Origin of the sequence: Paraburkholderia sp. SG-MS1 (genome assembly GCF_012275575.1) — a bacterium.
Classification (GTDB): Bacteria; Pseudomonadota; Gammaproteobacteria; order Burkholderiales; family Burkholderiaceae; genus Paraburkholderia.
Window position 1 is genome coordinate 1 of the sequence record NZ_NPIH01000174.1, and the last position, 85654, is coordinate 85654.

An 85654-nucleotide genomic window follows, 5' to 3' on the forward strand; every position below is an offset into this window, starting at 1 on the left:
CCGAAGTGCACGCGGCTGCCTGCGACATCACCGACGCCGGCGCGCTCGACGCGTTGCTCGCCGACATCGCGCAACGCGGCACGCCGTTGAAGGGCGTGCTGCATTCGGCGATGGTGATCGACGACGGCCTCGTGCGCAATCTCGACGACGAGCGCTTTGCCGCCGTGCTTGCACCGAAACTGGCGGGCGCGTGGAATCTGCATCGCGCCACGCGCGACACGAAACTGGACCTTTTCGTGGTCTATTCGTCGGCGACGACCTTCCTCGGCAATCCGGGGCAGTCGAGTTACGTGGCAGCCAATAGCTTCCTCGAAGCGTTGATCGCGCAGCGGCGCGCCGCCGGACTGCCGGGCACCTACATGGCGTGGGGTCCGCTCGACGACGTCGGTTTCCTCGCGCGCAATGACGAAACGCGTGAGGCGCTGCAGGCGCGTATCGGCGGTGTGTCCATCACGTCGGCCGAGGCGCTTGCCGCGCTCGAACGCGCGCTCCTTGCGATGAATGCGGGCGAGGCGGTGGTGCGGCTCGACTGGCAGGCGTTGTCGCTCGGTATGCCGGCGGCACGTGCGCGCCGCTACGCCGAGCTGCATGCGCGCGGCAGTCACGAACCGGCGCGCCAGGGCGGCGTGCAGATGCGCGAGCAGATCGCCGGCCTGCCGTTCGCGGACGCGCTGCACGTCGTCGAAGAAACCTTGCAGGCGCAGATCGCGCGCATCCTGCACATGTCGCCGGAAAAAATCGAAACCGGCCGCTCGATTCTCGACATGGGCATGGACTCGCTGATGGGGATGGAGTTGGGGATGGCCGTCGAAGAGAGCTTCCAGGTGAAGCTGTCGATCATGACGATAGCCGAAGGCGCAACGGTGCATTCACTCGCACAGCGGATCGTGGAATCGATCCAGGCGCACGACGACGCGGTCGAGACGAACGGCGTCGCGGCGCAGGTGGCGGCGGTCGCCGCGCAACATGCGCTCGATGTCGGCGCGCATGCGCTGGCCGATGTCGCCGATGCGCTGGCGGCGAACGCGAACGCGCCGGCCGCGTCGGCGGAGTTCGCCTGATGCGCGCGCCTGCAGGCTGGAGCCATCGCGAAGGTGCGCTCGCGCGCGAGCTGACGTTGAGCGGTCACGGTCTGCATACCGGCCGGCGTGTGAACGTGCGCATTCTTCCCGGCACCGCGATCAGTCCGCGCGGCATCGTGTTCCGACGCGTGCACGACGGCCGCGTTCTAGCCGAACTCGCAGTGAGTCCCGCGCTGCGGCGCGGGCAACCGCTATGTACGATGCTCGAAGCCCCCGGTGGTATCCGCGTACGCACGGTCGAGCATCTGCTGGCCTCATTGCTGAGCTGCGAAATTGATCGTGCGACCGTCGAACTCGACGCCGAGGAAGTACCGATTCTCGACGGCAGCGCACAGCCGTGGATCGACGCGATCCGCGCCTGCGGGCGAATCGAGTTGCCGCACGCCAAGCGCTTCATTCGCGTGCTGCTCCCTGTGAAGGTCGCCGATGGTGAAGGCTCGCGCGACGAACGCAGCATCTCGATCGAACCGTCGTCTGCTTATGAAATGGCGGTGCGCAACGATCTGAAGGGCTTTGGCGAATTACGCTGGGACGGTGTACTGACGCCCGCAAGTTTCGCCGGGGAAATTGCGCCGTCGCGTTCTTATGGACGCGTCAAATGGGCGATCCCCGCGATCGTCGCGGGCTACGTGCGCGGCATGCCGATTCTGCGCGGCGCACGCCTGTCGTGCACCGCAGCGATCATCGGCAACCGGGTGCTGGGCGGCATGCGCGTGCCCGACGAATTCGTGCGTCACCGCGTGCTCGATCTGGTCGGCGATATGGCGATGGCCGGCGCACCTTTGCTCGGCCGCGTGAGCGCGTTGCGCCCGAGTCATGAAATGAATTACCGGCTCGTCGCCAAACTGCTCGCGACGCACGACGCGTGGGAATGGGCTGAATTTACGGACTGACCATCGAGGTCGGGCCCGCACACAGGGTTATCGGAACACTATGGGACTGGGTGATCACCTCCGCCAGCAACTCGCCGCGAAGGCGTTGATGCGGCAACTGGAACGCGTTTCCGAAGACGCGCAGACGCCGGCCGCGCCATTGGCCCCCGGCGGCACGCGTGCAGCTCAGGATGCGACGCGCGCCGCGCTGTGCAGCTTCGAGACGATGCCCGGTTTTCAGCAGGTCGAAATTTTGCGGCAGATGGGCGAGAAGCTGCAGGTGCAGTCGCCGTTCTTTCGCGTGCATGACGGGATTGCCGGTGCGACGACGCAGATTGGCGGCGCCGAGTATCTGAACTACGCGAACTACAACTACCTGGGGCTGGCAGGCGATCCGCAGGTCAGCGCGCGTGCGAAAGAAGCGATCGACCGCTACGGCACGTCGGCGTCGGCGAGCCGGATGGTGGCGGGCGAGCGCCCAGTGCAACGCGAACTGGAAGCCGCGCTCGCGTCGTTTTACGAGGTCGACGATTGCGTCGTGTTCGTCAGTGGTCACGCGACCAATGTGACGGTGATCGGCTCGCTGTTCGGTCCCGGCGATCTGATCGTGCACGATTCCCTCGCGCACAACAGCATCGTGCAGGGCGCGCAGTTGAGCGGTGCGAAGCGCCTGAGCTTTGCGCACAACGACTGGCAGGCGCTCGACGCGCTGCTTGCGCGCGTGCGGCACGACTACCGCCGTGTGCTGATCGCGATCGAAGGGCTGTACAGCATGGATGGCGACGTTCCCGATCTCGCGCAGTTCGTCGACATCAAGCGCCGGCATGCGGCGTTTCTGATGGTCGATGAAGCGCATTCGCTCGGGGTGCTCGGGGAGCAGGGCAAGGGCGTGCGCGAGCATTGCGGTGTGGCGAGCGGCGATGTCGACATCTGGATGGGCACGCTCAGTAAAACGCTGGCCGGATGTGGCGGGTTTATCGCCGGCTCGCAGGCCTTGATCGACATTCTGCGGCATCTCGCGCCAGGCTTCCTGTATAGCGTCGGTCTCGCACCGGCGCTCGCGGCGGCGTCGCTGGCCGCGCTCGAGCGCCTGATTGCCGAGCCCGAACGGGTGGCGTTACTGCGCGCGCGCGGCAAACAGTTTCTCGACGAAGCGCGCGCCGCAGGGCTCGATACCGGCAAGAGCGCCGGCTACGCAGTGGTGCCGATTATCACTGGCAGCACCCTGAAGGCGGCGCAATGGGCCAACGCCATGTTCGCGGATGGCATCAACGTGCAGCCGATTTTCTATCCGGCGGTCGAGGAGAAAGCGGCGCGTCTGCGCTTTTTCATCTGCTCGACGCACGAGCCTGAACAGATCAGCCGCACCATCGCGGCACTCAGGCGCCTCGCGCGCTAACGAGACAATAGAGAAGGGCATTCCGTCATGCACGCCGTTGAACCTGTGTGCGCCGAGGCGCTTCGTTCCGACCACGAACGAGGCGCGCTGCGCTTTCGTCCTGCGAGAGTGGAAGATGCCGAGGCTTGCGCACCGCTGATTTTCGCGTCGGGTGTGCAAGAGTTCGGCTTCTTTCTCGGCGAACCGGCTGCTGTATGCGTCGAATTTCTGACGTTCGCCTTCACGTCGAAATTCGGCCGCTTTTCGTATCGGCGTCATCGCGTGGCCGTTACCGGCGACCAGCAGGTGGCGGCGGTGCTCGCGGTGCACGACGGCCGCGGCACACGGCTCGACGATCCGCATGTCGCGCTGATGCTGCTGATGTTCTTCGGCGTGCGCCGCACGATTCGCATGCTGTTACGCGGACTCGTGCTGGAGAGCGAATTGCCGGCGCCGAAGTCGTCGCAAACGCTGATTGCCCATTGTGCGACGCGCGAGACGATGCGCGGCACCGGCGTGTTCAGCGCGCTGTTCGCCAACGCATTGCATGCGGGCTCGATGGATGGCGATGGCGGGCGGGAGATCGTACTGGACGTGCTGATGAGTAACACGCGTGCATACGATCTGTATCGACGGTTGGGATTTGTCGAATTGCCGCGCCGCGGACCGGTTTCGGCGCGCTTGCCGCGCGAACTGGAATCGGTGCGGATGGCATTGTGTGGGCCGGGGGCGACGGGCTCCCTCGGGCTGGATGCGGTTAACTCAAAATAAGACCAGGAAGGACGAATATGCAGATTTATCCGGTGATTCTTTGTGGTGGCAGCGGCACCCGGTTGTGGCCGATGTCGCGTGGCGGTTACCCGAAGCAATATCTGAAGTTGACCGGCGACCACACGCTGGTGCAGCAAACTGCGTTGCGTGTGCGCGGCATGGCCAACGTCGCCGCGTCGATCGTCGTCACGAATAACGAGCAGCGTTTTCTGGTGGCCGAGCAATTGCGCCAGGTCGACGTGGCGTCATCGGCGATCGTGCTCGAACCGGCCAGCCGCAATACGGCTCCGGCCATTGCCGTGGCTGCGCTACTAGCGATGCGCGACACACCCGACGCATTGCTGCTGGTTTTGCCCTCCGATCACGTGATCGCCGGCGAGAGCGCATTCGTCAAGGCGGCCGAAGCGGCCGCCCAGATCGCGAGGGACGGCAGCCTCGTGACCTTCGGTATCGCGCCGACGGAGCCGCATACGGGCTATGGCTATATCCGCGCCGGCGCGCCGCTGGGCGATGCGCAGTCCTTTACCGTCGACTCGTTCGTCGAAAAACCGGATGCCGGGACCGCCCGTCGTTTCATCGACGAGGGCAAGTATTACTGGAATAGCGGCATGTTCATGCTGAAGGCGTCCACGTATATGGAAGAACTGCGCCGCTACGAGCCGGAAATCGCACAACAGGCCGAACTGTCGCTGAACGCCGCGCAGCGCGATCACGACTTTGTGCGTCTCGATGTGCAAGCCTTCTGCGCATGCCCGAACATCTCGGTAGATCACGCGGTGATGGAAAAGACGCAGCGCGCCGCCGTGGTGGCGGTGTCGGATCTCGGCTGGAACGATATCGGCTCGTGGACCGCGCTTGCCGAGATCGCCGAGCGTGATGGGCAAGGTAACGCGCTGATCGGCGACGTGCTCACCGATGCGGTGACGAATTCGTATATCCGCGCCGAACACCGGCTGGTGGCGGCAATCGGCCTGGACAACGTCGTGATCGTCGAGACCGCCGATGCGGTGCTGGTCGCGCATCGCGACCAGGCGCAGGACGTCAAGCAGATCGTCGCGCAACTGAATGCGATGGGACGCCACGAGTCGGTCACGCATCGCCGCGTGGTACGCCCGTGGGGTTCTTATGAGGGCATCGATAACGGCGACCGTTTCCAGGTCAAGCGCATCGTCGTCAACCCGGGCGCGCAACTGAGCTTGCAGATGCATCATCATCGCGCGGAGCACTGGATCGTCGTGAAGGGCACCGCGCTCGTCACGAACGGCGACAAGGAAATCATGCTGACCGAAAATCAGTCGACGTATATCCCGCTCGGGATTACGCATCGGTTGCTGAATCCGGGCAAGATTCCGCTGGAGTTGATCGAAGTGCAGTCGGGCGCTTATCTCGGCGAAGACGATATCGTTCGCTTCGAAGACACCTATGGACGCGTCGCCAGCGCCTGACGGCGCCACCTCATTTGCCGTCGCTCTCCCCGCATACAGCGCAAAGGCCGCCTGTCGGAAGACCGGCGGCTTTTTTTTATTTGCCCCGTGAAGCCTGATTGCGTGCCGCCACCGCATCGGCATCCCGGTGCACAATAGCGAGGATCGAGCCGCGCGCATGTTGCGTCGACTCCCATACGTCCAGATGGAGGCTCCATGACCCAGTCCAAACCCGTCGACTACTCCGCCGCCTCACCCGAAGTCCGCGCCGTCTACGATGACATCAAGCAGACCCGCCAGGTCGACGACGTCAACAACTTCTGGAAGTACATCGCGCAGCACCCACCGACGCTCGCGCGCACATGGGACAGCCTGAAAGACGTAATGACGCCCGGCGCGCTCGATCCGCTGATCAAGGAACTGCTCTACGTCGCGGTGAGCGTGACGAACAACTGCGGCTATTGCGTCGCGAGCCACACGGCCGCCGCGCGCCGCGCCGGCATGACCGACGAGATGTTCGGCGAGTTGATGGCGGTAGTTGGCATGGCTAACGAAACCAATCGTCTCGCGGTTGGATATCGCGTGCCGATCGACCCGGCATTCGAATAAGCCACGGCGCTCATCGCTAGTCGCGCGACCACGAGCAACCACGTGCGCCCCCGTGCGCGACGCGAGCAAAGCAGGCAACCCGCTCATGCCCTACGAGACATGAGCCGTGCCCGCTTTGCCGTTTCGCCCGTCGATGCCATCCGATCACAGCGGCGTCACCACGCGCTCCAGTTGTGGCATGTTCCAGTACGGCATGACCGTCGGTCCGCAGCCGGGATGGATTGGCGCACCGCCGCCCCAGCCGGGTCCAACGACGATAGGCGGCTTGTAGCCGCCGTGACAACCGACGGGTGGTTCATATCCGCCGTGGCAACCCGGCGGTTCGCGCCGCAGATACGCATTGCCGCCGTGCACCGATTGCGATGCCGCATGGTCGAGTTCGTCGATGCGGGACAGGTCGTTGAGAGTCAAGGTGGTCATGATGGATCTCCGGCAAGTTGGATTGACGTTGAGCCCGGATTGCCGCGCTCACGCATTGCCGTGCACACACCATGCCATACGCCGTCGAGCGGTGCTAGAGCGTGACCCTAGCCGCATTTCGCGTGCGCCTCACACACGCTCGCGCGCGCGAAGTGATCGCTATGGACCAACTGGCGACACACAGTTGTCGTCGCGTCGCCAACATCTCACGCCAACGCGCGTGCGCCTGAACGCATTCGCGATCAACGCGCGCCGTTGCGCCATCCCGCGAGCAAACCCGGCAACTCGGCCATGTGCCCAAACACATGCACGACCCCCGCGCCATGCAATGCGCTCGCGCTGCTGTGCCCGAGTTCCGCCGGGCAGTAACCGAACACGGTAGCGCCGGCGGCAACACCGGCAGTCGCGCCGGTCACCGTATCTTCCACTACCGCGCAACGCTTCGGGTCCACGCCCAGTCCAGCGGCGGCAGCGAGGTACACATCGGGAAACGGCTTGCTGCGCGGCATTTCGTGACCACTGAAGATGCGTCCTTCGAAGCAATCGAGGATGCCGGCCTTCAGAAGCTGCAATTCGATCTTGACGCGGTCCGCGCCCGATGCGACCGCAATGCGTCCGTTCAGCGTGCGATGCAACGCATGCACCGCGTCGGCCGCGCCGTCGATCGCCTGCAGTTCGCTGTCGAGCGCCGCGTTGCGGCGCGCGCGAAACTGCGTGAGCCAATCCGCGTCGATCGCGACGCCCGTGCGCGCCTCGATCAGCGGCGCTTCGTCCTTGACCATCTTGCCAACGAAAATGCGCATCGTCTCTTCGACGCTCATTTGCCAACCCAACTCGCCGAGCATGTCGGTGAGCACGCGGTTGGTGATGGGTTCAGAGTCGACGAGCACGCCGTCGCAGTCGAAGAGTACGGCGTCGAAGGGGAAATCGGCCATCGGGCAGGATCGGAAATAGAGTTCGCGGAACCGGCAAGGATACCTCACCGGCTTTAGCGCCGCAGCGCGAGAGCTATGCGATCACCACGCCCGCGCTGCACAAGTGCCGCGCGAAGGCAGCGCAATGACCAACACAACACGCCTGTACACGAGGCTACCCATCACGCCTTATAGCCGTCGCTTAGCATCTTCATGAACGCGATGACGTCCCTAATATGCTGATCGGTCATCGCGGGCTTGTCGCAGAACTTGCGGTCGAACGGTGCGTCGGCTGCGGCCACGTTCGCGTCGTAGTGCAGCGGCAGATCGTTGTCCTGCTGCACCTTGCCCGATGCGTCACCCGGATAGATCTTCTCCAACGACGTATTGCGCGGCACGCCGGATACTTTTGCACAAGGTTTCGGGGTGCGAACATCACGTCGCTCCCGATCGCCATTCATTTGCATAGTGGTGGCCATCATTACGCTGACATCCGGCTGGTTGAGAGGAACTGTCGCCGAGATGCGGGTGCGAGCGTATGCACGTCACAACAACGTCGCACGTCATGGCGGCCCGCTTCACTGCACAGAACCGGTGCATTGCATTCGTGCCGAAAAATAAACTCGTGTGTTTGATACACAACGGTGATCGAGAGAATTTTGAGTTCAGATGGCGATAACCCGGGGCAGCCGATCGTCCCTGACCGGGATCACCCGGCCGCTTTCGTTCGGCCCAACCTGACATAGGTGCACCATGAGCAATGACGGTCTTATGGTTTTTACTGGCAACGCCAATCCCGCGCTTGCGCAGGACGTCGTCAAATTCCTCGACATCCCGCTCGGTAAAGCAATGGTCAGCCGCTTTTCCGACGGCGAAATTCAGGTCGAGATTCAGGAAAACGTACGCGGCAAGGACGTTTTTGTCCTTCAGTCCACCTGTCCGCCGACCAATGACAGCCTGATGGAGCTGATGATCATGGTCGATGCGCTCAAGCGCGCATCAGCCGGGCGGATCACGGCAGCCATCCCGTACTTCGGCTATGCCCGCCAGGACCGCCGCCCGCGTTCGGCGCGCGTGGCGATTTCGGCGAAGGTCGTGGCGAACATGCTCGAAATCGCCGGCGTCGAGCGGATCATCACGATGGATTTGCACGCCGACCAGATTCAGGGCTTCTTCGATATCCCCGTCGACAACATCTATGCAACCCCCATTCTGCTTGGCGATCTGCGCAGGCTGAATCACGACGACCTGCTGATCGTGTCGCCCGACGTGGGGGGCGTGGTGCGTGCGCGCGCGCTTGCCAAGCAGATGAATACGGATCTCGCGATTATCGACAAGCGTCGCCCGAAGGCGAACGTCGCTGAAGTGATGAACATCATCGGGGAAGTCGAGGGCCGTACCTGCGTCATCATGGACGATATGGTCGACACGGCCGGCACGCTTTGCAAGGCAGCCGAGACGTTGAAACGGTGCGGCGCGAAGCGGGTTTTTGCGTACGCGACGCATCCCGTCCTGTCGGGTGGCGCAGCCGGGCGTATCGCGGCATCGGAACTCGACGAAGTCGTCGTTACCGACACGATTCCGCTCTCGCCCGAATCGTTGGCCTGCAAGAAGATCCGTCCGCTCTCGAGCGCGAGCCTGCTCGCCGAGACCTTCTTGCGGATTCGACGTGGCGACTCGGTGATGTCACTATTTGCCGACAGTTATTCCCATTCCTGAACGGTCAAAAATGATAATCAAAAACTGACGAGGCGCTTTCGAGCTTGTTGAGAACGATACGGTTCCGACTTTCGCTCACCTCTGTGTGCAAACGAACATATGCCGGGCGCGTTATCGCGATACCGTGCTTCGCAGGCTTTGCGTCCTGCGGCTGATTTGCGCGTCCGATATATATGAACCGTGGAGCCACATCGCATGCATTGGTTACCGGAATCATCTGATTTTTCTGTTCAGCTGGGCTCCCTCAACGCCGCACATTCACAAGAGGCGCGCTGGCATGACTTCGTGAGGCTGGCGAACAGTCGACTCGATTTTGTTCAAACGAATCGTCTTGACCGCGCATGTCGGAAGGTGTTCCCGGAGGTTGCGCGAGAAGCCACCGGCGAGCCGGTCCGGCTGGCCGTGTTCAGCGGTTCGACCACCGATCATCTGGTGGCTGCTCTGCGAGTTGGATGCCTGCGCCGCGGCATGTGGTGCGAGGTCCATGCGGGCGACTACGGTCAATACATGCAGGAGCTCAACGAACCCGAGTCGGCGTTTCACGCGTTCGGTGCGAACGTGGTGCTGTTTTCGTTCGATGCACGCACGCTGCTCGGCCAACCCGACGCCGCGATGGACGCGGCCGCCGCCAACAGTCTGGTCGAGCATACGATCGACATGCTGCGCGGGCTTTGGCGTCGGGCGGCGCACTCGAGCGCCGTGCAGGTGATCCAGCAGGCTGTCCTGCCAATCGCGCTGCCGCTCATTGGCAACAACGAGCATCGGCTGCCGGGCTCGATGCGCGCGCTCATCGATCGCGTCAACCAGCGCATGCGGGCCGCGGCGGACGAGGACGGAGTCGATATTCTCGCGCTCGATGCGCGAATTGCGGTTGATGGTCTTACTGCATGGCACGACCCGATGCTGTGGCATCGCGCGAAGCAGGAGATCTCGCCGGCCGCCGGGCCATTCTATGGTGAACTTGTTGCACGGCTCATCGCCGCGCGGCGCGGCCGTTCGTACAAATGTCTGGTACTCGACCTCGACAATACACTCTGGGGCGGCGTGATCGGCGATGACGGCCTCGCCGGCATAGTCATCGGCCAGGGCAGCGCGCTCGGCGAAGCGTACGCGTCGTTTCAGGACTACGCGAAAGACCTGTCACGGCGCGGGATCATCCTGGCCGTATGTTCGAAGAACGATGAAGCCAACGCGTGGGAACCGTTCGATCAGCACCCCGAGATGATATTGAAGCGCTCCGATATAGCCTGTCTCGTCGCCAATTGGGAAGACAAGGCGTCGAACCTGCGCCGTATCGCGCAAGCGCTGAACATCGGACTTGACGCACTGGTGTTTGCGGATGACAACCCGTTCGAACGAAATATCGTGCGGCGTGAGTTGCCGATGGTTGCAGTGCCCGAACTGCCGGCCGATCCGGCGCTCTATGGCCGTTGTATCGCGGACGCCGGTTATTTCGAATCCATCGGGATCACCCCGGAGGACCGCGAGCGTACCGCGCAGTATCAGGGCAATCTGCAGCGTGAAGCGTTGCGCTCCGCGGCGACCGATCTCGCCGGGTATCTGGCGTCGTTGGAGATGCGCCTCGAATGGCAGCCCTTCGATCTCGTCGGCCTGCAGCGCATCACCCAGCTGATCAACAAGACCAATCAATTCAACCTGACCACGCGACGCTACACCGACGCGGAGGTGACCGCCGCGATGCAGGAGAAGGGCGTGGTGACCTTGCAGTTGCGACTGACCGATCGATACGGCGACAACGGAATCATCGGGATCGTCATCGCGCGGCCGCGTGAACCGGGCGGCGGTGAGTTGTTCATCGATACCTGGCTGATGAGTTGCAGGGTGCTGGGCCGACAGGTCGAGCAAGCGACGATGAATCTGCTGGTCGCGCGCGCGAGGGAAGCGGGCGCACGGACGCTGATCGGGGAATACCGGGCCACCGCAAAAAACGGCATGGTCCGGGAGCATTACCAGAAGCTCGGCTTCACGCGAATCGCCGAACATGAAGACGAAAGGACGACGTGGCGGTGCGTCACCACCGAATTCACGCCTTTCCAGACACACATCGAACCCGTAAGGACTGGATCATGACGGACACTATTAGCACTGACGACATTCTCGGCAAAGTGACCGAGATCTTCCGCGAGATCTTCGACGACGACGATCTGGTCCTGACAATGGACAGTACCGCTGACGACATCGACAAATGGGATTCCCTGAATCACATCAGCATCATCATCGCTTGCGAAATGCGCTTCAAGGTCAAGTTTCAGACGGCTGAAATCGAGAGTCTGAAGGATGTCGGCGAGCTGGTCGATCTGATCCGCAGCAAACAGTCGCAATAAACATTCGAATAACGACGCGCAAACTTCTGTGACAGGCCGACATGCTATTCAACTCGTATATCTTCCTGTTTGCGTTCCTGCCGATCAGCGTCGTCGGCTACTATGCGCTCGCTCGCGTCGCGGTTCGCGCGGCGGCGGCCTGGATCGCCGTCACGTCGATTGTTTTCTACGCATGGTGGAACGTCAGCTTCGTGTTCCTGCTGCTCGCCTCGATCGCGTTCAACTTCAGCTGCGGGCTTGTGCTACAACGGCTCGCGAACCGGCCGCGCATGCAGCTCGCGGCGCTGACGGGCGGCATCGCGGCAAACCTCGGGCTGCTGTTCTTCTACAAGTATCTGTTCCCGCTACTGGACTGGCTGTCGGAAATCGGCATCGTGCCGCATCTGTCCACGACCAGTGTGATTCTCCCGCTCGGCATTTCATTTTTCACGTTTACGCAAATCGGCTATCTGGTCGATTGCAAGTCCGGCATTGCGAAAGGCAAGAACCTGCTTGAATACGTGATGTTCGTCACGTTCTTTCCGCATCTGATCGCCGGGCCGATCCTGCATCACCGCGAAATGATGCCGCAGTTCGAAAACCGCGAGACCTACCGGCTGAACCAGGAGAACCTCGCTGTTGGACTCAGCATCTTCACGATCGGTCTGGCGAAGAAGTTGATCATCGCGGACGGACTGTCGGAGACGGTCCAGTTCGCATTCGGTTTCCGCGACGCATTGCCTGCTCAAGCAGCCTGGTGCGGGGCGCTGGCCTATTCGATGCAGCTCTATTTCGACTTTTCGGGCTATTCGGACATGGCTGTCGGGCTTGCGCGCATGTTCGGAATCCGCTTCCCGGCTAATTTCAACTCGCCGTACAAGGCGACATGCATCATCGATTTCTGGCAGCGCTGGCACATGACGCTGACCCGTTACCTCAATCTGTACCTCTACAACCCTATCGCGCTCTGGGTCATGCGGCGCCGCGCGGCGCGCGGCGCGCTGGTCTCCCGCAAGGCGACGGCGACACCGGCCGGCTTTGCGACGATGGTCGCGCTGCCGCTCTTTTTCACCATGACCCTCGCCGGCATCTGGCATGGTGCGGGATTCCAGTTCCTTGTATTCGGGTTGCTGCATTCGGCCTATCTGACGATCAATCACGCATGGCGGATTTTCGGGCCCAAGCAAGCGGCTGAGGCGCAACCGGGGTTGCGCCGGGCAAGCGTCGTCGTGGCGCAGTGGCTCGTGACCTATCTTGCCGTGCTGCTCGCGCAGATCATGTTCCGCTCGGCATCGGTGCACGATGCGATGCACCTGATCACGGGCATGTTGGGACTGCATCATCCGACAGGCGCACCCACTTACGAACTCGAGTCACTGCTCGCCTTCAAAAACTGGGTGAAGATCGGGATTGCGTTCGCCATTGCACTGCTGCTGCCCAACTCGAACGAGATCATGGCGCGCTATTCGCCCGTGCTCGACAAGGTCCGCACCAACCTGCCTGCCGCGCTGCAGTGGCGCCCGCAAGCGGGGTGGGGCGTCGCGATCGGCGTGCTTGCGGCGGCCGCGGTGCTGCATATGGCCGGCGCAACTGAGTTCCTGTATTTCCAGTTCTAACTGCAAGGGATCGTGATCCGTGAAAACGTCGGAGTTTGGCAGTTTCTTCCGTGCAGTCGGGCTGGTGTTCGTGGTCCTCATCGGCGCTTCGTGGGTGTGGGCCGCGCGAGGCCCGATGTGGTTTCTCGACCCGGAATACCCCATGTGGGTGGCGAAGGACGAAATGATCAGCGAATGCCGCAAGGACGCGACCGTGATCATCGGCGACTCGCGTGCCGTCGCGGGCCTGATACCGGCGCGTCTCGACCCGTCGACCGTCAATCTCGCGCTCGGCGGCGCCACGCCCGTCGAGACCTACTATGTCGCGCAGCGCATTCTGAAGTGCCCAGACCTGCCGCGCAAGGTCATCCTGTCGATCTCGCCGTATCACTTCGCTACGGCCGATTCGTACTGGACCCGTGCCGCGCTGTTCAGCTTCCTGAGCTTCAGTGAGATGGAGGAAGTCCGCAAGCTGTCGGAATCGCTGAATGACAGATCGCTGTACTCGGTCTCGCAGACGGGATCGATCGAGGACCGCCTGACCAATTTCCTGTACGCGTCGCATTTTCCGGCGTTCTATACGGGCAGCATGAAGGCGGGGATGGTGTACCGGCGCAAGCACACCAACGACGAATGGCTCGACGAGGTGAAGCGCCAGCGCGGCTACCACAGCTTCGGTACCGACGACGGTTCGACCGCACTGAGCTTCGAAGTCACCGCAATGTCGGGCTTTCGCAGCAGACCCATCTTTGACGCCTACTTCGATCGCTTGCTGACACTGTTTGCCGAGAAAGGGATCGAGGTGAATTTCGTCCCGATGCCGATGAGCGATCTGAGTTACAAGGGACTGCCCGCAGGCTTCCGGCAAGACTACACCGCCTATATCGACGGCTTCAGGCAACGGCATCCGAATTTCCATGTGACGGGTGACCTGATACCTGTGTTGCCATGGAAGTACTTTGGCGACCGCAACCACCTGAACCGGGCCGGCGCGGAAGTATGGACGGGCACGGTCGCGCGAACACTCGGCATCAACGTTCAGGTCGCGATCCAGTAGCTGGGAAATTGCAGGAATCGGCACTTCGATGATCCAAAAATGGATGAGAGTGAGGGCTCCATGAATCAGACGGGTTCGTTGCGGCGAACAGTGTTGGCCACACTGTTCTTTATCGTCATCAGCGCGGTCGTATTGAGCGTGCTTCAGTCGCGTCTCGGCTTTCAGAATACGTTGACCACGATGCGCCAGATGCTGGTCATCAGCGATGGCCACGACTGGTATGGCAAGGATTCCTGGCAATTCATGCTGAAAGCCTATTTGCAGGTTCACCAACATCCCGGCCAGGATCTTTACGATGCGGTGTTCTTTGCGCAGCACGAAAAATTCCAGTATCCGCCGACGTCGCTGCTGTTTTTCGAGCTTTTTGACAAGCTGCATAGGCTCGACTTTTGGCATCTCAACCTGTTCAACCACCTGATCGTCCTGCTCACCGCCTTGGGCATGGCTCGCCTGTCCGTCGTGATGGCGACCGAACTGGGCCTCGAATCGATCATTACAGACGCGCGCTCGCGCCTTGCATTGATGGCCCTCGGTTTCGTGTCCACGTGGTTCTTCTATCCGGTGATCTGGACACTGTATCTGGGTCAGATTCAGGCGTGGATAACCTGCGCGACGATCTTCGCGTGTATTGCCTATGCCAGCGGACAGCGTGGATGGGCTGGCGTGCTGATGGGAATCTGCGCATTGATCAAGCCGCAGTTCGGGCTGTTCCTCATATGGGGACTGTTCCGGCGCGACATGCGTTTCGTGGCGGCATGGCTCGGCGTCGTCGTGCCAGCCACGCTGCTCGCGATCTCGATGTACGGCTTCGAGCAGTTCATCGGCTATCGGCACGCGCTTGCCTACATGGGGGCGCGAGGCGAAGCCTACTTCGGCAACACGTCGATCAACGGCGTCATGCATCGATTCTTTCAGAACGGCAATGACCAGGTCTTCTTCGAGGACCACTTCGCCGACTATCGACCGATGGTTCAGCAGGTAACGGTCGCCTCCGCACTGGTATTGATCGCAATCGGCCTGTGGTGGAGTTTCCGCAGCAGGAAAGAACCCCCGCTGCCGTCGTTCCTGCTGGCGCAGTTGTGCTTCACGGCAGCGTCGCCGATCGTCTGGGTGCATCACTTCGGCGGACTTCTGCCGTTGTTCATGCTGACGTTCCTCACGCTGCTCCGAAATGCGGAAAAATATGACGGCAAGGTGATATCGAAACCGTTGATCGTCCTCGCGCTCGCGTACCTGGTCGTCGCAAACGACAATCGCATCCTCAATCTCGCGCAAGGGCCCGTCAACCCGATCCAGATCTGCTTCCTTGTGGCCGCGGCCGTCGTCGCATGGCTGCTGGTTCGCGAAACCACACGCGCGGAACCCGCAACCCGCACCGAGCCGCGAACGCGAAGCCGGCGCTGGTTGGGCATGTCCCGCGGTTGAGCGGTGTGAGCGCTTTGCGTCATGCAGGGGATGGCCGGCGGTATCGCCGCGCCTGTTTGCTGGACGGCCGATCAAGGAATTGATGATTAGGGGAGTGCTAGCATGCCTGCATCGCGACGTTTCAGGATCGAAGACCAGAATTCTTTTGCCCTCCTGTCGGGCGACAGCAATCCCGTGCATGTAGATGCATTAAAAGCCCGGCGTTCGCAATTTGGTCGTCCCATTGTGCATGGAATGCATCTGTTGCTATGGGCGATCGAAGAAGGGCTCGCGGATACGCCCAAAACTGCGCTGGCCAAGATTTCGTGTGTATTCCGCAACCCCGTCCGGGTCGATGAAGAAGTACTTTTCCGTTTAGTAAAGGACCACGAGCAGCATAAAAAAATTGTTCTTGAATGCAATGGCGCGGAATGCGCAACCGTTCATGTCGAGCTTTCCGCAAATGAGATGGATATTGCTTTCACGGACCGGTCACCCGGTATGAAGGATTGTCATGAGCGAAGCGAATCTTCGCTCGACAATGCTCAGGGAAGCATTCCTCTTGAGTTGGACACCGCGGTTGTGCGAGAACGATTCCCTGTTCTTACGCACAAAGTCCCCTTGGGACAGGTCGCCCTCATTCTTGCAACCACGCGGTTGGTAGGAATGGAATGTCCCGGATTGCACTCAATTTACTCCGGGCTGTCTGTCAGTTTTTCGCCTTCGTCCAACACTGCGGAGAGTGAAGGAAGACTGGACTGGAAGGTTGTCAATTACGATGATCGCTTCCGCCGTTTATCTGTCGATATCGTTGCGGATGGTGCAACGGGCGTCATTCAAGCGATGTTGCGTCCCGCGCCGCATAAGCAAAAAACTTGTGCGGAGCTAAAGACGCTAATTCCCGACGCTGAAATGTTTGCTGGGCAGCGCGCGCTCGTCATAGGCGGATCGCGAGGACTCGGTGAATTGTGCGCCAAAATTCTGGCGGTGGGTGGAGCCGACGTGCGTCTTACTTATCATCGCGGCAAGGACGATGCGCAAGCGGTCGTTGCCGATATCAACAACGGCCCAGGCAAGTCGGCCAGCCTCGCCTACGATATGTTCGATCCGCCAGAGGATCTCCAGAAGGGGCTTGGCGATGGATGGACGCCCACCCATGTCTACTATTTTGCAACTCCGCCGATTTTTGTTGCAACCCGCGGTAAGTTTTCCAGTGACTTGTTCGCGCGGTTCTCCCGATACTACGTCGAAGGCTTTTATACGTGCTGGCAATCCATACGCCAGATCACGCCAGAAAAATTCACCATGTTTTATCCGTCGTCGGTCGCTGTCGAAACGCCATATCTGAACATGGGCGAATATGCTGCCGCCAAAGCGGCCGGGGAAAATCTCTGTAGTTATCTTTGCACGTGCGACAAAAAGCTGACGATCAAAGTTGTACGTTTACCTCGTCTGCCATCCGATCAGACGCTCAGCATTGTGGAAGTCAAAACACATGACCCGGTGGAAACCATTTTGGGCGTGCTGGGCGAATTCAGGAGCGAGCAGCTCGCGTGACGCGAAGCGTGCGGCTTTGTGATGCGTCGCCGGCAGCGGCCACGGCGCAGGCGGGTGAACGAAACCGTGCCGCTGTATGAGTCGACGGCAGGCGCGCATGACCGAACAGCTTCTCGCGCAATGTGCCGTCGCGATACGCGCGCTTGTAGGCGCCGCGTTCCTGCAGGATCGGCACCACCAGGTCGATGAAATCCCCGAAGCATTCCGGCGCAACGGTGCGCGACAGATTGAAACCGTCCACGCCGGTTTCCTCGGTCCACGCGATCAGCTCGCTCGCGATCCGTTCGGCCGAACCGACGAGCGGTGTCTGCCGGCTGCCGAGCACCATCTGTTCGAGCAGCTTGCGTTTGGTCCATTGCGGCCCGGCGGCACGCGTCATTGCTTCGACGTTCGACACGATCGCCTGGCTCTTGCCGGTGTCGATTGGCTCGTCGAGGTCGTAGCGCGCGAAGTCGATGCCGAGCGACGCGGCCGCATGCACGAGCGCCGCTTCCGAATTGACGTAGCGCCGGTACTCCTCGTACTTCTCCTGTGCGTCGCGCTCGGTGCGCCCCGTGATGATGGTCTGTCCGAGCAGCACCTTGATATCGTCGACCTCGCGGCCGCCGGCGATGGCATGCGCGCGAATGTCGTCGACGATCGCTTTCACCGCGGGCTTCGCCTGACCGTTGACGAACACGCATTCCGCGTGCGCCGCCGCGAAGCGTTTGCCGCGCGCCGACGAGCCGGCCTGATAGAGCACCGGTGTGCGCTGCGGCGACGGCTCGCTCAGATGCATCGCGTCGACGCGATACTGCTTGCCGTGGTGGTGGATCACATGCACTTTCGCCGGGTCCGCATAGACGCCGCGCGCTTTGTCAACCAATACCGCGCCGTCTTCCCAACTGCATTCCCACAGCTTGTAGACCAGTTCCATGTATTCGTCGGCGAGGTCGTAGCGGTCGTCGTGCGCCATTTGTCCGGTGAGCCCGATCGCGCGCGACGCACTGTCCAGATAACCGGTGACGATATTCCAGCCGACCCGGCCGCGCGTCAGATGATCGAGCGTCGACATGCGCCGTGCGAACAGATACGGTTGTTCGACCGACAGATTCGACGTGACGCCGAACGACAGATGACGCGTGAGCGCCGCCATCGCGGGAATCAGCAGCGTCGGGTCGTTGACCGGCACCTGCACGGCGCCGCGAATTGCCGCTTGCGGATTGCCGCCGTAGACGTCGTAGACGCCCGCGACGTCGGCGAAAAAGATGCCGTCGAACAGACCCGCTTCGAGCGTGCGGGCGTAGTCGGTCCAGTACTGAAGGTCGGTGTAGCGGCTGGACTGATCGCGCGGATGCGTCCACATGCCTTGCTGGATGTGTCCGACGCAGTTCATGTCAAATGCGTTGAGAACGATTTCCTTCGGCATGATGTCTTCCGGCTGATGTGGACGAATGCTTACGGCGGGCTTTCGAGCAGTAGAACCTGGCGAACCATCGGCGCATACCACGTTCCTGCGGCTAACACGGTCGTGTTTAATATAGTGGACGAAAAATCACTATGCAAGACATTGCTTTTGACTTTTAATGACTGGCCGTGCGCGCATGGCAGGCAGCCGCGCCTCGATATAATTTTGCGGCGCTTACTTCACCCACGACGATCCTTCCATGTCCGAATCCGCCTCCATCGATCTGACCCAGGCCATCTCCGCGCGCGTCAAGACCGAGCGCGAAGCGCGCAACTGGTCGCTAAGCGAGCTGGCGGAGCGCGCGGGCGTGTCGAAGGCGATGATCAGCAAGATCGAACGCGGCGAGGCGAGTCCGACCGCAACGGTGCTCGGGCGTTTGTCGGGCGCGTTCGGGCTGACCTTGTCGACCTTGCTCGCGCTCGCCGAACAGACCGGCGAGCGGCTCGTGCGTCATGCGGACCAGGCGCTTTGGCAGGACCCCGAAACGGGCTATACGCGGCGGCGGATTTCACCGCCTACCGGCGGCGTGCTGGAGCTGCTCGAGATCGAGTTGCCGGCGGGCGTGAGGGTGCCTTACCCATCGGATGCGTTCGTGTTTCAGCATCAGCAGATCTGGGTCATGCAAGGGGTGTTGACGTTCCGCGAGGGCAGTCAGGCTTACCGGCTCGAAGCGGGGGACTGCCTGCAACTCGGCGCGCCGGTCGAGTGCGAGTTCTTCAATGCGGGCGATGAAGTGTGCCGCTATGTGGTCGGTCTGGTTCGACGCTAGATTGGCATCGAGCCGACGCTAAGGATTCCATATACCAGGACAACGGGCAGCGCCCCATGTGCGGCGTTCGCGGCACCGCGCCGCCCGTCGTCATCCGGTCAGGCTCGGAGTGCTCAGCTCCCGCCACCGCCGCCGCTGCGCACGCCAAGAGTGATCCGGTTGGTCACCGAAGTCACGCCGGGAACGCCCTTCGCCACGTCTCCGGCCTGCTGGATCTGGGAGCCTTGGGGCACGGACCCCGTGAGGGTCACGGCGCCGCCGCGCGCCCGCACGAACACGTTCGACACGTTGAAGCCCGGCGTTTTAGCCAGCGCGCGCCGGACGTCACGGCCCAGCTTGCGGTCTGTCTGGCGAGTCGATTTGGTATTGGCGGCCGGGGGAGACGCCGTGGCAGCCGGCGGCGCAGCGTCGCTGGCCTGGGCATAGGCGCTGGACGCGGTCGCTACACACAATGCAATACCGAGCGCCTTCAAAAGATTGACTTTTTTCACGTTTTCTCCATCCTCGATAAGTTGATTGTCGCTTCGTTGCATGCAAAAAACCGCGCGCTGGCGAGCCTCTCCTGACCCGCGGGGAGCACCTGTATTCTGAAAATTGCCCTACCGCGCTCCCGGCGCGCTTAAACAATACTCCAGCCCACGCGCTCATGCTGGAAAAACTGGTGCCGGTGTTGCTTCGCGTGACACGACCGTGGCCACGGCTTGACTCGTCAACAGTCCGCATTAAATGCGTCTCATATTTCAGACTATAATTTCGCAGCCCGGATCAGCCTCGATCCGGGCTCACGGTGAGTCCTTCAGATACAGCCGTTTCGCGGGAGCGCGTTCCGTTTTGAGTAAAAGCCAAACCAGCCCGATCGATCATCCGATCGAGGCCCCGAGCGCCGGCGATGCGGCGCAGAGCACGGCGTCAGCGGCGCGCGCGCCCGCGGTCCTCGCAAGCCGCACGGCGCACGAAGCGCATAAGGACGACCGGCACTTCGTCACGGCGCTCGCACGAGGGCTCGAAGTGCTGGCGTGTTTCCGCTCCGGCGACAGATCGTTGAGCAACCAGGAACTGGCATTGCGTTGCCGATTGCCGAAATCGACGGTATCGCGCCTCACTCATACGCTGACGCTGCTCGGCTATCTGATCCATCTGAAAGAGAGCGGCAAGTACCGGCTCGGCACGGCATCGCTCGCGCTCGGCAGTGCGATGCTCGCGCGCCTCGACGTGCGCAAGATCGCGCGGCCCGTGATGCAGGAGCTGGCCGACATCTCCGGCGCCACGGTGTCGCTCGGCACGCGTGACCGGCTCTCGATGATCTACGTGGAAAATTGCCGGGGCTCGGTGGCGCTCACGCTGACACTCGAAGTTGGCTCGCGCATTCCGGTCGCGACCTCGGCGATTGGCCGCGCGTGGCTCGCGGCGATTCCCGAGCATGATCGCCTTAGCTTCATGGAGCAGGTGCGTGAACTCGATCACGTCGCGTGGCCGAAGACGCGCCGCGGCATCGAGAAAGCGCTCGACGATTACCGCACGCTCGGTGTCACGACGTCGTTCGGCGACTGGCAGAAAGACGTGAACGGCATAGCGCGCGCGTTTCAGCCGGGCGGCGAATTGCCGATCATGGCGATCAACGTGGGCGGGCCGTCGTTCAAACTGTCGAAGGAATTTCTGCTGGAAGAAGTGCGGCCACGTCTGATCGATGTGGTCACGCAACTCGAAATCGCGTTGTCGCACTGAGCCCTTGTGCGTTTTTGGCCGGGACATTGGCCGCTAGAACCATTGCGGCGCCATACCGAGCGTGGTGTCGTCGAGCGTGCGCAGCGTCGCGAGCATCAACGCGACGCGCGGCAACTCCCAACGGAAGAACCACTGGCAAGCGTGCAGTTTGCCGTGATAGAAGTCCGGCTCTGTCTGCGCTTCGCTGCGCGCATCGGTTAGCGCATCGGTTAGCGCGGCGCTTGCGACGATCGCCTGCCTCAGCCACGTCCACGCAATCACGATATGGCCGAATGCTTCGAGAAAAGCATTCGCGTTGGCGAGCGCGCGTTCTGTTTCTCGAGCGAGCGTGGGCAGCAGTGCTTCGACCGTCGCCTTGAGGTCGCGCCATGCATCGCCGAGCGCGTTGGCGTGCGCATGGAGCCGCTCGTGAGTAAGCGCTGCGTCGATCGTGCGCTGGATTTGATGGCCAAGCAGCGTAAGCGCCGCGCCCTGTTTCATCACGACTTTACGGCCCAGCAGATCGATCGCCTGAATGCCGTGCGTGCCTTCGTGAATCATGTTCAGCCGGTTGTCGCGATAGAACTGTTCGACCGGGTACTCGCGCGTATAGCCGTAGCCGCCGTGAATCTGGATCGCGAGGCTGTTCGCTTCCAGACACCACTGCGACGGCCACGATTTCACCACCGGCGTCAGCAGGTCGAGCAGCAGGCCCGCTTCGGCGCGTGCTGCATTGCTCTCGCCGGTGTTCTGTTCGTCGACGAGGCGCGCGGCGTACAGGCATAACGCGTATGCGCCTTCCACATAGGCCTTTTGTGCGAGCAGCATGCGGCGCACGTCGGCGTGTTCGATCAACGGCAACGGGGGATCGAGCGGATTCTTGTTGTCAGGGCGGCGTCCCTGCGGCCGCTCGCGCGCGTAGTCGAGCGAGGCCAGATAGCCGCGATAGCCGAGCATCACGGCGCCGAGGCCCACGCCGATGCGTGCCTCGTTCATCATGTGGAACATGGTGGCGAGGCCGTGATGCGGTTCTCCCACCAGCTCGCCGATACATTCGCCGTGTTCGCCGAACGACAGCATCGTCGAGGTCGTGCCGCGCCAACCCATCTTGTGAATCAGTCCCGCCAGGGCGACGTCGTTGCACGCGCCGAGGCTGCCGTCGTCGTTGACGTGGTACTTCGGCACCGTGAACAGCGAGATGCCTTTGACGCCCGGCGGCCCGCCCGGAATGCGCGCGAGCACGAGATGAACGATGTTCTCGCTCAGTTCGTGATCACCGGCCGAGATAAAAATTTTGTTGCCACGAATCGAATAGGTGCCGTCTTCGTTCGGCGTCGCGGTGGTGGCGAGATCGGAGAGGCTGGAGCCCGCTTGCGGTTCGGTAAGCGCCATCGTGCCGAAGGCGCGGCCTTCGAATAGCGCTTGCAGATACTTGCGCTTTTGCGTTTCGCTGCCGAAGCGTTCGATCACGTTCGCATTCGCGGAGGTCAGCATCGCGTAAGAGGACGTGGCGATGTTGGCGCTCTTGAAGAGCGACAGGCACGCGAAAGCGATCAGCGACGGCAGCTGCATGCCGCCCCATTCGTAGTCTTTGCCCGCGGCAAGAAAACCGGTGGCGCGCAATGCGTCGAGGGCCTCTTTCACTTCGCCGGGCAACGCGACACGCTGACCATCGAATTGCGGCTCATGTTCATCGAGCAGGCGATTGTGTGTCGCGAATTTTTCAACGGCCACTGCGTGCGCAGTGTCGAGCGCCGCGCGGAATGTCTCGCGGCTGTGATCGGCATGGCGCGCGCGCCGCGTGAGCGTGTCGGCCTCGAGGACTTCGAACAGCTGGAAATCCAGATCACGCGGGTTGATGATCAACGCATCTTGCATGAAAGAAGCCCGTCCAAAGATAAGCTGCTATGCAGAACAATGGCGCGACGCACGCGGGAAGAGCGGCTTTGCGCATCCGTATAAGTCAACTGAAACGCGCGCTATGCGGGTAAGTCCTGATGAGCCGCAATCAGCGATGCGTGTCAGTTTATAACGAAAGTGAATGAGCGTGCTTTTATTTACACGCGGAATTTCGGCACGTATGATGGCCAGAAAATATGGAATCCAAATCTGCATGGCGGAACATATGGAGGAGGGAGACGATGGCTGTGAAGGAACTGTTTCAACTGGACGGCAAGGTTGCGTTGATCACGGGCGGCTCGCGCGGCCTCGGCCTGCAAATGGCCGAAGCGCTGGGCGAGATGGGTTGCCGCGTCGCGATCACCGCGCGCAAGGCCGATGAACTCGCCGAAGCGAAGACGCATCTGCATAGCCGCGGCATCGAGGTGCTGACCGTGGTGAACGATCTGCAACGCTTCGAAAGCATCCCAGGTCTCGTCGATGAAGTGCTCGGGCTGCATGGCCGCATCGACATCCTCGTGAACAACGCGGGCGCGACGTGGGGCGCGCCCGCTGAAGACTATCCCGATGAAGCGTGGCACAAGGTGATGAACCTGAACGTCAACGCGCCGTTTTTCGTCGCGCGTGAAGTCGGCAAGCGCAGCATGATTCCGCGGCGCGCGGGCAAGATCATCAACATCGCGTCGGTGGCGGGACTCAAGGGCTCGCCGCCGGGCATGAATACGATTGCGTACAACACGTCGAAGGCCGCGGCGATCAACTTCACGCGCGCGCTGGCCGCGGAATGGGGCAAGTACAACATCAACGTCAACGCCATCTGCCCAGGCTTCTTCCCGTCGAAAATGTCGGCGGGACTGCTCGACAAGATCGAGGACACGATCGTGTCGCGCACGCCGTTGCAACGTCTTGGCGGCGACGAAGACCTCAAGGGGCCCGTCGTGTTTCTCGCGAGCGAGGCGTCGCGGCACATCACCGGCCAGCATTTCGCGGTAGACGGCGGGTCGATCATCGTTTGAGTCATCGAGGACGGACACACCATTTCGTTTCAGAACGCAGCGCGCTCGCAAGACCGTGCGAGCGCGCTGCGCGTACGTGTAAAACCAGGAGACGCTGCATGGATTTTCAGCACTCGGACAAGGTCAAGAGTTTGCAGAAGCGCCTGAATGCTTTCATGGAAGAGTACGTCTATCCGGCCGAAGCCGTTTTCGATGCGCAAATGGATGCCGCGCGCGAATCCGGCAATCGCTGGCGACCCGCGCCGGTGATCGAGCAACTGAAAGAGAAGGCGAAGGCCGCCGGATTGTGGAACCTGTTTCTGCCCGAGTCGAAATACGGTGCCGGGCTCACCAATCTCGAATACGCTCCTTTGTGCGAAATCATGGGGCGCTCGCACATCGGCGCGGAGCCGTTCAACTGTTCCGCGCCGGACACCGGCAACATGGAAACGCTGGCCCGTTACGCGAGCCCCGAGCAGCAACAGCAATGGCTGCTGCCGCTGCTCGACGGCACGATCCGATCGGCATTCGCGATGACGGAGCCAGAGGTGGCGTCGTCGGATGCGACCAACATCGAGGCGCGCATCGTGCGCGACGGCGATCACTACGTGATCAATGGCCGCAAATGGTGGACCTCGGGAGCAAACGATCCGCGCTGCCAGATCCTGATCTTCATGGGCAAGTCGAATCCCGATCATCCGAACCGGCATCAGCAGCAGTCGATGATCCTGGTGCCGATGGCCACGCCCGGCGTCAAGGTGCTGCGTCACCTGCCGGTATTCGGCTACGACGACGCGCCGCACGGTCACGCCGAAATCGCGTTCGAGGACGTGCGCGTGCCCGCGAGCAACATGCTGCTCGGCGAAGGGCGCGGCTTCGAAATCGCGCAGGGCCGGCTCGGACCGGGGCGCATCCATCATTGCATGCGCCTGATCGGACGCGCCGAACGCGCGCTCGAAGCGATGTGCCGACGTTCGCTCGATCGCGTCGCATTCGGCAAACCGGTCGCGGAGCAGGGCGTGACGCGCGAACGGATCGCCAACGCGCGCATCATGATTGATCAGACGCGCTTTCTCGTGCTCAATGCCGCGCACAAGATGGACACGGTCGGCAACAAGGACGCGCGCCAGGAGATCGCGATGATCAAGGTGGCCGCACCGAATATGGCCTGCCAGGTGATCGACTGGGCAATGCAGGCGCACGGCGGCGGCGCGCTCAGCGATGACTTCGGCCTCGCGCGTGCCTATGCGAGTTCGCGCACGCTGCGTTTTGCCGACGGCCCGGACGAGGTGCATCGCAATGCGATTGCCAAGATGGAGCTTGGTCGTTATCTCGCGTGTTGAAGACACGCATTAAGTCCGGCCGCGCCGTGCATCGCGACGCATTAGCCGACTCACCAGCCGAAGCACGAGCGCAGCCGTACGCGCCGCGCGGCGAACACGAACGAAGCGCGCAGCAACAGTGAAGCGCGCGCCGACAGTCAAGCAGGAGACGCCCATGAACCAACGCCATCATTCGCATTGGCCGCCGCAAGTGCCACTGCATCTGACGCTGCCCGAGACCAATATTTTCTACAACGCCGAGGTCTCGGCGGCGCGCTTTCCGGACAAGCCGTTTATTGTTTTCTACGACACACCGGTGTCATTCGCCGGGTTCAAGGACGAGGCCGAGCGCATCGCGGGCTTCTTGCAGCAGGCGTGCAACGTGAAAGCGGGCGACCGCGTGCTGCTCTACATGCAGAACAGCCCGCAATGGATCATCGCTTACTACGGCATTCTGCGGGCCAACGCGGTGGTCGTGCCGGTCAATCCGATGAACATGAGCGCCGAACTGGCGCACTACGTCGAGGACAGCGGCGCAACCACGATCATCGCGCCGCAATGCCTGTTCGCGAACGTCGAGCCGTTGGTCGGCAAGGGGCCGGGCCAAGGGCTAGAACACGCAATCGTCGCGACGTATAGCGATTATCTGAAGCGGCCGTCGCCGATCGCCGTGCCCGACTTCGTCGCGGCGCCGCGCAAGCACTTCCATGTCGATGGCGTGACTTCATGGCAAGCCGTGCTCGATCTCCACATGGCGCCAGGCCCGCTGACCACCGGCGCCGACGATCTGTGCGTGATGCCGTACACGTCCGGCACCACCGGCAAGCCGAAGGGCTGCATGCACACGCATCGCAGCGTGATGAGCACGCTGCTCGGCGGCTGCGTGTGGTTCGCGGCGCCTGCCGACGGCGTTTATCTTTCAGTGCTGCCGTTCTTTCACGTGACCGGCATGCAGGGCGGCATGAACAGCGCGGTGTTTTCCGGCGCGACCATCGTCGTTCTGCCGCGCTGGGATCGCGACGCGGCCGCGCTATGCATGCAGAAATATCGCGTCACCGCGTGGCAGTCGATCTCGACGATGATGGTCGATTTTCTGTCGAACCCGCGGCTCGGCGAATACGATCTGTCGAGCCTGAGCGGCACGCGCGGCGGCGGCGCGGCGATGCCGGACGCGATCGCGAAGAAGCTCAAGGCGCTCACCGGCCTCGATTACGTCGAAGGCTACGGGATGTCCGAGACGATTGCCGGCACGCACATCAATCCGCCGCATCGTCCGAAACCGCAGTGCCTGGGCATTCCCGTGTTCGACGTGGACTCGCGCGTGATCGATCCGGTCACGTTGCAGGAACTGCCGCAAGGGGAGACGGGCGAGATCGTCGTCAACGCGCCGCAGGTGATGCAAGGCTACTGGCGCAATCCGGAAGCGACCGCCGAGGCATTCATCGAACTGGACGGCAAGCGGTTTCTACGTACCGGCGACCTCGGGCATATCGACGAGGACGGCTACTTCTTCATGACCGACCGGCTCAAACGGATGATCAACGCATCCGGCTACAAGGTCTGGCCGGCCGAGGTCGAAGCGCTGATGTATCGGCATCCGGCCATTCACGAGGTGTGCGTGATTGGCGTCAAGGACGAGAAGCGCGGCGAGACCGTGAAGGCGCTGGTGGTGCCCGATGCGGCCCATGCAGGGAAGATTGCCGCGCAGGAGATCATCGACTGGGCGCACGAGCAGATGGCGGCGTACAAGGCGCCGCGCATCGTCGAGTTCGTCACGTCGTTGCCGAAGTCGGGCAGCGGCAAGATTCTATGGCGCGTGTTGCAGGAAGAGGATGCCGCGCGTACGGCCGCGACGGGCGACGGCAAGGCAGACAACGGCGGTGGAGGCGCCGCGCGATGACATGGCTCGATACCTCTGCGGGACTAACCGTTCGTGTGCATCGCCGATAGGGCGCGCCGCTTTGGAAGGGAGCGCGGCGAGCATCCGGCGCTGATCTGCGGCGGCATCCCGACGTCGCGAAGTGCCCGTGGTCGGTGCGCATCGGAGCAATAGGGCGATGCCAGTTGCCTTCGTAGTGCGCGCCGCGCATGCACCGATCGACGCTGACACGCTGCTGGCCCGGGTCGATGCGCGGCTCGGCAAGATGCAGCGGCTTTCGGCGCTGAACGTTGTCGACAGCTTGCCGCGCAGTGCGCTCGGCGCGGTGCTCAAGCGCGAGTTGCGTGACCGGTTTTATCCTGCTGCACGTTAGGGCAGGTGGCTGGGCGGTTAGGGCGGAGCGCCACCGTCGGATGGCGAACTCGATAGAGCAGGGCCTCTCCACCAAATCCCCTTCTGCCACGCAATCCTCCCCGATTTCCCATTCGCCTGGTTTTTTTTCAGATATTTATTGTCTGACTAATGGATTTTTTTCTCCGATACTCGGCATTCCATCGCGCTTCCATGTGACTGACGCCCTGCCGTCAGGACACATCACCCATGATCAATAAACGAATCCATGCCGCATTCCTCGCCGCCGTGACAACGCTGCTCGCACTCATTACGCCAGCATCTCAGGCGCAATACACCACCGACTGGCTCGCCAACACCGCCGGAACGCTTGCCGCCCACGTCGGCAACGCGGCTCGCTCGATGTGGGTCGCGCCCGAAGGTGTCATCTATACGGCATCGCTGTGGGACGAGAACGAAGGGGGCGTCGCGATCTACCAGAACGGCAAGGCCATCGGTTCCATCGGAATCAACAGCGAGTTTCAGGGCGGTGCCATTACCGGCAATGCCACCTCGATCTTCACGCCCTTGCAGTTCGGCACCTCGGCCGGTACGGGCTCGGTAGGACGATACAACCGCGTGACGGGCCAGCGCGACCTCGTCATCTCCGTCAGCGTGTGGAACGCCGTTGCCCGGGGCGATGTGATCACCGGACTCGCGACCTCGGGCTCGCTTCTCTATGCGAGCGACATATTCAGCAATCGAGTCCGGGTCTTCACGACCGACGGCATCTGGCAGCGGGACATCAGCGTGTCGAGTCCCGGCGCACTCGCCGTCGATGGCGCGGGCAATCTCTGGGTGGCCCGCAAGAGCGCGGGCGTGGTGGTCGAATTCGGTCCGACCGGCACCTTGTTGAACACCATTCAGATGGGCGCCGCCTCGCGGCCTTCCGCGCTCTATTTCGATGCATGGTCCGGGCAACTGATGGTCGGCGATGAAGGCCCCGACATGAACATCAAGCTGTACAACATCGCGGGTACGCCAACGCAGGTCGGCACGTTCGGGGTGCAGGGCGGTTACCTCGACACGACCACGGGCATCAAAGGCCAGGTCGGTGACAAGCGTTTCACGCGCGTCGCGGGCATCGGCAGGGACGCCGCCGGCAATCTGTACGTGCTCAACAATCCATGGGGCGGCGGCTGGGACCTGGGCCGCAACGGCGCCACCGACCTGCATGCCTACGACAGCGCGGGCAATTTGCAGTGGAAGCTGCAGGCTCTCAACTTCGAGGGAGTCGCCGCGCCGGACCCGCTCACTGACGGCGCCTACTTCTATGGCGGCAGCCACGTCTACACCGGCACGGCGGGCGGCACCTTCGTCGCGAATACGATCGACCCGTTCACCTATCCGTCCGATCCGCGGCTCAACATGAACGACACCCAGCGCGACGAGCATTTCGGTCAGCTCGTCACGGTCGGCGCAAACCGGCTTCTCGTGGCGTCAGGCCAGAACCCCGGCATCTTCTACTTCTTCCACTTCAACGCGGCGAACGGTTACATCGCCATACCGGACGCATCGATTCCAGGGCCCGCGTTCAATACGAATCTGGAGGTTACGGGCGGATTCTGCATCGACAGCCGGGGAGACGTCTGGGCGGGGCTGGACCGGACCAACCACATCTACCACTACCCGCTGACCGGCTTCGATGCCAATGGCAAGCCGACGTGGGGGCCGGCCATCACGATCTCCACACCGGAGAGCATCCGGCCGCTGACACGCATCATCTATCTGCCGGAAAGCGACACCATGATCCTCGCGCAAGGCATAGCTGGCAGTTGGGACTGGACGGCCATACAGTCGAGAATCGAGGTGTATCACGGCTGGAGCGCGGGCAACACCACCAGGCCGGACCCGGTGATCAACATCCCGAGCGCCAATCCCAAGTCGATGACGGCGGCGGGCAACTATCTCTTCCTCGGCTACGTGCACACCGTGCCGAACATCGACGTCTTCAATCTTGCGACGGGAAGTCTCGACACCACGCTGATCAACACGAGCCCGGGTACGGTGGATGTCGGCAACGACGTGGATTCGATGTACGGCCTCAGGGCCTACCTGAAATCGACCGGCGAATATGTGATCACGAAAGACAACTACAATGGCTCAAGCATCGTGGTTTATCGTTGGACACCTTGATCGCGTATTTCGGATTTCGAGCCGCAGCGTGTCGGGCTTCGAATCCAGACAGGCGCCATCTCTCACACGGCGCCTGTCTCGCACATCACCAATAGGCCCTCACTTCGCTGCCGTCAGCGAACTCAACGCCGCCGACTTCAACTGCCCACCCTGTACCACGGCCGCCAGCGGATTACCGATCACGAAGCCCCCCTGAGCATCGACGCCGGTCACGCTTTGCGGATTGTTTTGCGGCGGCAGCGCCTTCACGGCCTTGTCGAACTGGTTGCGGATCGCGCTCGCGTCGCTGACGGTGCCGGCCATTTTCATCGCAAGCGCCGTCGCATAGACCGCCGTGTAGTTCAGCGACACTTCCTGGCTCGGGTCGCGGCCGCCATGACTCTTGCGGAAGCGTTCGACAAAGGCCTTCGCGCTCGGCGTGTCCTCATTAGCGAGCGGCAGCACGCCGATCGAGCCGTTCAGCGGCGCATAGCCGCTCGTCACCTTGGCGACTTCGTCGAGCTTGGCCTGATCCATCACGATGAAGCCGCCCTTGAAGCCCAGCTCGCGCGCCTGCTGGGCGACAAGGCCGGTTGGCTCCGACGGCCCGCCGATGAACATCACATCCGGTTTGGCCGCGAGCACGCGGCTCACGCCGCTGTAGAAATCGGTCGCGCGGTTATACGACATCGCGTTATCGGCCACGATCGTGCCGCCGGCCGCCTCCCACGCGGGCTTGAACGCGGCCACCCAGACCTTGCCGTAGTCGGTATCGGTCGCGGCCAGCGCGGCCTTCTTGCCATAGGTGGTCATTTCATACTTGATGAACGAATTCAGATACGACGTGAAGGCGGGTGGAATCCGTATCGTCAGTTTGTTGCCGCGTTCGCTGATTTGCGGAACGCTCGTGTAGGACAGCAACAGCAGCTTCTGCTGTTCGTTGCTGGTCTGCACCGCGAAGCCGCCGCCAGAATGCGGCACGAGCACCACTGCGGCCTGCTGTTGCTGCGCGAGACGCCGCGCGTTGATCGCGGTTTCGCTGGGGTTGTACTTGTCGTCGAGCGCGACGATTTCGAATTTGATTTTCTTGCCGGCCACGTCGATGCCGGCCTGATTGACGTCGGCGGCGGCCATCTGCATGCCGTCGAGCACTTCCTGGCCGTATTTCGCCGCACCGCCGCTCAGCGGGCCCGAAAAGCCGATGTGCACCACCTGCTGCGCGATCGCGGCGCCCGCGCACATCAATGCCGTCGTGGCGACGCTCGCCATGACTGCGGCGCGGCCGCACAAGCGTTTGATCGTCATACGTGTCTCCTTCAAGGTTGGAATGCGTGGGCGCTGACCGCGCGCGAGCAATGCCTCGAATGCGTCAGCCGCCGACGTACGCGCGGCGGATCGCTTCGTTATTCATCAGACTCGCGTGATCGCCTTCGAGCACGATGCGCCCGTTCTCGATCACGTACGCACGGTGCGCGATCTTCAGCGCGGCGAATGCGTTCTGTTCGGCGAGCAGGACGGTCGTGCCCGCGCGGTTGATCTGCTGGATCACGTCGAATACCTGCTTGACTACCAGCGGCGCGAGACCGAGCGACGGTTCGTCAAGCAGCAACACCTTGGGCCGCGCCATCATCGCGCGGCCGATCGCGACCATCTGCTGCTGGCCGCCGGACAGCGAGCCGGCCGCATGGTCCTTGCGTTCGGCGAGCAGCGGAAAGAGCGTGAACACCCGCTCGAGATTGCGCCGATTGCCGGTCTTGTCACCGCGATGCACGTACGCGCCGAGCGTGAGGTTCTTCAGCACCGACATGCCGGGAAACAACTTGCGTCCCTCCGGACACTGAATCACGCCGCTGCGCACGATCTGCGCGGGCGTCATGCCGAGCAGCTCGCGCGCGCCGAAACGCAGGCTGCCGCTCGCCGCGCGGCGCAGACCGCTCGTCGCGAGAAAAATCGAGCTTTTACCGGCGCCGTTGGCGCCGAGCAGCACGACCAGCTCGCCGTCGTCCGCGTGCAGGTTGATGCCGTCGAGCGCGCGAAAGCTGCCGTAGTCGAGCGACACGTTGTCAAACTTCAGCATGCTCGCTCCCCAGGTAAGCGTCGATCACGGCCGGGTTCGCGCGAATCTCGGCAGGCGCGCCCTCGGCGATTTTCCTGCCGTAGTTCAGCACCATGATGCGGTCCGCGAGCTTCATGATCATGTTCATCTTGTGTTCGACGAGGCACACCGTCACGCCGTGTTTCACGAGCTTGCGGATCAGATCGGCGAGGCCTTCGGTCTCTTCGGGATTCACGCCGCCGGCGGGCTCATCCAGCAGTATCAGGCTCGGCTCGGTGGCGAGCGCGAGCGCGACGGCCGCGCGTTTGCGTTCTTCCTGCGAAATGTCGCCAGCCATTCGCGCCGCGATCGCCGACAGGCCGACGAAGTCGAGCGCTTCACGCGCCTTGTCGCGGCAAATGCGTTGCTCCTGCTGCAGACGCCGCGAATGCGTGAGCACATCCCACAGCCCCGAGCGCGTGCGCAGACGGTGGCCGACGATCAGGTTGTCGAGCACGCTCGCGCGGTCGAACAGCGCGGTGGACTGGAACGTACGCGCGACGCCGAGCTGCGCCATCCGGTCGGCGCCGAGCTTGGTCACGTCCTCGCCTTTGAAGCGGATGCGGCCCGAGCTCGGCAGATGCGTGCCGCTGATCAGATTGAAGAAGGTGGTCTTGCCCGCGCCGTTCGGTCCGATGATCGCGTTGACCTTGCCGGCTTCGATGCGCGTGCTGACGTCGTCCACCGCGACGAGGCCGCCAAAGCGCTTGCTGAGCGATTCGATTTCAAGCATGACCGTCGCCTCCCGTGGGTTGGGGACGACGCGCGGCCATCGCACCGTCTGGCGCGGGCAGTGGAGTGCGCCGCAGCTGCCTCGCCTCAAACACGCCGACGATGCCGTTGGGCAAAAAGATCACCAGCAGAATCAGGATCGGCCCGAACACGACGAAGCGATACTCCTGCAGGAACTGCAGATACTGTGTGAGCCACGGAATGATCAGGGCGCCGAGCAGCGGACCCGCGAGCGTGCCGATACCGCCAACCAGCATGTACATGGTCATGTCGAACGTGTGCTCGACGCCCGCGAGGTCCGGGCCCAGAAAGCGCACGGCGCCCGCATACAGTCCGCCCGCGAGCCCCGCATACACGACCGACAGCACGAAGGCCAGCACCTTGTTGCGCATCAGGTTGATGCCGATCGATTGCGCGAGTCCATCGCTGTTGCGGATCGCCATGAAGGTGCGCCCGAGCAGCGAATCGACGATGCGATGCATCAGCCACACGCCGAGCACGAGGAACGCGAACACCAGGTAGTACAGCGCGCGAGGATTCTCGAACGAGACGATGCCGAAACCCGAAGGAGCCGGAATACCGATGATGTCCGCCACGCCGTGCGTGAGACCATCCCACTTCTCGATCACGAGAAACATGATGTAGCCGACACACAGCGTGAAGATCGAAAAGTAATGGCCGCGCAGGCGCAGCGACACGAGTCCGATCAGCGCGCCGAGCACCGCGACCACCACGCCGGCCGCGACGAACGCGAGCCAGAACGGCACCTGATGATCGACTGTCAGAATGCCGACCGTGTACGCACCCACCGCCATGAAGCTGCCGTGCGCGAGATTGAACTGGCCGGTGTAGCCGGTGATCAGATTCAGCCCGACGGTGGCCAGCGCGAAGATGTACGCGGTGGACATGACGGTGAGCATGTAGTCGTTGACGGCGGCGAAGGGGAACAGCAACCCGAGCACGAACAGCAGCGTCCATCCCCGTTTGCCCTCGAATGGTTTCATGAGTGAGTTCATGACGCGCGCAGTCCTCTGGCGAAGAGCCCCTGAGGACGAACCGACAGAATCACCACCAGCAGCACGAAAGCGATGATGTCCTTGTAGTCGGTCGAGATATAGAACGCGCCGAAGCTCTCCGCCATGCCGATGATCAGCCCGCCCACGATCGCACCCGGCACGCTGCCCATGCCGCCGAGAATGATGATCACGAAGGCCTTCAGGATCACCAGCTGGCCCATCGCCGGATAGACCAGGTTGATCGGCGCGTAGAGCGTGGCGGCCACCGCGGCCAGCAGGCCGGAGATGCCGAACGTGAGCATGGTCACCTTGTTCGCGTCGATGCCCATCAGCGACGCGCCTTCGCGGTCCTGCGCCATCGCGATGATGCTCGAGCCGATCACCGTGAATCTGAGGAACAGTTGCAGCAGCACCACCAGCGCGAACGCGGCGCCGATGATCAGAAGGCGCTGCAACGGCGCGCTTACGCCGCCCAGTTCGACGATGCCCGCATAAGGCGTCGGCATGCGGTGAAAGTCGGCGCCCCAGATGGCTTGCGCGCCGGCTTCGAGAAAGAGGAGCAGGCCGATCGCGGCGATCATCGGATGCAGTTCGGAGGACTTGCGCAGCGGATGGAACACGAGGCGCTCGGCGAGAATCGCGAGCAGCGCGACCGCGAGGCCGGCGCCGAGCATCGCGAGCCAGTAGTTCAGGCCGAGCCGGTTCATCAGGTAGAACGACACGAATGCGCCGACCATGTAGAAAGCGCCATGCGCGAAGTTCGGCACGGCGAGAATGCCGTAGACCAGCGTGAGGCCGAGCGCGACGAGGCTGTAAATGCCGCCGAGCGTCAACCCGTTGAGGACCTGCTGCAAGAACATATCCACGCTTGGACACCCTCCAGCGAGGCGCATCGTGCGAGCCTGGCCCCTCGTTCAGGGACTGCCGCGCGAGCCGCCATACTTGCGGACGGGACAAGCGCCGCTGCTCGAACCAGACGACACTTGCCAACGGTTGAAAAAACGCGCCTCGACGACGCGGACTTCTGAACGCGATGGGTGGTGGTGCGAAAGGAATTTGGCACGAGCGTTCGCTTTGCGTCAATAGGGTTTTGCATGCGATCGTTCTGCATTGCAGATTTTTAGGGAAGTCACTTAGGCAACTGGGGCGCGTATCCGGGATGGCTCAAGGGTCAATGTAACGAGGGATATGCGGCTCGATCGTGCAATCAGCAGGACCGCTTGACTTTGATTTCTCCGCGCCACTATTCTGCAATGCAGTTGTGTCAACACTTCCACGCCGCACCTTTGTTCCCATGAAGGTCACTCATGAATCCAGCACTCGACATTCCCAGCGTTCGTCACATGGTGTCGCCAGAAGAATGGCAAGCCCGCGTCGACCTCGCGGCTGCGTATCGATTGGTTGCGCTATTCGGTTGGGACGATCTGGTGTTCACGCATATTTCGGCGCGCGTGCCGGGGCACGAGCACGAGTTTCTGATCAATCCGTACGGCCTTTTCTTCGAGGAGATCACCGCGTCGAGCCTCGTCAAGGTGGATCACGAGGGGCGCCCGGTCATGCAGACGGCCTTCGACGTGAATCCCGCGGGCTTCGTCATTCATAGCGCCGTGCACGAGGCCCGGCCCAACGTGAATTGCGTGCTGCACACGCATACCGCGTATGGCGTGGCCGTCGCGGCGCAGCAGGACGGTCTGCTGCCGCTGTCGCAGCAGTCGGGCTTCGTGCTGACGAACCTCGCGTATCACGACTACGAAGGCGTCGCGTTGCGGGACGCCGAGAAGGCGAGGCTCGTCGCCGATCTCGGCAGCGCCAATTACATGATGCTGCGCAATCATGGCTTGTTGAGCTGCGGTCGTTCGGTCGCCGAAGCATTTCAGGCGATGTATCTGTTCGAAACGTCGTGCCGGATTCAGATTCTCGCGCAGGCAGGCGGCAGGCTGATCGAGGTGCCGCAGTCGATCATCGCGACGATGGGCGAGCAGGCGCGCGAAGTGAGTAAAGGCAAGGGCGCCGATCTGGTGTGGCCTGGTTTGCTGCGTCGTCTGATGCGGCGCAATCCGGGCTTCGACCAGTAGCCGCCGACGCGTAGGCGCGAGCGGGCGCACACATGACGCGAAGCGCCGCTCACGCGGCGCACCGGTCAACGTCGGTTGGTCTCAAGCAGAGCGCCTCGACCGCCGCGCCCTTGCTAGAACGTGTGACGGATGCCGACATTCACACCGGCCGTCGTGCCCGTCGGCAGGTTCAGCGCGTTGTTGACCGACAGCCCGTTGTGCATGCCGCCATGATTGGTCACGAAGCCGACCTGTCCATAGGTCACGGTCGCCTTCGACAGCGAATAGGTCAGCCCTGTCGACGCCAGCACCGAGTTGTTCGACGATTCGTTCGCGTCGCGCGTGACCCATACGCCCGCGTCGACATTCAACGCCGGCGTGATCCGATAGCTCGCGCCGCCTGAATAGACGCGATTGTTGAACGAGCCCGCGACCTTGTACTGCACGTACGACGCTTTCACCGTCAGGTCATTGAACACGTAGCTCGCGCCGATCGCCCGGCCGTTGAATTCGACTACGCTCGGCACCGGGATCGACGCCGCGCTGCCGCCGGCATTGCCGCTGTAGAGCGCGGCATCGACGGTTAGCGGACCGAGGTGATAGCGCAGACTGGCCGAATATTGGCGGCCGGCCTGGAAATCGCCGGCTGCGCCGCCGAGCGCCAGCATCGCGCTGGCTTGCAGACCGGCGATCTCCGGCGACGTGTACGAAATGCCGTTGGGGTTGAAGAGGCCGGTCACATAGACATTGTTCAGGTAGGTGACGAGACCGCTGCCGAAGTACGCCATATCGCGCGGATCGAAGTCGTACACCGCGAGGAAGAACGGCGAGAACTGCAAGCCCGCCTTGACCGTGCCGAAGCGGCTTTCCACGCCAACATAGGCGAGGCGGCCGAACAGGTTGTCGTTCGAATTACCGAGCGCGCCGGTGGCGACGCTGATGCCGCTTTCCAGCTGAAAGATCGCCCGCATGCCGCCGCCGAGATCTTCTGCGCCGCGCATGCCGAAGCGCGATCCGGACAGGCCGCTGTCGGTGAACGAGTACTGATGGCCAGCACTCTGGCCGGTTGCCGGGTCGAGCGTTTTGTTGGTGTACAGGAGCGACGCGTCGACGATACCGTACAGCGTGACGCTGCTTTGCGCGTAGGCCCCTTGGGGCAAGCCCACCGCGCATGCACCCATCAATCCGAGAATGACGCCAATCCGATTACGATGACTTGCCGGCATGCTGCGTGTCTCCTTGTTTTTTGAAATCGACTGAACGGTGAATGCGGCGGGTGCTGCACGGTTCTCGCGACCTTCGTTTCTTCACGGCCTGTCTGGCGTGGCAATGTCGACGGATGACAATGTGCCTTCGCAAACTGATCAGGGATGCGAACTATTCGCCTCGCGGGTATGCGCCCGAGTTGAATGCGGCTCGCCTGCGGGCTGACAAATTGCGGATCGGGCCGACGCTATGGCGCATTCATTGATTGCGTGCTTGCTCACGGAATGCACGCGCAATTTGGCACGACCGTTCGTTCGATGTCAACCGGGGAAATCAGGAGTTGGTCTGCCATGCAGGCCAAAATAGGGAAAACACCTAACCCGCACCGTGAACCGTATTTTTCAGATAAGCGCTTGTCCGAAGGGAAACAGATCGAACAGTAAGATTTGAATCACGAGCAAAGCTGCTATTTTTTAGTTCTGCATTGCAGAATTTACGTGAGAGCAAGGTGGAGATCATTGAACGAGGTTGGTTCGCTATCATTTCCTCTCCCATCTGACAACTGGACACTGACGCTGCGACGCGACATTCGCCAGATGCAATCACGCCGTTTGCCTGTAAGCTTTAACCGGCGAGCCCATGCCGAACGAAGATCGCGTGCGACTCGCCGTCGTGAACGAAAACTCGCAGACTGCCTTCAATGCTATTGCCAACTTTCCAGAGGGAATATTTGTTATGAAGAGCATTGCCATTAAACGAATCATGCTTGGGGTTTCGGTCATCGCCATGGTGGCAGGCGGCATTCCGCTCGCCTCGGCACAGAACACCGGCGACGCGTCGGCTGCGCCGGCCGATGCGGCCACGACGCCGGCAAAGCCGACCAAAGCCGAGCGCAAGGCGGCACGCAAGCAGGCGCGCGCCAAGAAGAACGCCGAGTTGAAGAAGCTCGAAGACGCGGGCTATCAGCCGGCCGCGAACGACCCGAACTATCCGGCCAAGCTGCAGCAGGCCGAGAAGAAGGCCGCAGGCGCAAGCCAGTAAGCGGTCAAGCAAACGCCCGGCGCGACGCAGTCTCCGTTCAGCGCGCGCTGAGCGTCTCAACCAGCAAGTCGACGAAGGCTTTCACCCGCGCCGTCGTCTGCAACTGCTGCGGATTCAGCGCGTCAATATCGGCGCCCGCTGTGCCGGTAGTCGGACATCGGCGAGACACGCCGCGGTATCACACTCCGTCGCATCGGAATTCCCGGAAACTGGCTGACTCCCGATAGAGAAATTGCCGTTTGAATTTCCGGGCAACTGAAATCAATCGTTTCTGCAGCGCGCGCCGCGCCCCGCTTTTGCCTCCCCGCGCCATGCGTATCTGCTTTGATGCGACATCCCCGCCATGCCCAGGCAACACCCGCCAAACCCTTGCTCCATAAGCCTGCCGCGACCACAAGGCAGCCTGCGCGCGCCTCCAGGTGTCGCATTTCCTCATGTGGTTGTCGCAAATAGTCGGCAACGCGCACTTTTTTCTGGCAACTATGTATGCACAGCGCGGACGGTACGTCCGCCACGCCAGCAGCTTCGTGCATGCGGACCGGACTAAGCGTTTTGCATGGGACCAGAGTAGCGCGCTGAAGCGCGGGCTCTGGTCGACAGCTAAAGCGCCAAGTCCGGTCGACACCCATAAAGGATGGGACCGGACTAAGAGCTTTGCATGGGACCAGAGTAGCGCGCTGAAGCGCGAACTCTGGTCGACAGCTAAAGCGCCAAGTCCGGTCGACACCCGTGAAGGATGGGACCGGACTAAGCGCTAAAGCGCCAAGTCCGGTCGACACAGGAGAGCGTTCAATGAATTCCCCGAAAGTCGTGGTCGAAGGCCTGTGCAAGGTGTTCGGCTCCAGTCCGAAAGAGGCGCTCGCCATGCTGGCGGCCGGCGCAACCAAAGAGGATGTCTTTGCGCGCACCGGTCAGATCGTCGGCGTCCACAACGTCTCGTTCGACGTGAAGGAAGGCGAGATCTTCGTGCTCATGGGCCTCTCCGGCTCCGGCAAGTCGACGCTGATCCGTCTGATCAATCGGCTGGTCGAACCGACGGCGGGCAAGGTGCTGATCGACGGCCGGGACGTGGCGAGCGTGCCGCGCTCGGAACTCATCGCGCTGCGCCGCAAGGACATGAGCATGGTGTTCCAGTCGTTCGCGCTGATGCCGCAGCGCACTGTGCTCTCCAACGCCGCGTTCGGACTCGAAGTGGCGGGCGTCGGCCGCAAGGAACGCGAAACCCGCGCGATGACCGTGCTCGAGCAGGTCGGCCTCGCGCCGTTCGCGGAAAAGCTGCCGGCCCAACTTTCGGGCGGCATGCAGCAGCGCGTCGGCCTCGCGCGAGCGCTTGCAGTCAACCCGTCGCTGATGATCATGGACGAAGCGTTCTCCGCGCTCGATCCGCTCAAACGCAAGGAAATGCAGAACGTGCTGCTCGAATTGCAACGCGAGCAGCAGCGCACCATCCTGTTCGTGTCGCACGATCTGGAAGAGGCGATGCGCATCGGCACCCGCATCGCGATCATGGAAGGCGGCCGGGTCGTGCAGATCGGCACGCCGCAGGAAATCATCACGAATCCCGCCGACGATTACGTGCGCGCGTTCTTCGAAGGCATCGACACGAGTCGCTACCTGACCGCGGGCGATCTGATGCAGACCGACGCCGTGCCGCTCATGCAGCACTCCCCGCAGATCGATGCGTCGAGCGTCGCGGCCACGCTCAACGGCAGCGCCGACTACGCGTTCGTGCTCGACAGCGAACGCAGGATTCGCGGCTTCGTGTGCCGCGATGCGCTCGGCAGCGCATCGCCGCAGCTCAACCAGATCGAGTGCATCGGCCGCGGCACGCCGCTTGACGATGTAGTCGAACGCGTGGTGGCGAGCCGCGCGCCGCTGCCGGTCGTCGAAGCAGACGGCTCTTACTGTGGTTCGGTCAACAAGACGAATGTGCTGAACGTTCTCACGCGCCATCGAGGCTCCCATGTCTGAAATCATTCCGCTTGGCGCCTGGGTCGATCACGGCGTCCACTATCTGCTCGACCACGACGCGAAGACGTTCGACGCGATCGGCAAGGTCATCGAGAGTTTCGCGGCGCTCGTCGAACACGGCTTGCAGGCCGTGCCGATGTGGGCGCTGATGGCGTTCTTCGTCGGCGTTGGCTTGTGGCGAGTCGGCTGGCGTTTCGCGCTGTTCACGCTGCTCGCGATGCTGCTGATCTACAGCACCGGCTTCTGGGATCAGATGGTGATCACGCTCGGCCTCACGCTGTCGTCGACGGTGATCAGCCTGCTGCTCGGCATCCCGCTCGGCATCTGGATGGCGAAGCGCCGCACGGTCGAGATGATCGTGCGTCCCGTGCTCGACCTGATGCAGACCATGCCCGCGTTCGTCTACCTGATTCCGGCCGCCATGCTGTTCGGCCTCGGTCGCGTGCCCGGCATTCTGTCGACGGTGATCTTCGCGATGCCGCCCGCGGTGCGACTGACCTCGCTCGGCATCAAGCACGTGAACCGCGAGATCGTCGAAGCGGGCCAGGCGTTCGGCTGCACGCCGTGGCAACTGCTCTATAAGGTGCAGTTTCCGAATGCGCTGCCGTCGATCATGACGGGCGTGAACCAGACCATCATGATGGCGCTGTCGATGGTGATCATCGCATCGATGGTCGGCGCGGGCGGACTCGGCAACGACGTGCTGGCAAGCATTCAGCGGCTCGATATCGGACTCGGTTTCGAAAGCGGCCTCTCGGTGGTGATGCTCGCGATCATTCTGGACCGCATCACGGAGAGCTTCGGCCGCGCGCCGGGTGTGGCGCGTGCGCCGCTGCTGTCGGGCTTGCGCAGCGTGATGAAAGTGCGCCGCGAGCCGGCCGCGCAACACGGTTGAGCCGCCGATGAAGCGCGACGCGCTCACACCGGCCGAGCCCCAGGCGGATTCGCGGTTGGCGGGGCTCGCGCACGTCGGCTTTCTGACGCTGCCGAACTTTTCGATGATCGCCTTCACGAGTGCGGTCGAAGTGCTGCGCATGGCGAATTACGTGGGGCGCGCGCAGCATTACCGGTGGTCGGTCATCACGCCGGACGGCGAACCCGCGCGCGCCAGCAACGGCATCACGGTGAAGCCGACCACCACGCTCGCCGAAACCGGCATGCCTGATGTGCTGTTCGTCTGTGCCGGCTGGCACGTGCGCGATTACGTCGACGAAACGGTGATCGCGTTGCTGCGCGAGGTGGCCGCACGAGGTATTCCGCTCGGCGGCATCTGCACGGGGCCCTACGCGCTGCTGGCCGCCGGCCTGCTCGACGGGTATCGCGCCACCGTGCATTGGGAGGACATGTCGCCGTTGCACAAGCGTTACCCGCACGTGCGCTTTGCCGACGAGCTGTTCGTGATCGATCGCGACCGGATGACCTGCACGGGCGGCACCGCGCCGCTCGATCTGATGCTCAAGCTGGTCGGCATGCGTCTGGGCCATGCGGTGGCGGCGCAGGTGTCCGAGCAGTTCATCGTCGAACAGATTCGCGGCTCGACCGACTATCAGCACATCCCCGTCGACGCGCGGGTCGGCTTCTCGCGCGCCGAACTGATCGAAGTGGTGCGGCTGATGGAGGCGAACATCGAGGAGCCGTTGTCGCTCGACGAACTCGCGCGCCTCGTGCGTCTGTCGCAGCGCCATTTGCAGCGTATGTTCAAAATGTTTCTCAACGTCTCGCCGACGCATTACTACCTGACGCTGCGTCTGCGACGTGCCCGCGAGCTGCTGCGCAATACGGATGCATCGATTGCGCGGGTCACGGCGGTGTGCGGCTTTCATTCACCGTGTCATTTCAGCAAGGCGTACCGCGCGCAATTCGGCCATGCGCCGAGTGTCGAGCGGCGGCTGTCGGCATGAAAAAAACATCGATCCGATGCAACCGGGTCGATCGACACAATCAGTTCGATCCACCATCCGAGGGAGAGGGAACGCCATGAAACGTCTGTGGGCCGCGTCGTTGTGCGCGCTGTCTGTATCGTCCGCCTTTGCCGCGGAACCCGCCACCTGCCGCAACGTCCGTTTCGCGGATGTCGGCTGGACCGATATCGCGGCGACCACCGGCCTCGCGTCGACACTGCTCGAAGGACTCGGCTACAAGCCGAGCAAGACGATCGCGTCGGTGCCAATTACTTTCGCGGGCGTGAAGGGCAAACAGATCGACGTGTTTCTCGGCTACTGGTCGCCGACCATGGACCCGATGATCGAGCCGTTCAGAAAGGGCGGTCAGATCACCGTGCTGACCCCGCCGAACCTGACCGGCGCGAAATACACGCTGGCGGTGCCCGATTACACGTATCGGGCGGGCCTCAGGACGTTCGCCGACATCGCGAACAATTACGACAAGCTCGACGGCAGGATCTACGGGATCGAGCCGGGCAACGACGGCAATGCGGAGATCCGGAAGATGATCGACAGCAACCAGTTCGGGCTCGGCAAGTTCAAGCTCGTGGAGTCGAGCGAGGCGGGCATGCTGGTCGAGGTGAACCGCGCGATCCGCGAGAAGAAGCCGATCGTGTTTCTCGGCTGGGATCCGCATCCGATGAACGTGCAGATGAAGATCGACTATCTGTCCGGCGGCGACGCGGTGTTCGGCCCGAACTACGGCGAAGCGAAAGTGCTGACGGTCACGTCGAACGATTATTCGACGCGCTGTCCGAACGTCGCGAAACTGGTGTCGAACCTGCAGTTCTCGACCGACATCGAGAACCACGTGATGCTGCCGATCATGAACAGGACCGATCCGAACAAGGCCGCGCGCGCGTGGCTGAAGGACAATCCAGGCGTGCTGGACAAGTGGCTGGCGGGTGTCAAGACGTTCGACGGCAAGGACGGCTTGCCCGCGGTGAAGGCTTACATAGCGGGGCAGTGAGCGCTTTGAGTGCTCGCATTATCACGGGCGGTGTCCCATCGCAGCGGCATGCAGGCACATGACAGGACGACGGCGAACGCCGTTGCGTTCAACGCGCGTGAACGCAACGGCCGAACGAGCAACCATGCGTGCGCCCGCCAATGCCCCGCGTCAAATCGCCTGAGCCCGACCCGGAAACGTCTCGTCATAGCCGGAGCCGTCTTCAACTTGTGCCGCCGTGCCGCGCTGTTCACGGTACATGACCGGCGGCAAGCCGAACTGCTTGCGAAACTCTCGGCCCAGATGCGAAGCGTCCGAAAAGCCGCAACTCGACGCGATGTCCGCGACGGTCTTGTCCGAACTCGTCAGCAGCCACGCGGCAGTGCGCAAGCGCACCTGCTTCGCGTAGGCCTGCGGCGCCTTGCCGGTCTGCGCCTTGAAAAGCCGTTCGAGTTGGCGCGGCGACAGGTCGAGCTTGCGCGCGAGTTCGTCGAGCGGCAGCGAACGGCCCACGTGCTGCTCCATCAGCAGGATCGCGCGCTTGACCTTCGGATGCGTGGCAGGCGCGAGCCCCGGCGGATGCGGCTGCGGCGCGTTGCCTTTCTGCAGGTCGTCGACGAGCAGGATGCGCAGCGCTTTGTGCACCGTGGCGGTTTCGAAGTGGCGTAGCAGGATTGCCGCGGCCACGTCGATCGACGCGCGTCCGCCCGAACACGTGATGCGCCGCCGGTCGATCACGAACAGGCGATCGGCGACCAGCGCTTCTTCATTCACCGACGGAAAACGCTCGATGAAATCCCAGTAGTGAAACCAGCTTACGCAGATACGGTGGCCGTCGAGCACGCCCGCGCGCATCAGCGAAAACACGCCGGTGCACATGCCGACCAGCGTCGCGTCGGTGGCGGCGGCGCGGCGAATGAACGCGAGCGTCGCGTCGCTCGCGGCCGGCCCCGAATGCAGCAGCCCGCCGACCACCACGACGTAATCGAACGGTTCGGCATTGTCGAAGGTTTCCCACGGCGTGATCTGGATGCCGCAACTCGCGCGCACGGGAGCGAGGGTTTCCCCCAGCACGCTCCACGAACAGCGCACCGGTTTGCTGAAATCGCCTTCGTCCGCGGACAGGCGCAACAGGTCGACGAAACCCGAGAACGCGGTCAGCGTGAAGTTCGGCAACAGGATGATGCCGAAGCGAATGCGCTGCGTCGACGTGCCGTCGATCGATTGAGGGGAAAGCGGTTCAGCGGAATTCATGCATGCAGGCGGCAAGGGGAAGGGTGAAGTCAAGCATAGCACTGGGGATGGCGGGCGCTTTATCGGGTGGTTTCCCTGCGTTTGACGAAGATTGTTGGCGCTTTTCAGAGCCCTTTTCAGAGCCCTTTATGGCGGCGCACCCAGTGCAACGTCAGCATCGCCAGCCGCAACCTGGACGCCTGTCGCAAATGCGTCAGAAGTCATCGCAAATACGCCGCCGAGCTTGGCGGGCAGCCCGCTTGACGCCACTATCCCACTGTCATGCCGTTTTTATTCTATCGATTCAGATTGCCTTGCGGTGCAATAAGAACTACTCCACCGAGGCAGCGCAACGCCCGCAACGTAGAAGGCACGCCATGAACGTCAGCGTCTTCGATCTGTTCAAGATCGGCATCGGCCCTTCGAGCTCGCACACGGTCGGGCCCATGATCGCCGCATGCCGCTTCGCTTCGTATATCGAAGACGCGAACCTGCTCGGCTTCGTGCGCCGCGTGAAAGTCGCTCTGTATGGTTCGCTCGGCGCAACCGGCAAAGGGCACGGTACGGACAAGGCGGTGCTGCTCGGGCTCGAAGGCAATCTGCCCGACCTGATCGACCCGGACCTGATCGAGCCGCGTCTGCGGGCGATCCGCGAAACGAAGCAACTGACGCTGCTCGGCAAGCATCCGGTCGCCTTCGACGAGCGCGAGCACCTCGGTTTCTTCCGCAAGCTGATGCCGGGTGTACCAGGGGCATTGGGCGCATTGGGTTCCAGCTTCGTGCATCCGAACGGCATGCGCTTTCAGGCATTCGACGAAAACGGCCAGCTGCTGGTGGAGAAAGAGTATTACTCGATTGGCGGCGGCTTCGTGGTCAATCGCGAAGGCGATCGCGTGAATGGTCTGCGCACCGGCATGGACGTGCCGTATCCGTTTCGTACCGGCGACGACCTGATGCGCGTGTGCCGCGAGAGCGGTTTGTCGATCGCCGAGGTGACATTACGCAACGAATGCGCGGCGCGTCCCGAGCGCGAAGTGCGTGAGGGGCTGCTGACGATCTGGCGCACGATGGCCGCCTGCGTCGAACGCGGCTGCACAGTGCGCGGCGAGTTGCCCGGTCCGATGCACGTGAAACGCCGTGCGGCCGATCTGTGCGCGCAACTGCGGGCACGCTCGGAGGAGTCGCTGCGCGATCCGCTCTCGATGCTCGACTGGGTCAACCTGTATGCGATGGCCGTCAACGAAGAGAACGCGGCGGGCGGGCGCGTCGTCACCGCGCCGACCAATGGCGCGGCCGGCGTCATTCCGGCGGTGCTGCACTACTACGTGAAGTTCATGCATGCATCGAGCGATGCGGGCATCGTCGACTTTCTGCTGACCGCCGCGGCGATCGGCATCATCTACAAGGAAACCGCATCGATCTCCGGCGCCGAAGTGGGCTGCCAGGGCGAAGTGGGCGTGGCCTGCTCGATGGCCGCCGCGGCGCTTGCCGCCGTGATGGGCGGCACGCCGACCCAGGTGGAGAACGCCGCCGAGATCGGCATGGAGCACAACCTCGGCATGACCTGCGACCCGGTCGGCGGCCTCGTGCAGATTCCGTGCATCGAGCGCAACGCGATGGGCGCGATCAAGGCGATCAACGCCGCGCGCATGGCGATGAAAGGCGACGGCCAGCACTACGTCTCGCTCGACAACGTGATCAAGACGATGCGCGAAACCGGCGCCGACATGAAGACGAAGTACAAGGAGACGTCGCGCGGCGGGTTGGGCCGTGAACGTGATCGAGTGTTGAAGTTCGAGCGTTGAAGTTTCAGTGAAGCACGAATACGCAACACCAGGCAACAGTTAAGACAGCATTGACAAGGACCCACGATGAGCCGCTATTCGATATTCAGCCTGTTGCGCAACGGGATGTCGTATCACGAGAACTGGGAGCGACAGTGGAAGAGCCCCGAGCCCAAGCGTGAATACGACGTCGTGATCGTCGGCGGCGGCGGGCATGGTCTCGCCACCGCGTATTACCTCGCGAAAGAACATGGTGTGCGCAATGTCGCCGTGCTGGAGAAAGGCTGGATCGGCGGCGGCAACACGGCGCGCAATACGACCATCGTGCGCTCGAACTACCTGTGGGACGAATCGGCCGCGCTGTACGAGAAAGCGATGAAGCTGTGGGAAGGGCTCTCGCAGGATCTCAACTACAACGTGATGTTCAGCCAGCGCGGCGTGATGAACCTCGCGCACACGCTGCAGGACGTACGCGACACCGAGCGCCGCGTGAACGCGAACCGCCTGAACGGCGTGGACGCGGAATTCCTCACGCCCGCGCAGATCAAGGACATCGAGCCGACCATCAATCTGAACAGCCGCTACCCGGTGCTCGGCGCATCGATCCAGCGGCGCGGCGGCGTGGCCCGGCACGATGCGGTGGCCTGGGGCTTCGCACGCGGCGCCGACCAGGCGGGCGTCGACATTGTGCAGAACTGCCAGGTCACCGGCATTCGCCGCAACGGCAGCCAGGTGGTCGGCGTGGATACCACGAAGGGTTTCATCAAGGCGAAGAAGGTCGCAGTGGTCGCGGCGGGCAATACCTCGACGCTCGCGGATATGGCTGGCGTGCGCTTGCCGCTGGAAAGCCATCCGTTGCAGGCGCTCGTGTCCGAGCCGATCAAGCCGGTCGTCAATACGGTCGTGATGTCGAACGCGGTGCACGCGTACATCAGCCAGTCCGACAAGGGCGATCTGGTGATCGGCGCGGGCGTCGATCAGTACACGGGCTTCGGGCAGCGCGGCAGTTTCCAGATCATCGAAGGCACGCTCGAAGCGATCGTCGAAATGTTCCCGGTGTTCTCCCGCGTGCGGATGAATCGCCAGTGGGGCGGCATCGTGGATGTGTCGCCGGATGCGTGCCCGATCATCAGCAAGACCGACGTGAAGGGGCTTTACTTCAACTGCGGTTGGGGCACGGGCGGGTTCAAGGCGACGCCGGGTTCGGGCTGGGCTTATGCGCACACCATCGCGAAGGACGAGCCGCATCCGTTGAATGCGCCGTTTTCGCTGGAGCGGTTCTATACCGGTCATCTTATCGACGAGCACGGCGCGGCGGCCGTGGCTCACTAACTCACTAACGGAGTCCCACACATGTTGCTGATCGAATGCCCGTGGTGCGGTCCCCGCGCCGAAACCGAATTCTCTTGCGGCGGCGAAGCGGATATTGCCCGTCCGCTCGACACCGGTACGCTCACCGACAAGGAATGGGGCGACTACCTGTTCATGCGCAAGAACCCGCGCGGCGTGCATCGCGAGCAGTGGCTGCATACGCAGGGCTGCCGGCGCTGGTTCAAGGCGCAGCGCGACACGGTGAGCTACGAGATCCAGGGCTACGAGACATTCGAGCGTCCGCTACTCGTCATGGATGGCAACGACGCCAAAGCACAAGAGGGCAAAGCATCATGAGCCAGAAAGACCGACTGCCAAGCGGCGGGCGCATCAACCGCGCGATTGCGCTCAGCTTCACGTTCAACGGCGTCAGATACCAGGGCTATCACGGCGACACGCTGGCCTCCGCGCTGCTCGCGAACGGTGTGCACTTCGTCGCGCGTAGCTGGAAGTATCACCGGCCGCGCGGCATCGTGACAGCGGGTGTCGAGGAGCCGAACGCGGTCGTGCAACTCGAAACCGGCGCCTACACGGTGCCGAATGCGCGCGCGACCGAAGTGGAGTTGTATCAGGGACTCGTGGCCACCAGCGTGAACGCGAAGCCGAGCATCGAGAAAGACCGCATGGCGATCAACCAGAAGATCGCGCGCTTCATTCCGGCGGGCTTCTACTACAAGACCTTCATGTGGCCGCGCAAATTCTGGCCGAAGTACGAAGAAGCGATCCGCGACGCCGCTGGTCTCGGCAAGGTGCCCGAGCAGACCGACGCGGACCGCTACGACAAGTGCTTTGCGCATTGCGACGTGCTGGTGGTCGGCGGCGGGCCGACCGGTCTCGCGGCGGCGCATGCGGCGGCATTGTCGGGCGCGCGCGTGACGCTGGTGGACGATCAGGCGGAACTCGGCGGCTCGCTGCTGTCGTGCCGCGCGGAGATCGACGGCAAGCCCGCGTTGCAATGGGTGCAAAAGGTGGAAGACGAATTGCGCCAAATGCCTGACGTAAAGATCCTGTCCCGCAGCACCGCGTTCGGTTACCAGGACCATAACCTCGTGACGGTCACGCAGCGGCTCACCGAGCATCTGCCGGTATCGCAACGCAAGGGCACGCGCGAGCTGCTGTGGAAAATCCGCGCGAAACGCGTGATTCTCGCGACCGGCGCGCATGAACGGCCGATCGTGTTCGGCAACAACGATCTGCCCGGCGTGATGCTGGCGTCGGCGGTGTCGACCTATCTGCATCGCTATGCGGTGCTGCCGGGCCGCAACGCGGCGGTGTTCACCAACAATGACGACGGCTATCAATGCGCGCTCGACCTGAAGGCGGCCGGCGCGCAGGTGACGGTCATCGATGCGCGTGCGGGCGAATCAAAGGGCACGTTGCCAGCGTTGGCCCGCCGCTCCGGCATCAAGGTGATGAACGGCGCGGTCGTCACGGCGGCGCACGGCAAGCTGCGCGTCGCGTCGGTCGACGTAGCGTCGTATTCGAACGGACAGGTCGGCGCGCAGCAGGGCGCATTGCCATGCGATCTGCTCGCGATGTCGGGCGGCTGGAGCCCGGTGCTGCATCTGTTCGCGCAGTCGGGCGGTAAGGCGCACTGGCATGACGACAAGGCCTGCTTCGTGCCCGGCAAGGCGATGCAGGCCGAGACCAGCGTGGGTGCGTGCGCGGGCGACTTCACGTTGGGGCAAGGCATCCGCTTTGCGGTCGATGCGGGCGTCGAGGCGGCGCGCGCCGCCGGTCACATCGTCGCGCGGCCGGCTCCGCTGCAGGTGGCCGAGCTGAGCGAGGCGAAGCTTGCGCCGCTGTGGCTGGTCGGCGGCCGCGAGCTCGCGACACGCGGGCCCAAACAGTTCGTCGATTTCCAGAACGACGTGTCGGCAGCGGATATTTTCCTCGCCGCACGCGAAGGCTTCGAATCCGTCGAACACGTGAAGCGCTACACCGCGATGGGGTTCGGCACCGACCAGGGCAAGCTCGGCAACATCAACGGCATGGCGATTCTCGCGCAGGCGCTCGGCAAGACGATTCCCGAGACCGGCACGACCACCTTCCGGCCAAACTACACGCCGGTCACCTTCGGCACCTTTGCGGGCCGCGAGCTGGGCGAGTTTCTCGATCCGGTGCGCAAGACGGCTGTGCACGAATGGCACGTCGAAAACGGCGCGGCGTTCGAGGATGTCGGCAACTGGAAGCGGCCCTGGTACTATCCGAAGGCAGGCGAGAACATGCACGCGGCGGTTGCGCGCGAATCGCTCGCGGTGCGTACGAGCGTCGGCATACTCGACGCGTCGACCCTCGGCAAGATCGACATTCAGGGCCCCGATGCCGCGAAGCTGTTGAACTGGGTCTATACGAATCCTTGGAGCAAGCTGGAAGTCGGCAAATGCCGCTATGGCCTGATGCTCGACGAAAACGGCATGGTCTTCGACGACGGCGTGACCGTGCGTCTGGCCGACCAGCACTACATGATGACGACCACCACCGGCGGCGCGGCGCGCGTGCTCACGTGGCTCGAACGCTGGCTGCAAACGGAATGGCCGGACATGCGCGTACGGCTCGCCTCGGTCACCGATCACTGGGCCACGTTTGCCGTGGTCGGTCCGAACAGCCGCAAGGTCTTGCAGAAGGTCTGCCACGACATCGACTTCGCGAACGCGGCGTTTGCGTTCATGAGCTATCGCGAGGGCACCGTGGCCGGCGCGGCATCGCGTGTGATGCGCATCAGCTTCTCGGGCGAACTCGCGTACGAAGTGAACGTGCCGGCGAACGTCGGGCGCGCGGTATGGGAAGCGTTGATGACCGCAGGCGCGGAATTCGACATCACGCCGTACGGCACCGAAACGATGCACGTGCTGCGCGCGGAAAAGGGCTACATCATCGTCGGCCAGGATACGGACGGCTCGATGACGCCATACGACCTCGGCATGGGCGGGCTCGTCGCGAAGTCGAAGGACTTTCTCGGCAAGCGCTCGCTCACGCGCTCGGACACCGCGAAGGCGGGGCGCAAGCAACTGGTCGGATTGCTGTCGGACGATCCGTCGTTGGTGATCCCGGAAGGCTCGCAGATCGTCGCCGGGCCGTTCCAGGGTGACACCGCGCCGATGCTCGGGCACGTCACGTCGAGCTATTACAGCCCGATCCTGAAGCGCTCGATCGCGATGGCGGTCCTGAAGGGCGGTCTCGATAAGATCGGCGCAACGGTCACGATTCCGCTGTCGAGCGGCAAGCAGATCGCAGCCACGGTCACCAGTTCGGTGTTCTACGACAGCGAAGGAGCACGTCAACATGTGGAATGAAACAGGCGGGATGGTATCGATCGTGGATCGCGCCGTGGGTGGACAAACGGGTGTGTGGCAGGAGTCGCCGCTGGTGGGCGCGGGTGCGTTGCTGAAGAAGCATCAGGCCACGGCGTCCGCCGCTTTCAGGTTGAGCGAGCGGCCGTTTCTGGAACTCGTCAACGTCCGTGGCGACACGCGCGACGCGGCATTCGTGAACGCGGTGCAGAGCGTGATCGGTTGCACGCCGCCGGAAAAGGCGAACACGGTCGCGCGCGGCAACGGCTACGACATGCTGTGGCTCGGCCCGGACGAGTGGCTCGTCCGCTCGGCCGCCGCGCACGATGCCACGCGCACCGCGCCGTTGCAGGCGAAACTTGGCGCCGCGTTGAGCGGTGTGTTCGCGTCGGCGGTGGATGTCGGCAGCGGCTATACGGTGCTCGAAATCAGCGGCGCGCGCGTGCGTGACGTGCTGGCGCGCGGTTGCCCGCTCGACCTGCATCCCACACTGTTCGGCGCCGGACAATGCGCGCAGAGCCACTATTTCAAGGCATCGATGACATTGCTGCATACCGGCGCGGACAGCTTCGAGATCGTCGTGCGCCGCAGCTTCGCCGACTACTTCGTCAGGATCATGCTCGACGCGGCCGAGCCGCTGACGGCGTAACGCGCGGCGAGCGGTGCACACGCATCGCTCGCCGCGCATCCGGTCTCGTGCGACTCCCCGCCCATGCCATGCCGTCGATGCGTCTAGCCACCGCGCGCCTCACCGAGCGCGCGTGCCATGAAGGCGACGCCGCTGCCGCGCTCGCGCTGCTCGATCAGAGCATCGTGCTGCGGCACCGGCGCATCGCGCTGATCCCTTATCTGCTCGCGCAACAACTCGGCGCGCCGCTGCAGACGCACCATCACGAATACGTCGAAAAAATCGCCGCGCGCCTGAGTGCGGACACGCTTGCGCGCATCGCCGGCGCCGCGCGTGCGCGGTTGCGTCTCTAACTTTTCGCGTCCCTCGCGCCCGCGTGCCACGCGTCCAACGCGACGCCCCCGTTCCATTCCGATGACGCATTCTTTCTATGTGGACGATTTATGTCGGCGTCTACTGAAAACGCTGCCCGGAACACTCACGCGGCTGCCGCCGCATCAACGAGGGGATGACATGTCTACCACTTTTCAGCCACGCGCGAGCGCCGCCGCCCGGCTCGAACGACTGCCGTTCTCCGGTTATCACCGGACCATCTTCGTCATCATCGCGATTGCATTCTTCTTCGATTCCGTCGACCTCGGCACCATGACGTTCGTGCTCGGCTCGATCAAAAGCGAGTTCCAGTTATCGAGCGCGACCACGGGCCTCGTCGCCAGTGCGAGCTTCTTCGGCATGGTGATCGGCGCGGCGGTGGCGGGCCTGCTCGCCGATCGCTTCGGGCGCCGGCCGGTGTTTCAGTGGAGCATGGTGCTGTGGGGCCTCGCGTCGTATCTGTGTTCGACCGCGCAGAGCGTCGAGGCGCTGATCTTTTATCGCGTGCTGCTCGGCTTTGGCATGGGGATGGAGTTTCCGATCGCGCAGACCTTGCTGTCGGAGTTCGTGCCGGCCGCCTCGCGCGGACGGCTGATCGCGCTGATGGACGGCTTCTGGCCGCTCGGCTTCATCGCCTCGGGCGTGGTGTCGTACTTCGTGCTGCCGGCCTTCGGCTGGCGCACCGAGTTCGCGCTGCTCGCGATTCCCGCTGTATTCGTGCTGATCGTGCGGCGTGTGGTGCCGGAGTCGCCGCGCTGGCTCGAACATCGCGGACGCCATGCCGAAGCCGACCGCATTCTCGCCGACATCGAAGTGAAGGTGATGCGCGCGAAAGGCCTGAGCCAGTTGCGCGCACCGGCCATGCTCGCCGAACCGGCCGCGGCGAAGGGCGGCGGCGCGTTCCGCGAGATCTGGAGCCTTGCCTACCGGCGCCGCACGATCATGGTGTGGACCCTGTGGTTCTTCGCGCTGCTCGGTTTTTACGGGCTGACGTCGTGGCTCGGTGCGCTGATGCAGCAAGCCGGTTTCGCGGTGACGAAGTCGGTGCTGTACACGGTGCTGATTTCGCTGGGCGGGATTCCGGGCTTCATTTGCGCGGCGTGGCTCGTCGAGCGCTGGGGCCGCAAGCCGACCTGTATCGCTTCGCTCGCCGGCAGCGCGGTGATGGCCTACGTCTACGGACAGACCGCGCTTCACGCGCAAACGCCGACGCTGCTGATTTGCGCCGGGCTCGGGATGCAGTTCTTTCTGTTCGCGATGTGGGCGGTGCTGTACACGTACACGCCCGAACTCTACGGCACCGGCGCGCGCGCCACGGGCTCGGGGTTCGCGTCCGCGATCGGCCGGGTAGGGTCGCTGATCGGGCCGTATGTGGTCGGCGTCGTGCTGCCGATGTTCGGCCAGGGCGGCGTGTTTTCGCTCGGCGCGATGTGCTTTGTGATCGCCGCCGCGGCGGTGTGGATACTCGGGATCGAAACGCGCGGGCTGGCGCTGGAGACGCTCGTGTCGGAAGCGGTCGAAGCGGACCCGCATGGGGCGTTGAGTCCGGTGCGGGAGTGAACGTCGGCGGGTGCCGGGCAAAACAGGGCATGCCCAGCGCCCGCGCTCGTTCAGCGTGCCTTCAATGCCCGCTGCCCGCGAGCGCCGTCAGGATCCGATAAGCGGCGCTCACGCGTGCGTCGTTCGGGATGTTCCGGTTGGCGAGCATGACGATACCCAGATGCTTTTCCGGAACGAACGCGACATACGCGCCGAAGCCATTGGTCGAACCGGTCTTGTTGATCCATACATCCTGTCTCGGCGGCTGCGGCGGGCTGATCTCAGCGGCAGGCTTCGCATGCAGGACCATCTCTGGCGAATTGCCTTCCTGCAAGGTCTTCAACGCGACTGGATACGGATACTGCTCCCAGATCAGATCCTGCGTCAGCACGCCTGCTTTGAAGTAGCCCGTGTGCGTCGCCGTGATCGCGCGCTGGAGCGTGCTGTCGAGCGGGATCAGATCCATGTTCGCCGCGACGAAGCGCAGCATGTCAGTCGCGGTCGACTTGATGCCATAGGCTTCGGAGGACAACACGCCGGGCGCCACGCGGACCGGCGCGTCCTGCTTCGTATAGCCTTGCGCGTAGTCCGGCATCTTCGCTTTCGGCACGTCAAAGTAGCTGCCCGTCATGCCGAGCGCGCGAAACACACGTTGCTGGACCAGCGCGGTGAAGTCCTGTCCCATGCTCTTCGCCGTGATCAGGCCGAGCGTGCCGATGCCGGGGTTGGCATACGTGCGTTGCGTGCCGGGCGCATAGGCGGGCTGCCATGCGGCGAAGTACTGCATCAGCTGGTCGTTGTCGTGGATGTCGTCGGGCACCTGCAACGGCAGCCCGCCAGGCGTGTGCGTGCCCAGGTTGAGCAGGCTCACGCTGCCGAACGGCGTGCCGCGCAGCGACGGCAAATACTTTGCCGTCGGGTCCGACAAAGACAGCTTGCCGGTCAAGCCCGCATAAGACGCGAGCGTCGCCGTGAATGTCTTGCTGACGGAGCCGAGTTCGAACAACGTATCGCGCGTGACCGGCTGGCCGGTTTGCGTCGACGCGACGCCGTAGTTGAGCACGTAGGGCTTGCCCTCGACGATCACGCCGACCGCCATCCCCGCAACGCGGTATTTCGCCATGAGCGGTTGAATCGCCGCGTCGACGGTGGGCTTGATCCGCTCGAGCGGGGCATCGGCGGCGCGGCTCACGGATGGCACCGTGCACAGTGCAAACATGGTGCTTGCGATAAGACTGATTGTTTTGGACTTCATGGGCAGCGTTTTCCTGGATGTCGGCCGGCAGGTTGGCCGAGTCGCACTATCCGGCTTTCGCCGCGCGCTGACAATCGAGGATAAGTTGCACGAGGGTAAAGAAAATCTTGTGGAGTGTGCCAGACCGGTTACCAGCGCAACAGCCGCGGGCCGAGCAGCGCCCCGATCACCGTCGGCACGAGCATCCCCAGCAGATACCACGCGCCCCAGAACGGAATGCCCATCTCCGGACAATGCAGGCAATAGGCGAGCGTCGCGGTCGAGCCAGCCAGCAAGCCGCCCGCGGCGCCCGTCAGCGCGAGCTGGGTCGGCGCCAGTCCTTTGAGCGCCCAGAACACGGCGACAAAGCCCGGAACCGACAGCATCGCGATATTGAACGGGCAGACCCGCCAGGTTTTGCCGAGCACGAGTGCGAGCCGGCCGTCGTCGGGTGTGCCCATCAAGACATACGCGCCGGCCAGCCACACCGCTGCGACCGGCGCGGCGATCAGCCAGCCACTGGCGCCGGCGCGCCCGCCCGGCCGCGCGAGCCGTGTCGACATCCACAGCGAACCGAGCATCAGACACAGCGGCAACGCGACCTTGGCCCAGAAGATCGGTGTGAGCGCGACGTCAGCGAGGTCGCGCCGGACGCCGAGCAACCCCGCCATGATCAGCGTCGCACCGGCCGCGCCGCTCAGCACCGCGACGGCAAAGCGTTTCGTGAGCGCGTGACGGTCTGTCGGCGCGACACCGGTCGCCAGCAGAGAGATGAATTCATCCGTTTTCATCGGCTTCCTCGAATCTTTGCGGCCAACGCCTTGAGTCCACGATGCACGCCGATCTTGACCGCGGACTCCGACAAGCCGGTCAACTGCGCGGTTTCCGTCACGGACAGCCCTTCGAGCTTGACATGCATGATCGGCAGACGCTGACGATCGGGCAACTGTTCGAGCAGCTTGCCCACGTCGCGCCGGGCTTGCGCCGGTTCGAGATCGGGCGCGGCGAGCAATTCGAATGCATCGTCGAGCGGATCGTTGAGCGCGTCATGGCGCGAACGCGCCCGAAAGTAATCCGTCAGCTTGTAGCGCGCGATGGCGTGAATCCACGCGGTCAGCGGCTGCTCGTCGCGATACGTATGCCGTCCATTGTGAACCGCCAGCAATATTTCCTGCACCAGATCCTCGACATCGGCCGCGCTATCGTGAAGGCGCCGCCGCAAGAAGCCACGCAGGTGCGCGCCCAGTTCCGCGAGGAATTGCCGGTAGGCGGCAGCGTCTGCGTCCAGGCCGCGCAAAAACAGGGCTCGCAGATGGGCCTCTTTTGCCTGCGCTGCGGTGATATCGGTAGTTCGATTCATCGGGGACGTCGGTTACAGGAAACAGGAGTTTATTCCATCGCCTCGGGCGTTGGCGGCGAGGACTGCGTCGCGTGCGTTCTTTTTGTCTGTTGAAGAGAAAAAACTTTGCGCGTGCTGTAACCGCGCCGGGACACGCAGCGAACTACCTCACAGATGCGCGATGACGACGCATCGGTAGTTGCCGCAAAGCAGTCTGTTTAACACCCGCGGGCCGGCCACAAGCTCTAGCCATGAGCGGCGGCGGCCCGACCAACAACACTCCAGGAGTTGTCATGAAACGCATTGCAATCGCAGCAGTCGCCGCCGCCTTGCTTGTCAGCGGTGGTTCGGTGTTCGCCCAGGCGAGCGGCGCCATGTCCAACGATTCGATGTCGAAAGACGCGATGAGCAAGGACTCGATGGCCAAAGATTCGATGTCCAAAGACTCGATGAAGAAGGACGGCAGCAAGATGAAGCACGACTCGATGAAAAAAGACGACGCAATGAAAAAAGACGACGCGATGAGCAAGTAAGGCACGCAGGTGCGTTCCTGGCATCGTGCGGCGAACGCACCTGAGCCTCGTGGCTTCACGGAGATTCGGAATGAAAGCTCTCCCTCAATCTGGTGCGTTGCCCGACGCGACACGCACCCTGCAACCCGCATGGGTGCGCATCGCACACTGGCTCAACGCGTTGGCCGTGGTGCTGATGATGCTGTCGGGCTGGCGAATCTACGACGCGTCCCCGGTGTTCCGGGGTTTCACGATCCCGACCGGCCTCACGCTCGGCGGCTGGCTCGGCGGCGCGTTGCAATGGCACTTCGCGGCGATGTGGCTGCTGTTCTTCAACGCACTCTTTTATCTGGCGATGAACCTCGTCACGGGCCGCATCCGGTCGAAGTTTTTCCCGCTGTCGCCTCGCGCGGTCCTGCACGACCTGCGCGAAGCCTTGAAAGGCCACCTGTCGCATGCGGACCCGAGCCGCTACAACGCAGTGCAGAAGTTCGCCTACCTGTTCGCGATGCTCGACATAGCCGTGCTGATCGTATCGGGGCTCGCGATCTGGAAGTCGGTGCAGTTTCCGGTACTGCGCGAACTGATGGGCGGATATGACAACGCGCGCGTGGTTCACTTCTGCGCGATGGCGCTGCTGGCCGGTTTCATCGTGATTCACCTGACGATGGTCGCGCTCGTGCCGCGCTCGTTGCTCACGATGATTCGTGGCCGCTAACCGAGGACTACTCCTGTGAAGCCATTCAAACCGTCGCGATCGGGCGTCGATCGCGAGTCGCTCAGCCTCGACGTGCGGCGTGAGCTCGATATGCCGTCACGGCGTCTGTTCGGCAAACGCATCATCACACTGGGCGGGTTGGCGATGCTGACCGGATGCAGCCTGTCGGACGATAAATCGGTCGAGACCTTTCTATCGCGCGTGTCGGGAATGAACGACCGCGTGCAAGGCTGGCTATTCGACCCGAACCGTCTCGCACCGACCTACACCGAAGCACAGATCACACGTCCGTTCCCGTTCAATGCGTTCTATGGGATCGACGATGTGCCGCACGTCGATGGCGGCGATTTCCGCCTGAAAGTGAGCGGCCTCGTGCAGGACAGGAAGGACTGGACGCTCGCCGACCTTGACGCATTGCCGAAAACCGAACAGATCACGCGGCATATCTGTGTCGAAGGCTGGAGCGCGATCGGCCGATGGGGCGGCACGCCGTTCGCCGAATTTCTCAAGCGTGTCGGTGCGGACACGTCGGCGAAATACGTCGGCTTCAAATGCGCTGACGACTACTACGAAAGCATCGACATGCCAACGGCGCTGCATCCGCAGACGCTGTTGACCTTTACCTTTGACGGTCAGCAATTGCCCGCGAAATACGGCTATCCGATGAAGCTCAGAATGCCGACCAAACTCGGCTACAAGAATCCGAAGCACATCATGGAGATTTTCGTGACCAACACGTTTCCAGGTGGCTATTGGGTCGATCAGGGCTATAACTGGTTTGGCGGATCGTGAGTCGCGGGCCGAACACCGGAACCGGCCGAGATGCGCAAGCAGTGAGTGCGGAGTAATATCGCTACCAGGCTCAGCTTCCCGCTCGAGCGCGATCGGGTGCCCATGCGCACGTCGATCCATGAACCGGAAGCGGGCTCGCTGGAACGCCTGGACGCCGCGCGGATGAAACGCATGGCGGTGTCGGCATTGCCGAGGACATCGTTCATGTCAAGCGAATGGAAGCGCCGCCTGCGGTTGTTTATCCAGCGTTTCTGGCAGCCGACCAGCGCGTGCATGACCTGTATGCCCGGCAGCTGGGGCAATCTCATGAGCCTCGCCCACTGGACGATCGCATTGCAGACCGGTCTGCTGACCGGGCTGCTGGCGGTCTTGCTGACTTTCACGCCAGCGGCCCGATTCTATAAGCACCGATATAGCAATGCGCTGCTAGTCGGTTTGCTGACGGCGATAGGCGACGCTTACGCCCACCAGAGCCACTACCGCATCCCCTATGTGGAGCATATCGTGACCGGTGTGATCTCCGCTCTCCTGACGTTGGCCGCGTCGTATCTCTTCGAAGATCGGGCGCGACGCCTTCGCGCGGCGTGGGCTCGGGTTTTCGGGTAGCGAACCTGTGACGCGCTGGGCGGGCGGTCAGGTCAGTCGTCACCGCGCATGAGACTGGATTCGACCGCGTAGCCTTCCACAAAGAGTTCGATGAAAAGGCGCTTCAGTTTTTCAGATCGAACATGCACTGAGCGCGCTTTACATCTTCACAACGTCGTTCCACTGGTTGCTCTCACGTTTTCTCGACGCCACGCCATTCGCAACGAAGTAAGGCGTGTCGACACGCGCCAGCGCCTCCCGCCCACGAATCCGGTCGGCGATCTTCTCGGCCAGCATGATGGTCGGCGCGTTCAGATTGCCAGTCGTGATGCGCGGCATGATCGACGCATCGACGACCCGCAGCGCGTCGATGCCATGCACGCGGCCCTCGTTGTCGACCACGGCCATGTCGTCATAGCCCATTTTGCACGAGCATGACGGATGAAACGCCGTTTCCGCGCGCATCCGTACGAACTGATCGAGTTGCGCGTCGGTGCTCAGTTCGGCACCGGGATTCAGCTCGCGCCCGCGATAACGGCCGAGCGCCGGCTGACGCATGATTTCGCGCGTGATCCGGATGCCGTCGCGGAACTCGCGCCAGTCGAGCGGATCGGCCATGTAGTTGAACAGGATGCTGGGGTGTGCATGCGGATCGCGCGAGGTGAGCTTCACGCGGCCCCGGCTCGGCGAACGCATCGAGCCGACGTGCGCCTGGAAGCCGTGCATCCTGATCGCATTCGAGCCGTTGTAGTTGATGGCGACCGGCAGGAAGTGATACTGAAGATTCGGCCACAGGTCGTCGTCGCGCGTGCGGATGAAGCCGCCCGCTTCGAACTGATTGCTTGCGCCGATGCCCGTGCCGTTGAGCATCCATTCGAGTCCGATGGCAGGCTGGTTCCACCACTGCAACGCGGGGTAGAGCGACACCGGCTCCTTACACTCGTACTGGATATACATCTCCAGATGATCCTGAAGATTCTCGCCGACACCCGGCAGATCGTGCACGAGCGGCACGTCGAACTCGCGCAGCCAGGTCGAGCGTCCCACGCCAGAGCGTTGCAGCAGTTGTGGCGATCCGATTGCGCCGCTGCACACGAGCACTTCGCGGCGCGCATGCACGTTCGCCGCTGTGCCGTGACGCAGATACGCGACGCCGACCGCACGCTTGCCCGAAAACAGCACGCGGTCGGTTACCGCATGCGTGACGATCGTCAGATTCGGCCGCGTTTTCGCGCGATCCAGATAGCCGCGCGCGGTGCTTGCGCGGCGGCCGTTGGCCGTGACCGTGCGATCCATCGGACCAAAGCCTTCCTGCCGATAGCCGTTCAGATCGTCGGTGCGCGCAAAGCCCGCCTGCACACCGGCCTCGACCATCGCGGCGAAGAGCGGGTTGTTGCCCGGCTTGCTGGTGCTCACGTGGACGGGGCCGTCGCCGCCGTGATACGCGTTCGCGCCGATGTCGCGCGTTTCGGCTTGGCGGAAATACGGCAGGCAATCCAGATAGGTCCAGTTCGCGAGGCCGGGCCGCGCGGCCCAGCCGTCGTAATCGAGCGCATTGCCGCGGATGTAGCACATGCCGTTGATCAGCGACGAGCCGCCGAGCCCCTTGCCGCGTCCGCACTCCATGCGCCGGTTGTTCATGTGCGGTTCGGGGTCCGTCTCATACGCCCAGTTATAGCGGCGTCCTTGCAGCGGATACGCGAGCGCGGCCGGCATCTGCGTGCGGAAATCGAAACGGTAGTCGGGGCCGCCTGCTTCGAGCAGCAGCACCGTCACGTCGGCGTCTTCGGTGAGGCGCGACGCGAGCACGTTACCCGCCGAACCCGCGCCCACGATGATGTAGTCGTATTCGTTCGAGGCCATCGCCGCCGCTCCTTAGAATACCGGTTGATAGGGGCCGAGTTCGACCTGCACGGACTTGATGCGCGTGTAGTGTTCGAGCGTCGTGATGCCGTTTTCGCGGCCGACCCCCGATTGCTTGTAGCCGCCCACCGGCATTTCCGCGGGCGACTCGCCCCACGTGTTGATCCAGCAGATGCCGGCGTCCAGCCGATGAATCACGCGGTGCGCGCGAGCGAGATTTTCGGTGACGACGCCCGCGGCGAGGCCATAAGGGGTAAGGTTCGCGCGCGCGATCGCTTCGTCCTCGTCGTCGAATACGAGGATGCTCATCACCGGGCCGAAGATTTCTTCGCGCACGATGCGCATGTCGTCGCGGCAACCGGTGAAGACGGTCGGCGCGACATACTGGCCGCGGCCGAAATGACCTTCGGTCAGGCGCCGGCCACCCGCCAGCAAGCGCGCGCCTTCATGAACGCCGCTATCGATATAGCCGAGCACCTTCTGCAATTGCGCGGCGCTCGCGAGCGGGCCGAAGTTCGTATCCGCGTCAGTGGGCGCGCCCACGCGGATACGTTCGACCCGCGCGAGCAGCAAGGCTTCGAACCGCTCCAGCACGCTGCGTTGCACGAACACGCGCGTGCCGTTGGTGCAGACCTGGCCCGCGCTGAAGAAGTTGGCGCTCATCGCGATGTCGGCTGCACGCTCGAGGTCGGCGTCGTCGAACACGATGAGCGGCGATTTGCCGCCGAGCTCCATCGTCACTTCTTTCAGCGACGACGACGCGGCGAGCGACATCACTTTTTTGCCCGTTTCGACGCCGCCCGTAAACGAAATCTTCTCGATGTGGGGATGCGCGGCGAGCATTGCACCGACCCGGCCGTCGCCCTGGACGACATTGAAGACGCCCGCCGGCACGCCGGCCTCGGTGTAGATCTGCGCGAGCTTCAACGCCGACAACGGGGTGATCTCGCTCGGCTTGAAGATCATCGCATTGCCGGCCGCGAGCGCGGGCGCCGATTTCCAGCACGCGATCTGGATCGGGTAGTTCCATGCGGCGATGCCCGCGCACACGCCGAGCGGCTCGCGGCGCGTGTAGACGAACGACGAGGGGCGCAGCGGAATCTGTTGGCCTTCGATCGCGGTGGCAAGCCCCGCGTAATACTCGATCACGTCCGCGCCGGTAACGATATCGACCGTGCGCGTTTCGGCGATCGGCTTGCCGGTGTCGCGGGTTTCGAGCAGCGCAAGTTCGTCGTTGCGCTCGCGCAGCAGGTCCACCGCGCGACGCAGAATGCGCGAGCGCTGCATCGCCGTGAGCGCGGCCCACTCGCGTTGCCCGGCTTGCGCCGCTTGCACTGCGCGCTCGATATCGGCCGCCGATGCCTGCTGCACGCTCGCGAGTGTCTCGCCGGTGGCGGGGTCGAGCGTGTCGAAGGTTTCTCCACTGGTTGCATCGACGTAAGCGCCGCCTATGTACAGACGTTGCGTTGCGAATACCGCCATCACGTGCTCCTTTCAGGAAATGCCGCTGGCCTGATTGCGCGCCGCCAGCATCAGGTCGATATAGTCGTTCGCGACGCGTAGCGCCGCCCTGGTGTCGAACGGTTCGCCCGACAGCGCGCCGCGCAGCCACAAGCCGTCGATCAGCGCCGCGAGGCCGCTCGCCGCACGGCGCGCCGCCGCGCGCGGCAGCGCCTTCGAAAAATCCGCGCACAGATTCGAGTTCAGCCGGCGCGTGTTCACGTATTGCAGTCGCCGCAACTGCGGCTTGTGCATGCTCTCGGACCAGAACGCGAGCCACGTTTTCATGACCGGGCCGCTGGTTTGCGCGGCGTCGAAATTCGCGGCGACCACTGCGCGCAGTTTCGCGCGCGGGTCCGCCTTCGCCGCCCGGCGACGGCTCGCGGTGGCCTGCCACAGATCGCGCAGCACGTGACGCATGGTAGCTTCGAGCAAGCCGTCCTTGTCGCCGAAATAGTGGCTGACGATGCCCGTGGAAATGCTCGCGCGTTGTGCGACCGAGGCGAGCGTCGCGCCCGCGAGACCGCTCTGGTCGATCGTGAGCAGGGTGGCGTCGATGAGCTGCGCGCGGCGGATTTCGCGCATTCCGAGTTTAGGCATGGTGGTGGAGACGGCGGCGCACCCACGTGCGAGCCGCCAGTATGGACTCGATGGCGCATGGTAAGTTTATTTATATTGAACGGTCAATCAATATAAACAGCGTTCCTTCACGTGTCGGTTCCAGCCAAACTCGTGTCGCGTGAGCTACATGTGCTCGACGCCGGTGCACGTTACGCTCGTTGAACGGCGTGCCGCGCTGAAAACCCGCACTCGGTCGCGCCGCTCACAAGACATGGAGACGGACAATGAGCAGCAATCGCGGCGTCGTGTATCTCGGGCAGGGCAAGGTGGAAGTGCAGTCGATCGACTATCCGAAGATGGTCGATCCACGCGGGCGGTCGATTGGCCACGGCGTGATTCTGAAAGTGGTGAGCACGAATATTTGCGGCTCCGATCAGCACATGGTGCGGGGCCGCACGACCGCCGAAGTCGGCCTCGTGCTCGGTCACGAGATTACCGGCGAGGTGATCGAGATCGGCCGCGACGTCGAGACGCTCAGAATCGGTGACCTCGTGTCCGTACCGTTCAACGTAGCGTGCGGACGCTGCCCGACCTGCAAGGCGCAGCACACCGGCGTGTGCCTGAACGTGAACCCGTCGCGGGCGGGCGGCGCGTACGGTTACGTGGACATGGGCGGCTGGATCGGCGGCCAGGCCGAGTACGTGATGGTGCCGTACGCGGACTTCAATCTGCTGAAGTTTCCCGACCGCGCGCAGGCGATGTCGAAAATCCGCGACCTCACGTGTCTGTCCGACATTCTGCCGACTGGCTATCACGGCGCGGTGATGGCGGGCGTGAAGCCCGGCGCGACGGTGTATATCGCGGGCGCGGGGCCGGTGGGCATGGCCGCGGCGGCGTCGGCGAGATTGCTGGGTGCGGCCTGCACGATCGTCGGCGATATGAACGAGGCGCGTCTCGCGCATGCGCGCAAGATGGGCTTTCAGACCATCGATCTATCGAAGGACGCCACGCTCGGCGAGCAGATCGAGCAGATACTCGGCAAGCCCGAAGTGGATTGCGCAGTAGACTGCGTCGGCTTCGAGGCGCATGGCCACGGCAGCAGCGGCGCGCGCGAGGAAGCGCCGGCCACGGTGCTCAATTCGCTGATGGAAATCACGCGCGCGGCGGGCGCGATCGGCATTCCGGGACTGTATGTGACCGACGACCCGGGTGCCGCCGACGCCGCTGCCCGCAAAGGCAGCCTGAGCATCCGCTTCGGGCTCGGCTGGGCCAAGTCGCATTCGTTCCACACCGGGCAAACGCCGGTCATGAAGTACAACCACAATCTGATGCAGGCGATCTTGTGGGACCGCTTGCCGATTGCGGATATCGTCAACGTGACGGTGGTGTCGCTAGACGACGCGCCTGATGGTTACCGGCAATTCGATGGCGGCGCGCCGAAGAAGTTTGTGATCGACCCTCACGGCCTGTTGAAAGCGGCTTGACGATGCACTCAGGCGGGTACTGAAGCACCATTGCGACAAACGCGCTGAGCGGTTTTCCGTTCAGCGCGTTTGTTTTTTCGGTGATGAACGGCGCTGATGCAAAGTGAAGTCGAGTATGCCCAGCGCGACCCGATGCTTCAGGCGGCCATCACAGGCACCGTGGCCAGCGAAGGGGCCTGCTTGCGCCGCTCGCGCGTCGGGGCGGTGCCGAACGCGTCGCGATAGCTCTTCGAGAAGTGGCAGGCGGACTGGAAGCCGCAAGCCATCGTGATGTGCATGATCGACATATCCGTTTGCAGCAGCAGCTCGCGGGCGCGCCGCAAGCGCAGCGTCAGATAGTAATGGGTGGGCGTCATTCCGAGATGCTCCCGGAACAGGCGCTGCAATTGCCGTTGCGACATGCCCGCAAGACGCGCGAGTTCTTCGCGCGAGAGCGGCTCTTCGATGTTGTTCTCCATCAGCGAGATCACTTCGAACAGCGACTTGTTGGCCGAGCCGAGCCGCGCGACGAGCGGCATCTTCTGTTGCGCGCTGGTGTCGCGCACATGTTCGACGATGAACTGCTCGGCGATCTGCGTGACGCGTGCGGTGCCCACACGCGGCGCGATCAGGTTCAGCATCATGTCGAGCGGCGCGACGCCGCCCGTGCAGGTGACGCGATCGCGATCGATGACGAATAGCTCTTTCAGAAAGCGCGTATCGGGAAACTCCTCCTTCAGCGCCGACATGTTCTCCCAATGAATCGCGCATGCATAACCGGCCAGCAAGCCGGCGCGCGCGAGCGCATAAGTGCCGGTGCACAGGCTGCCGAGCACGCTGCCCATGCGCGCGAAGCGGCGCAAGGCGGACAAATGAGCAGGCGTGGTGGCGCGCTGCACGTCGATGCCGCCGACCACGAACACGATATCCGGCTGGCCGACGCATTCGACCGGCCCGGTGTCGACCGACAGACCGTTGCTCGCGGTAACCGGCCCGCCTTCCGGGCTCACGATCGACCAGCGGTAAAGCGTCTGCCCCGTCAGGTAGTTCGCCATGCGCAGCACTTCGATTGCGTTGGTGAACGCGATCATGGTGAAGTTGGAAACCGGCATGAATGCGAAGTGCGACAACGACGCCGTGCGATCGGTGGACATGGGAGGAGTGATTCCTTCGAATCTGTGTAATGTCGCGTCGCCGTGGGGAGCGGCGACTCATGCAATTTTGAGTACGAGTGCAACTACCGTGCCATCAGGCTAAACCCCTGGTTGGCATCAGGAAGCTCGGATAGCTAAACAAATGGGCCCCACAACGGCGCCGTCATCGACGCCGTTGCACTCGAACGGCGCACGACGATCAACCGCAGTGCAGCAAAAGGCGTCGCATTTTTTAAGCGCTTGCCAGGCGACGATGCCGGGGAAAGTGACAGGGCTTTGCGCGGCGCGCGCACGCCGACTTGTGGAAAAAGGACGCGCATGGCGGAAAAGGCAAAGAACGCGTCTGAATTCGTAAATTGGCGCGCTGCCCGAGCGTCAAGAATAGACGCAATACAGACCGGTGGCGGCACTGCGCAAGCGCCGCCGCCGGCGCTCGGTCAACGATCCCACGGACCCTCCATGCCAAACCCGAATCCTTTTTTCGAAGACTCGCTGGCCACGCGCGATAAGGCCGTGCGCGGCGCCGTACTGAAAGAGCTCGAGCGTCAGCAGTCGCAAGTCGAACTGATCGCGTCGGAAAACATCGTGTCGCGCGCAGTTCTCGAAGCGCAAGGCTCGGTGCTGACCAACAAGTATGCGGAAGGGTATCCGGGCAAGCGTTACTACGGCGGTTGCGAATACGCAGACGTGATCGAGACACTGGCGCTCGATCGCCTCAAGCAGTTGTTCGACGCGAAGTATGCCAACGTGCAGCCGCATTCGGGCGCGCAGGCGAACGGCGCGGTGATGCTGGCGCTGACGAGGCCGGGCGACACGGTGCTCGGCATGTCGCTCGACGCGGGCGGCCATCTGACCCATGGCGCGAAGCCGGCACTCTCGGGCAAGTGGTTCAACGCGGTGCAATACGGCGTGGATCGCGACACGATGCTGATCGATTACGAGCAGATCGAGGAACTCGCGCAACAGCACAAGCCCACCTTGCTGATCGCCGGCTTTTCCGCTTATCCGCGTGCGCTGGATTTCGCCCGGCTGCGTGCGATTGCCGACGGCGCCGGAGCGAAGCTGATGGTCGATATGGCGCATATCGCCGGTGTGATCGCGGCGGGGCGTCACGCGAACCCCGTCGAGCATGCGCATGTGGTGACCTCGACCACGCACAAGACCTTGCGCGGTCCGCGCGGCGGCTTTGTGCTGACGAATGACGAGGAGATCGCGAAGAAGATCAACTCGGCGGTGTTCCCCGGCTTGCAGGGCGGCCCGCTCATGCACGTGATCGCCGGCAAGGCGGTCGCGTTCGGCGAGGCGCTGGAGCCCGGGTTCAAGACGTATATCGACAACGTGCTCGCGAATGCGCAAGCGCTCGGCGAAGTGCTGAAGGCGGGCGGCGTCGATCTGGTCACGGGCGGCACCGATAACCATCTGCTGCTGGTCGATCTGCGGCCCAAGGGTCTCAAGGGCGATCAGGTCGAACAGGCGCTGGAGCGCGCGGGCATCACCTGCAACAAGAACGGCATTCCGTTCGATACCGAGAAGCCGACGATCACGTCAGGCATTCGCCTCGGCACGCCGGCGGGCACCACACGCGGCTTCGGCGTGAGCGAGTTTCGCGACATCGGGCGGCTGATCGTCGATATGCTCGACGCGTTACGCGAGCAACCCGAAGGCGACGCCGCCACCGAACAACGCGTGCGCCGCGAGATTTTCGCGCTGTGCGAGCGCTTCCCCATTTACTGAGAACGCCTGGAGCAAACGATGAGTACGTTGCACGAGAACAGCATCATCATCGACGGTCTGAACATTTCGAAGTTCGAGCGCTCGGTGTTCGAGGATATGAGAAAAGGCGGCGTGACCGCGGTGAACTGCACGGTGTCGGTCTGGGAGAGTTTTCAGAAGACCGTCGACAACATCGCCGGGATGAAGCAGCAGATTCGCGAGTACGGCGAGATTCTCACGCTCGTGCGCACCACCGACGACATCTTGCGCGCGAAGAAGGAGAACAAGACCGGCATCATCTTCGGATTCCAGAACGCGCATGCGTTCGAGGACAACCTCGGCTATATCGAAGCGTTCAAGGATCTCGGCGTGAACGTGGTGCAGCTTTGCTACAACACGCAGAACCTCGTGGGCACCGGTTGCTACGAGCGCGATGGCGGGCTGTCCGGTTACGGACGCGAAGTGATTCAGGAGATGAACCGCGTCGGCATCATGGTCGATCTTTCGCACGTGGGCGGCAAGACGTCGTCCGAAGCGATTGCCGCCTCGAAGAAGCCGGTGTGCTATTCGCATTGCTGCCCGTCGGGGCTCAAGGAGCATCCGCGCAACAAGAGCGACGATCAGTTGAAGGAGATCGCCGACGCGGGCGGTTTCGTCGGCGTGACGATGTTCGCGCCGTTCCTCAGGCGCGGCCCGGATGCGACCGTCGACGACTATATCGAGGCGATCGACTACGTGGTGAATCTGATCGGCGAAGACCAGGTGGGCATCGGCACGGACTTCACGCAAGGCTATAGCACCGAGTTCTTCGACTGGATCACGCACGACAAGGGCCGTTATCGCCAGTTGACGAATTTCGGCAAGGTCGTGAATCCCGAAGGCATTCGCACGATCGGCGAATTTCCGAATCTGACCGCGGCGATGGAGCGCGCAGGCTGGGGCGAGACGCGCATCAAAAAGATCATGGGCGAAAACTGGGTGCGGGTGTTCGGCCAGGTCTGGAAAGTCTGAGCCGGTGTGCCAATCCATCGTACATAAACAAGCGGAGCCGCCACATGCAACCCCAACTGCCTATCGACGTCGACGCGAACACCGGCGTCTGGACCACCGACGCGCTGCCGATGCTCTACGTGCCGCGTCACTTCTTCACGAACAACCACACCGCCGTCGAGGAAGCGCTCGGCCTCGACACCTACGCGGAGATTCTCTACAAAGCGGGCTACAAGTCCGCCTACTTCTGGTGCGACAAGGAGGCCAAACAGCACGGCATCAGCGGCATGGCGGTGTTCGAACATTATCTGAAACGCCTGTCGCAGCGCGGCTGGGGCATCTTCACGATTACCGAGGCCGATCCGTCGAGCTCGCGTGCGCGCATCGAATTGCATCACTCGTCGTTCGTGCTGGCGCAGCCGGAGAAGATCGGCAAGCTCTGCTACATGTTCGCCGGCTGGTTCGCAGGCGCGATGGACTGGGTCAACGACACCGCGTCCGATGCTGCGCGCAAGGGCCCGCCCTCGTATTCGAAAGAAGCGCGCTGCGCGGCCGAAGGCCACCATCACTGTGTGTTCGAAGTGTCGCCGCTGAAGTCCTGAGCGCGGCACACGGCAGCACACAGCAACAGCAGCACGGCAAAGCGCAACAAGCCTATCCATTCCGAGGTCGATCGCGATGCGTTACCCGAACCTTTTCAAGCCTCTCACGCTGAACACGCTGACCTTGCGCAATCGCATCGTCAGCACGGCGCACGCGGAAGTCTATGCGGAACCGGGCGGCCTGCCCGGCGACCGTTATATCCGCTACTACGAAGAGAAGGCGAAGGGCGGCGTCGGGCTTGCGGTGTGCGGCGGATCGAGCCCGGTGTCGATCGACAGCCCGCAAGGCTGGTGGAAGTCGGTGAATCTGTCGACCGACAGGATCATCGATCCGCTCGCACGGCTCGCCGAAGCGATGCACACGCACGGCGCAAAAATCATGATTCAGGCCACGCACATGGGACGCCGCTCGGCGTTTCACGGCGAGCACTGGCCGCATCTCATGTCGCCTTCGGGGGTGCGCGAGCCGGTGCATCGCGGCAACGCGAAGATTATCGAAGTGGAAGAGATTCGCCGCATCATCGACGATTTCGCGGCGGCCGCGAAACGCGTCAAGGATGCGGGCATGGACGGCGTCGAAATTTCGGCGGCGCACCAGCATCTGATCGATCAATTCTGGAGTCCGCGCACCAATTTCCGCACTGACGAATGGGGCGGCTCGCTCGAAAACCGTCTGCGTTTCGGCACCGAAGTGCTGAAGGCGGTGCGTGCAGCGGTAGGCGCGGACTTCTGCGTCGGCTTGCGCATGTGCGGCGACGAGTTCCATGAAGACGGGCTCGATCACGAACAACTGAAGGAAATCGCTCAGGCGATGAGCGAAACCGGCCTGATCGATTACCTCGGCGTGATCGGCTCCGGCGCTGACACGCATAACACGCTCGCCAACTGCATGCCGCCGATGGCGCTGCCGCCCGAGCCGTTCGTGCATCTCGCGGCCGGCATCAAGTCGGTCGTGAAGGTGCCGGTGATGCACGCGCAGAGCATTCGCGACGCGGGCCAGGCCGAGCGGCTGCTGGCGAGCGGCATGGTCGATCTGGTCGGCATGACGCGCGCGCAGATCGCCGATCCGCATATGGTCATCAAGATTCGTGATGGCCGCGAGGACGAAATCAAACAGTGCGTCGGCGCGAACTACTGCATCGATCGCCAGTACAACGGCCTCGACGTGCTGTGCGTGCAGAATGCCGCAACCTCGCGCGAAGCGACCATGCCGCATGTGATCGCGAAGACGCGCGGCCCGAAGCGCAAGGTCGTCGTGGTCGGCGCGGGGCCGGCGGGACTCGAAGCGGCGCGCGTCGCCAGGTCGCGCGGCCATGACGTGGTGCTGTTCGAGAAGAACGATTACGTGGGCGGCCAGATCATGCTAGCCGCGAAAGCGCCGCAGCGTGAGCAGATGGCGGGCATCGTGCGCTGGTTCGACATGGAGACGAAGCGCCTCGGGGTCGACCGGCGTCTCGGTGTCGCGGCCGACGAGAGAACCATCATGGCCGAAAAGCCGGACATCGTCGTGCTCGCGACGGGCGGGTCGGCATTTACATCGCAAGTGGCGGCGTGGGGTGTCGACGAAGGCCTCGCGGTCAGTTCGTGGGACGTGCTGGCGGGCAAGGTGGAGCCGGGCAGGAACGTGCTCGTGTACGACGGCGTCAGCACGCATGCCGGGGCGGGCGTCGCCGATTTCATGTCGAGCCGCGGTTCCCACGTCGAGATCGTAACGCCGGACGTGAAGGTCGCCGACGACGTCGGCGGCACCACGTTCCCGATCTTCTACCGGCGTCTCTATGCCCAAGGCGTGATCCATACGCCGAACTACTGGCTCGACAAGGTCTACGAGGAGGACGGCAAGAAGATCGCCGTGATCCGCAACGAGTACACCGAGGAGCAGGAAGAGCGTGCGGTCGATCAGGTAGTGATCGAAAACGGCAGCACGCCGAACGACCGGCTTTACTGGGCGCTCAAGCCGGAGTCGTTAAACCGCGGGCAGGTCGACGTGCACAAGCTGTTCGCGTCCGAGGCGCAGCCATCGCTCAGCGAAGAACTCGGCAATGGCCGCTTCCTGCTGTTCCGTGTGGGCGACTGCATTTCAATGCACAACATTCACGGCGCGATTTACGACGCGCTGCGCCTTTGCAAGGATTTCTGACGATGAGCCCCGTGTTTGTCATCACCGTGCTGCTGTGGATGTCGCTCGCGGGCCTCGCGTTTGCGCTCGCCAAACGCGCGGCGTACTGGCGCGAAGGCCGCGCGACCGCAGCTGGCGCTTACGGCTGGTCCAATCTGCTGGCGATTCCCAAGCGCTACTTCGTCGATCTGCATCATGCAGTGGCGCGCGATCCGTATATCGCGAGGACACATGTGGCCACCGCGGGCGGAGCGATTCTCGCGATGGCGCTGGTATTCGTCAACTATGGTCTCGCGATCTACTCGCCGTGGCTCGACAAACTGATCTTCGTCGCCGCGCTCGTGATGCTCGTGGGCGCGGTGTTCGTCTGGCGCCGCCGCCATGGCGCGAGGGCGGTGCCCGCACGGCTCTCGCGCGGACCATGGGATCAGCTGCCGCTGCTGCTCGGCTCGTTCGCGCTTGGGCTTGCACTCTTCATCGGGTTGCCGGCGGCGGCCATGTCCGGCGCGCTCGCGGTACTCGTCGCGCTGCTGATCGCGGCGGGCGCCTTCACAATGACGTTCGGCGCGGCGCGCGGCGGCCCGATGAAGCATGCGCTAGCCGGTCTGCTGCACCTCGCGTTTCATCCGCGCCAGGAGCGCTTTGCCGAGCGCAATGACAACGACGTCGTGCCGCCCACTGCACTGAAAGTGCCGCTGCTCGATGCGAAGGAATACGGCGTGGGCAAGCCGGTCGAATTTCGCTGGAACCAGTTGCTCAGTTTCGATGCATGCGTGCAATGCGGCAAATGCGAGGCGGCATGTCCCGCGTTCGCTGCGGGCCAGCCGCTCAATCCGAAGAAGCTGATTCAGGACCTGGTGACGGGCATGGTCGGAGGCACCGATGCCGGCTACGCGGGCAGCCCGACGCCCGGCATCGCGATCGGCAAGCATGCCGGTGCGCCCGCGAAGCCGCTGATTTCGAGCCTGATCGAAGCGGATACGCTGTGGTCCTGCACGACCTGCCGGGCCTGCGTGCAGGAGTGCCCGATGCTGATCGAGCACGTCGACGCGATCGTCGATATGCGGCGCAATCAGACGCTGGTCGAAGGCATGGTGCCGGGCAAGGGGCCGCTCACGCTCGCGAATCTGCGTGAGACCGGCAGCGCCAACGGCTACGACATCGGCGTGCGTTACGACTGGGCGGTCGATCTGCAGGTGCAGGTCGCGCAGCCGGGGCGTCGTGTGGACGTTCTGTTGATCGCCGGCGAAGGCGCGTTCGACATGCGCTATCAGCGCACGCTGCGTGCTTTGGTCAAGGTGCTGAACCGCGCGGGCATCGACTACGCGGTGCTGGGCGGCGTCGAAACCGATACCGGCGACACGGCCCGGCGTCTCGGCGACGAAGCGACCTTCCAGCAGCTCGCGCACAAGCTGATCGGCACGCTTGCGCAGTATTCGTTCGGCAAGATCGTCACCGCCGATCCGCACGTGCTGCATAGCTTGCGCAACGAATATCGCGCGCTGGGCGGCTTCTATGAAGTGCAGCACCACACTGCGCTGATCGACGAGCTGGTTGCGAGCGGCAAGCTCTCGCCGCATGCGGTCGCCGCATACGCGCAACGCACGATCACCTATCACGACCCGTGCTATCTGGGCCGCTATAACGGTGAAACCGACGCGCCGCGCCGGTTATTGAAAAGCATCGGCATCAAGGTCGTGGAGATGGAGCGTCACGGCATGCGCGGACGCTGCTGCGGCGGGGGCGGTGGGGCGCCGTTGACCGACATTCCAGGTAAGCGGCGTATTCCCGACCTCCGCATCGACGATGCGCGTGCCACCGGCGCGGAGATCGTCGCGGTGGGCTGCCCGAATTGCACGGCGATGCTCGAAGGCGTGGTGGGGCCGCGTCCGGAAGTGCTGGACGTCGCCGAACTGGTTGCTGCGGCGCTGGAGTAACGCGATGAACACGCTCAAACGAATGGATCCGCGCCGCCCGTTCACGGTGACGGCGCAAGGACTCAAACGCATCACGCTCGGCGCAACCGGTGTCGCGGGCGCGATGGAATTCAACGTGCCTCTCGCGGCGCACGGCGAACAGCCGAAGCCGCGCCGCACCACGGCCGTGCCGCAACGCGTGCTGCTGGTGGCCGCGCACGCCGACCGTGGTGCGCTTGACGATCACGCGCGCCAGACGTTGGCCGGCGCGGCATTGATCGCCGATGCGAACACGGAAGTCGTACTGCTCGTTTTCGGCGAATTCACGCACGACGCCGCCGCGCTCGGCGCCGACAAATTAATCGTGTTGCCGATGTTCGAGCGCCGCACGTTCGCGCCGCTCGACGAATTGAACGCACTGGCCGCGTGCGTCGCGGCTTATGCACCGGCGCATGTTTTCCTGCCCGACAATGCGACCGGCGACGGCGATCTCGGCCGTCGCTATGCCGCGGCCGCGAACGCGAGCGTGGCCACGCACGTCGTCGAGATCGATGCGGCGCACGTGGCCGTTTATATCCGTGCGAATACGGCGCTTGCCGCACGCCCGTTGCCCGACGTCGTGTTGCTCGCGCCTGATGCGGTCGAGGCGAAGCTGCCGTTCAGCGGGGCAGGCGAGCGGGTCGTGTGGCGTTTCGACGGTGACGCCGTGGCGTCGAAAAGCGCCGTGCGCGATCTCGGTGTCGACGAAATCGATGCGGCGCAACTCGCGCTCGAAGAGGCGGATTTCATCGTGTCGGCCGGCAACGGCGTAAGCGACGTGCCCGCGTTCGAACGGCTGGCCGCCACGTTGGGCGCGGCAATCGGCGCAAGCCGCGTCGCCGTGGACGACGGCAAGTTCACCCGCGACAAGCAGATTGGCGCGACCGGCAAGACCGTCGAGGCGAGCGTCTATATCGCGTTCGGCATTTCCGGCGCCGTGCAGCATCTGCAGGGCATCAAGGATTGCCGGCACGTGATCGCCGTGAATCTCGACGCCAGCGCGCCAATCGCGAAGCGCGCGAATCTGACCGTGATCGCGGATGCGCGCGAAACCATCGCGGCCCTCAATGAAGCGGTGGCCGCGGCACGTAGCGCGCGGGGCACGGGTGCCGCCTTGCTCAATTCGACCGCTGTCGCTGAAGGAGTGCTCGCATGAAGATCGCCGTGCTGGTTTCGGTCGGCCGCCATCCGGTCAGCGGCACGGCGCGCTATAGCCGCAACGACGCAGCCGCGCTAAGCATCGCGCTATCGCTCACCAAAGTACACGGCGCGACGCTCGACGTGCTGCACGCGGGCGATCCGTCGAGCCCTGCGTTGCGGGAGTATCTGGCGCTCGGCGCACGCTCGGTCGAGGTACTCGAAACTGCCGCCGCGCAGGCGCAAGCGCAGGCGGACGCAGCGACGCTGCTCGCCGCGCGCCTGCAAGGCTACGACCTCGTGTTGACTGGCACGCGCGCGGAAGGCGCGTTCGATAGCGGCATGCTGCCGTATCGGGTTGCTCACGCGTTGGGGATGCCGCTCGTCGGTGCCGCCGTCGACGTGAGCGTGCGGGACCGTTGCGCGCAAGTCAGGCAATTCATGCCGAAGGGTTTGCGCCGGCGCGTCGAAGTTCGACTGCCCGCGCTGATCGCGGTGCATCCGCTCGCCAATGCCGCGCCGACTTACGCGTATGCACGGTTGCGCGAAGGCTCGATCGAGCGGAGCGTGCCGCAAGCCGCAGCAGATGCGCATGCCGGCAATTCCGACGACCTTGCCTGGACCATCCGTCCCGCTACCGCCAAACCAGTGCGTCTCGCCGCCGCCGAAAAGCGCTCGGGCCATGCCCGCATGCTCTCGGCGACCACGACCGAAAGCCGCGGCGGCAGCGTCGTAATTGAAGGGAGTTCCGTCGAAAAAGCACAAGTGATTCTCGCGTATTTGCGCGAGCATCAACTTGTGGATTACTGAATTCCGGTTCGGGCCAGCATGCGTCCAGGAGGGCCTGGCGCGGCGCCAGACGTGACATTGCAACGGAGCACACAATGAAAGTTTCGGCAGACGTTCGCGCGATGATCGAACGCCGCAAGAGGAATTACACGCTGGAAGCGCCGTTCTATACGAGCGAAGCCGTCTTCGCGCTCGACATGGACGCGATTTTCCGCCAGCACTGGATTCAGGTCGCGGTCGAACCCGACGTGCCGGAACCGGGTGACTACATCACCGTGGAGATCGGCCGCGATTCGATTCTGATCGTGCGTGACGACGACATGCAGGTGCGCGCGTTTCACAACGTGTGCCGCCATCGCGGCGCGCGTCTGTGCAATCACGACAAAGGCTCGCTCGGCAATATCGTGTGTCCGTATCACAGCTGGACGTACAGCCTGAACGGCGAGCTGATGTTTGCCGAACACATGGGCGAGCAGTTCGACCGCTGCAAGCATAGCCTGAAGGCGGTACACGTCGAGAATCTCGCAGGGCTGATCTTCGTTTGCCTCGCCGCGCAGCCGCCCGCCGACTTTGCCGTGATGCGCGTCGCGATGGAGCCGTACTTGCGGCCGCACGATCTGGCCGGCTGCAAGATCGCGGCGCAGATCGACATCGTCGAAGAGGGCAACTGGAAACTCACGATGGAGAACAATCGCGAGTGCTATCACTGCGTCGCGAATCATCCGGAATTGACGATTTCGCTGTACGAGTACGGCTTCGGCTATCAGCGCACCCCGGCCAACGAAGAGGGCATGGCCGCCTTCGATGAAACCGTGGCCCGCCGCACCGCGCAATGGGAGGCCATGCAGTTGCCGTCGGCGGAGATCGAGCGGCTCGCGGATCTGGTCACCGGTTTTCGCACGCAACGTTTGCCGCTCGATCGCGACGGCGAATCGCAGACGCTCGACGCAAAGATCGCCTCGAAGAAGCTGCTTGGCGGTTTCGAGCAAGCCGATCTGGGCGGCCTGTCGTTCTGGACCCAGCCGAATTCGTGGCATCACTTCATGAGCGACCACATCGTCACTTTCTCGGTGATTCCGCTTTCGGCCGGCAAAACGCTGGTGCGTACCAAGTGGCTCGTCCACAAGGATGCACGCGAGGGCATCGATTACGACGTCGACAACCTGACCGCGGTCTGGCGTGCGACCAACGATCAGGACCGCGCGCTCGTCGAGTACTCGCAGCGCGGCGCAACCAGTAGCGCGTATGAACCGGGGCCGTATTCGCCGTTCACCGAGGGCCTCGTCGAGAAGTTCTGCGAGTGGTACATCGGCCGTCTCGCGGCTTACGGCGACGCCGCGCAAACCGATGACACCGGTGCCGCCGCGCCGGTTTCGCACGGCGAAAAAGTCGTGTCCTTCATGCGCTGAGCGCGACACCGCAAACAGGAGCGGGAGAAAAACATGATGCGCGATCAGGCGACGTTTCAGCCCGGCACCAAGCCGCCCATTCCCCGCGCCGCGAGCCGTGTCACGCAGCCGCGTTTCTGGGAGGCGCTGCCCGCGCGCTGGAATAGCGACGCCGACGATACGCTGGTGTGCTGCCAGGTGCGCGACGAAACGCACGACGTGAAGAGTTTTTTTTTCCGCGCGCCGTCCGAGCGGGCATTCGTGTTCGAGCCTGGGCAGTTCTTGACGCTGGAACTGGAGATCGACGGCGAAGCGATCAATCGCTGCTATACGATCTCGTCGCCACCGACGCGGCCGCATACGATTTCGATCACGGTCAAGCGCGTGCCGGGCGGCAAGGTGTCGAACTGGCTGCACGACAATCTGCAGCCGGGCATGCAGGTTCGCGTGCTGGGCCCGTCCGGCGAGTTCACCTGCGCGCGCCATCCGGCGCGCAAGTTCCTGTTTCTGTCGGCAGGCTCGGGCATTACGCCGCTGATGTCGATGAGCCGCGCGCATCACGAACTCGGCGAGGATAGCGACATCGTGTTCGTGCACAGCGCCCGCACGCCGGACGACATCATCTTCGCGCGCGAACTCGATCTGATCGCGTCGAATCAGGCGCATTTCCGTACCGCGTTCGTGTGCGAGCGCGTCGGCGCACGCACGAACTGGCCCGGCGTGACCGGTTTTCTGACGTTGCCGCTGCTCAAGCTGATTGCACCGGACTTTGCGGAGCGCGAGATCTTCACGTGCGGGCCCGCGCCGTATATGCAGGCGGTGCGCGAGCTGCTGGACGAGGGCGGTTTCGATCGCAGCCACTATCACGAGGAAAGTTTTTCGTTTGAAACGGTGGGCGAAGTCGCGGCGCAGCTGACTACCGCCCCTATCGCGGATGCGTTGCATCATGCGGGCGCGTCTGATATGACGGAGTGTTTTGTCGAAGCGGGTGCCGAAGCTGCCGGCTTCGAGCCGGCACCCGCGCCGGTCGAAACGGAAACGCGCTTCAAGGTGAACTTTGCCAAAAGCCATCGTGAGATCGAATGCGGCAGTGACCAGCATGTACTCGATGCGGCGAAGAAGGCGGGCGTACGGCTGCCTGCGTCGTGCACGCAGGGCATGTGCGGCACCTGCAAGGTCAAGCTCGTATCCGGTGAAGTCGTGATGAAACACGCCGGCGGGATCCGTCAGCGCGAAATCGATCAGGGCATGGTGCTGCTGTGCTGCAGCAAACCACTTACCGATCTCGTCGTCGAGAAGTAAGACGAGAAGTAAGACGAGAAGTAAGACGAGAAGTAAGACGAGAAGTAAGACGAGAAGCGCGCGCAAATGCGCTCGAAGTCGCATGCGGACAACTGGATGTCGCAAAACAACGCTACCCGGCAATTCTGGCTGGCGATTCTAAATGCTCAATGGGTCGTACGACGGCAACTGGCAAACGGGAGAATGGCGATGAGACTGATCAGAAAGATATTCGTGGCGAGCGCATTGAGCGCGGCGCTGACGGCCAGCAGCGTGAGCGTGTCGGCCGATACGAAGCCGACCATCAAGATCGGTTACGTGGAGGGCTGGGACGATAGCGTCGCGACCTCTAACGTGGCCGCGCGCGTGATCGAAAAGCGCCTCGGCTATCAGGTGCAACTGGTGCCGGTCGCCGCCGGCGTGATGTGGCAGGGCGTGGCGCGCGGCGACCTGGACGCGACGCTGTCCGCATGGCTGCCGGTCACGCATGGTGCTTACTGGAATAACTTCAAGGAGAAGGTGGTCGACCTCGGTCCGAACTTCAACGACGCGAAGATCGGCCTGATCGTGCCGGACAACGCGGATGTGAGAACCGTCGGCGACCTCGAAGCGAAGAAGGCGGAGTTCGGTTCGCGCATCGTCGGCATCGATGCCGGCGCCGGCGTGATGCAGAAAACGAGCGAGGCGATCAAGGCCTACGGCCTCGACTATCAGCTGATGCCCAGTTCGGGCAGCGCGATGACCGCCGAACTGGCGCGCTCGGAAGCGGCGAGCAAGCCGATCATCGTGACCGGCTGGAAGCCGCACTGGATGTTCGCGAAGTACAAGCTGAAATTCCTCGACGATCCGAAGAAGGTGTTCGGTGAAGCGGAACACGTGGACAGCGTGGTGAATCCGGAACTCGAGAAAAAGGCGCCGACGGTCGTGGCTTTCCTGAAGAAATTCCAATGGAAACCGGGGGAGATCGACAGTGTGATGCTGGCGACGCAAAATGGCGAGAAGCCGACCGCCGCCGCCGATGCGTGGATCGGTGCGCACGGCGATCGCGTGGATAGCTGGGTGAAGTGATTGAACGTGTGCGCCGTATGGACGCATCGCCGCCTGGTTGAAACGGCGATGCCGTCACGGATGTGATTCAAAAAAACGCCGCTTTTTCATTTGAGCGGCGTTTTCCGTTTACTTCTCCTTATTGCAGCACCACCGTCCGATCGCCATTGATGAACACCCGCCGCTCGACGAACGCCTTGACGGCTCGCGCGAGCGTGATGCATTCGACGTCGCGTCCGGTGGCAAGCAGCCGCTCCGGGCTATACGAATGATCGACACGCTCGACCACCTGTTCGATGATCGGGCCTTCGTCGAGATCGTCGGTCACGAAGTGTGCCGTGGCGCCGATCAGTTTGACGCCGCGCGCGTGCGCCTGGTGATAAGGCTTCGCGCCTTTGAAGCCGGGCAGGAACGAGTGATGGATGTTGATCGCGCGCGCGGCGAGCGCGCGGCTCGTTGCGCCCGACAGAATCTGCATGTAGCGCGCGAGAATCATCAACTCCGCGCCCGACGCCCCGAACAGGTCGAGCAGACGCGCCTCCTGCTGCGGTTTGGTATCGGCGGTGATGGGCAGATGGTGAAACGGCAGACCATGCTGCTGCGCAAGCGGTTCGAGATCGCGGTGATTCGAGCCGATGCCCACGATGTCCATCTTCAACTCGCCCATGCGCCAGCGGAACAGCAGATCGGCGAGGCAGTGTTCGAGCTTCGAGACCATGATCAACACCTTCGGCCGCGTGCCGACATCGTGCATCGCCCATGTCATGCGAAAACGCTCGGCGATCGGGGCGAACTCCCGTTCGAGCACGGGGACGTGCAGCGCCTCATCGTGCGCGACGCCGTGAAAGACGCAGCGTACGAAGAAGCGTTCGCTGAGGTCGTCGTCGAACACGGTCAGTTCGTCGATATAACAGTGATGCCGGTCGAGAAAGCCGACGACGGCGGCGACCTGACCCGCGGCGCTCGGACACGCGATGGTGAGAACCCGTTGAGCGGGACGGAAATCGGCGGACATGCGCTCTCCACTTGAACGATAGGGCAACGCCGCGGGGCGCGGCAGCCATCGTCGCAGTAGAGCAAACAGGCAGGGCTCGCGGATAGAAGCTAACCGCCGTCCCACTGGAACGGGAACGTCGGGCTCATGGCGCGGCGAGTTCGCACTCGTCGAGCAGCCACTGGCGGAATGCGTTGACCGCCGGCGTCGCCGCGCGTGGCGTGACGAGTCGATAACCGCGTTCGGTCACGACCGGCGTGTCGAACAGTTCGACGAGCTGGCCGGTTGCGAGCAGTTCGTCGATGAGCGGCGCCCAGCCCAGTGCGACGCCCTGGCCCATGATCGCCGCATGGGCCACCAGCGCGAAACTGTTGAACGTGATGCCGCCATGCGCGGCAGGTGCGTCCAGGCCGTGCGCGGCGAACCAGTCGGCCCACGACAGCCAGCGCGCCGGCTGGGTCGCCTCCAGATGCAGCAGCGGCAGGCTCGGCAGATCGGCTGGCGCGCCTACTGCCGGATGCGCGGCGCGAAAGGCCGGGCTACACACCGGCGTGACGCGTTCGGCGAAAAGCTCGATCGCGCCTCGTGCGGTCCAGTCCGCGTGCTGGTCGCCGAAGGTAATCGCGATGTCCGGCTGATCGTGCGAAGGATCGAACACATTCTGCGACGTGACGATCTTTACGTCGACGTCGGGCATTAGCGCCTTGAACTGCGAGAGACGCGGCATCAGCCAGTAGGTGGCGAAGCCGAAATCGGTCAACAGCGTGAGCGTTTGCGGCGAGCGCCGCGCACGGATGTCGGCGCTCGCGCTGCGGATCGTGTCGAGTGCGCTGCGCACCGCTTCGAAGAGGCGCACGCCGTCTTCAGTGAGGGTAACGCCGCGATGGCCGCGCTCGAAGAGCGGTGCACCGAGCGCTTCTTCGAGTTGCACGACGCGCTGGCTGACTGCGGGTTGCGTCGAACCCAATTCACGCGCGGCCGCACTGAAACTGGCGAGACGGGCGGCGGATTCGAACATGGTCAACGCCTGCATTGGCGGCAAGCGATCCTGCCTCGACATAAGCCCCCCTTATAGGCACATAACGATTTGCTGTCTTCACAGTGGCGAATTGACCGGCAATAGTGATGCTCGTGCCGAGCTCACCGGTTGGACTCCATGCCTGCATCAACCTTCTGCAATTCTATTCGAGGCGCGTCCCATGCTTGAAAGCGGAAAGAATATTCTGATTCTAATGGCCGACCAGATGACCCCGTTCGCGCTGGCCGCATATGGACATTCTGTGACGAAGACGCCCAATCTCGATCGTCTCGCGAAACAGGGCGTCGTATTCGAATCCGCCTATTGCGCGAGTCCGCTGTGTGCGCCGTCGCGTTTTTCGTTTCTATCGGGCAAGCTGCCGTCCGCGATCGGTGCGTATGACAATGCCGCAGAGTTTGCGTCGCAAACGCTGACGTTCGCGCACTATCTGCGTGCCGAGGGCTATCGCACCGTGCTGTCCGGCAAGATGCATTTTTGCGGCGCGGACCAGTTGCACGGTTTCGAAGAACGGCTCACCACCGACATTTATCCCGCCGATTTCGGCTGGACGCCCAACTGGGACGACGGCGAGGCGCGCCACACCTGGTATCACAACATGAGTTCGGTGATCGATGCGGGGCCCTGCGTGCGCACCAACCAGCTCGACTTCGACGACGAAGTCACCTTCACCACTCGCCAGAAGCTGTTCGACATCGCACGTGAACGTCATGCGGGGAAAGACACGCGGCCGTTCTGCATGGTGGCTTCGCTGACACATCCACACGATCCGTATGCGATTGCGCAAAAGTACTGGGACATGTATCGCGACGAAGAGATCGACATGCCAGTGCATCGCGATTCGCTCGACGAAGCCGACGCCCACTCGAGGCGCTTGCGCCACATGTGCGAAACCGATCTCACGCCGCCCACCGAGCAGCAGATCCGCCATGCGCGCCGCGCCTATTACGGCGCGATTGCCTACGTGGACGACCAGTTCGGGGCGATCCTCGATGCACTCGAACAGTCCGGGCTCGCGAAAGACACCGTGATCGTCGTCACGTCAGACCATGGTGAGATGCTCGGCGAGCGCGGCCTCTGGTACAAGATGACGTTCTTCGAAGGCGGCTGCCGCGTGCCGCTGATCGTGCATGCGCCGCAGCAGTTCGACGCGCATCGCGTGCAGGCGTCGGTATCGCACCTCGATCTGCTGCCGACGCTGGTCGAACTGGCGCGCGGCGAAGCACCGGCCGCGTGGCCCGATTCGCTCGACGGCCGCAGCCTCGTGCCGCATCTGCGCGGCACGCGCGGCGCTCACGACGAGGCAATCGGCGAGTATCTGGCGGAAGGCGCCATTGCACCGATCGTGATGGTGCGGCGCGGACGCTTCAAGTTCATTCATACGCCGGCCGATCCGGATCAGCTTTACGACGTGCAGGCCGACCCGCTGGAGCGCGAGAACCTTGCACCGCGAAGCGAATACGCGGCACAGGTAGCGGCGTTGCGCGAGGAAGTCGCCCGGCGCTGGGACCTCGCGGCGCTGCACGACCGGGTGCTGCAAAGCCAGCGGCGGCGCCGGTTTCACTTTGCAGCGACCACGCAAGGCTCGATCGCGTCATGGGACTGGCAGCCGCTCGTCGATGCGAGCCAGCGCTATATGCGCAATCACATCGATCTCGACACGCTCGAAGCGATGGCGCGCTTTCCCGCCGTTGCACGGTGACAATCATTTCTTGCGCTCTCCACAGGAAGCCAACATGATGAAAAAGCGCTTTGAACAGGCGGTATTCGGTGTGGCGGCGCTGTGCGCGAGCGTTGGCTTCGCGGCGGCCGCAGAGCCTCAATCGTGTACGCGCGTCAACATGGCAGGGCCCGGATGGAGCGACATCGACGCGACCAATGCGATGACGGGCGTGTTGCTGAAGGCGCTCGGCTACCAACAGAGCGTCGCGAATCTATCGGTGCCGATCACCTATCAGGGGCTGAAAAAAGGGCAGATCGACGTCTTCCTCGGCAACTGGATGCCGGCGCAGGCGCCGGTGGTCAAACCGTTCGAAGATGAAAAATCGATCGACGTCGTGCATTCGAATCTGCGCGACGCGAAGTTCACGCTTGCCGTGCCCGATTACGTGTCCGCCGCCGGCGTCCATTCGTTCGCGGACCTGGCAAAGCATGCGGACAAATTCGACAGCAGGATTTATGGCATCGAGCCCGGGGCGCCCGCGAATCAGAACATCAAGAAGATGGTCAGTGACAAGGTATTCGGACTCGGCAGCTGGCAACTCGTCGAATCGAGCGAGACAGGCATGCTCACGCAGGTCGAACGCGCGGTGCGCGACAGGAAGTGGATCGTGTTCCTCGCGTGGGAGCCGCATCTGATGAACACGAAATTCAAGCTGAGCTATCTCGATGGCGGCGACAAGTACTTTGGACCGAACTACGGTGGCGCCACGGTCAATACGGTGACGCGCAGCGGGTACGCCAGTGAATGCCCGAATCTCGGCCGTCTGTTCAGGCAGCTCACGTTCAATGTCGATCTGGAAAACGGCGTGATTACCGAAGTGCACGAGAAGAAGACTGGCGTCGACGCTGCTGCAACCGAGGCGTTAAAGCGCCACCCCGAACTGTTGAAGTCATGGCTCGACGGCGTGAGCACGGTCAATGGCGCGAATGGTTTGCAAGCGGTGCAAACTGCGCTCGGCGTGAAATAGCAGCGATATTCGCGGCGCATCTCAAGTCGCCGGGCGACAGATTCATGTCGCTTCCGCGCGAATCGTCATGAATCTGAACCCGTATTCTTGGGCTCGTCCGATTTAACGTTCGCAGATGCAGCGTGTAATGCCGCGCGTGCCTCGATTGCGCGCGGCATGCGTCGTTGTGTCTGGCGAAATACATAGGCAAAGAGCGGGGAGAAGCATATGAAAAACAGAAATGCGTGGGCTCTGTCGGCGCTCGCCATCGTGGCCGGCGCCGCCTGCGCGCCCACTGCCGTGCACGCGCAAAGCAGCGTCACGCTGTATGGCATTCTGGACGCGGGCGTTACCTATGTGAGCAACGCGGGCGGCTCCCACCAGTTCAAATTCGACGACGGCATTTCATATGGCAACCGCATCGGCCTCAAGGGCGTTGAAGATCTCGGCGGCGGCTTGCAAGCGGTGTTCGCGCTCGAATCGGGCTTTCATCTCGGCAATGGTCAACTGGCGTTCGGCGGCGCTCAATTCGGACGGCAGGCGTATGTGGGGTTGAAGAACAACTGGGGCACGCTGTCGCTCGGCAACCAGCTCGACATGACAGAAGAGTTCGTCTATCTGTACAACATCTCAGCGTGGGCGAGCGGCTATGCGATCCACCAGGGCGACTTCGACCGGATGAATGGCGACCGGCTGCCGAATTCGATCAAGTTTCTCTCGAATGACTTCTCCGGATTGACGTTTGGCGGCATGTACTCGTTCGGCAATACCGCGGGCGATTTCCATGAGAAGAGCGCGTGGAGTGTCGGCGCGCACTATGAGCACAACGCGTTCAACATGGGCGCGGCCTATACGCAGTTGAACGATCCGTACGGCATCTATGCGTTCGATCCATTCGCGATGCTCGGCGTGCATACTTTCCTCGGCCAGCCCACCGTCTCCGTCGATCCTGCGACGGGCGCGATAACGGATCTGTATAGCACGTCGTCTTTTCCGGTCGACCGGCAAGGGGCGTTGGCGATCGGCGCGGCCTACACGATCGGCAAGGTGATGCTCAGCGGCAATTTCACGTACACGACCATCAAAGGCTTCGGGCAGACTTCGCATATGCAGGTCTACGAAGGCGGCGCGGCGTACACGTTCACCCCCGCGCTATTGCTGTACGGTGGCTATCAGCACACGCGATTCGAAGGCAATCACTGGAATCAGGCCTCGCTCGGCCTGCATTACCTGCTGTCCAAACGCACCGACGTTTATCTGTCCGGCGATTATCTGCGCGCATCGGACGGCGTGAATGCGGTCATCGGCTATAGCTTCACGCCATCGAGTTCCCGCACGCAGGCCGATGTGCGGATCGGCATGCGGCATTCGTTCTGATACTGCGTTACGCGGGATCGGCAAGCCGACGCTTCAGCGTTTCGATCAACGCGCGCACTTTCGCCGGGGGATGGCTGGTGGGCGGGAAAACGGCCTGGATACTCGCGGCGTCGGCTGCCCAGTGCGGCAGTAGACGAATCAGCCGTCCCGTCTCGATGTCATTGCCGATAGAGAAATCCGTCAATAACCCGAAGCCGCCGCCCGCGAGTGTCGCTGCGCGGCACGCGTCGGCGGTGTTGACCAGAAACGCGTTTTCGCATCGCACGCTGTCCGTTGTGCCGTCGTCGCGCCGCAATTCGAGCGCCAATGGGTGCGGTAACACCGTCAATGCGCAAAAGGGCAACGCCGCCAGGTCGGCCGGTGTTCGCGGTGTGCCCCAGGTGTCGAGGAACGCCGGACTCGCGACGATCCATTTGACGAAACTGCCAAGTTTCACTGCCCGGTAATTCGAATCCGCCAGCCGACCCAGGCGAATCGCAACGTCGATATCGTCGGCGATCAGGTCCACGTATTGGTCGCTGCACAGCAATTCGACGTCGAGTTGCGGATGTTCGCGACGCAGTTCGACCAGTGCGGGCGCCACCACCAGTGCGCCGTAATCGATCGGCGAACTGACGCGTAACGTGCCGCGCACTGGCGCCGTCTCTCCGCTGACTGCGTTCAGCGCTTCTTCAGCCGCTCGCAGAATCTTCACGCTCGCTTCGTAGAACGCGCGGCCTGCTTCCGTCACGCCGAGCCGCCGCGTCGTGCGCACCAGCAGACTTGCGCCCACTTCCGCTTCGAGCCGCTGCATGTGCGTGCTGACCATCGTTTTGGCGAGTCCCAGGCGCGCGGCGGCAGCGGTTAGCGAGCCGGCGTCCACGACCGCGACGAAGATCGCGAGACGATTCAGGTTTACGTCACGTACGTCGGCCATGGTCGATTGTCCATCTTCGATTGAATGTGTTTCCGGGATTATCAGGCTTCCGCGAGCTACCGCGCGCGTCTATGCTGGCTACGTACCTCATCGAACTCCGGAGTCGGACATGCCTGCTGCCAAACCTGCCCAACCTATCCGACTGTATACGACGCTGCTGTCCGGGCATGGGCATCGGGTGAAGCTGTTTCTGTCACTGCTGGATCTGCCGTTCGAAGTCGTCGAACTGAACATGAAGGCCGGCGATAACCGCAAGCCGGAATATCTCGCGCTGAACCCGTTCGGCCAGGTGCCGACGATTCAGGACGGCGAGCTCACGCTGTTCGATTCGAATGCGATTCTCGTCTATCTGGCGAGGCGTTACGGCGATGGGTCCTGGCTGCCGGACGATCCGCCCGGCGCCGCGGCCGTGCAGCGCTGGCTCTCGCTTGCCGCCGGGCAGATTGCGTACGGACCGTGCGCCGCCCGGCTCGTGACGGTATTCGGCGCGCCGACCGATCATCAGAGCGCGAAGAACATCGCCGTCAAACTGTTCGACGTGATTGAACAGGAACTGGCTGATAAGGCTTTTGCGGCGGGCCATCATGTGACGATCGCCGACATCGCCGCGCATACCTACATTGCCCACGCGCCGGAAGGCGGTGTCTCGCTGCAAGCGTATCCGAACATTCGTGCATGGCTGCGTCGCGTGGAGGCGTTGCCGCGTTTCATTGCGATGCCGGCGACGAAGGCGGGTCTGCTTGCCGCGTGACCTGTGCTTGACTGTTGGCTGGAGGCCGATCATGTCCGCTTTTGTTCTACTAAATGGCTGGGGTGTCGACGCGTCGCCGTTCCACGCGGGCGAAGTGGCCGCGCAGCAACGCGCTGGGGTGACTAGCCAGGCGGAATCGGTTGGACGTCGCGCGATTCGGCGTTATATGCCGGAGCAGCATCGGCAGTTTTTTGCCGAGCAGCCGTTCATGGTGTTCGGCGGTGTCGATGCGAACGGTCAGCCGTGGGCGACGCTGCGGGCGGGCAAGCCGGGTTTCGTGTCGTCGCCGGATGCGA

Annotated in this window: 74 protein-coding genes and 3 pseudogenes; 53 read left to right on the plus strand and 24 right to left on the minus strand. The window is 63.0% G+C overall.

Annotation, left to right across the window (positions count from 1 at the left end):
* The 6 genes from CIC12_RS13565 to CIC12_RS13590 all read left to right on the plus strand — a co-directional run.
* Positions 1-1061 (plus strand): beta-ketoacyl reductase (locus CIC12_RS13565; protein ID WP_168664614.1); only part of this gene is annotated, 1061 nt, incomplete at its 5' end.
* On the plus strand, positions 1061-1975 hold the full coding sequence (locus CIC12_RS13570; protein ID WP_168664615.1) for a UDP-3-O-acyl N-acetylglycosamine deacetylase: 915 nt from the start codon (positions 1061-1063) through the stop codon (positions 1973-1975). The genes CIC12_RS13565 and CIC12_RS13570, both read left to right, overlap by 1 nt.
* A 40-nt stretch (positions 1976-2015) precedes the next feature.
* Positions 2016-3353, plus strand: coding sequence for an aminotransferase class I/II-fold pyridoxal phosphate-dependent enzyme (locus tag CIC12_RS13575; protein ID WP_168664616.1), 1338 nt, complete (start codon positions 2016-2018; stop codon positions 3351-3353).
* Between the two features lie 27 nt (positions 3354-3380).
* Entirely contained in the window at positions 3381-4103 is a 723-nt protein-coding gene (locus CIC12_RS13580) for a GNAT family N-acetyltransferase (RefSeq protein WP_168664617.1), read from the plus strand.
* Positions 4104-4120: 17 nt separating this feature from the next.
* Entirely contained in the window at positions 4121-5548 is a 1428-nt protein-coding gene (locus CIC12_RS13585) for a mannose-1-phosphate guanylyltransferase/mannose-6-phosphate isomerase (protein ID WP_168664618.1), read from the plus strand.
* A 195-nt stretch (positions 5549-5743) separates the two neighbouring features.
* Positions 5744-6136: a carboxymuconolactone decarboxylase family protein gene (locus CIC12_RS13590; protein WP_168664619.1), complete on the plus strand. Its 393-nt coding sequence runs from the start codon at positions 5744-5746 to the stop codon at positions 6134-6136.
* A gap of 144 nt (positions 6137-6280) precedes the next feature.
* Here the strand turns inward: CIC12_RS13590 and CIC12_RS13595 are convergent, their stop codons facing one another.
* The 3 genes and pseudogenes from CIC12_RS13595 to CIC12_RS13605 all read right to left on the minus strand — a co-directional run.
* Positions 6281-6556, minus strand: a complete 276-nt coding sequence (locus CIC12_RS13595) for a hypothetical protein (RefSeq protein WP_168664620.1) — start codon at positions 6554-6556, stop codon at positions 6281-6283.
* A 242-nt stretch (positions 6557-6798) separates the two neighbouring features.
* The gene (locus CIC12_RS13600) at positions 6799-7491 is read right to left on the minus strand and encodes an HAD family hydrolase (protein ID WP_168664621.1); all 693 of its coding nucleotides are present in this window, start codon (positions 7489-7491) and stop codon (positions 6799-6801) included.
* Between the two features lie 161 nt (positions 7492-7652).
* Positions 7653-7862, minus strand: a pseudogene (locus CIC12_RS13605) (cytochrome-c peroxidase); the annotation flags it as partial.
* A gap of 361 nt (positions 7863-8223) precedes the next feature.
* Here CIC12_RS13605 and CIC12_RS13610 point away from each other — a divergent pair.
* From CIC12_RS13610 to CIC12_RS13640, 7 genes are all read left to right on the plus strand, one after another.
* Complete coding sequence (locus tag CIC12_RS13610) at positions 8224-9189, plus strand: ribose-phosphate pyrophosphokinase (RefSeq protein ID WP_168664622.1); 966 nt, start codon at positions 8224-8226, stop codon at positions 9187-9189.
* A 351-nt stretch (positions 9190-9540) separates the two neighbouring features.
* Positions 9541-11280, plus strand: a complete 1740-nt coding sequence (locus CIC12_RS13615) for an HAD-IIIC family phosphatase (RefSeq protein WP_168664623.1) — start codon at positions 9541-9543, stop codon at positions 11278-11280.
* Entirely contained in the window at positions 11277-11534 is a 258-nt protein-coding gene (locus CIC12_RS13620) for an acyl carrier protein (protein ID WP_174772039.1), read from the plus strand. The genes CIC12_RS13615 and CIC12_RS13620 overlap by 4 nt, the downstream gene beginning before the upstream one ends.
* 41 nt (positions 11535-11575) lie before the next feature.
* Complete coding sequence (locus CIC12_RS13625; RefSeq protein WP_168664624.1) at positions 11576-13129, plus strand: MBOAT family O-acyltransferase; 1554 nt, start codon at positions 11576-11578, stop codon at positions 13127-13129.
* 19 nt (positions 13130-13148) lie between these two features.
* The gene (locus CIC12_RS13630; protein WP_168664625.1) at positions 13149-14165 is read left to right on the plus strand and encodes a hypothetical protein; all 1017 of its coding nucleotides are present in this window, start codon (positions 13149-13151) and stop codon (positions 14163-14165) included.
* A gap of 60 nt (positions 14166-14225) precedes the next feature.
* Positions 14226-15590, plus strand: a complete 1365-nt coding sequence (locus CIC12_RS13635) for a glycosyltransferase family 87 protein (protein WP_168664626.1) — start codon at positions 14226-14228, stop codon at positions 15588-15590.
* Positions 15591-15692: 102 nt separating this feature from the next.
* Positions 15693-17126: a MaoC/PaaZ C-terminal domain-containing protein gene (locus CIC12_RS13640; RefSeq protein ID WP_168664627.1), complete on the plus strand. Its 1434-nt coding sequence runs from the start codon at positions 15693-15695 to the stop codon at positions 17124-17126.
* On the opposite strand, the gene CIC12_RS13645 is transcribed toward CIC12_RS13640, so the two are convergent.
* Entirely contained in the window at positions 17104-18534 is a 1431-nt protein-coding gene (locus tag CIC12_RS13645) for an LLM class flavin-dependent oxidoreductase (RefSeq protein WP_168664628.1), read from the minus strand. The genes CIC12_RS13640 and CIC12_RS13645 overlap by 23 nt on opposite strands.
* 238 nt (positions 18535-18772) lie before the next feature.
* On the opposite strand from CIC12_RS13645, the gene CIC12_RS13650 reads away from it, so the two are divergent.
* A complete protein-coding gene (locus CIC12_RS13650) occupies positions 18773-19342 on the plus strand; it encodes a helix-turn-helix domain-containing protein (protein WP_168664629.1) in 570 nt (189 codons plus the stop codon).
* Between the two features lie 113 nt (positions 19343-19455).
* On the opposite strand, the gene CIC12_RS13655 is transcribed toward CIC12_RS13650, so the two are convergent.
* Entirely contained in the window at positions 19456-19833 is a 378-nt protein-coding gene (locus CIC12_RS13655) for a BON domain-containing protein (RefSeq protein WP_168664681.1), read from the minus strand.
* Between the two features lie 340 nt (positions 19834-20173).
* On the opposite strand from CIC12_RS13655, the gene CIC12_RS13660 reads away from it, so the two are divergent.
* Positions 20174-21067 carry an IclR family transcriptional regulator gene (locus CIC12_RS13660; protein WP_238812592.1) on the plus strand — a complete coding sequence of 298 codons (894 nt, stop codon included), beginning with the start codon at positions 20174-20176 and terminating at the stop codon, positions 21065-21067.
* Between the two features lie 33 nt (positions 21068-21100).
* Here CIC12_RS13660 and CIC12_RS13665 read toward each other — a convergent pair whose 3' ends face one another.
* The gene (locus tag CIC12_RS13665; RefSeq protein ID WP_168664631.1) at positions 21101-22924 is read right to left on the minus strand and encodes an acyl-CoA dehydrogenase; all 1824 of its coding nucleotides are present in this window, start codon (positions 22922-22924) and stop codon (positions 21101-21103) included.
* Between the two features lie 263 nt (positions 22925-23187).
* On the opposite strand from CIC12_RS13665, the gene CIC12_RS13670 reads away from it, so the two are divergent.
* The 5 genes from CIC12_RS13670 to CIC12_RS13690 all read left to right on the plus strand — a co-directional run bounded on the left by CIC12_RS13670 (position 23188) and on the right by CIC12_RS13690 (position 29667).
* Complete coding sequence (locus tag CIC12_RS13670; RefSeq protein ID WP_168664632.1) at positions 23188-23961, plus strand: SDR family oxidoreductase; 774 nt, start codon at positions 23188-23190, stop codon at positions 23959-23961.
* A 98-nt stretch (positions 23962-24059) separates the two neighbouring features.
* Positions 24060-25283, plus strand: coding sequence for an acyl-CoA dehydrogenase family protein (locus CIC12_RS13675; RefSeq protein ID WP_168664633.1), 1224 nt, complete (start codon positions 24060-24062; stop codon positions 25281-25283).
* Between the two features lie 154 nt (positions 25284-25437).
* Positions 25438-27162 (plus strand): long-chain fatty acid--CoA ligase, encoded by a 1725-nt coding sequence (locus CIC12_RS13680; protein ID WP_168664634.1) that lies wholly within the window; start codon positions 25438-25440, stop codon positions 27160-27162.
* Between the two features lie 127 nt (positions 27163-27289).
* Positions 27290-27514 (plus strand): hypothetical protein, encoded by a 225-nt coding sequence (locus CIC12_RS13685; RefSeq protein WP_342030537.1) that lies wholly within the window; start codon positions 27290-27292, stop codon positions 27512-27514.
* A 227-nt stretch (positions 27515-27741) separates the two neighbouring features.
* Positions 27742-29667, plus strand: a complete 1926-nt coding sequence (locus CIC12_RS13690; RefSeq protein ID WP_168664636.1) for an SMP-30/gluconolactonase/LRE family protein — start codon at positions 27742-27744, stop codon at positions 29665-29667.
* 99 nt (positions 29668-29766) lie between these two features.
* Here CIC12_RS13690 and CIC12_RS13695 read toward each other — a convergent pair whose 3' ends face one another.
* The 5 genes from CIC12_RS13695 to CIC12_RS13715 form a co-directional block, all read right to left on the minus strand.
* Positions 29767-30951: an ABC transporter substrate-binding protein gene (locus tag CIC12_RS13695; RefSeq protein WP_168664637.1), complete on the minus strand. Its 1185-nt coding sequence runs from the start codon at positions 30949-30951 to the stop codon at positions 29767-29769.
* 64 nt (positions 30952-31015) lie between these two features.
* Positions 31016-31723: an ABC transporter ATP-binding protein gene (locus tag CIC12_RS13700; protein WP_168664638.1), complete on the minus strand. Its 708-nt coding sequence runs from the start codon at positions 31721-31723 to the stop codon at positions 31016-31018.
* Positions 31710-32474: an ABC transporter ATP-binding protein gene (locus CIC12_RS13705; protein WP_168664639.1), complete on the minus strand. Its 765-nt coding sequence runs from the start codon at positions 32472-32474 to the stop codon at positions 31710-31712. The genes CIC12_RS13700 and CIC12_RS13705 overlap by 14 nt, the downstream gene beginning before the upstream one ends.
* Positions 32467-33477 carry a branched-chain amino acid ABC transporter permease gene (locus CIC12_RS13710; protein WP_168664640.1) on the minus strand — a complete coding sequence of 337 codons (1011 nt, stop codon included), beginning with the start codon at positions 33475-33477 and terminating at the stop codon, positions 32467-32469. Before CIC12_RS13710 ends, CIC12_RS13705 begins: the two co-directional genes overlap by 8 nt.
* Positions 33478-33485: 8 nt before the next feature.
* Positions 33486-34355 carry an ABC transporter permease subunit gene (locus tag CIC12_RS13715; protein WP_168664641.1) on the minus strand — a complete coding sequence of 290 codons (870 nt, stop codon included), beginning with the start codon at positions 34353-34355 and terminating at the stop codon, positions 33486-33488.
* A 441-nt stretch (positions 34356-34796) separates the two neighbouring features.
* Here CIC12_RS13715 and CIC12_RS13720 point away from each other — a divergent pair, with 441 nt between their 5' ends.
* Positions 34797-35564 (plus strand): class II aldolase/adducin family protein, encoded by a 768-nt coding sequence (locus CIC12_RS13720; protein ID WP_168664642.1) that lies wholly within the window; start codon positions 34797-34799, stop codon positions 35562-35564.
* 113 nt (positions 35565-35677) lie between these two features.
* Here the strand turns inward: CIC12_RS13720 and CIC12_RS13725 are convergent, their stop codons facing one another.
* A complete protein-coding gene (locus CIC12_RS13725) occupies positions 35678-36769 on the minus strand; it encodes a porin (RefSeq protein WP_446728008.1) in 1092 nt (363 codons plus the stop codon).
* A gap of 715 nt (positions 36770-37484) precedes the next feature.
* On the opposite strand from CIC12_RS13725, the gene CIC12_RS13730 reads away from it, so the two are divergent.
* On the plus strand, positions 37485-37790 hold the full coding sequence (locus CIC12_RS13730; protein ID WP_174772041.1) for a hypothetical protein: 306 nt from the start codon (positions 37485-37487) through the stop codon (positions 37788-37790).
* Positions 37791-37827: 37 nt separating this feature from the next.
* Here CIC12_RS13730 and CIC12_RS33635 read toward each other — a convergent pair whose 3' ends face one another.
* Positions 37828-37959 (minus strand): hypothetical protein, encoded by a 132-nt coding sequence (locus CIC12_RS33635; protein WP_274597556.1) that lies wholly within the window; start codon positions 37957-37959, stop codon positions 37828-37830.
* Between the two features lie 623 nt (positions 37960-38582).
* Here CIC12_RS33635 and CIC12_RS13735 point away from each other — a divergent pair.
* The 4 genes from CIC12_RS13735 (at position 38583) to CIC12_RS13750 (ending at position 42674) form a co-directional block, all read left to right on the plus strand.
* The gene (locus CIC12_RS13735) at positions 38583-39761 is read left to right on the plus strand and encodes a quaternary amine ABC transporter ATP-binding protein (RefSeq protein ID WP_168664643.1); all 1179 of its coding nucleotides are present in this window, start codon (positions 38583-38585) and stop codon (positions 39759-39761) included.
* Positions 39754-40656 carry a choline ABC transporter permease subunit gene (gene choW / locus CIC12_RS13740; protein ID WP_168664644.1) on the plus strand — a complete coding sequence of 301 codons (903 nt, stop codon included), beginning with the start codon at positions 39754-39756 and terminating at the stop codon, positions 40654-40656. Before CIC12_RS13735 ends, choW begins: the two co-directional genes overlap by 8 nt.
* A 7-nt stretch (positions 40657-40663) precedes the next feature.
* Positions 40664-41662, plus strand: coding sequence for a GlxA family transcriptional regulator (locus CIC12_RS13745; protein WP_168664645.1), 999 nt, complete (start codon positions 40664-40666; stop codon positions 41660-41662).
* A gap of 76 nt (positions 41663-41738) precedes the next feature.
* Positions 41739-42674, plus strand: coding sequence for a choline ABC transporter substrate-binding protein (locus CIC12_RS13750; protein ID WP_168664646.1), 936 nt, complete (start codon positions 41739-41741; stop codon positions 42672-42674).
* A 150-nt stretch (positions 42675-42824) separates the two neighbouring features.
* Here CIC12_RS13750 and CIC12_RS13755 read toward each other — a convergent pair whose 3' ends face one another.
* Positions 42825-43907 (minus strand): GlxA family transcriptional regulator, encoded by a 1083-nt coding sequence (locus CIC12_RS13755; RefSeq protein ID WP_168664647.1) that lies wholly within the window; start codon positions 43905-43907, stop codon positions 42825-42827.
* A gap of 356 nt (positions 43908-44263) precedes the next feature.
* Between CIC12_RS13755 and CIC12_RS13760 the strand changes: the two are divergent.
* From CIC12_RS13760 to CIC12_RS13790, 7 genes and pseudogenes are all read left to right on the plus strand, one after another.
* Positions 44264-45677, plus strand: a pseudogene (locus tag CIC12_RS13760) (L-serine ammonia-lyase).
* 80 nt (positions 45678-45757) lie between these two features.
* Positions 45758-47002, plus strand: coding sequence for a sarcosine oxidase subunit beta family protein (locus CIC12_RS13765; RefSeq protein ID WP_168664649.1), 1245 nt, complete (start codon positions 45758-45760; stop codon positions 47000-47002).
* A gap of 21 nt (positions 47003-47023) precedes the next feature.
* On the plus strand, positions 47024-47338 hold the full coding sequence (locus CIC12_RS13770; RefSeq protein ID WP_168664650.1) for a sarcosine oxidase subunit delta: 315 nt from the start codon (positions 47024-47026) through the stop codon (positions 47336-47338).
* A complete protein-coding gene (locus CIC12_RS13775) occupies positions 47335-50337 on the plus strand; it encodes a sarcosine oxidase subunit alpha family protein (protein WP_168664651.1) in 3003 nt (1000 codons plus the stop codon). The genes CIC12_RS13770 and CIC12_RS13775 overlap by 4 nt, the downstream gene beginning before the upstream one ends.
* Positions 50327-50983, plus strand: coding sequence for a sarcosine oxidase subunit gamma (locus CIC12_RS13780; RefSeq protein ID WP_168664652.1), 657 nt, complete (start codon positions 50327-50329; stop codon positions 50981-50983). The genes CIC12_RS13775 and CIC12_RS13780 overlap by 11 nt, the downstream gene beginning before the upstream one ends.
* Positions 50984-51051: 68 nt before the next feature.
* Entirely contained in the window at positions 51052-51315 is a 264-nt protein-coding gene (locus tag CIC12_RS13785; protein ID WP_168664653.1) for a hypothetical protein, read from the plus strand.
* A 160-nt stretch (positions 51316-51475) separates the two neighbouring features.
* A complete protein-coding gene (locus CIC12_RS13790) occupies positions 51476-52894 on the plus strand; it encodes an MFS transporter (RefSeq protein ID WP_168664654.1) in 1419 nt (472 codons plus the stop codon).
* Between the two features lie 61 nt (positions 52895-52955).
* Here CIC12_RS13790 and ampC read toward each other — a convergent pair whose 3' ends face one another.
* From ampC to CIC12_RS13805, 3 genes are all read right to left on the minus strand, one after another.
* Complete coding sequence (ampC, locus tag CIC12_RS13795) at positions 52956-54128, minus strand: class C beta-lactamase (protein WP_168664655.1); 1173 nt, start codon at positions 54126-54128, stop codon at positions 52956-52958.
* A 128-nt stretch (positions 54129-54256) separates the two neighbouring features.
* Entirely contained in the window at positions 54257-54898 is a 642-nt protein-coding gene (locus CIC12_RS13800; protein ID WP_168664656.1) for a DUF1109 domain-containing protein, read from the minus strand.
* Positions 54895-55467 carry a sigma-70 family RNA polymerase sigma factor gene (locus tag CIC12_RS13805; protein WP_168664657.1) on the minus strand — a complete coding sequence of 191 codons (573 nt, stop codon included), beginning with the start codon at positions 55465-55467 and terminating at the stop codon, positions 54895-54897. Before CIC12_RS13805 ends, CIC12_RS13800 begins: the two co-directional genes overlap by 4 nt.
* 272 nt (positions 55468-55739) lie before the next feature.
* Between CIC12_RS13805 and CIC12_RS13810 the strand changes: the two genes are divergently transcribed.
* The 4 genes from CIC12_RS13810 to CIC12_RS13825 all read left to right on the plus strand — a co-directional run bounded on the left by CIC12_RS13810 (position 55740) and on the right by CIC12_RS13825 (position 58074).
* Positions 55740-55979, plus strand: coding sequence for a pentapeptide MXKDX repeat protein (locus tag CIC12_RS13810; RefSeq protein ID WP_168664684.1), 240 nt, complete (start codon positions 55740-55742; stop codon positions 55977-55979).
* Positions 55980-56049: 70 nt separating this feature from the next.
* Positions 56050-56676 carry a cytochrome b/b6 domain-containing protein gene (locus tag CIC12_RS13815; protein WP_168664658.1) on the plus strand — a complete coding sequence of 209 codons (627 nt, stop codon included), beginning with the start codon at positions 56050-56052 and terminating at the stop codon, positions 56674-56676.
* Positions 56677-56691: 15 nt separating this feature from the next.
* Positions 56692-57468, plus strand: a complete 777-nt coding sequence (locus CIC12_RS13820; RefSeq protein ID WP_168664659.1) for a molybdopterin-dependent oxidoreductase — start codon at positions 56692-56694, stop codon at positions 57466-57468.
* Positions 57469-57672: 204 nt separating this feature from the next.
* The gene (locus CIC12_RS13825; RefSeq protein ID WP_168664685.1) at positions 57673-58074 is read left to right on the plus strand and encodes a hypothetical protein; all 402 of its coding nucleotides are present in this window, start codon (positions 57673-57675) and stop codon (positions 58072-58074) included.
* A gap of 138 nt (positions 58075-58212) precedes the next feature.
* Here CIC12_RS13825 and betA read toward each other — a convergent pair whose 3' ends face one another.
* From betA to betI, 3 genes are read right to left on the minus strand one after another with little or no spacing between them, the layout of a single operon-like run.
* Positions 58213-59916: a choline dehydrogenase gene (gene betA, locus CIC12_RS13830; protein WP_168664660.1), complete on the minus strand. Its 1704-nt coding sequence runs from the start codon at positions 59914-59916 to the stop codon at positions 58213-58215.
* 12 nt (positions 59917-59928) lie between these two features.
* Positions 59929-61398 carry a betaine-aldehyde dehydrogenase gene (gene betB / locus CIC12_RS13835; RefSeq protein WP_168664661.1) on the minus strand — a complete coding sequence of 490 codons (1470 nt, stop codon included), beginning with the start codon at positions 61396-61398 and terminating at the stop codon, positions 59929-59931.
* Between the two features lie 12 nt (positions 61399-61410).
* Positions 61411-62016 (minus strand): transcriptional regulator BetI, encoded by a 606-nt coding sequence (betI, locus tag CIC12_RS13840; RefSeq protein ID WP_168664662.1) that lies wholly within the window; start codon positions 62014-62016, stop codon positions 61411-61413.
* Between the two features lie 245 nt (positions 62017-62261).
* Here betI and fdhA point away from each other — a divergent pair, with 245 nt between their 5' ends.
* Positions 62262-63461, plus strand: coding sequence for a formaldehyde dehydrogenase, glutathione-independent (gene fdhA / locus CIC12_RS13845; RefSeq protein WP_168664663.1), 1200 nt, complete (start codon positions 62262-62264; stop codon positions 63459-63461).
* Positions 63462-63598: 137 nt separating this feature from the next.
* On the opposite strand, the gene CIC12_RS13850 is transcribed toward fdhA, so the two are convergent.
* Positions 63599-64594 (minus strand): GlxA family transcriptional regulator, encoded by a 996-nt coding sequence (locus CIC12_RS13850; protein WP_168664664.1) that lies wholly within the window; start codon positions 64592-64594, stop codon positions 63599-63601.
* A gap of 459 nt (positions 64595-65053) precedes the next feature.
* Here CIC12_RS13850 and CIC12_RS13855 point away from each other — a divergent pair, with 459 nt between their 5' ends.
* The 10 genes from CIC12_RS13855 (at position 65054) to CIC12_RS13900 (ending at position 77636) form a co-directional block, all read left to right on the plus strand.
* The gene (locus CIC12_RS13855) at positions 65054-66328 is read left to right on the plus strand and encodes a serine hydroxymethyltransferase (protein ID WP_168664665.1); all 1275 of its coding nucleotides are present in this window, start codon (positions 65054-65056) and stop codon (positions 66326-66328) included.
* 18 nt (positions 66329-66346) lie between these two features.
* The gene (locus tag CIC12_RS13860; protein ID WP_168664666.1) at positions 66347-67318 is read left to right on the plus strand and encodes a dipeptidase; all 972 of its coding nucleotides are present in this window, start codon (positions 66347-66349) and stop codon (positions 67316-67318) included.
* Positions 67319-67362: 44 nt separating this feature from the next.
* Positions 67363-67899, plus strand: coding sequence for a DUF5943 domain-containing protein (locus tag CIC12_RS13865; protein WP_168664667.1), 537 nt, complete (start codon positions 67363-67365; stop codon positions 67897-67899).
* A gap of 76 nt (positions 67900-67975) precedes the next feature.
* Complete coding sequence (locus CIC12_RS13870; RefSeq protein ID WP_168664668.1) at positions 67976-70039, plus strand: oxidoreductase; 2064 nt, start codon at positions 67976-67978, stop codon at positions 70037-70039.
* A gap of 2 nt (positions 70040-70041) precedes the next feature.
* Positions 70042-71955 (plus strand): (Fe-S)-binding protein, encoded by a 1914-nt coding sequence (locus CIC12_RS13875; protein WP_168664669.1) that lies wholly within the window; start codon positions 70042-70044, stop codon positions 71953-71955.
* Positions 71956-71959: 4 nt separating this feature from the next.
* Positions 71960-73129: an electron transfer flavoprotein subunit alpha/FixB family protein gene (locus CIC12_RS13880; protein ID WP_168664670.1), complete on the plus strand. Its 1170-nt coding sequence runs from the start codon at positions 71960-71962 to the stop codon at positions 73127-73129.
* Positions 73126-73920: an electron transfer flavoprotein subunit beta/FixA family protein gene (locus CIC12_RS13885; protein ID WP_168664671.1), complete on the plus strand. Its 795-nt coding sequence runs from the start codon at positions 73126-73128 to the stop codon at positions 73918-73920. Before CIC12_RS13880 ends, CIC12_RS13885 begins: the two co-directional genes overlap by 4 nt.
* Before the next feature lie 74 nt (positions 73921-73994).
* Positions 73995-75308, plus strand: coding sequence for an aromatic ring-hydroxylating oxygenase subunit alpha (locus CIC12_RS13890; RefSeq protein WP_168664672.1), 1314 nt, complete (start codon positions 73995-73997; stop codon positions 75306-75308).
* A 33-nt stretch (positions 75309-75341) separates the two neighbouring features.
* Positions 75342-76589 (plus strand): FAD-binding oxidoreductase, encoded by a 1248-nt coding sequence (locus tag CIC12_RS13895; protein ID WP_168664673.1) that lies wholly within the window; start codon positions 75342-75344, stop codon positions 76587-76589.
* A 189-nt stretch (positions 76590-76778) separates the two neighbouring features.
* Positions 76779-77636, plus strand: a complete 858-nt coding sequence (locus CIC12_RS13900) for a glycine betaine ABC transporter substrate-binding protein (protein ID WP_168664674.1) — start codon at positions 76779-76781, stop codon at positions 77634-77636.
* Positions 77637-77754: 118 nt separating this feature from the next.
* Here CIC12_RS13900 and purU read toward each other — a convergent pair whose 3' ends face one another.
* Together purU and CIC12_RS13910 are read right to left on the minus strand one after the other, a co-directional pair.
* Positions 77755-78630: a formyltetrahydrofolate deformylase gene (gene purU / locus CIC12_RS13905; RefSeq protein ID WP_168664675.1), complete on the minus strand. Its 876-nt coding sequence runs from the start codon at positions 78628-78630 to the stop codon at positions 77755-77757.
* 124 nt (positions 78631-78754) lie between these two features.
* A complete protein-coding gene (locus tag CIC12_RS13910; RefSeq protein ID WP_168664676.1) occupies positions 78755-79669 on the minus strand; it encodes a choline sulfate utilization transcriptional regulator in 915 nt (304 codons plus the stop codon).
* A gap of 139 nt (positions 79670-79808) precedes the next feature.
* Between CIC12_RS13910 and betC the strand changes: the two genes are divergently transcribed.
* The 3 genes from betC to CIC12_RS13925 all read left to right on the plus strand — a co-directional run bounded on the left by betC (position 79809) and on the right by CIC12_RS13925 (position 83691).
* The gene (betC, locus tag CIC12_RS13915) at positions 79809-81347 is read left to right on the plus strand and encodes a choline-sulfatase (RefSeq protein WP_168664677.1); all 1539 of its coding nucleotides are present in this window, start codon (positions 79809-79811) and stop codon (positions 81345-81347) included.
* A gap of 34 nt (positions 81348-81381) precedes the next feature.
* Positions 81382-82335: a choline ABC transporter substrate-binding protein gene (locus CIC12_RS13920; RefSeq protein ID WP_238812594.1), complete on the plus strand. Its 954-nt coding sequence runs from the start codon at positions 81382-81384 to the stop codon at positions 82333-82335.
* A 207-nt stretch (positions 82336-82542) separates the two neighbouring features.
* On the plus strand, positions 82543-83691 hold the full coding sequence (locus CIC12_RS13925) for a porin (RefSeq protein WP_168664678.1): 1149 nt from the start codon (positions 82543-82545) through the stop codon (positions 83689-83691).
* Positions 83692-83698: 7 nt separating this feature from the next.
* Here the strand turns inward: CIC12_RS13925 and CIC12_RS13930 are convergent, their stop codons facing one another.
* A complete protein-coding gene (locus CIC12_RS13930; RefSeq protein ID WP_168664679.1) occupies positions 83699-84607 on the minus strand; it encodes a LysR family transcriptional regulator in 909 nt (302 codons plus the stop codon).
* A 109-nt stretch (positions 84608-84716) separates the two neighbouring features.
* Here CIC12_RS13930 and CIC12_RS13935 point away from each other — a divergent pair, with 109 nt between their 5' ends.
* Positions 84717-85358: a glutathione S-transferase family protein gene (locus CIC12_RS13935; RefSeq protein ID WP_168664680.1), complete on the plus strand. Its 642-nt coding sequence runs from the start codon at positions 84717-84719 to the stop codon at positions 85356-85358.
* Between the two features lie 31 nt (positions 85359-85389).
* Positions 85390-85654, plus strand: a pseudogene (locus CIC12_RS13940) (pyridoxamine 5'-phosphate oxidase family protein); the annotation flags it as partial.

Coding starts and splice junctions, on each gene's coding strand:
- CIC12_RS13570 (WP_168664615.1), top strand. CDS start 1,061: ATGCGCGCGCCTGCAGGCTGGAGCCATCGCGAAGGTGCGCTCGCGCGC.
- CIC12_RS13575 (WP_168664616.1), top strand. CDS start 2,016: ATGGGACTGGGTGATCACCTCCGCCAGCAACTCGCCGCGAAGGCGTTG.
- CIC12_RS13580 (WP_168664617.1), top strand. CDS start 3,381: ATGCACGCCGTTGAACCTGTGTGCGCCGAGGCGCTTCGTTCCGACCAC.
- CIC12_RS13585 (WP_168664618.1), top strand. CDS start 4,121: ATGCAGATTTATCCGGTGATTCTTTGTGGTGGCAGCGGCACCCGGTTG.
- CIC12_RS13590 (WP_168664619.1), top strand. CDS start 5,744: ATGACCCAGTCCAAACCCGTCGACTACTCCGCCGCCTCACCCGAAGTC.
- CIC12_RS13595 (WP_168664620.1), bottom strand. CDS start 6,556: ATGACCACCTTGACTCTCAACGACCTGTCCCGCATCGACGAACTCGAC.
- CIC12_RS13600 (WP_168664621.1), bottom strand. CDS start 7,491: ATGGCCGATTTCCCCTTCGACGCCGTACTCTTCGACTGCGACGGCGTG.
- CIC12_RS13610 (WP_168664622.1), top strand. CDS start 8,224: ATGAGCAATGACGGTCTTATGGTTTTTACTGGCAACGCCAATCCCGCG.
- CIC12_RS13620 (WP_174772039.1), top strand. CDS start 11,277: ATGACGGACACTATTAGCACTGACGACATTCTCGGCAAAGTGACCGAG.
- CIC12_RS13625 (WP_168664624.1), top strand. CDS start 11,576: ATGCTATTCAACTCGTATATCTTCCTGTTTGCGTTCCTGCCGATCAGC.
- CIC12_RS13635 (WP_168664626.1), top strand. CDS start 14,226: ATGAATCAGACGGGTTCGTTGCGGCGAACAGTGTTGGCCACACTGTTC.
- CIC12_RS13640 (WP_168664627.1), top strand. CDS start 15,693: ATGCCTGCATCGCGACGTTTCAGGATCGAAGACCAGAATTCTTTTGCC.
- CIC12_RS13645 (WP_168664628.1), bottom strand. CDS start 18,534: ATGCCGAAGGAAATCGTTCTCAACGCATTTGACATGAACTGCGTCGGA.
- CIC12_RS13650 (WP_168664629.1), top strand. CDS start 18,773: ATGTCCGAATCCGCCTCCATCGATCTGACCCAGGCCATCTCCGCGCGC.
- CIC12_RS13665 (WP_168664631.1), bottom strand. CDS start 22,924: ATGCAAGATGCGTTGATCATCAACCCGCGTGATCTGGATTTCCAGCTG.
- CIC12_RS13670 (WP_168664632.1), top strand. CDS start 23,188: ATGGCTGTGAAGGAACTGTTTCAACTGGACGGCAAGGTTGCGTTGATC.
- CIC12_RS13675 (WP_168664633.1), top strand. CDS start 24,060: ATGGATTTTCAGCACTCGGACAAGGTCAAGAGTTTGCAGAAGCGCCTG.
- CIC12_RS13680 (WP_168664634.1), top strand. CDS start 25,438: ATGAACCAACGCCATCATTCGCATTGGCCGCCGCAAGTGCCACTGCAT.
- CIC12_RS13690 (WP_168664636.1), top strand. CDS start 27,742: ATGATCAATAAACGAATCCATGCCGCATTCCTCGCCGCCGTGACAACG.
- CIC12_RS13695 (WP_168664637.1), bottom strand. CDS start 30,951: ATGACGATCAAACGCTTGTGCGGCCGCGCCGCAGTCATGGCGAGCGTC.
- CIC12_RS13700 (WP_168664638.1), bottom strand. CDS start 31,723: ATGCTGAAGTTTGACAACGTGTCGCTCGACTACGGCAGCTTTCGCGCG.
- CIC12_RS13705 (WP_168664639.1), bottom strand. CDS start 32,474: ATGCTTGAAATCGAATCGCTCAGCAAGCGCTTTGGCGGCCTCGTCGCG.
- CIC12_RS13710 (WP_168664640.1), bottom strand. CDS start 33,477: ATGAAACCATTCGAGGGCAAACGGGGATGGACGCTGCTGTTCGTGCTC.
- CIC12_RS13720 (WP_168664642.1), top strand. CDS start 34,797: ATGAATCCAGCACTCGACATTCCCAGCGTTCGTCACATGGTGTCGCCA.
- CIC12_RS13725 (WP_446728008.1), bottom strand. CDS start 36,769: ATGCCGGCAAGTCATCGTAATCGGATTGGCGTCATTCTCGGATTGATG.
- CIC12_RS13730 (WP_174772041.1), top strand. CDS start 37,485: ATGAAGAGCATTGCCATTAAACGAATCATGCTTGGGGTTTCGGTCATC.
- CIC12_RS13735 (WP_168664643.1), top strand. CDS start 38,583: ATGAATTCCCCGAAAGTCGTGGTCGAAGGCCTGTGCAAGGTGTTCGGC.
- choW (WP_168664644.1), top strand. CDS start 39,754: ATGTCTGAAATCATTCCGCTTGGCGCCTGGGTCGATCACGGCGTCCAC.
- CIC12_RS13745 (WP_168664645.1), top strand. CDS start 40,664: ATGAAGCGCGACGCGCTCACACCGGCCGAGCCCCAGGCGGATTCGCGG.
- CIC12_RS13750 (WP_168664646.1), top strand. CDS start 41,739: ATGAAACGTCTGTGGGCCGCGTCGTTGTGCGCGCTGTCTGTATCGTCC.
- CIC12_RS13755 (WP_168664647.1), bottom strand. CDS start 43,907: ATGAATTCCGCTGAACCGCTTTCCCCTCAATCGATCGACGGCACGTCG.
- CIC12_RS13765 (WP_168664649.1), top strand. CDS start 45,758: ATGAGCCGCTATTCGATATTCAGCCTGTTGCGCAACGGGATGTCGTAT.
- CIC12_RS13770 (WP_168664650.1), top strand. CDS start 47,024: ATGTTGCTGATCGAATGCCCGTGGTGCGGTCCCCGCGCCGAAACCGAA.
- CIC12_RS13775 (WP_168664651.1), top strand. CDS start 47,335: ATGAGCCAGAAAGACCGACTGCCAAGCGGCGGGCGCATCAACCGCGCG.
- CIC12_RS13780 (WP_168664652.1), top strand. CDS start 50,327: ATGTGGAATGAAACAGGCGGGATGGTATCGATCGTGGATCGCGCCGTG.
- CIC12_RS13785 (WP_168664653.1), top strand. CDS start 51,052: ATGCCGTCGATGCGTCTAGCCACCGCGCGCCTCACCGAGCGCGCGTGC.
- CIC12_RS13790 (WP_168664654.1), top strand. CDS start 51,476: ATGTCTACCACTTTTCAGCCACGCGCGAGCGCCGCCGCCCGGCTCGAA.
- ampC (WP_168664655.1), bottom strand. CDS start 54,128: ATGAAGTCCAAAACAATCAGTCTTATCGCAAGCACCATGTTTGCACTG.
- CIC12_RS13800 (WP_168664656.1), bottom strand. CDS start 54,898: ATGAAAACGGATGAATTCATCTCTCTGCTGGCGACCGGTGTCGCGCCG.
- CIC12_RS13805 (WP_168664657.1), bottom strand. CDS start 55,467: ATGAATCGAACTACCGATATCACCGCAGCGCAGGCAAAAGAGGCCCAT.
- CIC12_RS13810 (WP_168664684.1), top strand. CDS start 55,740: ATGAAACGCATTGCAATCGCAGCAGTCGCCGCCGCCTTGCTTGTCAGC.
- CIC12_RS13815 (WP_168664658.1), top strand. CDS start 56,050: ATGAAAGCTCTCCCTCAATCTGGTGCGTTGCCCGACGCGACACGCACC.
- CIC12_RS13825 (WP_168664685.1), top strand. CDS start 57,673: ATGTCAAGCGAATGGAAGCGCCGCCTGCGGTTGTTTATCCAGCGTTTC.
- betA (WP_168664660.1), bottom strand. CDS start 59,916: ATGGCCTCGAACGAATACGACTACATCATCGTGGGCGCGGGTTCGGCG.
- betB (WP_168664661.1), bottom strand. CDS start 61,398: ATGGCGGTATTCGCAACGCAACGTCTGTACATAGGCGGCGCTTACGTC.
- betI (WP_168664662.1), bottom strand. CDS start 62,016: ATGCCTAAACTCGGAATGCGCGAAATCCGCCGCGCGCAGCTCATCGAC.
- fdhA (WP_168664663.1), top strand. CDS start 62,262: ATGAGCAGCAATCGCGGCGTCGTGTATCTCGGGCAGGGCAAGGTGGAA.
- CIC12_RS13850 (WP_168664664.1), bottom strand. CDS start 64,594: ATGTCCACCGATCGCACGGCGTCGTTGTCGCACTTCGCATTCATGCCG.
- CIC12_RS13855 (WP_168664665.1), top strand. CDS start 65,054: ATGCCAAACCCGAATCCTTTTTTCGAAGACTCGCTGGCCACGCGCGAT.
- CIC12_RS13860 (WP_168664666.1), top strand. CDS start 66,347: ATGAGTACGTTGCACGAGAACAGCATCATCATCGACGGTCTGAACATT.
- CIC12_RS13865 (WP_168664667.1), top strand. CDS start 67,363: ATGCAACCCCAACTGCCTATCGACGTCGACGCGAACACCGGCGTCTGG.
- CIC12_RS13870 (WP_168664668.1), top strand. CDS start 67,976: ATGCGTTACCCGAACCTTTTCAAGCCTCTCACGCTGAACACGCTGACC.
- CIC12_RS13875 (WP_168664669.1), top strand. CDS start 70,042: ATGAGCCCCGTGTTTGTCATCACCGTGCTGCTGTGGATGTCGCTCGCG.
- CIC12_RS13880 (WP_168664670.1), top strand. CDS start 71,960: ATGAACACGCTCAAACGAATGGATCCGCGCCGCCCGTTCACGGTGACG.
- CIC12_RS13885 (WP_168664671.1), top strand. CDS start 73,126: ATGAAGATCGCCGTGCTGGTTTCGGTCGGCCGCCATCCGGTCAGCGGC.
- CIC12_RS13890 (WP_168664672.1), top strand. CDS start 73,995: ATGAAAGTTTCGGCAGACGTTCGCGCGATGATCGAACGCCGCAAGAGG.
- CIC12_RS13895 (WP_168664673.1), top strand. CDS start 75,342: ATGATGCGCGATCAGGCGACGTTTCAGCCCGGCACCAAGCCGCCCATT.
- CIC12_RS13900 (WP_168664674.1), top strand. CDS start 76,779: ATGAGACTGATCAGAAAGATATTCGTGGCGAGCGCATTGAGCGCGGCG.
- purU (WP_168664675.1), bottom strand. CDS start 78,630: ATGTCCGCCGATTTCCGTCCCGCTCAACGGGTTCTCACCATCGCGTGT.
- CIC12_RS13910 (WP_168664676.1), bottom strand. CDS start 79,669: ATGTCGAGGCAGGATCGCTTGCCGCCAATGCAGGCGTTGACCATGTTC.
- betC (WP_168664677.1), top strand. CDS start 79,809: ATGCTTGAAAGCGGAAAGAATATTCTGATTCTAATGGCCGACCAGATG.
- CIC12_RS13920 (WP_238812594.1), top strand. CDS start 81,382: ATGATGAAAAAGCGCTTTGAACAGGCGGTATTCGGTGTGGCGGCGCTG.
- CIC12_RS13925 (WP_168664678.1), top strand. CDS start 82,543: ATGAAAAACAGAAATGCGTGGGCTCTGTCGGCGCTCGCCATCGTGGCC.
- CIC12_RS13930 (WP_168664679.1), bottom strand. CDS start 84,607: ATGGCCGACGTACGTGACGTAAACCTGAATCGTCTCGCGATCTTCGTC.
- CIC12_RS13935 (WP_168664680.1), top strand. CDS start 84,717: ATGCCTGCTGCCAAACCTGCCCAACCTATCCGACTGTATACGACGCTG.